The organism is Pseudomonas sp. NIBRBAC000502773 (assembly GCF_006517195.1).
Classification (GTDB): Bacteria; Pseudomonadota; Gammaproteobacteria; order Pseudomonadales; family Pseudomonadaceae; genus Aquipseudomonas; species Aquipseudomonas marginalis.
Genome location: NZ_CP041189.1, coordinates 3,919,904 through 4,033,436, shown reverse-complemented (window position 1 = coordinate 4,033,436; position 113,533 = coordinate 3,919,904). Strand labels below are relative to the sequence as shown.

General features: G+C 61.9%; 99 protein-coding genes, 2 tRNA genes and 1 pseudogene (2 of these 102 cut by a window edge). 48 read left to right on the top strand and 54 right to left on the bottom strand.

The features are described from left to right. The 5 genes from NIBR502773_RS18495 to cobG all read right to left on the bottom strand — a co-directional run. On the bottom strand, nt 1-423 hold the 5' portion of the coding sequence (locus tag NIBR502773_RS18495) for a hypothetical protein (RefSeq protein WP_141156638.1). The gene continues 360 nt to the left of window position 1, outside the view; 423 of the gene's 783 nt are visible here — the first part of the coding sequence; it begins with the start codon at nt 421-423; its stop codon lies off the left edge, out of view. A 238-nt stretch (nt 424-661) separates the two neighbouring features. Then, nucleotides 662-2,299 (bottom strand): precorrin-3B C(17)-methyltransferase, encoded by a 1,638-nt coding sequence (gene cobJ / locus NIBR502773_RS18490; protein WP_141156637.1) that lies wholly within the window; start codon nt 2,297-2,299, stop codon nt 662-664. Further along, nucleotides 2,299-3,033, bottom strand: a complete 735-nt coding sequence (locus NIBR502773_RS18485) for a precorrin-2 C(20)-methyltransferase (RefSeq protein WP_371856064.1) — start codon at nt 3,031-3,033, stop codon at nt 2,299-2,301. Before NIBR502773_RS18485 ends, cobJ begins: the two co-directional genes overlap by 1 nt. Continuing rightward, a complete protein-coding gene (locus NIBR502773_RS18480; RefSeq protein WP_065925569.1) occupies nt 3,030-3,656 on the bottom strand; it encodes a precorrin-8X methylmutase in 627 nt (208 codons plus the stop codon). Before NIBR502773_RS18480 ends, NIBR502773_RS18485 begins: the two co-directional genes overlap by 4 nt. After that, entirely contained in the window at nt 3,649-4,995 is a 1,347-nt protein-coding gene (gene cobG / locus NIBR502773_RS18475; RefSeq protein WP_141156636.1) for a precorrin-3B synthase, read from the bottom strand. The genes NIBR502773_RS18480 and cobG overlap by 8 nt, the downstream gene beginning before the upstream one ends. Before the next feature lie 38 nt (nt 4,996-5,033). Between cobG and cbiE the strand changes: the two genes are divergently transcribed. From cbiE to NIBR502773_RS18455, 4 genes are all read left to right on the top strand, one after another. Further along, a complete protein-coding gene (gene cbiE, locus NIBR502773_RS18470; protein WP_141156635.1) occupies nt 5,034-6,239 on the top strand; it encodes a precorrin-6y C5,15-methyltransferase (decarboxylating) subunit CbiE in 1,206 nt (401 codons plus the stop codon). After that, nucleotides 6,236-6,961 carry a cobalt-precorrin-6A reductase gene (locus NIBR502773_RS18465; RefSeq protein ID WP_141156634.1) on the top strand — a complete coding sequence of 242 codons (726 nt, stop codon included), beginning with the start codon at nt 6,236-6,238 and terminating at the stop codon, nt 6,959-6,961. Before cbiE ends, NIBR502773_RS18465 begins: the two co-directional genes overlap by 4 nt. A gap of 127 nt (nt 6,962-7,088) precedes the next feature. Beyond that, a complete protein-coding gene (locus tag NIBR502773_RS18460) occupies nt 7,089-7,367 on the top strand; it encodes a hypothetical protein (RefSeq protein ID WP_065925573.1) in 279 nt (92 codons plus the stop codon). Then, on the top strand, nt 7,364-7,852 hold the full coding sequence (locus NIBR502773_RS18455) for a PIN domain-containing protein (RefSeq protein ID WP_027607744.1): 489 nt from the start codon (nt 7,364-7,366) through the stop codon (nt 7,850-7,852). Before NIBR502773_RS18460 ends, NIBR502773_RS18455 begins: the two co-directional genes overlap by 4 nt. 58 nt (nt 7,853-7,910) lie before the next feature. Here NIBR502773_RS18455 and NIBR502773_RS18450 read toward each other — a convergent pair. After that, a pseudogene (locus tag NIBR502773_RS18450) lies at nt 7,911-8,161 on the bottom strand (DUF6124 family protein). A gap of 433 nt (nt 8,162-8,594) precedes the next feature. Between NIBR502773_RS18450 and NIBR502773_RS18445 the strand changes: the two are divergent. From NIBR502773_RS18445 to NIBR502773_RS18400, 10 genes are all read left to right on the top strand, one after another. After that, nucleotides 8,595-8,951, top strand: coding sequence for a DNA-binding protein (locus NIBR502773_RS18445; RefSeq protein ID WP_043293782.1), 357 nt, complete (start codon nt 8,595-8,597; stop codon nt 8,949-8,951). A gap of 174 nt (nt 8,952-9,125) precedes the next feature. Next, the gene (locus NIBR502773_RS18440; protein WP_141156633.1) at nt 9,126-9,521 is read left to right on the top strand and encodes a DUF2946 domain-containing protein; all 396 of its coding nucleotides are present in this window, start codon (nt 9,126-9,128) and stop codon (nt 9,519-9,521) included. Between the two features lie 47 nt (nt 9,522-9,568). Next, nucleotides 9,569-10,051, top strand: a complete 483-nt coding sequence (locus NIBR502773_RS18435; protein WP_141156632.1) for a copper chaperone PCu(A)C — start codon at nt 9,569-9,571, stop codon at nt 10,049-10,051. An 11-nt stretch (nt 10,052-10,062) separates the two neighbouring features. Further along, nucleotides 10,063-10,464 carry a DUF2946 domain-containing protein gene (locus NIBR502773_RS18430; protein ID WP_108573609.1) on the top strand — a complete coding sequence of 134 codons (402 nt, stop codon included), beginning with the start codon at nt 10,063-10,065 and terminating at the stop codon, nt 10,462-10,464. A 93-nt stretch (nt 10,465-10,557) separates the two neighbouring features. Further along, nucleotides 10,558-12,627 (top strand): TonB-dependent copper receptor, encoded by a 2,070-nt coding sequence (locus NIBR502773_RS18425; protein ID WP_141156631.1) that lies wholly within the window; start codon nt 10,558-10,560, stop codon nt 12,625-12,627. A 118-nt stretch (nt 12,628-12,745) separates the two neighbouring features. Further along, nucleotides 12,746-14,128 (top strand): PepSY domain-containing protein, encoded by a 1,383-nt coding sequence (locus NIBR502773_RS18420; protein ID WP_141156630.1) that lies wholly within the window; start codon nt 12,746-12,748, stop codon nt 14,126-14,128. Nucleotides 14,129-14,280: 152 nt separating this feature from the next. Next, nucleotides 14,281-16,389 (top strand): TonB-dependent siderophore receptor, encoded by a 2,109-nt coding sequence (locus tag NIBR502773_RS18415; protein ID WP_141156629.1) that lies wholly within the window; start codon nt 14,281-14,283, stop codon nt 16,387-16,389. Between the two features lie 44 nt (nt 16,390-16,433). Continuing rightward, entirely contained in the window at nt 16,434-17,216 is a 783-nt protein-coding gene (locus NIBR502773_RS18410) for an ABC transporter ATP-binding protein (protein ID WP_141156628.1), read from the top strand. Then, a complete protein-coding gene (locus NIBR502773_RS18405) occupies nt 17,213-18,160 on the top strand; it encodes an ABC transporter substrate-binding protein (protein ID WP_141156627.1) in 948 nt (315 codons plus the stop codon). The genes NIBR502773_RS18410 and NIBR502773_RS18405 overlap by 4 nt, the downstream gene beginning before the upstream one ends. Beyond that, complete coding sequence (locus NIBR502773_RS18400) at nt 18,157-19,167, top strand: iron ABC transporter permease (protein ID WP_141156626.1); 1,011 nt, start codon at nt 18,157-18,159, stop codon at nt 19,165-19,167. Before NIBR502773_RS18405 ends, NIBR502773_RS18400 begins: the two co-directional genes overlap by 4 nt. A 3-nt stretch (nt 19,168-19,170) precedes the next feature. On the opposite strand, the gene NIBR502773_RS18395 is transcribed toward NIBR502773_RS18400, so the two are convergent. Further along, complete coding sequence (locus tag NIBR502773_RS18395; protein WP_168209006.1) at nt 19,171-25,731, bottom strand: DUF4329 domain-containing protein; 6,561 nt, start codon at nt 25,729-25,731, stop codon at nt 19,171-19,173. Between the two features lie 312 nt (nt 25,732-26,043). On the opposite strand from NIBR502773_RS18395, the gene urtA reads away from it, so the two are divergent. The 11 genes from urtA (at nt 26,044) to ureC (ending at nt 35,993) form a co-directional block, all read left to right on the top strand. After that, the gene (gene urtA, locus NIBR502773_RS18390; protein WP_027607732.1) at nt 26,044-27,309 is read left to right on the top strand and encodes an urea ABC transporter substrate-binding protein; all 1,266 of its coding nucleotides are present in this window, start codon (nt 26,044-26,046) and stop codon (nt 27,307-27,309) included. Nucleotides 27,310-27,386: 77 nt separating this feature from the next. Then, the gene (gene urtB, locus NIBR502773_RS18385; protein WP_141156624.1) at nt 27,387-28,889 is read left to right on the top strand and encodes an urea ABC transporter permease subunit UrtB; all 1,503 of its coding nucleotides are present in this window, start codon (nt 27,387-27,389) and stop codon (nt 28,887-28,889) included. Then, on the top strand, nt 28,889-29,956 hold the full coding sequence (gene urtC / locus NIBR502773_RS18380; RefSeq protein ID WP_065940909.1) for an urea ABC transporter permease subunit UrtC: 1,068 nt from the start codon (nt 28,889-28,891) through the stop codon (nt 29,954-29,956). The genes urtB and urtC overlap by 1 nt, the downstream gene beginning before the upstream one ends. Further along, nucleotides 29,953-30,786: an urea ABC transporter ATP-binding protein UrtD gene (gene urtD / locus NIBR502773_RS18375; protein ID WP_043293781.1), complete on the top strand. Its 834-nt coding sequence runs from the start codon at nt 29,953-29,955 to the stop codon at nt 30,784-30,786. The genes urtC and urtD overlap by 4 nt, the downstream gene beginning before the upstream one ends. A 12-nt stretch (nt 30,787-30,798) precedes the next feature. Beyond that, nucleotides 30,799-31,497 carry an urea ABC transporter ATP-binding subunit UrtE gene (gene urtE, locus NIBR502773_RS18370; RefSeq protein ID WP_141156623.1) on the top strand — a complete coding sequence of 233 codons (699 nt, stop codon included), beginning with the start codon at nt 30,799-30,801 and terminating at the stop codon, nt 31,495-31,497. A gap of 33 nt (nt 31,498-31,530) precedes the next feature. After that, the gene (locus tag NIBR502773_RS18365; RefSeq protein WP_115486375.1) at nt 31,531-32,370 is read left to right on the top strand and encodes an urease accessory protein UreD; all 840 of its coding nucleotides are present in this window, start codon (nt 31,531-31,533) and stop codon (nt 32,368-32,370) included. Between the two features lie 146 nt (nt 32,371-32,516). Next, nucleotides 32,517-32,819, top strand: a complete 303-nt coding sequence (ureA, locus tag NIBR502773_RS18360; protein WP_003171437.1) for an urease subunit gamma — start codon at nt 32,517-32,519, stop codon at nt 32,817-32,819. 9 nt (nt 32,820-32,828) lie between these two features. Further along, a complete protein-coding gene (locus tag NIBR502773_RS18355; protein WP_115486376.1) occupies nt 32,829-33,341 on the top strand; it encodes a GNAT family N-acetyltransferase in 513 nt (170 codons plus the stop codon). 5 nt (nt 33,342-33,346) lie between these two features. Then, a complete protein-coding gene (locus tag NIBR502773_RS18350) occupies nt 33,347-33,880 on the top strand; it encodes a GNAT family N-acetyltransferase (RefSeq protein WP_027607725.1) in 534 nt (177 codons plus the stop codon). Next, the gene (locus tag NIBR502773_RS18345) at nt 33,877-34,182 is read left to right on the top strand and encodes an urease subunit beta (protein ID WP_141156622.1); all 306 of its coding nucleotides are present in this window, start codon (nt 33,877-33,879) and stop codon (nt 34,180-34,182) included. The genes NIBR502773_RS18350 and NIBR502773_RS18345 overlap by 4 nt, the downstream gene beginning before the upstream one ends. 110 nt (nt 34,183-34,292) lie before the next feature. Continuing rightward, complete coding sequence (gene ureC, locus NIBR502773_RS18340) at nt 34,293-35,993, top strand: urease subunit alpha (RefSeq protein ID WP_065925590.1); 1,701 nt, start codon at nt 34,293-34,295, stop codon at nt 35,991-35,993. Between the two features lie 46 nt (nt 35,994-36,039). Here ureC and NIBR502773_RS18335 read toward each other — a convergent pair whose 3' ends face one another. Continuing rightward, nucleotides 36,040-36,978, bottom strand: coding sequence for a DnaJ C-terminal domain-containing protein (locus NIBR502773_RS18335; protein ID WP_115486377.1), 939 nt, complete (start codon nt 36,976-36,978; stop codon nt 36,040-36,042). A gap of 238 nt (nt 36,979-37,216) precedes the next feature. On the opposite strand from NIBR502773_RS18335, the gene NIBR502773_RS18330 reads away from it, so the two are divergent. Next, complete coding sequence (locus tag NIBR502773_RS18330) at nt 37,217-38,485, top strand: Hsp70 family protein (protein WP_065940904.1); 1,269 nt, start codon at nt 37,217-37,219, stop codon at nt 38,483-38,485. A gap of 73 nt (nt 38,486-38,558) precedes the next feature. Here NIBR502773_RS18330 and NIBR502773_RS18325 read toward each other — a convergent pair whose 3' ends face one another. The 3 genes from NIBR502773_RS18325 to NIBR502773_RS18315 form a co-directional block, all read right to left on the bottom strand. Next, nucleotides 38,559-39,572 (bottom strand): AI-2E family transporter, encoded by a 1,014-nt coding sequence (locus NIBR502773_RS18325; RefSeq protein WP_012721958.1) that lies wholly within the window; start codon nt 39,570-39,572, stop codon nt 38,559-38,561. Nucleotides 39,573-39,715: 143 nt separating this feature from the next. Then, nucleotides 39,716-40,018, bottom strand: a complete 303-nt coding sequence (locus NIBR502773_RS18320) for a PsiF family protein (RefSeq protein WP_010213547.1) — start codon at nt 40,016-40,018, stop codon at nt 39,716-39,718. Between the two features lie 71 nt (nt 40,019-40,089). Then, nucleotides 40,090-40,878, bottom strand: coding sequence for a helix-turn-helix transcriptional regulator (locus tag NIBR502773_RS18315; RefSeq protein ID WP_141156621.1), 789 nt, complete (start codon nt 40,876-40,878; stop codon nt 40,090-40,092). 97 nt (nt 40,879-40,975) lie between these two features. Here NIBR502773_RS18315 and NIBR502773_RS18310 point away from each other — a divergent pair, with 97 nt between their 5' ends. Then, a complete protein-coding gene (locus NIBR502773_RS18310; RefSeq protein WP_115486380.1) occupies nt 40,976-41,854 on the top strand; it encodes a DMT family transporter in 879 nt (292 codons plus the stop codon). Here the strand turns inward: NIBR502773_RS18310 and NIBR502773_RS18305 are convergent. Further along, the gene (locus NIBR502773_RS18305) at nt 41,851-42,741 is read right to left on the bottom strand and encodes a triacylglycerol lipase (protein WP_141156620.1); all 891 of its coding nucleotides are present in this window, start codon (nt 42,739-42,741) and stop codon (nt 41,851-41,853) included. The genes NIBR502773_RS18310 and NIBR502773_RS18305 overlap by 4 nt on opposite strands. 176 nt (nt 42,742-42,917) lie before the next feature. Between NIBR502773_RS18305 and NIBR502773_RS18300 the strand changes: the two genes are divergently transcribed. Beyond that, the gene (locus NIBR502773_RS18300) at nt 42,918-43,448 is read left to right on the top strand and encodes a bacterioferritin (RefSeq protein ID WP_027607715.1); all 531 of its coding nucleotides are present in this window, start codon (nt 42,918-42,920) and stop codon (nt 43,446-43,448) included. A 418-nt stretch (nt 43,449-43,866) separates the two neighbouring features. Here NIBR502773_RS18300 and NIBR502773_RS18295 read toward each other — a convergent pair whose 3' ends face one another. Together NIBR502773_RS18295 and NIBR502773_RS18290 are read right to left on the bottom strand one after the other, a co-directional pair. Next, on the bottom strand, nt 43,867-44,844 hold the full coding sequence (locus NIBR502773_RS18295; RefSeq protein ID WP_141156619.1) for a hypothetical protein: 978 nt from the start codon (nt 44,842-44,844) through the stop codon (nt 43,867-43,869). Nucleotides 44,845-45,022: 178 nt separating this feature from the next. Beyond that, a complete protein-coding gene (locus NIBR502773_RS18290) occupies nt 45,023-47,092 on the bottom strand; it encodes an AsmA family protein (protein WP_141156618.1) in 2,070 nt (689 codons plus the stop codon). A gap of 358 nt (nt 47,093-47,450) precedes the next feature. On the opposite strand from NIBR502773_RS18290, the gene NIBR502773_RS18285 reads away from it, so the two are divergent. Both NIBR502773_RS18285 and NIBR502773_RS18280 read left to right on the top strand, forming a co-directional pair. Next, on the top strand, nt 47,451-47,822 hold the full coding sequence (locus NIBR502773_RS18285) for a hypothetical protein (RefSeq protein WP_065940898.1): 372 nt from the start codon (nt 47,451-47,453) through the stop codon (nt 47,820-47,822). A 162-nt stretch (nt 47,823-47,984) separates the two neighbouring features. Further along, nucleotides 47,985-48,617 carry a TetR family transcriptional regulator gene (locus NIBR502773_RS18280; RefSeq protein WP_065900186.1) on the top strand — a complete coding sequence of 211 codons (633 nt, stop codon included), beginning with the start codon at nt 47,985-47,987 and terminating at the stop codon, nt 48,615-48,617. A 4-nt stretch (nt 48,618-48,621) separates the two neighbouring features. On the opposite strand, the gene NIBR502773_RS18275 is transcribed toward NIBR502773_RS18280, so the two are convergent. Next, nucleotides 48,622-49,119: a C40 family peptidase gene (locus tag NIBR502773_RS18275; RefSeq protein WP_065940897.1), complete on the bottom strand. Its 498-nt coding sequence runs from the start codon at nt 49,117-49,119 to the stop codon at nt 48,622-48,624. A gap of 276 nt (nt 49,120-49,395) precedes the next feature. Here NIBR502773_RS18275 and ureE point away from each other — a divergent pair, with 276 nt between their 5' ends. The 6 genes from ureE to NIBR502773_RS18245 all read left to right on the top strand — a co-directional run bounded on the left by ureE (nt 49,396) and on the right by NIBR502773_RS18245 (nt 54,380). Then, nucleotides 49,396-49,896 (top strand): urease accessory protein UreE, encoded by a 501-nt coding sequence (gene ureE / locus NIBR502773_RS18270; RefSeq protein WP_065947138.1) that lies wholly within the window; start codon nt 49,396-49,398, stop codon nt 49,894-49,896. Further along, complete coding sequence (locus NIBR502773_RS18265; protein ID WP_141156617.1) at nt 49,893-50,567, top strand: urease accessory protein UreF; 675 nt, start codon at nt 49,893-49,895, stop codon at nt 50,565-50,567. The genes ureE and NIBR502773_RS18265 overlap by 4 nt, the downstream gene beginning before the upstream one ends. Before the next feature lie 21 nt (nt 50,568-50,588). Beyond that, on the top strand, nt 50,589-51,203 hold the full coding sequence (ureG, locus tag NIBR502773_RS18260; protein ID WP_017849719.1) for an urease accessory protein UreG: 615 nt from the start codon (nt 50,589-50,591) through the stop codon (nt 51,201-51,203). 22 nt (nt 51,204-51,225) lie between these two features. Beyond that, complete coding sequence (locus NIBR502773_RS18255) at nt 51,226-51,798, top strand: HupE/UreJ family protein (RefSeq protein ID WP_141156616.1); 573 nt, start codon at nt 51,226-51,228, stop codon at nt 51,796-51,798. 183 nt (nt 51,799-51,981) lie between these two features. Beyond that, on the top strand, nt 51,982-53,130 hold the full coding sequence (locus NIBR502773_RS18250) for an integrase core domain-containing protein (RefSeq protein WP_141156615.1): 1,149 nt from the start codon (nt 51,982-51,984) through the stop codon (nt 53,128-53,130). Between the two features lie 128 nt (nt 53,131-53,258). After that, complete coding sequence (locus NIBR502773_RS18245; RefSeq protein WP_141156614.1) at nt 53,259-54,380, top strand: AGE family epimerase/isomerase; 1,122 nt, start codon at nt 53,259-53,261, stop codon at nt 54,378-54,380. Between the two features lie 27 nt (nt 54,381-54,407). On the opposite strand, the gene NIBR502773_RS18240 is transcribed toward NIBR502773_RS18245, so the two are convergent. The 9 genes from NIBR502773_RS18240 to NIBR502773_RS18195 all read right to left on the bottom strand — a co-directional run bounded on the left by NIBR502773_RS18240 (nt 54,408) and on the right by NIBR502773_RS18195 (nt 65,433). After that, a complete protein-coding gene (locus NIBR502773_RS18240; RefSeq protein WP_092358954.1) occupies nt 54,408-55,313 on the bottom strand; it encodes a cation diffusion facilitator family transporter in 906 nt (301 codons plus the stop codon). A 149-nt stretch (nt 55,314-55,462) separates the two neighbouring features. Further along, a complete protein-coding gene (locus NIBR502773_RS18235) occupies nt 55,463-56,227 on the bottom strand; it encodes an SDR family oxidoreductase (RefSeq protein WP_141156613.1) in 765 nt (254 codons plus the stop codon). A 786-nt stretch (nt 56,228-57,013) separates the two neighbouring features. Continuing rightward, nucleotides 57,014-57,730 (bottom strand): ABC transporter ATP-binding protein, encoded by a 717-nt coding sequence (locus NIBR502773_RS18225; RefSeq protein ID WP_027607704.1) that lies wholly within the window; start codon nt 57,728-57,730, stop codon nt 57,014-57,016. Next, on the bottom strand, nt 57,727-58,602 hold the full coding sequence (locus NIBR502773_RS18220) for an ABC transporter ATP-binding protein (RefSeq protein WP_115486386.1): 876 nt from the start codon (nt 58,600-58,602) through the stop codon (nt 57,727-57,729). Before NIBR502773_RS18220 ends, NIBR502773_RS18225 begins: the two co-directional genes overlap by 4 nt. After that, the gene (gene livM, locus NIBR502773_RS18215) at nt 58,599-59,876 is read right to left on the bottom strand and encodes a high-affinity branched-chain amino acid ABC transporter permease LivM (RefSeq protein ID WP_027607702.1); all 1,278 of its coding nucleotides are present in this window, start codon (nt 59,874-59,876) and stop codon (nt 58,599-58,601) included. The genes NIBR502773_RS18220 and livM overlap by 4 nt, the downstream gene beginning before the upstream one ends. A 2-nt stretch (nt 59,877-59,878) precedes the next feature. Further along, nucleotides 59,879-60,793 (bottom strand): branched-chain amino acid ABC transporter permease, encoded by a 915-nt coding sequence (locus tag NIBR502773_RS18210; protein ID WP_003236186.1) that lies wholly within the window; start codon nt 60,791-60,793, stop codon nt 59,879-59,881. Between the two features lie 183 nt (nt 60,794-60,976). Beyond that, nucleotides 60,977-62,113, bottom strand: coding sequence for a branched-chain amino acid ABC transporter substrate-binding protein (locus NIBR502773_RS18205; protein ID WP_141156611.1), 1,137 nt, complete (start codon nt 62,111-62,113; stop codon nt 60,977-60,979). A 374-nt stretch (nt 62,114-62,487) separates the two neighbouring features. After that, complete coding sequence (locus NIBR502773_RS18200; RefSeq protein WP_141156610.1) at nt 62,488-63,771, bottom strand: FAD-binding oxidoreductase; 1,284 nt, start codon at nt 63,769-63,771, stop codon at nt 62,488-62,490. A 171-nt stretch (nt 63,772-63,942) separates the two neighbouring features. Continuing rightward, the gene (locus NIBR502773_RS18195) at nt 63,943-65,433 is read right to left on the bottom strand and encodes an aldehyde dehydrogenase family protein (RefSeq protein WP_141156609.1); all 1,491 of its coding nucleotides are present in this window, start codon (nt 65,431-65,433) and stop codon (nt 63,943-63,945) included. Between the two features lie 153 nt (nt 65,434-65,586). On the opposite strand from NIBR502773_RS18195, the gene NIBR502773_RS18190 reads away from it, so the two are divergent. The 3 genes from NIBR502773_RS18190 to nadE all read left to right on the top strand — a co-directional run bounded on the left by NIBR502773_RS18190 (nt 65,587) and on the right by nadE (nt 68,668). After that, entirely contained in the window at nt 65,587-66,477 is an 891-nt protein-coding gene (locus NIBR502773_RS18190) for a LysR family transcriptional regulator (protein WP_092358962.1), read from the top strand. Between the two features lie 145 nt (nt 66,478-66,622). Beyond that, on the top strand, nt 66,623-67,837 hold the full coding sequence (gene pncB, locus NIBR502773_RS18185) for a nicotinate phosphoribosyltransferase (RefSeq protein WP_065947132.1): 1,215 nt from the start codon (nt 66,623-66,625) through the stop codon (nt 67,835-67,837). A gap of 3 nt (nt 67,838-67,840) precedes the next feature. After that, entirely contained in the window at nt 67,841-68,668 is an 828-nt protein-coding gene (gene nadE, locus NIBR502773_RS18180; RefSeq protein WP_027607697.1) for an ammonia-dependent NAD(+) synthetase, read from the top strand. Nucleotides 68,669-68,742: 74 nt separating this feature from the next. On the opposite strand, the gene azu is transcribed toward nadE, so the two are convergent. Continuing rightward, nucleotides 68,743-69,189: an azurin gene (gene azu, locus NIBR502773_RS18175; RefSeq protein ID WP_027607696.1), complete on the bottom strand. Its 447-nt coding sequence runs from the start codon at nt 69,187-69,189 to the stop codon at nt 68,743-68,745. 332 nt (nt 69,190-69,521) lie between these two features. Here azu and NIBR502773_RS18170 point away from each other — a divergent pair, with 332 nt between their 5' ends. Next, nucleotides 69,522-69,704: a hypothetical protein gene (locus tag NIBR502773_RS18170; protein ID WP_027607695.1), complete on the top strand. Its 183-nt coding sequence runs from the start codon at nt 69,522-69,524 to the stop codon at nt 69,702-69,704. A 46-nt stretch (nt 69,705-69,750) separates the two neighbouring features. Here NIBR502773_RS18170 and NIBR502773_RS18165 read toward each other — a convergent pair whose 3' ends face one another. From NIBR502773_RS18165 to rnr, 13 genes are all read right to left on the bottom strand, one after another. Continuing rightward, nucleotides 69,751-70,641 (bottom strand): transglutaminase family protein, encoded by an 891-nt coding sequence (locus NIBR502773_RS18165; RefSeq protein ID WP_141156608.1) that lies wholly within the window; start codon nt 70,639-70,641, stop codon nt 69,751-69,753. Beyond that, nucleotides 70,641-73,127 (bottom strand): circularly permuted type 2 ATP-grasp protein, encoded by a 2,487-nt coding sequence (locus tag NIBR502773_RS18160; protein WP_141156607.1) that lies wholly within the window; start codon nt 73,125-73,127, stop codon nt 70,641-70,643. Before NIBR502773_RS18160 ends, NIBR502773_RS18165 begins: the two co-directional genes overlap by 1 nt. A 96-nt stretch (nt 73,128-73,223) precedes the next feature. Beyond that, entirely contained in the window at nt 73,224-76,514 is a 3,291-nt protein-coding gene (locus NIBR502773_RS18155; protein ID WP_074848597.1) for a DUF2126 domain-containing protein, read from the bottom strand. A gap of 187 nt (nt 76,515-76,701) precedes the next feature. After that, nucleotides 76,702-77,163: a hypothetical protein gene (locus NIBR502773_RS18150; RefSeq protein ID WP_098480476.1), complete on the bottom strand. Its 462-nt coding sequence runs from the start codon at nt 77,161-77,163 to the stop codon at nt 76,702-76,704. After that, nucleotides 77,160-78,080: an NAD synthetase gene (locus NIBR502773_RS18145; protein ID WP_141156606.1), complete on the bottom strand. Its 921-nt coding sequence runs from the start codon at nt 78,078-78,080 to the stop codon at nt 77,160-77,162. The genes NIBR502773_RS18150 and NIBR502773_RS18145 overlap by 4 nt, the downstream gene beginning before the upstream one ends. 208 nt (nt 78,081-78,288) lie before the next feature. Further along, entirely contained in the window at nt 78,289-80,592 is a 2,304-nt protein-coding gene (locus NIBR502773_RS18140; protein ID WP_141156605.1) for a YgiQ family radical SAM protein, read from the bottom strand. A gap of 96 nt (nt 80,593-80,688) precedes the next feature. Then, entirely contained in the window at nt 80,689-82,086 is a 1,398-nt protein-coding gene (dnaB, locus tag NIBR502773_RS18135) for a replicative DNA helicase (RefSeq protein WP_065940881.1), read from the bottom strand. A gap of 110 nt (nt 82,087-82,196) precedes the next feature. Next, entirely contained in the window at nt 82,197-82,643 is a 447-nt protein-coding gene (gene rplI, locus NIBR502773_RS18130) for a 50S ribosomal protein L9 (protein ID WP_003171376.1), read from the bottom strand. Nucleotides 82,644-82,661: 18 nt separating this feature from the next. Further along, the gene (locus NIBR502773_RS18125) at nt 82,662-83,552 is read right to left on the bottom strand and encodes a hypothetical protein (protein ID WP_141156604.1); all 891 of its coding nucleotides are present in this window, start codon (nt 83,550-83,552) and stop codon (nt 82,662-82,664) included. Between the two features lie 36 nt (nt 83,553-83,588). Then, nucleotides 83,589-83,819: a 30S ribosomal protein S18 gene (rpsR, locus tag NIBR502773_RS18120; protein ID WP_003171373.1), complete on the bottom strand. Its 231-nt coding sequence runs from the start codon at nt 83,817-83,819 to the stop codon at nt 83,589-83,591. 29 nt (nt 83,820-83,848) lie between these two features. Beyond that, nucleotides 83,849-84,271 carry a 30S ribosomal protein S6 gene (rpsF, locus tag NIBR502773_RS18115; protein ID WP_003171371.1) on the bottom strand — a complete coding sequence of 141 codons (423 nt, stop codon included), beginning with the start codon at nt 84,269-84,271 and terminating at the stop codon, nt 83,849-83,851. 248 nt (nt 84,272-84,519) lie between these two features. Continuing rightward, nucleotides 84,520-85,275 (bottom strand): 23S rRNA (guanosine(2251)-2'-O)-methyltransferase RlmB, encoded by a 756-nt coding sequence (gene rlmB / locus NIBR502773_RS18110; protein ID WP_003217493.1) that lies wholly within the window; start codon nt 85,273-85,275, stop codon nt 84,520-84,522. Beyond that, the gene (gene rnr / locus NIBR502773_RS18105) at nt 85,272-87,905 is read right to left on the bottom strand and encodes a ribonuclease R (RefSeq protein WP_065947127.1); all 2,634 of its coding nucleotides are present in this window, start codon (nt 87,903-87,905) and stop codon (nt 85,272-85,274) included. Before rnr ends, rlmB begins: the two co-directional genes overlap by 4 nt. A gap of 224 nt (nt 87,906-88,129) precedes the next feature. On the opposite strand from rnr, the gene NIBR502773_RS18100 reads away from it, so the two are divergent. From NIBR502773_RS18100 to NIBR502773_RS18085, 4 genes are all read left to right on the top strand, one after another. Next, a tRNA-Leu gene (locus NIBR502773_RS18100) sits at nt 88,130-88,216 on the top strand. Nucleotides 88,217-88,370: 154 nt separating this feature from the next. After that, nucleotides 88,371-88,457 (top strand) — tRNA-Leu (locus NIBR502773_RS18095). 145 nt (nt 88,458-88,602) lie between these two features. Beyond that, nucleotides 88,603-89,628: an iron ABC transporter substrate-binding protein gene (locus NIBR502773_RS18090; RefSeq protein WP_065925621.1), complete on the top strand. Its 1,026-nt coding sequence runs from the start codon at nt 88,603-88,605 to the stop codon at nt 89,626-89,628. Then, nucleotides 89,628-91,193, top strand: a complete 1,566-nt coding sequence (locus NIBR502773_RS18085) for an iron ABC transporter permease (RefSeq protein WP_141156603.1) — start codon at nt 89,628-89,630, stop codon at nt 91,191-91,193. Before NIBR502773_RS18090 ends, NIBR502773_RS18085 begins: the two co-directional genes overlap by 1 nt. A 46-nt stretch (nt 91,194-91,239) precedes the next feature. On the opposite strand, the gene NIBR502773_RS18080 is transcribed toward NIBR502773_RS18085, so the two are convergent. The 12 genes from NIBR502773_RS18080 to NIBR502773_RS18025 all read right to left on the bottom strand — a co-directional run bounded on the left by NIBR502773_RS18080 (nt 91,240) and on the right by NIBR502773_RS18025 (nt 105,584). Further along, nucleotides 91,240-93,174: a methyl-accepting chemotaxis protein gene (locus NIBR502773_RS18080; protein WP_141156602.1), complete on the bottom strand. Its 1,935-nt coding sequence runs from the start codon at nt 93,172-93,174 to the stop codon at nt 91,240-91,242. A 139-nt stretch (nt 93,175-93,313) separates the two neighbouring features. Beyond that, nucleotides 93,314-94,603: an adenylosuccinate synthase gene (locus NIBR502773_RS18075; RefSeq protein ID WP_027604896.1), complete on the bottom strand. Its 1,290-nt coding sequence runs from the start codon at nt 94,601-94,603 to the stop codon at nt 93,314-93,316. 54 nt (nt 94,604-94,657) lie between these two features. Beyond that, on the bottom strand, nt 94,658-95,845 hold the full coding sequence (locus NIBR502773_RS18070) for an ATP phosphoribosyltransferase regulatory subunit (protein ID WP_141156601.1): 1,188 nt from the start codon (nt 95,843-95,845) through the stop codon (nt 94,658-94,660). Nucleotides 95,846-96,137: 292 nt separating this feature from the next. Next, nucleotides 96,138-97,004 carry a protease modulator HflC gene (hflC, locus tag NIBR502773_RS18065; protein WP_010213607.1) on the bottom strand — a complete coding sequence of 289 codons (867 nt, stop codon included), beginning with the start codon at nt 97,002-97,004 and terminating at the stop codon, nt 96,138-96,140. After that, nucleotides 97,004-98,179 (bottom strand): FtsH protease activity modulator HflK, encoded by a 1,176-nt coding sequence (gene hflK, locus NIBR502773_RS18060; RefSeq protein WP_065925625.1) that lies wholly within the window; start codon nt 98,177-98,179, stop codon nt 97,004-97,006. Before hflK ends, hflC begins: the two co-directional genes overlap by 1 nt. Before the next feature lie 96 nt (nt 98,180-98,275). Further along, a complete protein-coding gene (gene hflX, locus NIBR502773_RS18055) occupies nt 98,276-99,577 on the bottom strand; it encodes a ribosome rescue GTPase HflX (RefSeq protein WP_027604899.1) in 1,302 nt (433 codons plus the stop codon). 12 nt (nt 99,578-99,589) lie between these two features. After that, nucleotides 99,590-99,850 (bottom strand): RNA chaperone Hfq, encoded by a 261-nt coding sequence (hfq, locus tag NIBR502773_RS18050; RefSeq protein WP_003171355.1) that lies wholly within the window; start codon nt 99,848-99,850, stop codon nt 99,590-99,592. Between the two features lie 94 nt (nt 99,851-99,944). Beyond that, nucleotides 99,945-100,916: a tRNA (adenosine(37)-N6)-dimethylallyltransferase MiaA gene (miaA, locus tag NIBR502773_RS18045; RefSeq protein ID WP_108573628.1), complete on the bottom strand. Its 972-nt coding sequence runs from the start codon at nt 100,914-100,916 to the stop codon at nt 99,945-99,947. After that, nucleotides 100,916-102,829 carry a DNA mismatch repair endonuclease MutL gene (mutL, locus tag NIBR502773_RS18040; RefSeq protein ID WP_141156600.1) on the bottom strand — a complete coding sequence of 638 codons (1,914 nt, stop codon included), beginning with the start codon at nt 102,827-102,829 and terminating at the stop codon, nt 100,916-100,918. The genes miaA and mutL overlap by 1 nt, the downstream gene beginning before the upstream one ends. Continuing rightward, on the bottom strand, nt 102,829-104,250 hold the full coding sequence (locus tag NIBR502773_RS18035; RefSeq protein WP_092489328.1) for an N-acetylmuramoyl-L-alanine amidase: 1,422 nt from the start codon (nt 104,248-104,250) through the stop codon (nt 102,829-102,831). Before NIBR502773_RS18035 ends, mutL begins: the two co-directional genes overlap by 1 nt. A 15-nt stretch (nt 104,251-104,265) precedes the next feature. Then, nucleotides 104,266-104,736 carry a tRNA (adenosine(37)-N6)-threonylcarbamoyltransferase complex ATPase subunit type 1 TsaE gene (gene tsaE, locus NIBR502773_RS18030; RefSeq protein ID WP_141156599.1) on the bottom strand — a complete coding sequence of 157 codons (471 nt, stop codon included), beginning with the start codon at nt 104,734-104,736 and terminating at the stop codon, nt 104,266-104,268. Next, nucleotides 104,724-105,584 carry an NAD(P)H-hydrate dehydratase gene (locus NIBR502773_RS18025; RefSeq protein WP_115486402.1) on the bottom strand — a complete coding sequence of 287 codons (861 nt, stop codon included), beginning with the start codon at nt 105,582-105,584 and terminating at the stop codon, nt 104,724-104,726. Before NIBR502773_RS18025 ends, tsaE begins: the two co-directional genes overlap by 13 nt. A 63-nt stretch (nt 105,585-105,647) precedes the next feature. Between NIBR502773_RS18025 and queG the strand changes: the two genes are divergently transcribed. Beyond that, nucleotides 105,648-106,712: a tRNA epoxyqueuosine(34) reductase QueG gene (queG, locus tag NIBR502773_RS18020; RefSeq protein WP_065940871.1), complete on the top strand. Its 1,065-nt coding sequence runs from the start codon at nt 105,648-105,650 to the stop codon at nt 106,710-106,712. Here the strand turns inward: queG and NIBR502773_RS18015 are convergent. Next, nucleotides 106,709-107,323: a trimeric intracellular cation channel family protein gene (locus NIBR502773_RS18015; RefSeq protein ID WP_065940870.1), complete on the bottom strand. Its 615-nt coding sequence runs from the start codon at nt 107,321-107,323 to the stop codon at nt 106,709-106,711. The genes queG and NIBR502773_RS18015 overlap by 4 nt on opposite strands. Before the next feature lie 175 nt (nt 107,324-107,498). Beyond that, entirely contained in the window at nt 107,499-108,041 is a 543-nt protein-coding gene (gene orn / locus NIBR502773_RS18010) for an oligoribonuclease (protein ID WP_010213620.1), read from the bottom strand. Nucleotides 108,042-108,149: 108 nt separating this feature from the next. Between orn and rsgA the strand changes: the two genes are divergently transcribed. Next, a complete protein-coding gene (rsgA, locus tag NIBR502773_RS18005) occupies nt 108,150-109,181 on the top strand; it encodes a small ribosomal subunit biogenesis GTPase RsgA (protein ID WP_141156598.1) in 1,032 nt (343 codons plus the stop codon). A 49-nt stretch (nt 109,182-109,230) separates the two neighbouring features. Here the strand turns inward: rsgA and motB are convergent, their stop codons facing one another. Then, on the bottom strand, nt 109,231-110,253 hold the full coding sequence (gene motB, locus NIBR502773_RS18000) for a flagellar motor protein MotB (protein ID WP_115486403.1): 1,023 nt from the start codon (nt 110,251-110,253) through the stop codon (nt 109,231-109,233). Between the two features lie 3 nt (nt 110,254-110,256). Next, nucleotides 110,257-111,108: a flagellar motor stator protein MotA gene (gene motA, locus NIBR502773_RS17995; RefSeq protein WP_003171338.1), complete on the bottom strand. Its 852-nt coding sequence runs from the start codon at nt 111,106-111,108 to the stop codon at nt 110,257-110,259. Between the two features lie 167 nt (nt 111,109-111,275). Between motA and NIBR502773_RS17990 the strand changes: the two genes are divergently transcribed. Both NIBR502773_RS17990 and NIBR502773_RS17985 read left to right on the top strand, forming a co-directional pair. Continuing rightward, nucleotides 111,276-112,811: an HDOD domain-containing protein gene (locus NIBR502773_RS17990; protein WP_141156597.1), complete on the top strand. Its 1,536-nt coding sequence runs from the start codon at nt 111,276-111,278 to the stop codon at nt 112,809-112,811. 58 nt (nt 112,812-112,869) lie between these two features. Then, nucleotides 112,870-113,533, top strand: partial view of a rhodanese-like domain-containing protein gene (locus NIBR502773_RS17985; protein ID WP_027604911.1) — the 5' portion only. It continues 152 nt past the right edge of the window; 664 of the gene's 816 nt are visible here — the first part of the coding sequence; the start codon lies at nt 112,870-112,872; its stop codon lies off the right edge, out of view.

The window sequence follows — 113,533 nt, the reverse complement described above, 5'->3', positions numbered from 1 at the left end:
CGGCCCGGTCAGTGACGTCGACGCCAACAGGCTGGCGATGATATTCAGCGCCGCAAGTTGCACCGTCAGGCCCTTGCCGGAGCTTGAAACCCGCTCGAATCGACTGCGCACCGGCAGCCAGCCCAAACCGACCATCACCTTGATGAATTCGTCGTACCAGGCCTCGGTACCTCGATGGATATTCAATACATCGCTGACGTAGCTGCTGGCCAGCAGATAGCTTTTACGGATGTATTCCCGGTTCAGCCCGGACAGCCCCTCGGCAAACGAAATCACACTGTTGTTGACCACCGCCGCGTTGCTGTCGTCCTCCATGTCGAGCGGCGGCAATGAGGGCTGCGCGCCTGGCGCCCTCGGCAATGTATAGGCAGCAATCAACTTGCGCCGTTTTGTGTTGTTGATCCTTCTGTGATGTCGCTCCATTTTCAGTTCTCCACAAACACCCCGACTCGGGGCTTGTGTCCACACTAGTCCAGCCACCGGCGGCTCTTCCATGCCACAAACATCGCTTGCCGGCACACGGCAAAAACCCCTGCCCAGCAATGACGGGGCACTCCTCGAGCCCTTCCGGTTTTCGCGGTAAAAAAAAGAAAAAGCCCCGAGCGACAATAGGCAATCACCCATTGTCATTCGGAGCTTTCGTGCAGCCACCCAGGCGTTTTCAGGAGGCGGGTTTTGCACCGTACCAGCGCGGCGTGTACACCCATTCACCGCCACCAGCGCGAGGGAATGTGCAGGTAGTGGACGAGCCGACCAGCACCATGGTGCGCATGTCCACCTGGTCTGGCGTGAGTTGCCCGAGGGTGGTGACGCGCAGGGTCTGGCCGGGGCGACCGATATCGCGGCCCAGCACCACCGGGGTTTCAGGCGTGCGGTGTTGCGCGACGATTTCCAGGGCGCGCCCCAGCTGCCAAGGCCGCGAACGCGAGATCGGGTTGTAGAACGCCAGGGCCAGGTCGGCCTGGGACGCGAGGTCCAGGCGCTTTTCGATGATCGACCAGGGCTTGAGGTTGTCCGACAGCGACATCACGCAAAAGTCGTGGCCCAACGGCGCGCCGGCCTGGGCCGCGGTGGCCAGGGAGGCCGAAACCCCCGGCAGGATTTCCAGGTCGACCTGATGCCACGCCGGATCGCCGGACTCGTGCAACGCCTCGATCACCGCCGCCGCCATGGCGAAGACGCCCGGGTCGCCGGACGACACCACCACCACCGAACGCCCCTGGGCGGCCAGCTCGAAGGCGTGGCGGGCGCGCTGCATCTCTTCGCGGTTATCGGTGCAATGCTGTACCTGATCGTCACGGAACGGCCCGGCCATGCGCACGTAGGTTTCATAGCCCAGCACATCGGTGCAGCGTGCCAGCTCGGCCTTGACCGCCGGCACCATCAGCTCGGCGGCGCCAGGGCCCAGGCCGATCACGGCAAGGCGGCCACGGCGGCGGCCGACCTGGGCCAGGTCCAGCGGTTGGTCAGCCACCTCGATGACAATATCGGCAGCCTGGGTAACACCCCCAAAGCGCAGCGGCACACCCAACGCCGACGCGGCTTCGTGCAACGACGGGTCAGCCATCTGCGTATCGCTGGCCAACAGGCACGCCAGGGATTGCACGGCAATGCCCGCCTCGTGCAAGGCCGTGCGCACACGCTCGGCCAACTGCGCACCCGGCTTGCAGGTCACGCACACCGTCTTCGGATAGATCAGCAACTCGTTGGCGGCGGGCACACGCTCGGCACTGCCCACGTGAATGGCTAGATGCGCCTGCTGGTCCTGGGACAAATTCGCCTGGTCCAACCACGGTGCCGCACCTTCGATGCGCACGCTTTCGCCGGCCAGCAGATCGGACACGAAGCGCTTGCCCAGTTCCAGGTCCGCCAGCTCATAACCCGCCGGCGGGTTGAGCAGGCAGGTGCCGAAACGCAACTCGCCACTGGTGGTGATCGCCGCAGCGACACCCAGCGCCGCCGCGATGTCCCGTGCCATGACGTTCACCCCGCCAAGGCCACCGAGCAACGGCACCACGGCGCTGCCGTCTTCCGCCACGGCCAGCACGGCGGGTTCTTCGCCTTTCTCCAGCAGCAGCGGCGCCAGGGTGCGGATCACGATGCCGGCCGCACACAGGGCGATCAGCGGCGTGCCCTGCTGGTAGAGCTGACGCAGGGTCGCGCCGAATTCGCCGTAAGGCTGGTCCGCCCCCTCAATCCGCCCGGCCAGGCCGTGGATCAGTGCCCCAGGGTAAACCTGCTGGATCCTGCGCGCGGTGGCCAGGCTGCCCTGGCCCAGAATGACAATCGCCGGGTTCATCAACCTTGCCACCGTTCACCCGGCACGATGATCAGCGAGAAGTACGGCGAAGACATCGGCTCCACCTGGTCCAGCGCCACGATTTTCTGGTTGGCCATGGTCGCGCGTTCCACATACAGCGCGCGCTCGGCCAGGCCGAGTTCTTCGAGTACCTGGCGCACCTTGGGGAAGTTGCGCCCCAGCTTCATGATCACCGCCGCGTCGGCATCCGCCAGGCGGCGCTTGAGGTCTTCGTGGGGCAATACGCCCGACAGCACCGACAGGCTCTGATTGCGATACACCAACGGTGCACCCAGCACCGAGGCGCCGCCAAGCATCGAGCACACACCGGGGATAACCTGGGCTTCGTAGCGCTCGGCCAAGCGGTCATGCAAATACATATAGGAGCCGTAGAAGAACGGGTCGCCTTCACAGATCACCGCCACGTCGCGACCGGCGTCCAGGTGCACGGCCACCTCGACACTGGCGGTGTCGTAGAAGTCGCTGATCACTTGTTCATAGGACAATGGCGCCGGCAGCGCTTCGGTGGTCACCGGGTACACCAGCGGCATCAGGGTTTGCTGTGGCACCAGGTGGTCTTCGATGATGCCGAAGGCGTTACCCTTCTTGCCCTTGGCCACGAAATAGGCCACCACCGGCGATTCGCGCAGCAGGCGCAGGGCCTTGAGGGTGATCAGTTCCGGGTCGCCGGGGCCGACGCCCAGGCCGATCAAGCGTCCGCGTGCCGGCATCATTCGACCTCCGTGGCGAGCGCATTCACCGCTGCGGCGGCCATGGCACTGCCGCCCAGGCGGCCCTGCATGATCACGAACGGTACACCGCGGCTGTCCGCTGCCAACATCGCCTTGGATTCGGCCGCGCCGACAAAGCCGACCGGAAAGCCGAGGATCAACGCCGGTTTCGGTGCCCCCGCGTCGAGCATTTCCAGCAGGTAGAACAACGCGGTCGGCGCGTTGCCGATCACCACCACGCTGCCTTCCAGGTGCGGACGCCAGAGTTCCAGGGCCGCAGCGGAACGGGTATTGCCCAGCTCCCGCGCCAATTCCGGCACGCTGTCGTCGCGCAGGGTGCAGATCACCGGGTTGTTGGCCGGCAGGCGCGCACGGGTCACGCCTTCGGAGACCATCCGCGCATCACACAGAATCGGCGCGCCAGCGGCCAGCGCATCGCGCCCGGCCTTACCCGCACCTTCGGAGAACTGCAGGCCGTCGATGGCCTCGACCATGCCGCAGGCATGGATCACCCGCACCGCGAGTTTCTCCAGGTCGGCCGGGATACGCTCCAACTTGGCTTCCGCGCGAATAATGGCGAAGGAGTTGCGATAGATCTCCTGACCGTCGCGGATGTAATCAATCATCGGTGTTGCTCCGTGGGTGAGCGCGCAGCAAGGCGCCCGCCGCTTCAATGGAAAGGGTGCGTGCGTGCAGCCGGCCGAAACCGGGATGGGCTGCATCGCGGAAATACAGGTCGTAGTGGCCGGGGCTCACCGCCAGCAAGGTGACCGGCGCGATATGTGCGGCGGCGCAGGAGCGCGAGCAGCCGGACAGGTGCACGTCATGGCCGGGATGCAGCGCGGCCAAGTGCACGGCGTCGGCCTTGGTGTCGGCGAGGGCCTTGCCGCAACCGCTGGAACCGGTGCAGGCGATCACGCGGGCCAAGGGTTGATCGACGGTGCAGAGGAAGCCCAGTTGCGCCAGGCGTTGGGTCACGGCGTGAGGTTTTTCGACATTGGGCAGTAACACACCTTGCCAGGGGGTGAAGCGCAAGGTGCCGTCGCCATATTCGCTGGCGAGCTGCGCCACGCCTGTGAGCATCGTCGAATCCAGGCGCCCCAAGGGTGCGATGGCCGCGACGTAGAATTGATTGTTTTGAGCCTGTGGGTAACTACCGAGGTGCAGCAAAGCGCCGCTGGGCGGGCGTTTGAAACCGTCGACCGGCAGCAGCGGCAGGCTGAGGCGGCTCAACAACTTATCCACAGCCAGATGGCGCATGCGGGTTTGTTCCGGGGTGGCGAGATCAAGAAACGCCTCCAGCACCGCCACCACCAACCCATGACCCTGTGCCAACGGCACGGCGGCCAACGGTGCATCCCGCCCTGGACAACCCGCCAGGCCGAACGCAAGGAGCGTCTCGCCATTGCGTACGAACGCCGACAGCCACAGATCATGATGATGCTCGAGCATCGCCAGGGCCTCGCCGCCGTCCAGTTGCACGGCGAACTTGGCCGACAGCTCATGCAAACGCGGACGGTTTTGCAGGGTAGCGAGGATCTGCTCGGCCAGCGGCCGGGTGTCGAACAGCATCTGCGGGTCGATACCGGCGCTGGGGCTGAGCATCAGGTTGCGCACGTCATCGCCGGCAGCGGTACTCGGGCCCAGATCGGCGGCCAGCAGCATGGCGATCAAGGCGTCTTGCTCGGCACCGATCCCACGTATCTGCAGGTTGGCGCGGTTGGTCGCCTCGATCACCCCGCCCGCATAGGCCTGGGCCGCGTCCGCCACGGCACGGGCCTGGGCGGCGCTGATCGAACCACCAGCCAGTTTGATCCGGCAGATGCCGCCATCCAGCGCCTGGACGATACGCAGCAACCCCGGACAAGCCGAGGGGCGCAAGGTATTCACAGCGGGCGTTGGGTTCACGGGGCTACCGGTTGACGGGTAAAGGCGCGGTATTATGCCTGCTTTGTCCGGCGGCATGAAAAGCCTGCCCGTCGGATGTCGCTCAAGGAATTGATATGTCGCCCTGGCTGACGGTTGTAGGCATCGGTGAAGACGGCTTCAAGGGGCTGGGCAGGAATGCCCGGCATGCCCTGTTGCGCGCTTCGCGGATTATAGGTGGTCAGCGCCAGTTGGACCTGTTGCCGGTGTGTATTCGCGGTGAGCGCCAGGTGTGGCCGAGCCCGTTCTCCCTGGAACCGGTACTGGCGCGGCGTGGCGAGCCTGTGTGCGTGCTGGCCAGTGGCGATCCGATGTTTTATGGGGTGGGGGCCAGCCTGGCACGACAGGTGGCGGCTGAGGAACTGCTGATTTTGCCGGCGCCGTCGTCGGTGTCGTTGGCGGCGGCGCGGCTGGGCTGGCCGTTGCAGGAGGTGGTGACGCTGTCCGTAGTGGCACGGCCAGTGGCGGCGATCAATGCGCATCTGGCCACAGGTGTGCGTTTATTGGTACTGAGTAATGACGGCGGCAGTCCCGCGTTGATTGCTTCGTTGTTGGCTGAATCCGGGTTTGGGCCCAGCCGATTGACAGTATTTGAACACCTGGGCAGCGCAAATGAGCGGCGCATCGACGGTTTGGCTGAGGATTGGCAGCACGCCTGTGTCGCCGATTTGAACCTGGTCGCCATCGACTGCGTGGCCTCCAGCGACACACCACGTCTGTCGCGCCTCGCTGGCTTGCCCGATTCCGCCTTCCAGCACGACGGCCAACTGACCAAACGCGATGTGCGCGCCATGACCCTCGCCCGCCTCGCCCCGATGCCCGGCCAACTGCTGTGGGACGTGGGTGCGGGCAGCGGCTCCATCGGTATCGAATGGATGCGCGCCCATCCGAGCTGCCGAGCATTGGCAATTGAAGCAGACGAAGGCCGACAGGGCCTTATTGAACACAATCGCGACGCTCTCGGCGTGCCCGGTTTGCAGTTGATTCGTGGCAAAGCCCCGGAAGCGTTGCACGGCCTTACAGCTCCCGACGCCATCTTCATCGGCGGCGGCGTCACCCGCGACGGTGTGCTCGACACCTGTTGGCAACACCTGCGCCCCGGCGGTCGGTTGGTGGCCAATGCCGTCACCCTGCAAAGTGAAATGACCTTGATGCACTGGCGCGCGGAGCATGGCGGCGAACTGACGCGCATCCACGTCGCTCAGGCGCAGCCACTGGGTGAGTTCGATACGTGGCGCCAGGCGCTTCCAATCACCCTGCTGGAAGTGGTCAAGCCGCGATGAAACGCATCCTGCTGCTGGGCGGTGTGACCGAAGCACTGGCTATCGCGCGCACCTTGGGGCCTGCGCATATCTACAGCCTGGCGGGTGTGGGGCGTGTGCCGACCGATCTCACCTGCCAGGTCCGTGTCGGCGGGTATGGCGGCGCCGAAGGGTTGGCGCAGTTTGTTCGCGATGAACAGATCAGCCTGATCCTCGACGCGACCCATCCGTATGCGGCGCAGATCAGCCAGAACGCCGCGCTGGCGGCGCAGTTGTGCGGTGTCCCCTGCTGGGCGTTGCGCCGACCGGCGTGGCAGCCGCAGGCCGGTGACGATTGGCGTGAGGTCAGTGATTGGGCCGAGTTAGTTGCGGCGTTGAAACCCTTCAAGCGCCCATTGTTCACCTTGGGTCGCGAGCCGTTGCAGCACCTTGATGAAATCCCGCCCGAGCAGTTCTGGACGTTGCGCGCGCTGGACGTGTATCCCGGCAATGATCGCTGTGAAGTGATTGGCGCACGCGGTCCGTTTCTGCTTGAAGATGAACGCGCGTTGTTTGAACGGCGCGGGATCGATGTGCTGATCAGCAAGAACAGCGGCAGCACCGCCACCGAGCCGAAGCTGGAAGTGGCGCGGGAACGGGGGGTGCCGGTGTTGGTGTTGAAGCGGCCGGTGTTGGCGGCGGTGGATCGGGAGCTTTGGTCGCCCGCAGAAACAATCGATTCGTTGGCAGATTTCATTCGATAGATCAGGATCATCCGCCACCCTCTATCCAATCCATTTGTTACCTCAAGGGACGGCGATGAACCCACAACACGAAGTGCTAAACTCCAGGAACAGTTCAAGCCAGGCCCAACGGCATTCAGGAGCTGACATGATAGAAGTTAAAGAAGCCGTACAAGTTGCCAAGGCGGTCGCAAACGACTTTCTCGGGCAAGAAACAGCACTACAAGACCTGATGCTTGAGGAAGTAGAGTTAGACCCAGACAATAAAACCTGGGCAATAACACTGGGCTTCAATGTCCCCAACCCTAATAACTATGAAAGGCTAGGCGCATCTTTAGCCGGACAAATGCATGCAAGAAAATACAAAACATTCATCATCGACTCGGAGACTGGCGAGTTCCGCTCCATGAAGATTCGCGAAGTATGATCGAAGCCTACATCAAGCAATACCGAAGAAAAGGAATCATCGTTGATACTAACTTGCTGCTCCTGGCACTGATAGGAGGAACGTCCAGCATCGTGGAGTTCAAGAGAACACGCGGCTACAGCGATGCAGACTATCAACTTTTGCTCAAAGTGATTGACCAGTTCGAAAAACTTGTTTCAACCCCTCACATTCTCGCTGAAGTCAGCAACCTGACAAATGGACTTCATGGGAACAAGCTGCGCGATTTTTATGCAACGTTAAAAAACTCACTATCAACAATAATCGAGGTCCATCATCCAGCCTTGGATATAAGTCGCGATTATGAGCTTTCACCCTACGGCCTTACCGACGTTGGCATTGTTGCCGCAGCAAAAGATAACTATCTGGTTTTGACTGACGATCTCAGAGTCGCTGGGTTTGCTCATCAGCACTGCGTAGATGTCGTCAACTTCAATCATATACGGGAAGCCAGCTGGGAGGTCTAAGACCTGCCACACGATCATTCCCACACATATGCGCAGGAACGATCGCTCATCGAACTTGTTAACTACTCGCGGCGGTTGCCTGCCCTGCTCCTTCGTGCACCCTGTCAGCGAGCAATTGTGCCAGCTCGATCAACTGCGCAACGCCCAGTAATTCCTCGCGTGGTGCGCCTTCCAGGTTAAAGGCAAGGTCGCAACTCAGCGCGTTGGCCGAGGCAAGTGTTTCGCTGAGGTTGACCAACAGGTCTTCGGTGCTGATGCCATCGGCCACGGTGAACAGCCGGACGGGGGATTGAGGGTGGGTTTGATCATTGTGAAGCTCCTTAATCTAAGTGGAGCTGCCGCTGATCGCCGCGATGCGATGGGGGTGGCAGCTGTGCGCAGGTTCGCGGACCGGAGATCAAGGAAGCCGGCATACCCGAAGGTATCCCGCGCACAGCCACCATAGCGCCACACAGTAGACGATAAAAAAGCGTCGACTGAAAGGAGGCATGCTTAATCAATCCGGGCCGCGACGCCCGTCCGCTGCGTTTACAGCGGTGTACGGAGACTAGAGATTGAGTTTCCTACCGACAACCTCAAAGAGTTGTCGGAAGTTTCTGTGGAACGACCTCATATTCGGGCTGCGCGGCGGATCAAGGAGAATTTACCTACATGCGTAACGGAACCCGCTGACTACCTAGAACCGCATACCCTTGGCGATGATCCTCGACGCTTTGTCCTACGGCGTAAACATGAGGTTCACATGACTAACAAACCCCGTACGCAGCACCTGACTCGACCTGCTGAAAGCACAATTATCGAGCACATAATCGCGAACCCAGAGTTCGCGCACGCGCTAAGCCTTGAGGCCGACGAACTAAAATTGGATGAACCCGAAGTCGCAGCTCGATTAAACCAATGGCTGGAAAAAGCCCAATACCTATCTGACAGAAAGACAACGTTCACAGTTTTCGACGCTGCTGACCATCTCCACACACAAGAAGAGATGGATGCTTTCCTTGAAGCCTGTATCGAAGAAGACCCAGGCGATGGCTCATTGATCAAGGTGGCGCGAGCCGACATTGCCCGCGCGACTCGCAGGCTCAACGCCAAGCAATAGCCAAACACAATCCAAAATGTGGGAGGGCCGTTGACTTGAAGATCGGCATCCCCTCGATTCCCCGTCTATCCTCAAACCCAGCACTGCGACACCAAACCACACCACCACTTTTTACTTATCCCCCCGATCAGGCTAAATACCCGCCTGATCGTTTAACCCTACGGATTGTCCGCCATGGCCCGTCAACGCTTTGCAATTGCCTGGATCGCCTGCCTTGCAGTGCTGTTCAACGCCTTTGCCATGCCAATGGCCAGCGCGATGCAGCAGTCCAAGGACCCCGTGCAGCAATTGCTGTGGGGCAGTTTCTGTTCGTCCAATGGCGCCAGCCTGAAGACCATTGCCCTGGGCAAGCTGGAGATTCCGGCGCCGCAGCAGGACGATCATTCCACCATGCAGCATTGCTGGTGTTGCTCGGGCTCGGCGCCGTTGGTGGCGTTGCCGGGGCATGTGCCGCAGTTGTATCTCACGCAATTCGAGACGGTACAGCGTCAACTACACACCCCATTGCAAACCCCCACCCCGCGCCAGCAATGGCCGAGCCTTAACCCCCGCGCCTCTCCGACGGCCTGATCTTCTTCGCAAGTGAACTGCGTTTAGAACCGTTCTGGAGAACTGCCATGCTTAAATCTTCCCTGCTTCTGGCTGCGTTGCTGCTGCCGGTGTTCAGTGCTGCCAATGCCGAAGACTACAAGGCCGGCGACCTGCTGGTCAGCGATCCCTGGTCCCAGGAATTGCCGCCCAACGCGCCCACCGTCGCCGCGTATTTCGTGATTCATAACACCGGCGCTACCCCGGACCGCCTGCTCAGTGTCGACACACCAGTGGCCGATAAGGCCGAACTGCATGAGCATGTGATGCAGGGCGACTTGATGAAGATGCAGCAAGTCCCCAGCGTTGCCGTACCGGCCAAGGGTGACTTGACCTTCGCGCCCATGGCGTATCACGTCATGTTGCTGGGCCTCAAGGACCGCAGCCTGCTGGCCGATGGCAAGCAATTCCCGCTGACCCTGACCTTTGAAAAAGCCGGCAAGCTCGAGGTGGAAGTGTCGGTACAGAAAGTACCGCCGATGGCCGGCCACGCGCACAAGCACCCTCAATAGACTGACTCCAGATGGGCGCCCCTCGCGCCAGGCTATCCCCACACCGCCGCGTGAAGCGCGGCAGTTGGATCAGCCTGTTCGCCATGCTGATGATCTTTATCGGTCCGCTGATTTCCCAAGCGATGCCGATGGATCATCACGCCGGTATGTCGATGAACATGTCCATGGACATGCCCGGCGACCACGGCGACGCCCATCACAAGAAAGCCCCTGACGAACACCACGCGCTCTGGTCCAAGTGCGGCTATTGCGACTTGCTCTACAGTTGCCCGGCCCTGCCCGGCAGCGTGTCATTCACGGCCATCGGTACCCCGCCGCCGGCCAATGCCCTTACCCCCGCACCGCGCCTGGGCCATGCCCGGCAGAGCATTTTCCCCGGCGCGCGCAGCCGCGCCCCGCCCATCGCCTCGTAAGCACCTGACACCGTTACTTCACCCCGGCCGACTTTAGACAGACAGCCGCAGGCTGCTGGCCGTGTTGTTTACGATTGATTGATGGAATTTGTCATGTCCAGGTTTACTGCTGACTCCCGTTTGGGAAGCACCTCTGTGCTCGCTGCCCTATGCGGCGCCCTGCTCGTTCCCCACGCCCAGGCCGATGAACACGCCGAGCATGAGCTGACGCCCACCGTGATCACCGCCATTGCGCCCAGATCGCCGCTGACCGTGATTACCAACCCCAAAGACCCGCGCCAACCGGTGCCCGCCAGCGACGGCGGCGACTACCTCAAGACCATCCCCGGCTTCGCCCTGGTACGCAACGGCGGCACCAATGGCGACCCGGTACTGCGCGGCATGTTCGGCTCGCGCCTGAACATCCTCACCAACGGCAGCATGATGCTCGGCGCCTGCCCCGGCAGGATGGATGCGCCGACCTCGTACATTTCGCCGGAAACCTACGACAAGCTCACCGTGATCAAAGGCCCGCAGACCGTACTCTGGGGCCCGGGCGCGTCGGCCGGCACCATCCTGTTCGAGCGCGAACCGGAGCAGTTCGGCGAGTTGGGCACGCGGCTCAACGCGAGTGTGCTGGCCGGCTCCAACGGGCGCTTCGACAAGGTCATCGATGCCGCCGCCGGTGGGCCGCTGGGCTATGTGCGGGTGATCGGCAACCAGGCCCATGCCGATGACTACAAGGACGGCAACAACGACACCGTCGCCTCGCGCTACGACAAATGGAATGGCGACGTCGCCGTCGGCTTCACCCCGGATGCCGACACCCTGCTGGAGCTCACCGCCGGCCGTGGCGACGGCGAAGCGCGTTACGCCGGGCGCGGCATGGACGGTTCGCAGTTCCTGCGCGAAAGCCTGGGCCTGCGCTTCGAGAAATCGAATATCGGCGAAGTGCTGGATAAGGTCGAAGCCCAGGTCTACTACAACTACGCCGACCACGTGATGGACAACTACAGCCTGCGCACACCCTCGGGCACCGGGATGATGGCCGGCCCCATGGCCTCCAACGTCGACCGCCGCACCCTCGGCGCGCGCATCAAGGCCACCTGGCGCTGGGCCGATGTGCAACTGATCAGCGGCCTGGATGCGCAGACCAACGAACACCGCCAACGCAGCAGCATGGGCATCGACACCTACAAGGATTTGCCCAAGGTCAAGGACGCCAACTTCCACAACTACGGCGTGTTCGGCGAACTGACCTGGTACGCCGCCGACCGTGACCGCCTGATCAGCGGCGCGCGCCTGGACCGCGCCTCGGCCAAGGACTTCCGGCAAACCACCGGCTCCGGGATGAGTGCACGCGCCAACCCGACCGCCGACGACACCCGCGCCGATACGTTGCCCTCGGGTTTTATGCGTTATGAGCACGACCTGGCCGACAGCCCGACCACCCTCTATGCCGGCCTGGGCCACTCGGAGCGCTTCCCGGATTACTGGGAGCTGTTCTCGCCCAACACTGGCGCAGTCGGTTCGGTCAACGCCTTCGACGGCGTGAAGCCGGAGAAAACCACCCAGCTCGACGTCGGCGCGCAGTACAAAGCCGACAACCTCGAAGCCTGGGCTTCGGGCTACGTCGGCCAGGTGCGTGACTTCATCCTGTTCGACTACCGGGCGGGGATGATGGGCACCACCTCCCAGGCGCGCAATGTGGACGCGCGCATCATGGGCGGTGAACTCGGCGCGGCCTACAAACTGACGCAGAACTGGAAAGCCGATGCCACCCTCGCCTACGCCTGGGGCAAGAACAGCAGCGACGGTAAGGCCCTGCCGCAAATGCCACCGTTGGATGCACGCTTCGGCCTGACCTACAGCGAAGACGACTGGAGTGCCGGCGCGTTGTGGCGGGTAGTGGCGGCGCAGAACCGCATCGACCAGAACAAGGGCAATGTGGTCGGCAAGGACTACGACAAGAGCGGCGGTTTTGGCGTGTTCTCGGTCAATGGCGCCTATCGCATCAACAAGAATTTCAAGGTCAGCACCGGCGTCGACAACCTGTTCGGCAAGGCCTACGCCGAGCACCTGAACCTGGCCGGCAACGCCGGGTTCGGCTACCCGGCCAACGACCCGCAGGCCATCAAGGAGCCAGGGCGCACCCTTTGGACCAAGGTGGATATGAGCTTCTAAAAGCATCAGGGGCAAGCCCCCTCCCACAGTTGGAATGCATTCCACATGTGGGAGGGGGCTTGCCCCCGATAGCGGCCTGACCAACGACAAAAAATTCAAGCTTTGCGGAGCATCCCCAATGACCACTCAAAAAGTTTCCTTCTACAACCTGGCCTGGCGCTGGCACTTCTACGCCGGACTCTTCGTCGCCCCTTTCATGGTGCTGCTGGCCCTGACCGGCATCATCTACCTGTTCAAACCCCAGCTCGATCCGCTGATGTACGGCGACCTGCTCAAGGTGCAAAGCGCCGAGCACGCCTTGAGCGCCGACGAGCAGTTGCAACGCGCCCAGGCGGCCTTTCCCCAGGGCAAGATCAGCAAATACCTGCCACCCGTCGACGCCACCAGCAGCGCGCAGTTCGTGATGCACGACGGCGGGCGCGAAGTGACAGTGTTCGTCGACCCCTATCGCGGCACCGTACTCGGTGAGCAGGATGCGAAAAACAACCTGCAAGCCATCGCCCGCGCCCTGCATGGCGAGCTGATGATCGGCACTGTTGGCGATCGACTGGTGGAGCTCGCCGCCGGTTGGGGCGTGATGCTGGTGGTGTCCGGCCTGTACCTGTGGTGGCCGCGCGGCAAAACGTCGGCCGGGGTGTTATGGCCGCGTTTCACGAGCCGTGGCCGCGTGTTCTGGCGTGACCTGCATGCCGTCGCCGGCTTCTGGGGCGCGGCGTTTCTGCTGGTAATGCTGCTCAGCGGCATGACCTGGACCGGCTTCTGGGGCAAGCAATACGCCGACCTCTGGAACACCTTCCCGGCGGCGATGTGGAACAACGTGCCGCAGTCCGATCAGCAGGCGCGAGTGCTCAATACCGCAACGCAACAGACCGTGCCCTGGGCCATGGAAAACACGCCGATGCCGATGTCCGGCGACCATGCCGAACACATGAACCACGGCGCCATGCACGCTGCTCCCGCCGCGCCCACGGTGCGCCTGCAACAGGTGGTGGACCTGGCCACGGCACGCAAGGTCGAGCCCGGCTACAGCATCACTTTCCCCACCACCGCCGAAGGCGTGTTCACCGTCGCGGTGTTCGCCGACGACCCGCGCAACGACGCCACCCTGCACGTGGACCAGTACACCGGCAAGGTCCTCGCCGATGTGCGCTGGGCGCACTACAACACCGTGGCGCGGGCCACCGAGACCGGCGTGATGCTGCACGAGGGCAAGATGTTCGGCTGGGTGAACCAGCTGATCGTGCTGCTGATCTGCCTGATGATCCTGCTCAGCGCGGTGAGTGGCGTGGTGATCTGGTGGAAGCGTCGGCCCCAGGGCGGCCTGGGAGTTCCGCCGTTGCGTCATGACCTGCCGAAGTGGAAAACCGCGATGGTGATCATGCTCGGGCTGGCGCTCCTGTTCCCGCTGGTGGGCGCCTCGTTGATCGCGGTCTGGGCGCTGGATCGCCTGGTGTTGTCGCGGTTGTTCAGCCAACGTGAATCCACCTCAGGTTCGCTATGAAGTAGGCGAGATGCCCTACATAGAGGCGTTAGGTAGTCTTACGCGGGCTTTCGCCAAAGACGCAGTAAGTGTTAACTTATAACACTTACTGCATACCTCAGCTCGCCGCGCCCAGCGGCGAGCACCGCCTCGAAGAAGCGATTTTCCGCCCAATGAACAAGTACCTAGTGTCCGGCCTGTGCCTGCTCGCCCTGCATGACAGCGCCCAGGCCCTGACCCTGCCCGCCAGCCCGGTGACCGCTGCGGCCGTGGATGACCAACACGTCGACCTGAACACACCCACCACCGCAGGCTCGCGCCTGAATCTCAGCGCGCTGCAAACCCCGGGCAGTGTCGAAAGCCAGACCGGCACGCAGATCCGCGCACGTGGCGACGCCAGCGTGCAGGACGCCATTTCCCGTGCCACCGGCATCAGCCGCACCGGCACCCCGGGCGATGGCGGCACCTCGCTGTCGGCCCGTGGCTTTACCGGCCAGGGCTCGGTGATGCAACTGTACGACGGCACCCGCATGTACATGGGCATGGGCACCTCGACCTTCCCGGTGGACACCTGGGCGGTGGAACGCGTAGACGTTTTGCGCGGCCCGGCCTCGGTGCTGTACGGCGAAGGCGCCACCGGTGCGGTGATCAATACCGTGCCGAAAAAACCCTTCGAAGGCGAGATCGAAAACCACCTCCGCCTCGGCTACGGCGCCTACGATCGCCAGCAACAGGCCCTGGACAGCGGCGGCTCGCTGACCGACACCCTGAGCTATCGCCTGAACCTCAACCGTCTGCGCAGCCACGGCTTTATCGACCGTGGCGACTCCAGCAGCGACTTCGTCAGCGGCGCCCTGCGCTGGCAGGCGGCGGACAACCTGAGCTTCACCCTGGCCAGCGACTATGGCGACCAGCGCCCGCAGAACTACTTCGGCACGCCGCTGATCAATGGCCAGTTGCACAAAGGCCTGCGCGACAAGAACTACAACGTCAGCAACGACACCCAGCACTACAACGACCAGTGGACGCGCCTGACCAGCGAGTGGCAGATCAATGACAACATCAGCGCCACCAATGAACTGTTCTACCTGAAGAACCAGCGTCGCTGGCAGAACGCCGAGAACTACAACGTCACCAACGGGCAACTGACCCGCAGCGGCAACTTCGGCATCAAGCACAACCAGGAACAGGTCGGCGATCGCCAGACCTTCACCTTCAAGCACAGCCTGTTCGGCCTCGACAGCCAGACCGTGACGGGCGTGGAATACAACCGCATCCGTTTCCGCCTGGCCAGCAACTCACCGTTCAACGACGTGCTGCCCGGCGGCCAGCCGGTGGATATCAACGATCCGGCGCCCGCTCGGTTCGACAGCCAGAACCCGTTCAAACCGCTGTTCGCCACCACCACCAAAACCGTTGCCGGTTTCGCCGAAAACCGCCTGCAACTCACCGACCAACTGGCGCTGGTCACCGGCATCCGCCGCGACTATGCCCACGTCGAGCGCGATGATTTGCGTGACGCCAGCCAAAGCGACAAGACCCTCACCGGCAATAACTGGAAGGCCGGCCTGGTCTACGCAATCACCCCGGACACCTCGGTCTACGGCCAGTACGCCACCAGCACCGACGGGGTCGGCGGCCTGATTTCCCTGAGCCCTGGCCAGCAGCAGTTCGACCTCTCCACCGCCAGGCAAACCGAGATCGGCCTCAAGCAGGCCTTCTGGGATCAACGCGGCGAATGGACAGTGGCGGCCTACCATATCGTCAAGAAGAAACTGCTCACCGACGTCCCCGGCAACCCGGACCTCAAGCAGCAAGTCGGCCAGCAATCCTCCAGCGGCCTGGAAGCCAGCCTCGACCTGCAACTGCCGCACGCCTGGGCGCTGCAAGCCAACGCAGCCATCGTGCGGGCGCAGTACGACGACTTCAAACAGGATGTCGACGGTGTACAAGTGTCCCGCGACGGCAACCGCCCGGTGGACGTGCCACGCCGCACCGCCAACCTGTGGCTGAGCAAGGCCCTGAGCGACGACATCCGCGCCGGTGCCGGGGTGCGCTATGTCGATGCACGGTATGCCGACATGGCCAACCAGAACGAGCTGCCGAGCTACACCGTGGTCGATGCCACGCTGTCGTGGAAGGCGATGCGCAACACCACCCTGGGCCTGCAACTGAACAATCTGTTCGACCGCACCTACGCGGTCAGCCAGTACAACGACGGCCAGCAATGGATCCTCGGTGAACCGCGCTCGTTCTTCGTCACGGCGGACTACACCTTCTAACTGACCCAAACACCGTTGGATCCCTGCAGGCCTTGAGAGACTTGATGACTTCACTCACCCTCACCCGCATCAACTGGGCCCCGGCGAACCACAGCCAACACCCGTTCCAACTGCGTGACGCTGGCCTTCACGTCGCTGCGGGGGAGTTCGTCGGGCTGATCGGCCCCAACGGCAGCGGCAAGACCAGCCTGTTGCGCTGCGCCTATCGGTTCACCCAGCCGCAACGCGGCGACGTATTGCTCGCCCACCGGAACCTGTGGAAGCAAGGCGCCAAGTGGTGTGCGCAACGTATCGCCGTGGTGTTGCAGGAGTTCCCGGATGCCTTTGGCCTGCGAGTCGATGAAGTGGTCGCCATGGGCCGCACGCCCCACAAGGGCCTGTTCGACAGCGACACCCTGGAGGATCGGCAGTTGGTGCAACAGGCGCTGGTATCGGTGGGCATGCAGGGCTTTGAAGCGCATGCCTTCGCCACCCTCTCGGGCGGTGAAAAACAGCGCGTCATCCTCGCCCGCGCCCTGGCCCAGCAACCGCAATTACTGATCCTCGACGAGCCGACCAACCACCTCGATCCACGCTACCAGCTTGAGCTGTTGAGGCTGGTCAAGCGCCTGGGTATCGGCACCCTGGCCAGCATCCACGACCTCAACCTGGCCGCCGCTTTTTGTGATCGGCTCTACGTGATCGACCACGGGCGCATCGTCGCCAACGGCACGCCTCACCAGGTGCTGACCACTGAACTGCTGCGCGATGTGTTCGGCGTCGAGGCGCTGATCGACACTCATCCCCTGGCCGACCATCCCCGCATCACCTGGATAACCCAACCATGATCCTGCGCGCCTTCGCCCTTGTGGCCCTGCTGTTCGGTGCTTCACCAGCCTTCGCCGAAGCCACCCATTACCCGGTCACCGTCAAAAGCTGCAACCGCGACGTGACCTTCCAGGAGGCGCCGAAGCATGCGGTGAGCCATGACATCAACATGACCCAGATGATGCTCGCCCTGGGCCTCAAACCGCGGATGGCCGGCTATAGCGGCATCACCGGCTGGAAGTCGGTCACCCCGGACATGGCCCGGACCCTCGACGGCCTGCCGGAGCTGGCGAGCAAGTACCCGTCGGTGGAAACCCTGCTCAATGCCAATGTGGATTTCTTCTTTGCCGGCTGGGACTACGGCATGCGCGTGGGCGGCGACCTGACGCCGAACACCCTGCAGCCGCTGGGGATCAACGTGTACGAGTTGACCGAGTCGTGCGCCTTCGTGATGAAGCGCCCGGCCGCTACCCTGGACGACACCTATAACGACCTGCGCAACCTGGGCAGGATCTTCGACGTGCAGGACCGCGCCAATGCCTTGATCGCGCAGATGCAGGCACAGGTCGCCGAGGTGCAGACAGACCTGCCCGCCGACAAGCCGCGCGTGTTCCTCTACGACAGCGGTGAAGACCGCGCCATGACCTCCGGCCGCCTCGGCATGCCCCAGGCGCTGATCGACGCGGCCGGCGGGCGCAACATCCTCGATGACGTCGACGCCAGCTGGACCCGCGTCAACTGGGAGATGGTGGTGGAGCGCAATCCACAGGTGATCGTGATCGTCGACTACAGCGAAGTCACCGCCGATCAAAAACAGCAGTTCCTGCTCAACAACCCGGCGCTGCAAGGGGTGGACGCGATCAGGAACCAGCGCTTTATCGTGATCCCGTATGTACAAGCCACGCCGGGCATCGATAACGTGCTGGCGGTGGAAACCCTGGCCAAGGGGTTCCACGGCGAATGATCACCCGTCGTTACGCCCTGCTGCTTACCGCCCTGGGCGCATTGCTGCTGGTGTCCTGCGTGATATCCCTGGGCTTTGGCCCGGCGCGGGTACCGGCGGACGTGGTGTGGCGCATCCTGCTGTACAAGGTCTTCGGCATCGGCGAAGTGAGTTGGGCGGCCGGGCAGGTACCTATCGTCTGGCTGATCCGCGTGCCGCGCATGCTGCTGGGGGCATTGGTGGGGGCCGGGCTGGCGTTGATCGGTGCGGTGTTGCAGGCGGTCACGCGTAATCCGCTGGCCGATCCGCACCTGCTGGGTGTCACTTCCGGCGCGACCCTGGGCGCGGTGATCGTGGTGCTGCATGTGGGCGAAATCATCGGTCTGCTGACCTTGCCCATCGCCGCCTTTATCGGCGCACTGTCGAGCATGATCGTGGTGCTCGCGGTAGCCAGTCGCAATGGCCGGCTGGAGAGTGATCGCCTGTTGCTGTGCGGCGTGGCCGTGTCGTTCGTGATGATGGCGGCGGCCAATCTGCTGCTGTTCATGGGCGACCATCGCGCCGCCTCGGCGGTGATGTTCTGGATGCTCGGCGGCCTCGGCCTGGCACGCTGGGAACTGCTGGCGATTCCGGGCGCCAGTGTAGTGCTCGGTCTGCTGGTGTTGGTGGGCATGGCCCGCCCGTTGAACGCGCTGATGGCCGGCGAACAGACCGCCGTGACCCTTGGCCTGAACGCCCGCAATGTACGGCTGAAGGTGTTCCTGGTCGCCTCGTTGATGACCGGCGTACTGGTGTCCATCAGCGGCTCCATCGGCTTTGTCGGGCTGATGGTGCCGCACATCGCCCGGCGCCTGGTGGGCGCCGAGCATCGTCGGTTGCTGCCGGTATGCGCATTGCTGGGCAGCCTGTTCCTGGTCTGGGTCGATGTGGCGGCGCGCACCTTGATCGCCCCCGAAGACCTGCCGATCGGCGTGGCCACGGCGGCGATCGGCGGCCTGTTCTTCATCGGCCTGATGCGCAAGCGCTGACGTTTACAGCTCGTCGCGGTCGCGCAGGCTCAGCGGTTCGTCGACCTCGGGCACGGCGACTTCCAGACCATTGGAGCGCTCCACTTGCTGCTCGGACAGTAGCCCCTCGTTCATCCAGAAGCCGTCCTTGTCCAGCACAAACAGCTTGCCAGTCCTGGCCACGCCCTTCAGGAACACGGTGGGATACACGTCGGGGCCGTCCACCAGGACCAGGCTTTCCTGCGCCGAATAACTGGGCAGGTACTTCAACAACGCACCGGCCTGGCTCGACAGATAAAGACCCGGCGACGGCCGCGACAGCCCGCGCAACACCCTGATGAAATAGCTCAGGAAGGTCGGCGCCACGAAATGACGCGTCAGGGCGATATCCTTCGGCGCCCGGCTGTCGGTGGCCGGCATGCTGCTGTAGAGCAGATGGACACCCGCAACCGCATAGTGCTGCGGAAAGTCCGGCAGGGGCGCTGGCGGCACCGCCGGTTGTACAGGGCCCAGCGGCCCGCTGTAGAACAGGCGCAGAATCAGCGACTGGTCGGCCCCGGCCGCTACCGGCAAGGTGGCCAGGAACGACGTGCCCGCCGCGTTGGCGAGTATCGCCGAGAGGTACTGTTTGCCCTGATACGGCGAAAGCTGGCGCCGGAGATAGCGCGCGGCATCATCCCCATCGGAAAAAACCGGACCGCAGGCCGCACGCCAAGGCGGCACAAACACCTCATCGACACCGGGCTGCCAGAACTTGTCGACACGATTGCGCGTGGTCCAGACCTCACCTCGGATCAACGTATCCAGAACGCCTTTATCGAGCAGGTGATGGACGTAACTGAGCATCGTCATCCGACCTGCGTGTAACTGCTGCCTGATTTCAAGCAGCGCGCCCCACGAATCCAGCTGCGCATCCGTGCCCAGGTATTGATACCGGAGCAGGGCACCGTCCGCGCATGACAGGTAAAACGTGAGTTGCTTGCCCCTGATGCCATGAATCGAGAAGCGGATGCCGATGTCCATGTCCGTGGGCGAAAAAAATGCCTGGTGCAGCGGGTCCGTGGCCGGCGTGACGCTGTCGCTGCTGGCACATAGGTAGAAGCCTTCCAGCCCATAGCCCTGGGGGAAAAGACCGTCGGGAAAGACTTGAGTAAAGTCACGATAGCTCTGGCGCACCAGCGGCATGCTGACCATGTAGTGCCCGTTTTTCTGCGATTTGAACACGTAGCCGAACTGCAGGTGTTCGCCATGCCGACGATGCTGATGGGCATACCGCACCGCGTCCTGCTCCTGGGTGAACAGCGGGCTGAACGCCGGGTCTGCCAGTGCGTTCCGGATCGCCAATGGCGTGGGGCGGTCGCTATTGACGATGAAGGCGCCAAGGATCCGGCGTGGCGTGCCCCACGTCGGGCTGCCCTCTACCACCCGCAAGACACCCGCATTGGCCAGGCGCGTGACAAATTCGCCAGGCGCCAGCGCGGCGTTGCGAATCTGACGTTCGAGCAGGTTTTCCAGGCGATCGAGTCGTGTCTCGTCGAGGGGCAAAAGCTGTTTTCTCAGCGCTTCCTCCAGCGCGGAGTGGCTGCGTGTGTAGCTCACCACACAGCCATCGGAACCCAGCAGGTACTCGCGGTTCAGGCGGGCGTCCTGGCCTGCGAGGGTCGATGAAATCACGCGGGTGGACAGCATGTTGCGATAGAGGCCGGCCTGCGCCAGTTCGAGTACGAAGGGCAACTCCCGGGCCGGGCTGGAGCGGTAACGTGCAACCACCGTATGGGCCGCCGGGAAGCCACCGGTACTGACCACCTCATCCGGGAAAATCCACTTGGGGTCGAAGTCTTCCTGGGGCACCTTGAGCGGTTCGGTGGCGACAAACAGGCCATCGGGACGCTGCAGAATCAACCCGCCCAGCAGACCATTGCCCTGCAGCAGCGAACGGGCGTGCCGGGCCGCATCGTCCTGGGAATGAAAGGCCGGGCCCAGGCGACGGCGGATGAAGTTGGCGTAGGGGCGCCAGGCCACGCCCCCCTGGCCCACCGCTCCCCGGCGGTCCCAGCACTGGCTGGTGTAGAGCACCCGCAGGTCCGCAGGCCGGGCGACCTGTGACACATAGCGCTGGACGTCCAGCGTCCCGTTGTGCAGGTTCATCCCGGCGATGATCACGCCCGTGCCGTCGGTGGTTTCCTTGAGCAGGGAGGTTGCCGGAGGTTGGTAGCGCAACAAGGCGCCATCGTGTGTCGACACATACACCGGCAGTATCGCAGTGGCTGCCGGGCGCGGCAGATGCCGGGCATCCTGTTCGGCGCGCAGCAGCACCTCGGGGGTGATGAAGAACCGCGCAAGCCAAGCCTCGGTGGTGGGCAATCCCGCCGGCACCCATTGCTGCGAAAACAGCAGGCCGGCCAGCTCGAACCCCTTGGCGAATTCGCCACCGGCCAGATAACCGACGCCCCTGGAGGAGTCACTCAACCAACGCCCGCCGGAGGTGATCGCCAGCAGTTCACTGACCACAAACTCATCGCGCTGCGGATGCTTGAGGATGTACGCCGTGCAGCGTTGCGCATCCAGGTTCCTGCCGTACCAGCGCACATGGGCATTGAGTGCCGCGGCATCGAGACTGCCGAAGATCGCGCCGAACGCCGGTGCCTGCAGATCGACTTCGGCGTAGTCGAAGTTGGGCGTCCAGTCGTTGTAGACCCGGCCGCGCGGCCCCCACAGCGCGCTGCGCACCAGCACGCTCAAGGTGCCGGCATCGGCCAGCCGGGCGACGATGTCCACCGGTTTGAGCTGGCCGCTCTCCAACCGTTCGAAATAGCCATGCTGGCCGGGCTCGCGCTGTGTATTGCTCAGTACCAGCAGCTCATTGGCAGAACCACTGGGGCGATAGCTGATCAGGTTATTCGGCGAACCGCTCAGATAGGCCGGCAGCCGCGATTCGATCACCGAACGGATCTCCACATCGGAGAACAGCGTGGCGTTGACTTCCAGATCGGCCAGCGTCCAGCCAAGACGCCGTTGACGCTCCAGGTCAGCCACGGATAACGCGGTATGCGAACTGTAGCGCGCATAGAGCTGATGGTCCGCAGGCGGCACCAGATAAGCGCTGCCGTTGGCAGGGCGCAGCAGGTCGGAGGCGAAGCCGTCGCCGGAAATGGCCACCGGTTCGGTGAACACGAATCGCCCATCGTCCCGCTTGAGGACATACCCGGCATAGGCATTGCTGCGGCGAACGCCGATGCGTTCATGGGCATGCCGCGCGGCGTCGTCCGCGGTCAGGAACATCCCGCTCAAGGGCAGCGCGCCTGAGCCGAGCGGCAAGTGCTCGCTGTCATACAACGGCCCGAGGGTGTTCCACAGGCCGCCTTGCTGGACCACCGACAACTCCCCCGCGCGCATCACGCGGCGCACGAAATCCCGCGGCGACAACGTGCCGTCGAGCAGGGCCGCCTCATTACCATTGTCCGCTACGGTTTGACCATCGACGACAAACAGCTCGTTAACGGACCCGGCGCTCGGTACCTGCCAGTGCAGCAAAGCGTTATCGGCGGTGCGCAGATACAGCTTGAGACCGAGCGCGGCGATCTGCATACCGGCGCTGGCGATCGACTGCCTCATGGCATCCACCAGCACCGCCGGCGTAGCGAAACGCTTATAGAGCCATGCGTCCCTGGGTGGCAGCCTCTGCGGCGCCTGTGCTGATTGGGCGTGATAGAGGCCCACCAGGCGATAGTTCGGCACCAGCCTTGGCTCGTCCCGGTCGCCCACGGGAAACAGGCTGGCCAGGGTCGTCCCCAAGGGCGCCGGCAGCGTGGCGATGTAATTCGACGTGGTGCGGTGTTTCAGCACAACGCCCACCGCCCCCTGCCCCAGCAAGTCGACGCTGCTCAGGGCGACCAGCACTGCACTGTGCCCCATCGACAGCAGCGGGGTAAAAAACGGCATGTCCTGCACCGAGGTGACAGGGCTGCCCAGGGTCCAGCCGTGCAGCACACGCCCCCGCCCCCCACCCCAGACCTTGCTGGCCACCACGACCCGCAAGTCCCCGGCCTGCGCCAGGTTCCACACCGCCCCCTCGAACGCGGTGAGAGGCTGCGCTGGCTCGACCCCCGTCAACTGCCGCAACAGGGACTGTTCCTGCTGGGAACCGCTGCTCGTGTACTTGAGCAATGCGCCGTCAGGACCGGACAGATAATGCACCGGGGTGAAATCACGGTGGGACAGGGCAAACACCTGATCGGCATTCGAGAAGAAGCTGCCGGTCAGCGCCACCTGGTCCGGGTTGAAGCCCGGGTTGTAGCGCTCCACCTCGCCAGGCTCGGCCGGATAGGAACGGTAGAAGCCCTGGCATTCATAAGAGGGCGGAGCAATGAACTGGGCGCGATCATCCGTGGCCAGGAGGGTGAGGAAGTCGAACCGCGCGCCGGTGCTGACTTGCGGCTCGGTGGCAAAGAAATGCCCGCCAGGCTTTTTCAGGATGACCCCACCGAATTCACGCTCGCGTCGCGCCCCGATACGCCGGTGAGCCCACAGTGCCGCATCATCCGCAGACACAAACGCCGGGCTCAAGGCCGGCAGAGTGGCCGCGGCGGTCGCGCCGCTCGGCAGGGACGGCGCGGCGGCAAACGCTCGCCAGTGCCGGTCAATCACGCCAGGCGGCCCCCATAGCGCATTGCCCAGGACCACCCGCAGGCGACTGACCCCAGCCAATTTGCGCACGCCTTCGGCAGGCGTATAGGTACCGTCCGCCAGGTCTCTGGTAATCAGGCTGCCGCCCGGCGCCGGCGCGAACAATCGCGTGAATGCGGCCTGGTCCGCCCCTTCCGGCTCCAGCACAAGCAGGCTGTCTGCAGCGCCGGAGAGGTAGCCCGGCACACGCAGTTGATGAATCCTGTGGGCCTCGACGTCAGTAAAGCCCTGGAAGTAGACGCTGGCATCGTCGCGGGTCCACTTCGTCTTGAAACCGGCATCGAGGTTCTCCCATGACAACGCCATGTGCGAGCCGAACCAGGCGTGCAGTTGATAACCACCGGGCAACGCCAACTGTTTGCTGTAAGCGTCCCACGGGTAGAACCCCTGGAACCCATAGGGGTTGATGCCCGCCTGCAGCAATTGCGTCAGTACAAAGTGCTGGTCGGGGTGCTTCAGAATCAGCGCCACATAGGCGCGGTCACGGCGCTCGCCCACCTGCGCATGGGCAAACTGTGCGGCCTTGTCGGCCGACGAAAATGCCTGGCCGAGGCTGGCCTGCTTGAACGGGAAGCGTGCATAGGGCGTCCAGTTGTTCTCGACCACGCCTTCCACGTCCCACAGCGGGCTGGTCTGTTCGACGCTCAACTCACCGGCTTCGGCCACCTGTTTCACAAACTGGCGCGGGGTCAGGGTTCCCGCCGCGAGGGCCAGGTCAAGGCTGGGCTCATCGGTGGTGAACAATCGCGTTTCCGCCGGTGAGCCGCTGAACCGGTAGCGCAGCAAGGCATTGTCCTTGGTGCGCAGGTACAGCGAGATGCCCAGCACGGAGGGCGCCGTATGCATGTAGCGGCGGGCCTTGGCGATGTAGGCCGCCAGCTCTCGCGGGCTGAAGAACTGCTGGTACAGCCACGGTTCCACCGTCGGAAACTGCGCCGGCACCGGCCGCGACAGATAGAAGAAACCCTGCAGGTGAAAGCCCTCCGGCAAGGGTGGCCCGCCCGCCAGCAAAGGCAGGTGGTTGTCGGTGGGCAACTGCTCGGCACTGCTGAGTACGAAGGGATGGGTGGCGGCGAACTCATCGCGCAGCTCATGCTTGAGCAGCAGGGCCATCTGGCTGACATTGGGCATGCGCCGCATGCGCGCCTGCACGGCGTTGAGCGCCTGGGTGACCTCGGGATACACCGCCCCGCAGGCGATGGTGGGCTGGCCGCTGTTCAATGGCAGATAGGGCCGCCAGCGCTGATCGATGACACCGGGCACCCCGCCCCAGTCATCGCTGGCGACCAGCAACGACAAGCGGCCTACCGACGCCACTTTCCTGATAAAGCCTTCGAGCGTGCCATCGTAACCATCGGCGGGCACGGCCGTGCTGACGTCGTCGATCCAGTCGACAAACTTGCGCTCGGCCTCGGAAAAACCCGGCTGGTACTTGAGCAATACGCCCTGGGGGCCCGACAAGTAGGCGGTGCCGAACGCACGCCCTTCGTAGTGGTTGAAGACCACATCGCGGGTGGAAAAAAAGCTGTTGAAGATACGCACCTGGCGATCCCGATAACCGGGATTGAGGGCCTTGAGCTGGGCAAACTGGTCAGGGTGAGAATGCACCCCGCCCACCAGTTTGTAGCCCGCAGGATCGAGGAACTCGTTCTGCGCCCCGCGCTCCAGCAACAGCGAAAAGTCGAACGTCGCCGCCTTGCCGGGAATCGGCTCGGTGGCAAACACTTTGCTATCGGCCAGGCGCTGGAGAATGACACTGCCGTACTCGCGGTCGCGCTTGTCGCCAATGCGCTCGTGCACATAGCGTGCAGCATCGTCGGCACTGATAAACCCAGGGCTGAGGGTGTATCGAAGGCCCCTCGCTGCCGCGCGCTCCTCTCTGGATAAATGCTCTTGCATGACACTCCCTTGATCATGTTCGTCGTCGGTGCCCATGGGCACCGGGCTCGCACAATGCTTGCCATGCAGAAGCGTCCTCGCTTGAACCGCCAGCAGGGCGCTGCATAGTTATCGAGGCCCCCAGGCACTCTTTGGGCGCATCCCCTGCACCGCTAACGCCTGCACGCTCCGCATTGGTGCGTCAACGCCAGGCACCGGGCTCCACCCCCCGCAAAACCGGGCGTTTGGCCATCGGGCACAGCCCTTGCTAGTACCCCTTCAGCGTTCACATCGGCCTATCAAAAAAAACTAAACGTTTACGGAGACCGCACCATGAAGCGTCGCAGCTTGATCAAGGCTTTCACCCTGTCCGCCTCCATTGTCGCCATGGGCCTGACCTGGACCGTGCAGGCCGCCGAGACCATCAAGGTCGGTATCCTGCACTCGCTGTCCGGGACCATGGCCATCTCCGAAACGTCCCTCAAAGACATGGCGCTGATGACCATCGACGAGATCAACGCCAAGGGCGGGGTGAACGGCAAGATGCTTGAGCCGGTGGTGGTGGACCCGGCGTCGAACTGGCCGTTGTTCGCGGAAAAGGGCCGGCAGCTGCTGACCCAGGACAAGGTCGCCGTGGTGTTCGGCTGCTGGACCTCGGTGTCGCGCAAATCGGTATTGCCGGTGTTCGAAGAACTCAACGGCCTGCTGTTCTACCCGGTGCAATACGAGGGTGAAGAGATGTCGCCGAACGTGTTCTACACCGGTGCGGCGCCGAACCAGCAGGCGATCCCGGCGGTGGAATACCTGATGAGCGAAGAAGGCGGCAGCGCCAAGCGTTTCTTCCTGCTCGGCACCGACTACGTGTACCCGCGCACCACCAACAAGATCCTGCGCTCGTTCCTGCATTCCAAAGGCGTGGCGGACAAGGACATCGAAGAGGTCTACACCCCGTTCGGCCATGCCGATTACCAGACCATCGTTGCCAACATCAAGAAGTTCTCCGCCGGTGGCAAGACAGCGGTGATTTCCACCGTGAACGGCGACTCCAACGTGCCGTTCTACAAGGAGCTGGCCAACCAGGGTTTGAAAGCGACCGACGTACCGGTGGTGGCCTTCTCCGTGGGTGAAGAAGAACTGCGCGGCATCGACACCAAGCCGCTGGTGGGCAACCTCGCGGCCTGGAACTACTTCCAGTCAGTGGAGAACCCGGTGAACAAGAAGTTTGTCGCCGACTGGAAAGCCTACGCGAAGAAACACAACCTGCCAGGCGCGGACAAAGCGGTGACCAACGACCCGATGGAAGCCACCTACGTGGGCATCCACATGTGGGCGCAGGCAGCCGAGAAAGCCAAGTCCACCGACGTCGACAAAGTGCGCGAAGCCCTGGCCGGCCAGACCTTCGCCGCGCCATCGGGCTTTACCCTGACCATGGACAAGACCAACCACCACCTGCACAAGCCGGTGATGATCGGCGAGATCCAGTCCGACGGGCAGTTCTCGGTGGTGTGGCAGACCCAGGAGCCGATCCGGGCACAGCCGTGGAGCCCGTACATTCCTGGCAATGACAAGAAGCCGGACTATGCGGTGAAGAGCAACTAAGTCTCACGACAGATCAAAAATGTGGGAGGGGGCTTGCCCCCTCCCACAATTGACCGCGTACGATCAGGACAATTTGTATGCCCACTGCCCTGCACCGTTTCATCCTCACGGCCCTGCTATTGCTGCCTTTGGCGGTACATGCCGGCGACGCCGAAGACTTCCTGGCCGCCAACCCGACGCAACAAGCCAAGCTCCTCCAGGACTGGGCCGCCCAGCCCGATCCGGCGCGCATCGAGTTGGTGGACGCCCTGCAACAAGGCCAGCTCACGCTCAACGGCGAGACCAAGACCGTGCGCCTGAACAACCGCCTGCGCGGCTTGATCGACAACGTGCAGGCCAGCCAGCAACTGCTCGCCGCCGACCCCAAGGTGCGCCTGGCCGCGGCACGCACCCTGCAAAAAAGCGCGCAACCGGCGCAACTCAAATTCCTCGACCAACAGGTCGCCGCCGAGACCAATGAGGACGTGCACTCCGCCCTCAGCCTGGCCCTGGCCAACCTGCAACTGGTCGACACCGACCCGGCCGTGCGCCTCGCCGCCGTGCGTCTGCTCGGCAGTACCGGCGACCCGCTGGCCCGCACACGCCTCGAAGCGCTGCTGGCGCCCGGGGTGGAAACCGACGCCGCCGTGCACACCGCCGCCGAGACCAGCCTGGCCCAGGTCAAACGCAAACTGATGCTGGGCGAGATCCTCGGCCAGGCCTTCAGCGGCATGTCCCTGGGCTCGATCCTGCTGCTGGCGGCCCTGGGCCTGGCGATCACCTTCGGCCTGCTCGGTGTGATCAACATGGCCCACGGCGAGATGCTGATGCTCGGCGCCTACTCCACCTATGTGGTGCAGTTGCTGATGCAGCGCTATGTGCCCCAGGCCATCGAGTTCTACCCGTTGATCGCACTGCCGGTGGCGTTCTTCGTCACCGCCGCCATCGGTATGGCCCTGGAGCGTACGGTGATTCGTCACCTGTACGGGCGCCCGCTGGAAACCCTGCTCGCCACCTGGGGCATCAGCCTGATGCTGATCCAACTGGTGCGCCTGGTGTTCGGTGCGCAGAACGTCGAGGTCTCCAACCCTGCGTGGCTGTCCGGCGGGATCCAGGTGCTGCCCAACCTGGTGCTGCCCTACAACCGCATCGTGATCATCGCCTTCGCGCTGTTTGTGGTCGTACTCACCTGGCTGCTGCTGAACAAGACCCGCCTGGGCCTGAACGTGCGCGCCGTCACCCAGAACCGCAACATGGCCGCCTGCTGCGGCGTACCCACCGGGCGGGTGGACATGCTCGCATTTGGCCTGGGCTCCGGTATCGCGGGCTTGGGCGGCGTGGCCCTGAGCCAGATCGGCAACGTCGGCCCTGACCTGGGCCAGAGCTACATCATCGACTCGTTCCTGGTAGTGGTGCTCGGCGGTGTCGGACAGTTGGCCGGCAGCGTGATGGCAGGGTTCGGCCTGGGTATCGCCAACAAGATCCTGGAACCGCAGATCGGTGCCGTGCTCGGCAAGATCCTGATCCTCGCGCTGATCATTCTGTTTATCCAGAAGCGCCCGCAGGGACTCTTCGCACTGAAAGGACGGGTGATCGACTGATGAACCAGCCATTGATGCTTACGGCCACGCAAAAGGCCGGCCCCCAGGTGACGATTGCAGTCGGCGCGGTGGTGCTGTTGCTGTTGCTGGCCCTGCCGTTGTGCTCGCTGCTGTCGCCGGAAAACCCGCTGCATGTATCGGCCTACACCCTGACCTTGGTGGGCAAGATCCTCTGCTACGCCATTGTCGCCCTGGCCCTGGACCTGGTGTGGGGCTACGCGGGGATGTTGTCCCTGGGCCACGGCCTGTTCTTTGCCCTCGGCGGTTATGCCATGGGCATGTACCTGATGCGCCAGGCCGCAGGCAGTGAGCTGCCGGCGTTCATGACGTTTTTGTCGTGGACCGAATTGCCCTGGTATTGGGTCGGCACCGAGCACTTCCTCTGGGCCCTGTGCCTGGTGGTATTGGCACCGGGCGTGCTGGCGCTGGTGTTCGGTTTTTTCGCCTTCCGCTCGCGGATCAAGGGCGTGTATTTCTCGATCATGACCCAGGCGCTGACCTTTGCCGGGATGCTGTTGTTCTTTCGCAACGAGACCGGGTTCGGCGGCAATAACGGCTTCACCAACTTCCGCAGCATCCTCGGTTTCGGCATCACCGAACCAGGCACGCGGGCCGTGCTGTTCGTGGCCACGGTGGTGCTGCTGGTGGCGAGCCTGTACATCGGCTGGCGCCTGGCCCGGAGCAAGTTCGGCCGGGTGCTGACCGCCCTGCGCGATGCCGAGAACCGCCTGATGTTCTGCGGCTACGACCCGCGCGGCTTCAAGCTGTTCGTGTGGGTGCTGAGCGCGGTGCTGTGCGGCCTGGCAGGCGCGTTGTACGTGCCGCAGGTGGGCATCATCAACCCGAGTGAAATGTCGCCGACCAACTCCATCGAGGCCGCCGTGTGGGTGGCCCTGGGCGGGCGTGGCACGCTGATCGGGCCGTTGCTCGGCGCCGGCGTGGTCAACGGCATGAAGAGCTGGTTCACCGTGGCCTTCCCGGAGTACTGGCTGTTCTTCCTCGGGGCGCTGTTCATCATCGTCACCCTGTACCTGCCCAAGGGCGTTATCGGGCTGTTGAAGAAATGAGGAACGTCATGCTCGAACCTATTTTCGATGCGGGCAGCGGCCGCGATGCCATCGGCATCGGCCAGGCCGCAGGCACCGGCCTGAACACCCGCCACGGCACCATCCTGACCCTGGAAGATATCAGCGTCAGCTTCGATGGATTCAAGGCGCTCAACGACTTGAACCTGTACATCGGCGTCGGTGAATTGCGCTGCATCATCGGCCCCAACGGCGCGGGCAAGACCACCCTGATGGACGTGATCACCGGCAAGACCCGGCCCAGCCACGGCAAGGCCTGGTTTGGCGAAACCCTCGACTTGACCAGCATGAGCGAAGTGCAGATCGCCCAGGCCGGCATCGGCCGCAAGTTCCAGAAGCCCACGGTGTTCGAAGCCCTGAGCGTGTTCGAAAACCTGGAGCTGGCGCAGAAGACCGACAAGTCGGTGTGGGCCAGCCTGCGTGCGCGCCTGAGCGGCGAGCAAAAGGATGGAATCGATGAAGTGCTCGACACCATCCGCCTCACCGCCTCAATGCATCGGCCCGCCGGCTTGCTCTCCCACGGCCAGAAGCAGTTCCTGGAAATCGGCATGCTGCTGATGCAAGACCCGCAACTGTTGCTGCTGGACGAACCGGTGGCGGGCATGACCGACGCCGAGACCGAATTCACCGCCGAACTGTTCAAGCGTCTGGCGGGCAAGCATTCGTTGATGGTGGTGGAACACGACATGGGCTTTGTCGGCTCGATTGCCGATCACGTCACCGTGTTGCACCAGGGCAGCGTGCTGGCCGAAGGGTCGCTGGAACAGGTGCAGGAAAATGAGCGGGTGATCGAGGTGTACCTCGGTCGCTAAGGAGAACTGAACATGCTGCAAGTCGACAAGCTGCACCAGTACTACGGCGGTAGCCACATCCTGCGCGGGCTGTCCTTTGACGTGAAGATCGGCGAAGTCACCTGCCTGCTCGGCCGTAACGGCGTGGGCAAGACCACCCTGCTCAAATGCCTGATGGGGTTGCTGCCGGCCAAGGAAGGCGTGGTGAACTGGGAGGGCAAGGCCATCACCGGCTTCAAGCCGCACCAGCGGGTGCACGCCGGCATCGCCTACGTGCCCCAGGGCCGGGAGATTTTCGGGCGGCTGACGGTGGAGGAAAACCTGCTGATGGGGCTGTCGCGTTTTCCCGGTTCCGAAGCCAAGGAAGTGCCGGCGTTTATCTATGAACTGTTCCCGGTTTTGCTGCAAATGAAGCACCGGCGCGGCGGCGATTTGTCCGGCGGCCAGCAGCAACAGTTGGCCATCGGCCGCGCCCTGGCCAGCCGCCCGCGCCTGTTGATCCTCGATGAGCCCACCGAAGGCATCCAGCCCTCGGTGATCAAGGAGATCGGCGCCGTGATCAAGAAGCTCGCGGCGCGCGGCGATATGGCAATCCTGCTGGTGGAGCAGTTCTACGACTTTGCCGCCGAACTGGCCGACCAGTACCTGGTGATGTCACGCGGTGAAATCGTGCAGCAGGGCCGTGGTGAAAATATGGAGAGTGAGGGTGTGCGCGGTTTGGTTACCATCTAACCTGTAGCGTCCTGACGATAAGCACAAGAAACCATGAACCTGCCCGTTTCCCCTGCCCTGTTCACCCCCAGCTGGCACGCCGAGCTGGACCTCGGCTACGCGCGTTTCGGCGACACCACGCGCCCGGTGATGCGCCGTCACCTTGGCCCGCTGCGGGTGCAAAAGCACCTGTACGCCGAAGGCCCCGAGGTGTGCCAGCACATCATCGTGCACCCGCCTGGCGGGATTGCCGGCGGCGACCGCCTGGACATCCGCGCCCATGTCGCCGAGGGTGCCTGGGCGCAATTGACCAGCCCCGGCGCGGCGAAGTGGTATCGCGCCAGCGGTCCGGCGTATCAGCAACTTGATCTCACGGTGGAGGCCGGCGCGACCCTGGAATGGCTGCCCCAGGAAACCATCGTGTTCAGCGCCGCCCAGGCCGAACTCAGCACCCGCATCGACCTGCACGGCGATGCCCGGCTGTTCTACTGGGACGTGATCGCCCTGGGGCGCCCGGCCAGTGGCGAGCGCTTCGACCTGGGCCACTTTCAATCGCACCTGGATATCCGCCGCGACGGCCAGTTGCTCTGGCACGAGCGCCAGCGCATTGTGGGCGCCGACGGCCTGCTCGACTCGCCCATCGGCCTGGATGGCCAACCGGTGTTCGCCACCCTGCTGGTGACCGGCGACATCGAGCCCGAATTACTCGAACGCTGCCGCGCCCTGCCCCACGCCGTGCGCGGCGACCTGACCCAACTGCCCGGTTTGCTGGTCGCCCGCTGCCTGGCCAGTGAAGCGCTGCTGGCGCGGGGGTGGTTGATTGATTTATGGAAACTGTTACGCCCGGCGGTGCTAGGACGGGAAGCAGTCTCACCACGAATATGGAGCACATGAAGATCAAAATGTGGGAGGGGGCTTGCTCCCGATGGCGGTGGGTCAGTGAAAGATGTATTGCCTGACACCCCCCATCGGGGGCAAGCCCCCTCCCACACTTGATCTCTGTTGTATTTAAGAATGCATTCTTTGAAGGACCTTGAACCATGGACCTGACCCCACGGGAAAAAGACAAACTGCTGATCTTCACCGCCGGCTTAGTCGCCGAACGGCGCCTGGCGCGCGGTGTGAAGCTCAACTACCCGGAAACCATCGCCTATATCTCCGCCGCCTTGATGGAAGGCGCCCGCGATGGCCGCACCGTGGCCGACCTGATGCACTACGGCACCACCCTGCTCAGCCGTGAACAGGTGATGGAAGGCATCCCGGAAATGATCCCGGATATCCAGGTGGAAGCCACCTTCCCCGACGGCACCAAGCTGGTGACCGTCCACCAGCCGATTGCGTGAGGGCCGGCCATGATTCGTGATGCAACCGAGCAAGACCTGCCGGCGATCCGCGACATCTACAACGACGCGGTACTCAACACCACGGCAATCTGGAACGAACAACCGGTGGACCTGGCTAACCGCCAGGCCTGGTTCAATGCGCGCCAGGTCCAGGGCTATCCGATCCTGGTCGCGGTGGAGAACGATGAAGTCACCGGCTACGCCTCATTCGGCGATTGGCGCCCGTTCGAGGGCTTTCGCTACAGCGTCGAACACTCGGTGTACGTACGCAACGACCAGCGCGGCAAGGGCCTCGGCCCACGGCTGATGCAAACCCTGATCGAGCGCGCCCGCAGTGGCGGCAAACACGTAATGGTGGCGGCCATCGAAAGCGGCAACCTGGCCTCGATCCGCCTGCACGAGCGCCTGGGTTTCGTCACCACCGGGCAAATGCCTCAGGTGGGCATCAAGTTCGGCCGCTGGCTGGACCTGACCTTTATGCAACTGACATTGAATCCGGGCGCGCAACCGCCCAAGGAGTGAGTTCGATGAACGCCGCGCAACTGCGTCGAGTCAATGCTGAAAGTTTTGCCCACTACCGTCGGGGCCTGATCGAGCTGTTGCTGGATGCGGTCAAGCACGGTGCGTCGGTGGGTTTCATGGCCGACTTCGATGAAGCCCAGGCCCGTGCCTATCTGGACGGGGTACAGGCGAGCATTGAAGACGCCAGCCTGTTGCTGTGGGTGGTGGTGCGCGATGAGCAGGTGATCGCCAGTGTGCAGTTGGCGCTGTGCCAGAAAGCCAACGGCCTGAACCGCGCAGAAGTGCAAAAGCTGCTGGTGCACAGCAACGCGCGGCGCCACGGCCTGGGCCAACAATTGATGAACACCCTGGAACTCGCCGCGCGTCAGCACAAGCGCGGCCTGCTGTACCTGGACACCGAAGCCGGTTCGCCTGCCGAAGCCTTCTACCAGTCGCTGCGCTACACCAAGATCGGTGAACTGCCCGACTACTGCCAAAGCCCGGACGGGCGCTACAGCCCGACCGCCATCTACTTCAAGACCCTGGGGCAACCTGCATGATTCCTGGCGAATATCAGATCCAGCCTGGCGAGATCGCACTCAACGTCGGCCGCCGCACCGTCACCCTCAGCGTGGCCAACAGCGGCGACCGGCCGATCCAGGTGGGTTCGCACTACCATTTTTTCGAGACCAATGACGCGCTGACATTTGACCGCCCATTGAGCCGCGGCATGCGCCTGAATATTCCGGCGGGCACGGCGGTGCGGTTCGAGCCGGGGCAGAGCCGTGAGGTCGAGCTGGTGGATTTGAGCGGCGGTCGGCGGGTGTTCGGGTTTGCCGGGCGGATCATGGGTGACCTTTAGGGCCTCATCGGGGCAAGCCCCCTCCCACAGGGGAACGCATTCCAAAGGTGGGAGGGGGCTTGCCCCCGATAGCGATTTCACATTCAACACAAATATTTCAGGGCACACACATGAAAATCAGCCGCCAAGCCTACGCCGACATGTACGGCCCCACCGTCGGTGACAAGGTCCGCCTGGCCGACACCGAGCTGTTCGTCGAAGTCGAGCAGGACTTCACCGTCTACGGCGAAGAAGTGAAATTCGGCGGCGGCAAAGTGATCCGCGACGGCCAGGGCCAGAGCCAATTGCTCGCCCATGAAGTCGTCGACACCCTGATCACCAACGCGCTGATCATCGACCACTGGGGCATCGTCAAGGCCGACGTCGGCTTGAAGAACGGCCGCATCCACGCGATCGGCAAGGCCGGTAACCCGGATATCCAGCCCGGCGTGACCATGGCCATCGGCGCCAGCACCGAAGTGATCGCCGGCGAAGGCATGATCCTCACCGCCGGCGGCATCGACTCCCACGTGCATTTCATCTGCCCGCAGCAGATCGAAGAGGCGCTGACCAGCGGCGTCACCACCATGATCGGCGGCGGCACCGGGCCGGCCACCGGCACCAACGCCACCACCTGCACCTCCGGGCCCTGGCACCTGGCGCGCATGCTGCAGGCCAGCGACTCGTTCCCGATGAACATCGGGTTTACCGGCAAGGGCAACGCCAGCTTGCCCGAGCCGTTGATCGAACAGGTCAAGGCCGGCGCCATCGGCTTGAAGCTGCACGAAGACTGGGGCACCACGCCCGCCAGCATCGACAACTGCCTGAGCGTCGCCGACCAGTACGACGTACAGGTGGCGATCCACAGCGACACCCTCAACGAATCCGGCTTTGTCGAAACCACCCTGGCCGCGCTCAAGGGCCGCACCATCCACACCTACCACACCGAAGGTGCCGGTGGCGGCCACGCGCCGGACATCATCAAGGCCTGCGGCTTTCCCAATGTGCTGCCCAGCTCCACCAACCCGACGCGGCCGTTCACGCGCAACACCATCGACGAGCACCTGGACATGTTGATGGTCTGCCATCATCTGGACCCGAGCATTGCCGAAGACGTGGCCTTCGCCGAAAGCCGCATCCGCCGCGAGACCATCGCCGCCGAAGACATCCTGCACGACCTCGGCGCGTTCTCGATGATCAGCTCCGACAGCCAGGCCATGGGCCGCGTCGGTGAAGTGATCACCCGCACCTGGCAGACCGCCGACAAGATGAAAAAACAGCGCGGCGCCCTGCCCGGTGACGGCCCGGGCAACGATAACTTCCGCGCCAAGCGCTACATCGCCAAGTACACCATCAACCCGGCGATCACCCACGGCATCAGCCATATCGTCGGTTCCATCGAAGTAGGCAAGTGGGCTGACCTGGTGCTGTGGCGTCCGGCGTTTTTCGGCATCAAGCCGACCCTGATCCTCAAGGGCGGCGCGATTGCGTCCAGCCTGATGGGCGATGCCAATGCATCGATCCCCACCCCGCAGCCGGTGCACTATCGCCCGATGTTCGCCAGTTTCGGCAGCTCATTGCATGCCACCAGCCTGACCTTTATCAGCCAGGCAGCCCTGGACGCAGGCTTGCCGCAAGCCCTGGGACTGAAGAAACAGATTGGGGTGGTGAAAGGGTGTCGCGATGTGCAGAAAACCGACCTGATCCACAACGATTACCTGCCGGACATCGAGGTGGACCCACAGACCTATCAGGTCAAGGCCGACGGGGTGCTGCTGTGGTGTGAGCCGGCGGATGTGTTGCCGATGGCGCAGCGGTATTTCCTGTTCTGACTTGAAACCTGTGGTGAGGGAGCTTGTGCCCTCACCACAAATCCCCTTAGAACTGCTCGCGCGGATTGAACGCGGCTTTTTTTGCCAGCTCCTGCCACAACGCTTTCACGTCTTCATCGCCTGCCGGCGGCATCACCGCCTTGAGCTGCACGTACAGGAAGCCGCGCTGCCCGGCCTTGTTCAGCAAGCCGTGGCCCTTGGCGCGCATGCGCTGGCCGTTCTGGCTGCCGGCCGGCACCTTGAGGTTGATCTTGCCGGTCAGGGTCGGCACGGCCACTTCCGCGCCCAGAGCCAATTCCCATGGTGCCAGCGGCAGGTTGATGATCAGGTTTTCGCCGTCCACTTCGAACTTGGGGTGCGGCGCAAACTTGACGATCAGGTACAGGTCACCGTTGGCCCCGCCGCCAACACCCGGTGCGCCCTGGCCTTTGAGGCGAATACGCTCACCGTCGGCGACACCGGCGGGGATCTTCACGTTCAGGCTCTTGGTGGTGTTGCTGACATGCCGGCCCGAGGCGTCGTATTGCGGCACCTGGAAGCTGATCTGCTTGGACTCGGTGGACAGTGTCTCTTCGAGGAACACCGACAGCTGCATCTCCACGTCCTGGCCCTTGCGCCCGGTTGGACGGCGCTGGCCGCCACCGAAGGCATCGCCACGCCCGCCAAAGATCGAGCTGAAGAAGTCGGAAAAGTCCTCGGTGCCCTGGCCACCGCCAAACCCGCCACGGCTCTGCCAGCCTGGCGGGCCCTGGAACGGTTGGCCATGTTGGCCGTATTTGCGCAGTTCGTCGTATTCGGCGCGCTTGTCGGCGCTTTTAAGCGCTTCATAGGCTTCGGACGCGTCCTTGAACTTGGCTTCGGCGTCTTTTTCCTTGCTCACGTCCGGGTGATATTTGCGTGCGAGCTTGCGATAGGCAGCCTTGATTTCCTTGTCATCGGCGCTCGGCTCGACACCCAGAATCTTGTAGTAGTCTTTGAAATCCATCGGCGGTTCACCATCCTTAATCGAGATCGCACAGCCCGGGGCACAACGTGCGCTGGTTTGCACCTGTTGAGTCTTGTGGCCTGGGGGTGCGTCAAAGTGTTATCGGCGCTTGCCGTATGCACCAGATGTGGGGGCGAATGCCGAACTTTCAAGCACGATTTAACGGATGGTCGGCCTACGCATCCGCCCTCGACTGGCATACACTGCGCGGCCGTTTTTCAACCGGAACCCGATAGACATGAAAAACCCATCCCCAGCCCGTGCCTGCGGTATCGACTTCGGCACGTCCAACTCCACCGTCGGCTGGATCCGCCCCGGCATGGAAACGCTTATCGCGCTGGAGGACGACAAGATCACCCTGCCGTCGGTGGTGTTCTTCAACTTCGAGGAGCGCCGCCCGGTCTACGGTCGCCTGGCCCTGCACGAATACCTGGAGAACTACGAAGGCCGGCTGATGCGCTCGCTCAAGAGCCTGCTGGGTTCCAAGTTGATCAAGCACGACACCAGCGTATTGGGCACGGCGATGCCGTTCACCGATCTGCTGGCGCTGTTTATCGGCCAGCTCAAGAGCCGCGCCGAAACCACCGCCGGCCGCGAGTTCGAAGAAGTGGTGCTGGGCCGCCCGGTGTTTTTCGTCGATGACGACCCGATGGCCGACCAGGAAGCCGAAAACACCCTGGTCGACGTAGCGCGCAAGATCGGTTTCAAGGACATTTCGTTCCAGTACGAACCGATTGCCGCCGCGTTCGACTACGAGTCCACCATCGAGAAGGAAGAACTGGTACTGATCGTCGACATCGGCGGGGGTACGTCAGACTTTTCGCTGGTGCGCCTGTCCCCGGACCGCCGCCACAACGACAACCGCCAGGACGACATCCTCGCCACCGGCGGCGTGCACATCGGCGGGACCGACTTCGACAAGCAACTGTCCCTGGCCGGCATAATGCCGCTGTTCGGCTATGGCAGCCGCATGAAAAGCGGCGCCTACATGCCCACCAGCCACCACATGAACCTGGCGACCTGGCACACCATCAACTCGGTGTACTCGCAGAAATCCCAGCTGGCCCTGGGCAGCATGCGCTATGACATCGAAGACACCGGCGGCATCGATCGCCTGTTCAAGCTGATCGAACAGCGCGCCGGGCACTGGCTGGCCATGGAAGTGGAAGAGACCAAAATCCAGCTCACCCACGAAGACAACCGCCACGTGCTGCTGGACCGGGTTGAGCCGGGGTTGAGCGTGGACCTGAGCCGCGCACTGTTCGAGTCGGCCATCGATGGCTTGCTGGAGCGCGTGCGCAACAGCGTAACGCAGTTGCTCACCGATGCTTCGGTGGCAGTGGCCCAGGTGGACACGGTGTTCTTTACCGGCGGTTCCAGCGGCATCCCGGCGCTGCGCCACAGCATCTCGGCCATGCTGCCGAATGCGCGGCATGTGGAAGGCAATATCTTCGGCAGTATCGGCAGCGGCTTGGCGATTGAGGCGAGCAAGCGCTACGGCTGCTGAGTTTCACCTGAAATACCGTGGCGACTTCATCGGGGGCAAGCCCCCGATGGGGCCCGCCCAGGCAACACACGCCTTAAACCATCCCGCCGAGCTTCAGCTCACTCTTCAGATACGCATAGTAAATCGGGCCTGCCACCACCCCCGGCAAACCAAACGCCGCTTCAAACACCAGCATCGCCAGGAGCAACTCCCAGGATTTGGCACTGATCTGCCCGCCGACGATGCGCGCGTTGAGGAAGTACTCGACCTTGTGGATCACGATCAGATACCCCAGCGCCGCCACCGCCACCCAGATCGACAACGACAGCGCGACGATGGTGATCAGGGTGTTGGACATCAGGTTGCCGATCACCGGTAGCAGGCCGAGCAGGAAGGTCAACACGATCAGGGTCTTGGTCAGCGGCAGGTGAATACCGCACAACGGCAGCACCACGGCCAGGAAGATCGCGGTGAAGGCCGTATTGAGCGCGGCGATCTTGATCTGCGCGAAGACGATATTGCGAAAGGCCTGGACCAGCAGGTGCAGGCGGTCGAACAGCGCGGCTGCCAGGGGTTTGCGCTTGGTCAGGTCGGGCACCCGCTGCAGGGCGATGATCGCGCCGAGCACCATGCCGATCAGCAGGGTAACGAACATGTGGGCGGCGTCTTTGCCGACCAGTTGCAGTTCGCTCAGGTGCTTGCTCAGCCAGTCGCCGATGGCCACGCGGAACTCGGCCGCGCTGGCGGGCAGGTAGGCATCGAGGAATGGCGGCAGTTGGCCGCGCGCGCGGTCGACTACGCCCATGAATTTATCCAGGGAAGCCCCGGGGTTTTCCGCCTCATGAAGCAAGAAGCTGATGGCGCCGGCGAAGATCAGGGCCAGCACGCTGACGATCAGGGTGCCGAGCAAGGCCACCGCCAACCAGCGCGCGCGGCGCCCTTCGATCAACCGTTGCAGTTGGGGGGTGAGCATGTTGACCAGTTCATAGACCAACAGGCCGGCCAGCAGGCTGGGCAGCAATTTCAGCGGCAATACCAGCAGCAACCCGCCGAAAATGATGATGTAGCTGGCCAGCAATAACACGTGACGCTGAGAAAACGTTGGCATACAGCCTCAAAACGAACGGCGTTAAAGGATGGGCAGTCTGCCAGCCTTGAGAGAATCAAGCGAGTGGATAGGTTGCGAATACGATCAAGTGTGGGAGGGGGCAAGTCGAATAGTCGCCCCCTCCCACAAGGGGATTCGCGTACTCAACTGCCCTTGAGGCAGGTGCTCATGAACGTCTTGCGCGCATCGCCGGTCAGCGCCTTGGTTTTCGCCGACGCATTGCAATCCTTCATCTTCTGCTGTTGCGGGGTGAGCGTCTTCGCATCATTGGCCGCCGGCGCCGACAGGCAGGTTTTCATGAAAGCCTTGCGCTCGTCGCCCTTGAGCGTCTTGGTGGTGGCTTCGGCATTGCAGGTGGTCATCTTGTTTTGCTGGGCGGTAGCGGCGAAGCCCTGGGAACACAGCAGCAGGCCCATCATCAACAGCGGAATACGCAGCATCTTCATGGAGTTTTCTCCCTGTTACCGTGCCGGGAGGCACGGCCTACCCAGCAGTGTAGCCAAACCTTGTTACATCTTCATCGGCTGCGAATATTCGTCCGCCGGTACTGCTCCGGGGTGCAGCCGGCCTGGCGCTGGAACATCGCGATAAACGCCGAGGCGCTGCTGTAGCCGAGGTCAAACGCCACATTTTGCACACTGCGCCCGCTGTCGAGGGCTTCGATGGCGGCGAGGTAGCGCAGGCGCTGGCGCCATTCGCCAAAGCTCATGCCCAGCTCACGCACAAATTGCCGCGCCAGGGTGCGCTCGCTGACATGCACTTGTTCGGCCCAGTGCGCCAGGGGACGGTTGTCAGCGGGGTCGGCCTGCATGCCTTCCAACACGCCGAGCAGCCCGGGGTGGCGGGCGTAGGGCAAAAAACCCTCGTGGATCGGCGCCTGCCTGAGCTGATCGACCAGCACCTGGGCCAGGCGGATGTCGGCCTCGGTGTGCGGGATGTTGACGTCACGCTGGGCGAAGTCGCTGAGGATGGCCTTGAGGATGTCGCTGATGGCCAGGGTGCAAGGCTGCTTGGGCAAGTGCTCGCAGAGCGGCGGCGAAAGGCCCACCGAACGGTAGACAATCGCCTCGGCGTTGTAGGAGCTGTGTTCGGTACTGGGTGGGACCCACACCGCGTACTGCGGCGGCGATATAAAGCGTTTGCCGGCCACTTCCATGCGCATCACGCCGCTGGCGGAGTAGTCCAGTGAGCCCCAGACATGCTGGTGCGGGGTGCACTCCGTGTCGGGGGCAAAGTCGGAGTAGCGGAAGTACACGGGGCTTGGCAGGCGGGCAAAATCCGCGAGGCGTACGGTGTGTCTGGCCATATTGTCTGGATATAGAGGTCGTTTGTCTGGATCGCAGTATAGGCTTCGATCCAGACAAGGGATAATCCGGCCTTATCAACACACTTGGTTTCTTTCGATGCAATACGCGTATCCCCTGCTGGCCATCTTTATCTGGGCCGGCAATACCGTGGTCAACAAATTGGCCGTGGGTTCGATCTTCCCGGCTGAAATCGGCTTTTATCGCTGGTTGCTGGCGGCCCTGCTATTTACACCCTTCATGCTCAAGCCGGTCATCGCCCACTGGCCGCTGATCCGCCCGAACCTGGGCAAGATCGGCATCCTTGGCGTGCTGGGCATGGCGGTGTACCAGAGCCTGGCGTACTACGCTGCCTCGCTGACCAGCGCCACCAACATGGGCATCATCCTGTCGTTGATGCCGTTGATGGCCCTGACGGCGGCCATCATCAGCCTGGGTCAGCGCCTGACCTTTGGCGCGCTGACGGGTGCGGTGCTGTCATTCGCAGGGGTGGTGGTGGTGGTGTCGGCCGGCAGCCTCGGCGCGTTGCTGCAGCACGGCGTGAACCTGGGCGATGCGATGATGCTGGTCGCGACCCTGGCGTACGCGGTCTACAGCACCCTGTTGAAAAAATGGCAGCTGCGCCTGCCGCCGCTGGTGCTCCTGTATTTGCAGGTGCTGGTGGCGGTGGTGGTGCTGTTTCCGCTGTTTTTGTTCTCGGCAAAAGCCGGCCTGGGCTGGACGAATATTCCGCTGGTGCTCTATGCATGCTTGCTGGCTTCGATGCTGGCGCCACTGGCGTGGATGCACTCGGTGAAGACCCTGGGCCCCAGCCGCACCACCTTGTTTTTCAACCTGCTGCCGTTGATTACCGCATTGATTGCGGCCGTGGTGCTCAGGGAGGAATTGGCGTTGTATCACCTGGTGGGCGGTTTGCTGACCTTGGGCGGGGTGATTTTGTCGGAGCGTTGGACCACGCCAGTGCGCCGCCAGGCTTAAACCCCGGCCGCCTTCAGGCGCTGGGCATGCTCGACGAACAACCGAATCGGCTCGGCGCCCTTGCCGACCAGGCCCATGGATTGGTTGACGATGTCGAAGTGGTCCAGGGCGTAGTCATCGCCGATCACCCGCCCCAGGTGCGAGCTGCAGCGCCCGACCATGCCGTCGCACTGGCCCTTCTCGCGCACGAAGCTGCGGGCGAACAATCGGCAACTTCGATTCGTCCCGTCCAGCAGGTTGCGTCCGCGATCGGTCTTGCCCGGTTGCAAGATGCCAGACCATGAGTAGTAGCGCACGCCATTGTCCACCTCCGCCCCGTGCCCGCCCCAGGTATGCGGCAACCCTTGGGGATACTTGCGGTTGAACAGCGCCACGCCTGCGCTGGTCAGGGAATGGTGGGACGCCTGCAAGTCCGCCTTGAAACGCGGGCCGCGATAGCCGGTTTCCAGCAGGCTCATCACCGTTGCAACCAGATGAAACAGCGCGCTCATCAGCCGGCCCTTCACGCTGTCGGCCGGATAATGGGCGTGGATATGGTCCGCCAGTTCCGAACCGTGGTTGGGCCCGGCCACCGACGTCACCGACGCCACCCACTCCGGGCGCTTGGCCGCCGCATAACGGGCGGTCAGCGCGCCCTGGCTATGGCCGATCAGGTTGACCTTGTCGGCGCCGGTCTCAAGGCGAATGCGCTCGATCTGCGCCAGCAACTGCTCGCCACGCACCTCGCTGGAGTCCAGCGGCGCCACCTGGATGGGAAACACCTGCGCCCCACCCGCCCGCAGTGCCGGGACAATGCCATACCAGTAGGGGAAGAACCCCAGGCGCACGAACCCCAGCATGCCGGGCACCAGCACCAAGGGATAACGCGTGGCTAACGACTGCGACATGAAGCGAACGTCCTTGATCAAGAGAGGATGATGGCAGGCTAGCCCAATTCCGGCGACGCGCTGATGACACGCCTGGCAAATCCAATAAAACTTTTTGCTGCGCCCGTGACTCACAACTGGGAGCGATCACGCCGACAGAGCGTGGCGTAAAACCGGATTAGCCCCAGGAGATTGAGATGACTGAAGCAAACTTGACTGACGTTGCGACCCTGCGCAGCCGCGCCCGCCAGAACGTCGAAAACGGTGCCGTGACCGAGGGCTATGACGCCGACCGCGAAGAGATCATCCGCCTGCTCAACGGCTCCCTGGCCACTGAACTGGTGTGTGTGCTGCGCTACAAGCGTCACTACTTCATGGCCAGCGGCGTTAAAGCGGCCGTCGCCGCGCAGGAATTCCTCGAACACGCCACCCAGGAAGCCGAGCACGCCGACAAACTTGCCGAGCGTATCGTGCAATTGGGCGGCGAGCCGGAATTCAACCCTGACCTGCTGTCGAAGAACTCCCACGCCCAATACGTGGCCGGTAACAGCTTGAAGGAAATGGTCTACGAAGACCTGGTGGCCGAGCGGATCGCGGTGGACAGCTACCGCGAAATCATCCAGTACATCGGTGATAAGGATCCGACCACGCGCCGTCTGTTTGAAGAGATCCTGGCTCAGGAAGAAGAGCATGCGGACGATATGGCCGACATCCTAGAAAGCCTGTAAATAGCGGCGCAAAAAGGTGGGGGAGTTGGTTAACCGGCTCTCCCCACTTTTTTCTGCCATGACCGTTATCCAGTCAGAAACCAAGACAGGGCCATTCCAGCGAAGGAAGACATAGTGAGCAGGTAGGGAACTACAATCCAAAGTTTGAGACTTCTTGGCATACGTTTCACATCCTCAACGAGTGCGAGGTATCTCCATTGAAAAAGCCTCGGCATAAGGATGACAGGTGCAATAGCGAAGAGACGTTTCAACTTCCCACTAAACGGTCCGAATCCAAACCTGTATTTGAACGTCACTATGAATGAGCTGAACTTGAGATAGTCTTCAGCCTCTTCCAGCCTTGTATAGATGACATATAAATTTAAGGGAACGCTCAGCAACATCAACACACCCGACCACATACCGATGGACTCTGGCATCATTCCCCCCCTGAAACTTCATAAAGGCGGGTTCCTATTTGCTCACCCGTGTGGCTTCCTAAAGCACCCACGGCGAGGCCACCAATGGCCCCACCCACTATGGCGCAGCCTAGCGCACTCGCTCCGGCGGTAGGTATGGCAAAAACTGCTGCACATACGGCAACCCCAAGTCCCACTCCTGCGTATCCCCCGTAAGCGGCGCCACCAACTCCTAACACCAACTTCCCTCCCTCCACAAACTTCGCCCGAGTACATTCCTGCTCGCGTCCGGTGGAACATGCCTCCGTTATTTCCAACGCCGTCGCCCCAACATCCAGTGCGATACCGATATAAGTACCCTTTTTCAACATCTGTGATGCCTTGGCGATGCGCTTGACTGTCTCTTCGTACTTACGAATCTCACCGTGATGCCAATAGCTTTTAGTAGAAATGCCCAACATCTTTTTGATCGACCCTTCATTTTTCAAGCCCGTACCCAAACGAGCCATACCCGAGAGCTGCCCCTCCAGCTTTGCAAACAACACCCTGCGTTTTGCCAGAAACCCATCCCTCGCGGCCGTTGTACCCTTGCTCAAGTACTGCTTATGCAAAGCCTCGATGTCGTGGAGTGTCCTCTCGACTGCCGCAAGATGTTTACTCCAGGCACTGCTGGCACTCCCGACACCGATCGAAGCGTTGGTCATGATGATCTGTAGTAGATCGTAGTTTTTGATCAAAAACTGATCGGTTGCGGAATGCGCCAGCAACGCCTGTTTTATGTTCTGCGCTGAGCGCATCAGTTGCGCTTCTTCAGCGGTGCAAGACGCCGTGCGCGCATCAGGAATGATCACCAACTGCCCTGGCAGTACCACGACATTGCGGATGTGCTGGTTGACGATGTCGAACTTTGTTTGTGTATGGGGGGTAAGAGAAAGGCTGAGCTTGAGCAGTGGATAAGGCTGCGGTCGCTCATTGATAAATGCGTAGGCTCCCTGCATGGATTAAGCCTCCAAGTGACTGTGGCGGCCGACTATAGGAAGGCAACCCAGGAGGCGTAAGGGGAATCAGGGGCGGTTTTAGCGCTTCAGAAATGAGCTACACAAGACTAGGATCATACTTACGGCGCCGTGATAAAAAAGGCGACCCGAGGGTCGCTCTTTCTGACAATTTCGACGATCAGCCTTTAACCGTCTTCGGCGCCTTGCCTTCCTTCATCTGCTGCAACAACGGTGCGCACTGGTTCGGCGCATCGGCGCTCGGTGCCACCAGCGCCAACAGGCCCGCTGCCGGGCCGGCGATCACGCCCAGTGCCACCATGCCCGCGCCACGCAGGGCCAGGGGAATGGCTTTTACACCCGCGTTGGGCTTGATGAACGGGCCGTTGACGTACAACGGCGAACGCAGGGAAAACAGGCGGAAACCCTTGGATTCTGGGGTGATGGTCAGGTCGAGCTGTTCGGTGGCCATGTTGGCGGTGCCATCGATATAGATGATCGCGTTCTCGGTATCGAACACAAACAAGCGCGTGGTTGCCAGGCCGGTCTTGATCCCGAAGTCCGCCGCCGCGCAGTTGATCTTCACTTCCTTGTCGCCGAACAGGCGCCCCACCACGTAGTTGCCAACGTTGAGCCCGGCAATTTCCATCAGGCCACGGCTGATGGCGCCGTCGTTGATCAGCATCTTCAGGTCACCGTTGGAGGTGCCCAGCAGCGCCGCGACAGAGTTGCCACGCCCGGAAAGATCGGCATCGCCGTTGAGTTCACCAAAGCTGGTTTTCATCGGTTCGAAGGTCGGGAACAACTGCTTGAGCTTGAAGTTGCGCGCAGTCAGTTTGGCGCGGCCTTCCATCGGCGTGGTGCGGCCGTTCAAGCGAATCTGCGCATCCAGCTTGCCGCCAGCGACGCCGAATCGCAGCGGTTCCAGGCTCAGTTCGCCGTCGTTGAGCACCAGGTGGGTGTACAGGTCGGTGAAGGGCAACTCGGCACTGTGCATGATGCGTTTGCCGGTGAATTCCACATCGGCATCCATGTCGCGCCAGCGCTCGGTGCGGAACTCTTCCACCGGCAGCACTTTGGTCGCCGGCTGTTTGCTCTCACCGCCACGCGCTTTTTGCTTGGCGTTGGAGTCGGCACCGATCAGGGGGGCGAGGTCGCTCATCAGCAATTGGTTGGACACCAACGCACCGCTGAGCTTGGGACGTGGCTGGCTGGCGACATAGGCGAGGTTGCCGTGGATATCGCTGTTGCCGATCTTGCCGTTGAAGTTTTCGTAACTGAATGACGCGCCGCTGGCCTCGTGCAACTTGGCGATCAAGTGGCCGTCAGTGGAGTAGGCCGGCGAATCCGGCAAGGTGACGCCGGTCAGCGGGTAGAGGTTACCCAGGCTGCTGCCGGACAGTTTCAGGCGCAGGTCCAGGGCGCCGAGGTTCAACGGGTCGATCAAGGTGCCTGCCAATGCGATGCTGGTATCGGCAATCCTGACCTGGGCTTGCAGCGGAAACGGCTTGGCCGCGTCCTGCAAGGCCAGCAGGCCGCCGATCTTGCCGCTGCCGTCGAGCTTCTGGCCGTGGTACTGGCCCTTGACCTTGAGGGCGAACGCATAGTCCTGGGGCGCGGAGCCTTTTTCCAAGGCCTTCCTGGCATCGGCGTCACCGACGATTTCACCGAACGGGATCGGCTTGCCCAGGGGGTCGATGATCACGTCCAGCTGAGTCTTGAGGGTCTGGTCGTCGAGGGTCACGTGGCCCTTGTCGAACCCGATGGCGCCGATGTCCACCACCCAGTTGGAAGGTTCGGCGTCGGGGTCCTTGGGGTCGAACGTGAACGTCCAGTTGGCGCGGCCATCGGCCAGGCGCTGCAACTCGGCACTCGGCTCGGTGAGGTCGATACGCGGGATCACCACGCGCTGCACCAGCAACGCCAGCGGCGAAATGCGCAGCTCGACCTTTTTCAGCGTGACCATCTGCGGTTTTTTCGACCAGTCGGGGTTGCCCAGGGTCAGGTCCTCGGCAATCACATGGGGCCACGGCACCCAGGCGCGCCAGCCGCCTTCATCGGGCTCACGCGCCCACACCACCGCCAGGTTGCCGTTGATGGCAAACGGGCGATGCAGTTCTTCAGAAACTTTGGCATTGAGCGGGGGCTTGATGCGGTTCCAGTCGAAGAACACCAGGACCAGTACCACCACAGCGATTAACACAACGAAGCTGGCGCAGCTCCACATGACGATTTTACGAGTGCGCGTCATTGCACAGGACTCCTGAATACGACCGGCTGAACCAACACCTGTAGGACAGCTTATAAAACTACGACTGGCAAACCGCTCGTGGGTTTAACCCAATCTCCGATTTACCCTTGAAAACCTGCTTTCCTGACCGTTTCGACAGATTCGATCATCCACGGCGCACCATTGTTACCCATGTTCGTGTCGAAAATACCCACCTCGGTGCAAAACCGCGTGCTTGAGAGGCCCGATCTAGAGCCTCCCTGACGAACAATCAATTCTGTTGATTATTACCATTGTGTTTATGAACTTTTATATCGACTTATCGAGAGTAGCATTAGCCCTGTACCCACTTTATCGCCCTCCCAAGGAGCAACCCATCATGAAACGCCAAGTACTCGCTACAGTCCTGTTATCCATCCTGGCTTCCAGCGCCTTTGCCCTGCCAGCCGCCGAACAGGTTACCCCACAAGCCAAGGCCGACGCCGTTCACTTCAACCAGACCCTGGCCCGCAGCGGTTCGCAAGAAGACGAGAACCGTGACTACGCCAAAGGTGCTGTCGCTGAAAACGGTTCGGAACACGCCAACAAGCGCGCCTACGCTGAAGGTGTTGCCGAAGGTGGCCGTGATCGCCTGGAACAGAAAGGTCTGGTTGAAGGTGGTGCGGAACAAGCCAACGAGCGTGCCTACGCCGAAGGTGTTGCCGAAGGTGGTGCTGATCGCCTGCAAGAACTGCATCAAGCTCAGAGCTGACCCCGTGGTGGCCCAGAAAAAAGCCCGATCTGCCGACCGGGCTTTTGACTTTTTGTAGAGCCTGTCACGCAACATCCTCACCTATCCCCCGCCAAGTTCGACGTCAATGAAGCTGTTTTGCTAGAGTGCGTCGCTGTACTTGCCGACAAAGCCCGCCCGCCCATGCTGCCCCGTGCCGAACAGAAGCAACAAACCCGCCTCGCCCTGATGGACGCTGCCCGCCATCTGATGGAGTGTGGCCGTGGGTTTGGCAGCCTGAGCCTGCGTGAAGTGGCCAAGACCGCAGGCATTGTCCCCACCGGGTTCTATCGCCACTTTGCCGATATGGACCAGCTTGGACTTGTATTGGTGAGTGAGGTGGGCCAGACCTTTCGCGCCACCATTCGCCTGGTGCGTCACAACGAATTCGTGATGGGCGGCATTATCGATGCCTCAGTGCGGATTTTTCTCGATGTGGTCTCGGCCAACCGCTCGCAATTCCTGTTCCTGGCCCGCGAGCAATACGGCGGTTGCCTGGCGGTGCGCCAAGCCATCGGTGCCCTGCGTGAAGACATCACCCGCGACCTGGCGGCCGATCTGACGCTTATGCCCAAACTGCAGCACCTGGACGCCGAAGGGTTGCACGTGATGGCCGACCTGATCGTCAAAAGCGTGTTTGCCACCCTCCCCGACATCATCGACCCGCCCGCCCAGGCCTTGCCTGCCCACCTCACGCCCCAGGCGAAAATCACCCAGCAACTGCGCTTTATTTTTATCGGCCTCAAGCACTGGCAAGGCCTGGGCAGCACCGAATAGGCCGTCAACCCGCGGTGTGAAAACGCTTGGCGGTGGTGTAGTGCTTGTTCCAGTAGCTGTTGCTCAGTGAATCGATGCGGATGCTTTTGCCGGTGCGCGGTGAATGAATGAATTTACCCCCGCCGATATACAGGCCGACATGGCTGACCTGGCCGCGCCCATTGCCTTTGAAAAACACCGCATCCCCTGGCTTTAAAGCCGTGCGCTGGATCGTCGGGGCCGTTGAGCGGTGCATCGCCACCGTGGTGCGCGGTATCTGGATATTGGCTTGGGTCTTGAACAGGTAAACCAGGAAGCTGCTGCAATCGAACCCCTGCTCTGCTGAAGAACCACCCCATTTATAGGGGGTGCCCAGCAGCTCGTGAGCGCGGTCGATCACATCATTGATAGAGGCCTCCTTAACCGAAACTGTAAAGGTCGAACGCGGCTGCAGATTGGCCGAGGCCGATGAAATGGCCAAAGACAGACTGACAATAGCCAAGCAAAAAAATGACTTGAACATGATAAACGTCGCAGTGGATTAAACACGGCGCATAGCCTAAAGACACGGCACGTAACGTTTTGAACGCCAATTCCTGATCGAGCGTAGGACAAATCCGAAAACGCTCGAGAGCAGTGCACGCATAAGTTAATCGCACCATTTTCGACCACTCATAAACCCTTCCCACGCCCCGTTCAGTAGCACAGCCCTGTCTGCCGACAGGTAATTCCTACGCCTGACCGGATTGGCAAGCCCCTTGCTCTAGCACTTCCATCGCTCATAGCTGGAAGCTTCCTGATGCTGGTGATCCACCGCCGAATCGCCCCCCAAGCCCTCTGGGCCGCTGAGCTGCTGCTAAATTTCGAAGCACGCAGCAAGAGCCGCCTGCGCTGTTTCAGTGCCGACGGCGAAGACGTCGGCCTGTTTCTGGAGCGCGGCCAGCCGCCGTTGCACGATGGCGAATTCCTACAAGCCGAAGACGGACGTGTCGTACGCGTGTGCGCCCGCCCTGAACACCTGTTGCACGTCACCTGCAGCAACGCCTTTGAACTGACCCGCGCCGCCTACCACCTCGGCAACCGCCATGTGGCCTTGCAAGTGGGGGATGGCTGGTTGCGCCTGCTCGACGACTACGTGCTCAAGGCCATGCTTGAGCAACTGGGCGCCCACACCGAAACCATCGAGGCGCCGTTCCAACCGGAACACGGCGCCTATGGCGGCGGCCACCACCACTCCCGGCATGGCGATGAAGATTTCAACTACCCGCCCAAGCTGCATCAGTTCGGCGTACGTCTATGAGCCCAGCCTGGGCGCTGTTGCGTCTGGCCAGTCCGCAGTTGCCGATTGGCGGCTACAGCTATTCCCAAGGTTTGGAAATGGCCGTGGAGAACGGCCACGTCAACGATGCCGCCAGCGCTCGCCGCTGGATCAGCGACCAATTGCTGCTCAACCTCGCGCGCTTCGAAGCCCCGCTGTTGCTCGCCCATTGCCGCGCCGCCGCAGAGCAGGACTGGCCGGTGTTGGCGCAGCTGTGCGAAGCGCATCAAGCCAGCCGCGAAACCCGGGAGCTGTATCAGGAAAGTCGGCAGATGGGTTACTCCCTGCAGCAGTTGCTCAATGGCCTGCCGGAACTGGACAGCGACGCCCGCAGCTTCCTGGAGCAACGCCGCGAACCGCACTTGGCCCTCGGCTGGGCACTGGCCGCGCGCGCCTGGGCGATCAGCGCCGACGACGCCCTCGCCGCCTGGCTCTGGAGCTGGCTGGAAAACCAATTGGCCGTGCTGATGAAAACCCTGCCCCTGGGCCAGCAAGCCGCGCAACGCCTGACCAGCGAGCTGCTGCCCCTGCTGCAACAGGCCCAGCACGACGCCGCCCGCATCGACCCCCAGCATTTCGGCAGCGCCGCCTTCGGCCTGTCCCTGGCGAGCATGGCCCACGAGCGCCAGTACAGCCGCCTGTTCCGTTCCTAAGGCTTTTTTGGAGATTCAGACATGAATACACAACCCCTGCGTGTCGGTATCGGCGGCCCGGTCGGCTCCGGCAAGACCGCCCTGACCCTGGCCCTGTGCCTCGCGCTGCGCGATCGCTACAACCTGGCGGTGGTCACCAACGACATCTACACCCGCGAAGACGCCGACTTCCTGGTGCGCAACCAGGCCCTGGCGCCGGAGCGCATCATCGGCGTGGAAACCGGCGGCTGCCCGCACACGGCGATTCGCGAGGACGCCTCGATCAATCTGGAAGCGGTGGACCAACTCAACCGCCGCTTTCCCGGCCTGGACCTGATCCTGGTGGAGTCCGGCGGCGACAACCTCTCGGCCACCTTCAGCCCGGAGCTGTCGGACCTGACCATCTACGTGATCGATGTGTCCGCCGGCGACAAGCTGCCGCGCAAGGGCGGGCCGGGTATCTGCAAATCCGACCTGCTGGTGATCAACAAGATCGACCTGGCGCCGCTGGTGGGCGCCTCGCTGGAGCTGATGAACAGCGACACCCAGCGCATGCGCAACGGCAAGCCCTTTGTGTTCAGCAACCAGAAAACCGGAGTCGGCCTGGATGAAATCGTCGCCTTTATCGAACGCCAAGGCCTGCTGACCGCCGCCTGATCAACCCATAAGGAACCTGCTCATGAGCCTCAATAAACTTCTCGCCGCAGCGGCCCTGCTGCTCACACCCGCCCTGGCTTTCGCTCACCCTGGCCACGGCGACAACGGCCTGGTGGCCGGTATCAGCCACCCGTTGGGCGGCCTCGACCACTTGCTGGCCATGGTTGCGGTCGGTCTGTGGGCCGCACAACAAAAAGGCGCCGCGCGCTGGGCCCTGCCGTGCACCTTTGTCGGCACCATGCTGATCGGCGGGATGCTGGGTTTTGAAGGACTGCAATTGCCCGCGCTGGAAAGCGGGATTGCCGCCTCGGTCCTGGCCCTGGGCCTGGCCGTGGCACTGGCGGTGCGTCCGCCGTTGTTCATGGCCATGGGTGCAACGGCGTTGTTTGCGTTGTTCCATGGTGTGGCCCATGGCTTGGAGTTGCCGGAGATGTCGAGCCCTTGGGCGTATGCCGCCGGTTTTGTCGGCGCGACCGCTGCACTGCACGCAGCCGGGTATGCGCTGGTGCGCTGGTTGCCGGCCGCAGCGGCGCCGCTGGTGCGGATTGCCGGAGCGGCTTCGGCGGCGACTGGGGTGTGGTTGCTGGCAGGCTAAGATTTGCAGCGCTTATAAGGCCCTTATCGGGGCAAGTTCCCTCACATTCGACCGAGTTCCACCTGTGGAACGCAGTCAAAAGTGGGAGGGGGCTTGCCCCGGTACAAACCGGGGACATCGTTTACATTTCTAACCGGGGACATGGTTTACAGGTTAATACGCATGATCAGGAGGTAACTGATCATGCCCTGGAACCAAGAGTCCCCCATGAATCAAAGAATCAAGCTGGTAGCTGATTGGCTTTCTGGCAACTTCACTAAAAGCCAGTTGGCACGCCGCTTTGACGTTAGCCGACCTACCGTCGATAAGTGGATTGCCCGGCACGACGGCGATTTGAGGTCTTTATCCGAACTGTCCCGGCGACCTCACAACAGCCCAAATAAAACCGACGACGAGATTTTGGCCCGTGTAGTAGCGATGAAGGAGGCTCACGATAAATGGGGGCCGAAAAAGCTTCTCGAGCTATTACGGCTGGAAGATCCCTCCGTCATCTGGCCCTCTCCAAGTACGGCCGGTCAATGGCTTGACCGACTTGGGCTCGTCAAAAAGCGGCGCTTCAAACGCCGACACAGCATTTCCCACGCACAAATGCGAAAGGCCGACGAACCTAACAAGACGTGGTGTGCTGACTACAAAGGGCAGTTCAAGATGCTTAATGCTCAGATGTGCTTCCCTTTGACCGTCACAGACCATGCGTCGCGGCTGATTTTAGCGTGTAGGGCCCATCCCAAGATCATGACCCAGCCTGTAAAACAGGCCTTTGAGAGGCTTTTTCAGGAGTACGGCATGCCGGAAGTTATCCGTTCAGACAACGGGGTACCGTTCGCCTCTCCTGGCCTGGCAAGAATATCCACACTGGCAGTTTGGTGGATTCGGCTGGGTATTTATCCCGAGCGAACCATGCCGGGAAGACCCGCCCAGAATGGTCGCCATGAACGAATGCACCGTAGCTTGAAACTTGAATTGCCCTTAGGGAAAAACTTAGTCGAGCAGCAGCTTTTGCTGGAGCATTTCAGGCATGAGTTTAATTACGTACGCCCTCACGAAGCGCTCGGCATGAAAAGTCCGGGAGACTTGTATGTGCCGTCCACCCGAATTTATCCAGGGTGCTTGCCCGATGTGGAATATCCGGCAGAAATGAAAGTTCGAAGCGTCAGGCAGGACGGATCGATCAAGTGGAACGGCAAGTTGGTATTTATCAGCGAGGCGCTGTCCGGGGAAAGGATAGGGCTCAAAGAAGCTGAAGATGATGCTTGGGATTTGTACCTGTGTGATTATCCCTTGGGGAGGCTTGGACGAGGTATGACCCGCGTCCAGGCCTCAAATGTGTAAACGATGTCCCCGGTTTCAGATGTAAACGATGTCTACGGTTCTACACCCCGATAGCGGTGGCGCAGACACCACAGTTCCCAAGCCTGCTACCATGCGCGCCTACACCCCTGCCGTGACGACGCCAGCCGATGCCCATCGCTCCAAGCTCCGCCCCCCAGCCTTCGTTGAATGCCGTGCTCACGCACTTCCACACCCTGATCGTGCCGCTCTGGCAGGGCCCGGGCTGGAATGCCGAATTGGCGTTGCCCTATGAGGCGCTGGACGCCGATCACCACCCACTGCCGCCGCAACGCTACCGCGCCATGGCCTGCGCGCGACAGTTGTACCTGTTCGCCAGCCTGATCGGCGCGCCAGGGGCGGCCTTCGCTGAAGAGCGCGCGGCGGTGCTGTTCCGCTCCCTGCAACGGCACTTCCACGATGGGGAACACGGCGGCTGGTTCTACAGCATCGACCCCGCCGGCCAGCCGCTGGACAAGCGCAAAGACCTCTACACCCACGCCTTCATCATCTTTGCCTGCGCCCATTATTGGGCCAAGGTGCGTGAACCGCTGGTGGAATCGGTGCTTAACGCTGCCCTCGAAGTCGTCGCCCAGCGCTTCGCCACCGAGGACGGCCTGTACGAGGCGGTGCTGGAACGCAACTGGTCGTCCCTCCAGTCCGGCCCGCTGCAAAACCCGTTGATGCACCTGGCCGAAGGTTTCCTCGCCACCCTCGCGGTGCGCGAGGATGCCCCTGTGCAAGCGGCCCTGCTGGCCTTGGCGACGGCCATGCAGCAGCGTTTCATCGACCGCCGGCACGGCGTGATGATGGAAAAACCGCTGGGCGCTGTGGATAACTGGTTTGAGCCGGGGCACCAGTTCGAGTGGTTCTTTTTGCTCGAATCGTCGCCCGTGCTGCGCGGCACGCCGCTGCATGCGTCACTGACGCGGGCGTTTGCCTACGCAGAGCACAAGGGTGTGGACAGCGCGACCGGAGCGGTCAGCGGCATGTTGGCACTTGATGGCAGCGTACGCGACGGCACCCAGCGTATCTGGGCCCAGGCCGAGTACCTGCGGGCGCTGACCTTGCGCCCTGGCAGTGAGGCGGTGCTGCAGCGCCAACTGCTGGCGCTGCAACAGCATTTCCTGCATGAGAAAGGCTGGCATGAATGCCTGGATGCCAACGGCGCGGTGAGCCGACGGGATATGCCATCGACCACACCGTATCATTTGGCAACCTGCTACCAGGGGCTGATCCAGCATCTTGGATGACCTGCAGGGCCTCGGTCTAACGACCCATCACGCAATCCACTTGCGATCCCCGGTAAAGCTGATCGTCAGCCAGCGCGCCGCATCCGGTGCGCCCAGCCCTGTGGATATCTCTTCACGCAGCCCATCCAGGGTCGCGACGTTATCCACCGGGTAATCCGCCGGCAGCACCACATGGATTTCGATAAACCGCGCCCGACCGTGCTTTTGCACGTAGGACACGTAGTCATCGAACCCATGCCTGGCCTGCGCCGCGTCCATCACCTCGCGCACTTTGTCATCCAGGTGATCCGGCGCGATCCCCAGCACCTCGCGCAACGCCGGGCGCAGGATCTTGAACGCCGGTGCCAGCATGCTCAGGGCCAACAGGATCAGGATCAATGGATCGACATACACCGCCCACTCGCCATAGCCCTGGGACTTGAGCAACAGCGCGGCGAGAAAGCTCACCAGCAGGCCCACCGAGAGCATCGCGTCCACCAGCCAACTGATGTTGTCGAACTGGATCAGCGAGGATTTCAGCCTGCGGTTGCGATAGCGCACATAGAAGAAGTAGGCGAACTCGACCACGGTAAACACCGCCGCGTAGATGATCACCAGGCCCAACTCGATCTCGCGCCCGCCATTGATAATGCCGAACACACCGTTCAGGAACGCATAGATGGCGATCAGCAGCAGGAAGCTGCCTTCGATCAGCAGCACCATGGGCTCCAGGTGCCAATAGCCGAACTGGAAACGCTCGTTGCTTTTCTTGGCGATCAGCTTGGCCGTGATCAGCATCAACACCTTGATGGCGGTGGCGATCAGCGAGAAAAAGCCGTCGAACAGAATGGATTGGGCGCCAGATATCACACCCGTGACAATCCCGGCGATCGCTACCGCGAACATCAGGATCGTCGATTGTTTGAGCAGTGACTGCTCACCTCGGTTACTCACATTTCCTCCCGTCAAAACCTTTAAACCGCAGGGTGCGGTGGGGTTTCAGGGGTGGAGTGTACCTTATGGCCTGTTTTGGCCGATTTGACGCCATCGGGGCGGTGCGACGATTCGCCAAGCCCCCGATGGCAGCAACGCGGTCTAGAGCCTTACTTGGCCCCCCGCTCAATCGCAAACCCAGCCCAGGTCTGGCTCACCGGCATCAGTTCCAGGCGGTTGATGTTGATGTGCGCCGGCGTGTTCAGCACCCAGAAGATGGTGTCGGCAATGTCCTGCGGCTGGATCGGCTCGGCACCGGCGTAGGTGGCGTCGTAGCGCGCCTGGTCACCGCCGAAGCGCACCAGGGAGAACTCGCTTTCGCACAGGCCCGGCTCGATGTTGGTCACACGCACGCCGGTGCCCTGCAGGTCACAGCGCAGGTTCAGGGAGAACTGCTTCACGAACGCCTTGGAACCGCCATACACATGGCTGCCCGGGTACGGGTAGCTGCCGGCGATGGAGCCCAGGTTGATGATCCCGGCGCCACGGCCGTGGGCGATCAAACGCGGCAACAGCAGGCTGGTGGTGGTCAACAGGCCTTTGATGTTGGTGTCGACCATGGTTTCCCAATCGTCGAGGTTGCACTTGGGCGCCGGGTCGGTGCCCACGGCCAGGCCGGCGTTGTTGATCAGCCCGCGCAGGGTGGCGAACGATGGCGGCAGGTTGGCGATCGCCTCTTCCATGCCTGTGCGATCCCGTACGTCCACCACCAGGCCGTGCACTTCGGTCTGCTTGGAAAGCTCCTCGACCAGCGCATTCAAACGCTCGGCACGACGACCGGTAAGCACCAGTTTCCAGCCGGCCTCGGCAAACCGACGGGCGCAGGCTTCGCCGAAACCTGAGGTGGCGCCAGTAATAAACAGCGTGTTGGACATGGTGTTCTCCTTGCGGGCATCGGGAAAAAAATCAGCCAGCAGAATGCCCTTACGCCGCGGTTGCGGCAACCGCCATGCACAGAACTTCATGCACGGCTGGTCATTTTTTAATCATTCAGAGCAAAGCCTTATGAGCCGTGGCTTGCAGCCATATGCGCGCAGGTTATCCACAGCTGCGCCCACAGTCTCTGGGGGCAAGTGCAAAACGCTTCAGGCCGCTGTGTACAAGGCTTCCAGGCGATTTTAGAAAGTTTTTTGCTTGACCTGGGCGAAAGCGTATGTAGACCCATGGGCATCGGTGGAAAACGAACGATGGCTCGAGGCCAGTCATTCCGGCCTCTGCGGCCGTCTTTCCAGAGTTTAGTCACAGACTTATCCACAGGCCGGCGGGACATATTTCAGTCATATACCTGTGTCTTTAAACAGGTTGACAAACCCCTCGATCGGCCGCGAAAAAGCCGCTGATCAAAAAACAACCACGTCGCTGAAGGCCACGGTTTTAAAGGGGTTCAGCCAGCTACTCCCACGTTACCCACAGCCGGTTCCACAGTGGATGGGGACAAGTCAAAAGTGTGACAAAACAGGGATTTGCGGCGGCTATATGTCGCGCTTTGGAGGGGGGCTGGATTTGTTTTCCACAATTTGGGATCGGTCTTGCGGGCGACACAAAACAAATGTGAGAGGGGGCTTGCCCCCGATGGCGGTGTGTCAGTTTCAGGTGTGCTGACTGATACAACGCCATCGGGGCAAGCCCCCTCCCACAGGGGTACTGCGTCGTTATTTAGATCAGTGGCCACCGAGATAAGCGTTGCGCACTTCCTCGTTCACCAGCAATTCCTTGCCGGTGCCGGTAAGGCGAATCTCACCGTTGACCATCACATATGCCCGGTCCGACAAACGCAGTGCATGGTTGGCGTTCTGCTCCACCAGGAAGATGGTCATCCCGGTGGAGGCCAGCTCGCGCAGGGTGGAAAAGATCTGCTTCACCACAATCGGCGCCAGGCCCAGGCTCGGTTCGTCCAGCAGCAACAGCTTGGGTCGGCTCATCAGCGCGCGGGCGATGGCGAGCATTTGCTGCTCACCACCGGACATGGTCATGGCGCGCTGGTTACGTCGTTCCTTGAGCCGTGGGAACAGCTCGAACATGCGTTGCATATCGTCCTGGGCGAACTTGTCGCCAATGGGGATGGTGCCCATCAGCAGGTTTTCCTCGACGGTCATGTCGGGGAACACCCGCCGCCCTTCCGGCGACTGCGCAATGCCGTTGGAGGCGATGTAGTGGGACGACTTGTGGGTAATGTCGACGCCGTTGTAGAGGATCTGCCCCGACTCGGCCCGTGGCTGGCCGAAGATCGACATCAGCAGCGTGGATTTACCCGCGCCGTTGGAGCCGATCAGGCTCACGGTTTCGCCTTCGTTGATGTGCAGCGAGACTTTTTTCAGGGCCTGGATCGGGCCGTAGAACACGTCCAGGTCCTTCATTTCGAGGATAGGTGCACTCATACCAGCTCCTCTTCGTCAGCGCCCAGGTAGGCGGCAATCACTTTCGGGTCGTTGCGGATCGCTTCCGGCCCGCCTTCGGCAATCACGTTGCCGTGGTCCAGCACCACAATGTGGTCGGAAATACTCATCACCATGCCCATGTCGTGTTCGATCAGCACCACCGTCAGGTCGTGTTCGTCGCGCAACAGGCGAATCATCGCGCTGAGGGCTTCGGTTTCCTGGGGGTTGAGGCCCGCTGCCGGTTCGTCCAGGCAGATGATCTGCGGCCGGGTGCACATGGCGCGGGCGATTTCCAGGCGGCGCTGCTGGCCGTAGGAAAGCTCACCGGCCAGGCGGTTGGCGCAGTCCACCAGGTCCACGACTTCGAGCCAGTAGAACGCGTGGTCGAGGGCATCGCTTTCGGCCTTGCGGTAGCCCTTGGTGTTGAGGATGCCCGCCAGCATGTTGCGGTTGACCCACATGTGCTGGGCCACCAGCAGGTTTTCCAGCACCGACATTTCCTTGAACAGGCGAATGTTCTGGAAGGTCCGCGCCAGGCCGGCGCGGTTAACCAGGTGGGTGCCGCCGAACATCTTGTAGTACACCCGGCTCAAGAAGCTTTTCGGCGATACGAAGTCGACGGCCTTGAAGCGCTCGCCGAGCAGCTGGATCACATTGGTCTGCTTGCCACGGATGTTCAGTTCGATCTTGCCGCCGCTGGCTTTGTAGAAGCCGGTGAGGCAGTTGAACACGGTGGTCTTGCCGGCACCGTTGGGGCCGATCAGGGCGAAGATCGAGTTGCGTTCGACCTTGAGGCTCACATCGCTCAAGGCCTTGATGCCACCGAAGTGCATCATCAGGTGTTCCACGGAGAGGACGATTTCCTTGCTCATGGCGCTACCCCCTTGCGTGGTGTCACACCGGTGCGGCTGATCCGGATCAGGCCGCGCGGTCGCCAGATCATCATCACCACCATCAGCACGCCAAACAGCAGCACGCGGTATTCGCTGAAGCTGCGCAGCAGTTCAGGCGCAACGGTCAACACGAACGCCGCGATCACCACGCCGACCGTCGAGCCCATACCGCCCAGTACCACGATGGCCAGGATCAGCGCCGACTCGAAGAAGGTGAACGACGACGGGTTGACGAAGCCCTGGTAACTGGCAAAGAACACCCCGGCCAAACCGGCCGTGGACGCGCCGATGGTGAAGGCCGAGAGCTTGACCAGCACGTGGTTCAGGCCCATGGAGCGGCAGGCGATCTCATCTTCGCGCAAGGCTTCCCAGGCGCGGCCGACCGGCATGCGGGTCAGGCGGTGCTTGATGTACAGCACGGCCAGCACCACCAGGAACAGCACGATGTAGATGAACATGAACTTGATGTTGGGGTTGTAATCGATGCCGAAGAACTCGTGGAACGGAACCCCGCCCTCCTTGGCCTTGCGCCCGAACTCCAGGCCCAGGAAGGTCGGCGAAGGCACCGGCATACCGTTGGGGCCGCCGGTGAACGACAGCCAGTTGTTGAGCACCAGGCGAATGATTTCACCGAAACCCAGGGTCACGATGGCCAGGTAGTCACCGTGCATTCGCAGCACCGGGAAGCCGAGTATGCACCCCGCTAAAGCCGCTGCGATGGCTGCCAGCGGCAACACGCTCCAGAAGCCCAGGCCGAGGTATTGATAACCCAGCGCCAGGCCGTAGGCGCCGATGGCGTAGAACGCCACGTAACCCAGGTCGAGCAGCCCGGCCAGGCCGACCACGATGTTCAGGCCCAGGCCCAGCAACACGTAGATCAGCCCGAGGATCACCACGGTCAGCAGGTACTTGTTGGCGAAGATCGGGAACACGATGGCGATCACGATCAGCGCCGGGATGATCCAGCGCAGCCGCGACTTGTAGTCCGGTGGCAGTACATGCACGCCGGAGCCGCTGCTCTCGAAGCCCTGCAGAATCTTCAGGCCCTTGGGGGTTTGCAGGAACAGGCTGAGGGCAAAGCGCCCGGCCATCACGATGGCGACCAGGGTAGCCACACGGGCCGGTTCCAGGTTGAAGCTGTAGCCGTCGAGGACCACGCCGACGATCGGACCGAACACGATCAACGAAATCAGCCCGGCAAGGACCGTATCGACCACACTTTTCTTGATATCGATGGGTTTGGCAGCAGACATGTTTACACCTTAGCCACGAGTGGGCGACCAAGCAGGCCCTGGGGACGGAAAATCAGAATCACCACCAGCAGGGAGAAACTGAACACGTCTTTGTAGTCGGAGTTGATCAACCCCGAGAACAACGACTCGGAAATACCCAGGATGATCCCGCCCAGCATCGCCCCAGGCAGGGAACCGATGCCGCCGAGTACCGCTGCGGTAAACGCCTTGATGCCGATGATGAAGCCGGCGTAGAAGTCGAACGTGCCGTAGTTGAGGGTGATGAGCACGCCGGCCAGGGCCGCCATGGCGGCACCGATGACAAACACGTAGGAGATCACGCGGTCGGTGTTGATCCCCAGGATCGAGGCCATCTTGCGGTCTTGCTGGGTGGCGCGGCACATGCGGCCGAGCTTGGTGTACTTGATGATGTAGGTGAGCAACGCCATGCCGGCAAACGCCGCCACGAGGATGAAGACCTTGGTGTACGTGAGTTGGACGAACCCACTGCCGATATCGACGCGCCAGGCGCCGGCCAGCAGGGTTGGAATGCCTTGTTGTTTCGCGCCCTGGGCGATCTGCGCGTAGTTCTGCAGGATCAGGGAGATGCCGATGGCGCTGATCAGCGGAGCCAGGCGGGTGGAGTTGCGCAACGGTTTGTAGGCGACCCGTTCGATGACCCAACCGTACACGCCGGTGACGACCACGGTGAAGATCAGGGTGCCGAGAATGAGCAGCGGGAAGGATTCGATGCCGAAGTAAGCCAGCAGTGCCAGACTGATCGCCGCGAGGTAAGCGGAAATCATATAAACCTCGCCGTGGGCGAAGTTGATCATGCCAATGATGCCATAGACCATTGTGTAGCCGATGGCGATCAGGCCATAGACCGACCCGAGGGTCAGGCCGTTGACCAGTTGCTGCAGGAAAATACCATCCATAACGCAATCTCACGCGGTGAGCACCTGCACACCAGTCGGTGTGCGGCGCTTCTGGAGGAAAAGACAGATCTCAATAACAACGCTGCCCCAATGTGGGAGGGGGCTTGCTCCCGATGCGGTGGGTCAGCTGAACAACTGTTGACTGACCCACCGCTATCGGGGGCAAGCCCCCTCCCACATGGATTACTTCTGCTTTTCCAACTGGTGGTATTTGCCGTCTTTATCCCACTGGTAAACCACGTAGTCGGAGACTTTCAGGTCGCCCTTCGCGTCCCAGGCTTTTTCACCCATCACGGTTTTCACCGGGTGCGCCTTGAGCCACTTGGCGGCGTCTTCGCCCTTGTTGGACTTGGCGCCATTGAAGCCAGCGGCCAGGGCCTGGATCGAGGCGTAGGCGTACAGGGTGTAGCCTTCTGGCTCTGTGCCGTTTTTGCGGAACTCTTCCACCACGGTCTTGCTGTCTGGCAGCAGGCGCGGATCAGCGCCGAAGGTCATGTACACGCCATCGACGTACTGCGCACCACCCGCGGTGGTCACCAGTTCGTCGGTCACCACGCCGTCATCGGACATGAACTTGACGTCTTTCAGCCCGGCTTCACGAATCTGGCGAACCAGTGGACCGGCTTCCGGGTGCAGGCCGCCGAAGTACACGACGTCAGCCCCGGTGGAGCGGATCTTGGTGACCAAGGCGCTGAAATCTTTCTCGCCACGGGTCAGGCCTTCTTCCAGCACCGGCTTGACGCCGCGCTTGGTCAGCTGCGCCGCGGTGGCGTCTGCCAACCCTTTGCCGTAGGTGTCCTTGTCGTTGATAACCGCGACTTTCTTGCCCTTGAGCACGTCGACGATGTAGTCGCCGGCGACGATGCCTTGCTGGTCGTCACGCCCGCACATACGGAACATGGCGCTCAGGCCGCGTTCGGTCACTTGTGGGTTGGTGGAGCCTGGGGTGATCGCGATGATGCCCGCCTCGTCATACACCTCGGACGCCGGGATGGTGTTGGACGAGCAGAAGTGCCCGACCACGCCGATGACTTTGTCCTGGTCTGCCAGGCGGTTGGCCACGGCTACGGCTTGCTTGGGTTCGCAGGCGTCGTCGCCGGCGACCAGCACGATTTTCTCGCCGTTGATGCCACCGGCCTTGTTGATCACCTCGGCTGCCGCCTGGGCACCCTTCATGTACTGCTCACCGAAAGCGGCATTGGCGCCAGTCATCGGCCCCGCTACGCCAATCTTCACATCAGCTTGAACAAACGTAGAAACACCCAGCGCCGCTGCAACGGCGAGGGCCAGAAAACCTTTCTTGTAAAACGTCTGGGACATGAGTGGTGCTCCGATATTTTTGATTTTTGGCACGACAACTTGCGTTCAAACTTTTCACTGAAAGCCCAGAGCAAGCCTCGTGCCATTACGTTTTTATTCTTCAAAAAGACACGGTGTCATTGTTATTGCAGGCGTTTCGGCTCCGCTCGCCAGGACGTGCAACCCTCTAGCATCAATAGGTGCAACCCGCAGGCCGAAAAAGTACAACCCTGACGGGTCGCACCTGCAACCAAAGCAATAAACGACAGTTCCTACAGCTGTAACAGCCTGCGTAACGGAACTGCACATTTACAGTGCGCAACTGCTACGACCTGCACCAATACAGATTAGTAGCCGGCTAAGAAAATGCAGGCTTCTGAGCGGTATTTCGCTGATCAGATCACGATCCTCAGGCATTGCCCGGCGTGATACAGCGAAAATCCGGCTTCATACAGGCAACTGCGCAGCCCAACCCCGGCCAGCGGTTGCATGGGTGCAAACGGAATCGGCAAGGCTTGGGGATTCTGGTGACATAGATAGTCGGCGAACGCCTTGCCGACCACGCTGCCGGTGGTCACGCCACGCCCGTTATAGCCGGTTACCGCCACCAGGCCGGGGGCGGGCTCGAACAGGCGCATCAGGTGATCGGGGGTGAACGCGATGCAGCCGGTCCAGGTGAACTCCCATTGCACCGATTTGAGGTACGGGAAGTAATGTTGCTGCACCCGATCAGCCCACGCCTTGAGGAACCACGCCGGTTTCTGGTTACCGTTGCCCAGGCTGCCAAGCAACAGGCGGCCATCGGCATCGCGGCGGATGCTGCTCAGTACCTGGCGCGTGTCCCATGAGCCTTGGCCGCCGGGCAGAATCTGCTCGGCGGCGGCGTCGGTCAGCGGCGCGGAGGCGACCTGGTAGTAATAGCCGGGGAAAAAATTGCGCCGCAGCTCGGTCCACTCACCTTCGGTGTAGGCGTTGGAAGCGATGACCACTTGTGCAGCCTGCACCGAACCGCTGGCGGTCTGAACGGACCAGCTCGTACCTTGGCGCTCTAACCGGGTGACCGGCGAATGGTCGAACAACTGCCCGCCAAGTCCCACGGCGGCATTCGCCAAACCGCTGGTGTAGGCCATCGGGTTCAAGGTACCGGCACGCCGATCCAGCAAGGCGGCGGCGATTTTCTTGGTGCCGGTGGCATGTTCACAGGCCTGTCCGGTGAGCAATTCCACCGGCGCGCCACGACGCTTCCATTGTTCTTCACGACTGCGCAAATCCGCCTCGCCACGGGCGTTATGTGCCATGTGCAAAGTGCCCTTGCGGCGCAATTGGCAATCGATGTTGTATTTGTCGATCAGGCTGAACACCAGCGACGGTGCCGCGCCGAGCATGCGGTTGAGCTGGCTGCCCACCGTTTCGCCGAACCCGGCTTCGATTTCGTCCGGAGGGATCCACAGGCCGGCATTCACCAGCCCGACGTTACGCCCCGAACCGCCGTGGCCGGTGCGATGAGCCTCCAGCACGGCGACGCTTTTACCCTGTTCCAGCAAATGAATGGCGGCGGACAAACCAGTGATCCCGGCGCCGATCACGCACACATCGACCTTGACCTCGCCCGCCAGCGCCGCACGCTCCGGTCGGCCGGGGGTTAGGTGTTCCCACAAACATGTTTCGCGTAGTGCCATTGCCAGACTCCGGTGAGACCTAACAAACAACAATCTTGATGTGCAATGCGGTCACATGTGGGAGGGGGCTTGCCCCCGATCGCAGTGTGTCAATCAACAGATGTGCAGCTGACCCACCGCTTTCGGGGGCAAGCCCCCTCCCACATGTGACCGCATTCCGTCTTGAGGAGGTCAGTCGAAGGTGATGCCTTGGGCCAGCGGCAACTCCAGCGAGTAGTTCACCGTGTTGGTCTGGCGGCGCATGTACCCGCGCCATGCATCCGAACCCGACTCACGCCCGCCGCCGGTCTCTTTCTCACCGCCAAACGCGCCGCCGATTTCCGCACCACTCGGGCCGATGTTGACGTTGGCGATCCCGCAGTCGCTGCCCACTGCCGACATGAATTGCTCAGCCTCGCGCACGTCAGTGGTGAAGATGCACGACGACAGGCCTTGGGGCACGGCGTTGTTGAGGCGCAGGGCTTCGGCGAAGTCCTTGTAGCCGACGACATACAGAATCGGCGCAAAGGTTTCGGTGCACACCACATCGCTCTGCTCAGGCATTTCAACAATGGCCGGCGACACGTAGTAGGCGTTGGGGAACTTGTCTTCCAGCTGGCGCTTGCCGCCGAACACCTTGCCGCCTTCACTCAAGGCCTGCTCCAGGGCGTCCTGCATAGCCTCGAAGCCATGCTTGTCGATCAGCGGGCCAATCAGGTTGCCCTCCAGCGGGTGGCCGATGCGCACTTTGGAATAGGCGGCCTTGAGGCGGGTGACGATTTCTTCCTTGACCGACTCGTGGGCGATCAGGCGGCGCAGGGTGGTGCAGCGCTGGCCGGCGGTGCCGACGGCGCTGAACAGGATGGCGCGCACGGCCATGTCCAGGTCGGCGCTCGGGCCGAGGATCATGGCGTTGTTGCCGCCCAGTTCGAGGATGCTGCGGGCAAACCGCGCGGCGACTTTCGGCGCCACTTCGCGGCCCATGCGGGTGCTGCCGGTGGCGCTGATCAGGGCCACGCGCGGGTCATCCACCAGCGCAGCGCCGGCATCGCGGCCGCCGATGATGACCTGGCTCAGGTACTGCGGCGCGTCCTTGAAATTCTTCAGCACACGCTCGAACAGCGCCTGGCACGCCAGGGCGGTGAGCGGGGTCTTTTCCGACGGTTTCCAGATCACTGCGTTACCGCACACCAGCGCCAGTGTGGTGTTCCACGCCCACACGGCCACCGGGAAGTTGAAAGCGCTGATCACCCCGACCACGCCCAGCGGGTGCCAGGTTTCACGCATATGGTGGCCTGGGCGCTCGGAGGCGATGGTCAAGCCGTACAACTGGCGCGACAGGCCCACGGCGAAGTCGCAGATGTCGATCATTTCCTGCACTTCACCCAGACCTTCCTGGGTGATCTTGCCGGCTTCCCAGGACACCAGCTCGCCCAGATCGGCCTTGTATTGGCGCAGTACATCGCCGAACTGGCGCACCAACTCGCCGCGACGGGGTGCCGGCACGTTGCGCCAGGCCTCGAATGCATGCTCGGCGCGACTGACCTGTTGCTCCACCTCGGCGGCACCTTCCCAGTGCACACTGCCGATACGGCTGCCATCAATGGGCGAATGCACGGGTTGTTTACCCGCCTGGTACAGCGCCGGGTTTACCCCGAGACGATCAAGCAATGCGGCAACCATGGGTCACTCCTTTAATCTTCGAACAAAAAATCGCACCGCGGCACGCACGGCGATCCAAGCCTTATTTGTAGCTGGCCCAAGACTTGCCAACAAACGACGATTAGGCGAGATATCATTCCGTTTATTCATGCAAAGAATAAAAAGAGGCATGCCGTGCTGAACAAAAGACATTTGCCCTCGATCACCGCCCTGCAGTGTTTCGAGGCCGCCACCCGCCACCTGAGCTTCACCCGCGCCGCCGAGGAGCTGAACCTCACGCAAAGCGCAGTGAGCAAACAGGTCGCGCAGTTGGAGGAATTACTCCAGCACCTGCTGTTCCGCCGCGTACGCCGCCGCTTGCAGATGACTCCGGCAGGTGACCTGTACCTGGTGGAAGTACGCAAGATCCTCACGCAGGTGGAGATGTCCACCCACTACCTGCGCTCCTATGGCGGCGAGACCGAAGTGTTGCGCGTATCCACCCCCTACACCTTTGGCGCGCGCTGGCTGGTGCCGCGCCTCAAGGGCTGGCGCCTGCGCCACCCGCAGATCCACCTGGACCTGTGCAACGAACAGGAGCCGGACGAACTGCTGCAAGGCAAGGCCGACATGGCCTTCTACTTCGGCCAGGGCTCGCGCCCCGGCACCGAGAGCCTGAAACTGTTCAGCGAAGAGCTGGTGCCGGTGTGCGCCCCGGAAAGCCTGCCGGCGCAGCCGTTCACCGATCCCACGCAACTGAGCGACCTGGTGCTGCTGCAAAACGCCTCGCGCCCCCAGGGCTGGCACGACTGGTTTGCCGACCAGGGTTATCACACCGAACACAGCTACCACGGGCCGCGTTTCGACACCTTTTATATGTGCATTCGTGCGGCGCAGGTCGGTTGCGGCGTGGCGTTGTTGCCGCGCTTTCTGGTGGAGGAAGAACTGGCCGACGGCAAGCTGGTGATCCCCTGGCAGCATGCAATGCCCAGCCACGACGCTTATTACCTGGCCTTCCCGGAACACGCGGCGGAGGTGCCCAAGGTGCGGGAGTTCGTGAAGTGGATGATGGAGCAGGTTATTTAGCGCCTGGAATACCGCTATCGGGGGCAAGTGGCCTAACCGAAAAAAACACTGGCAAAACCCCACAGGTCTATGCGCCACTAGCCCCCTTCCTTAATTGTGCGTAAAGGTCGGCGCCCATCGCCCGACCTGTCTGGAGATTCCCGTTATGAGCGAGAGTGTGTTTGCCGATCGCATCGTGCAGAACTTGCTCGACACCGACTTCTACAAGCTGACCATGATGCAGGCGGTGCTGCACAACTACCCCAACGTGGAAGTTGAATGGGAGTTTCGTTGCCGCAACAGCGAAGACCTGCGCCCGTACCTGGCGGAGATCCGCTACCAGATCGAGCGCCTCGCCGAGCTGAGCCTGAGCCCCGACCAACTGGGGTTCCTGGAACGCATCAGCTTTATGAAGCCGGATTTTTTGCGCTTTCTCGGGCTGTTTCGCTTCAACCTGCGCTATGTGCAGACCGGCATCGAGAACGGTGAGTTGTTTATCCGCCTGCGCGGGCCGTGGCTGCATGTGATTCTGTTTGAAGTGCCGATGCTGGCGATCGTCAGCGAAGTGCGCAACCGCTACCGTTACCAGACGGTGATCCTCGAACAGGCCCGCGAGCAGCTGTACCGCAAGTTCGACTGGCTGACGGCCAACGCCAGCAGCGACGAGCTGGCCGAGCTGCAAGTGGCCGACTTCGGCACGCGCCGACGCTTCTCGTACCGCGTGCAGGAAGAGGTGGTCAGCGTGCTCAAACATGACTTCCCCGGGCGTTTTGTCGGCACCAGCAACGTGCACCTGGCCCGCGAGTTCGATATGAAGCCACTGGGCACCATGGCCCATGAATGGATCATGGCCCACCAGCAACTCGGCCCGCGCCTGATCGACAGCCAGATCGCCGCCCTCGACTGTTGGGTCCGCGAATACCGTGGCCTGCTGGGTATCGCCCTGACCGATTGCATCACCACCGATGCCTTCCTCGGCGACTTCGACTTGTACTTCGCCAAGCTGTTCGACGGCCTGCGCCACGACTCCGGCGACCCGGTGCAGTGGGCCGAAAAAGCCATAGCCCACTACCACAAGCTGGGCATCGAGCCGATGAGCAAGACCCTGGTGTTCTCCGACAGCCTGTCGTTGCCCAAGGCCTTGGAAATATTCCGCGCGCTGCGTGGTCGCATTAATGTGAGCTTCGGCATCGGCACCAACCTGACCTGCGATATTCCAGGGGTGGAACCGATGAGCATCGTGCTTAAAATGACCGCCTGCAATGGCCAGCCCGTCGCGAAGATCTCCGATGAAGCGGGCAAGACCCACTGCACCGACCCGAATTTTGTCGCCTATTTGCGTCATGTTTTCAAAGTACCTGCCATCTCTAGCAAGGAGTGAATCATGCAAGCCGTACAGCGTGAGATTGCTGAACAGCTCAAGGTCCAAGCACCGTTCAAGGACCAGGCCGCCCTCGAGGCCGAGGTTGCCCGGCGCGTGGCGTTTATCCAGGACTGCCTGCGCAATTCCGGGCTCAAGACGTTGGTGCTGGGCATCAGCGGCGGCGTCGACTCCCTGACTGCCGGCCTCTTGGCCCAACGCGCGATGCAGGAATTGCGCTCCCGCACCGGTGACGAGGCCTACCGCTTTATCGCCGTGCGCCTGCCCTACGAAACCCAGTTCGATGAAATCGATGCCCAGGCCTCGGTGGACTTTATCGACCCGGACGAGCGCCACACCGTGAACATCGGCCCGGCGGTGAAAGCCCTGGCCAATGAAGTGGCGGCGTTTGAAGGCAAGGCGGCGGTGTCCCGCGACTTCGTGCTCGGCAACACCAAGGCGCGCATGCGCATGGTGGCGCAGTACACCATCGCCGGCGCGGCCAGCGGCCTGGTGATCGGTACCGACCATGCGGCGGAAGCGGTGATGGGTTTTTTCACCAAGTTCGGTGATGGCGCCTGCGACCTGGCGCCGTTGAGCGGCCTGGTGAAAAACCAGGTGCGCGCGATTGCACGGTTCTTTGGTGCGCCGGAGTCGTTGGTGGAGAAGGTGCCGACGGCCGATCTGGAAGACCTGTCGCCAGGCAAACCGGATGAAGCGTCACATGGCGTGACCTATGCCGAGATCGATGCGTTCCTGCACGGTGAGCCGGTGCGGGAGGAAGCGTTCCGGATCATCTGCGAGACGTACCGCAAGACCGAGCACAAGCGGGTGATGCCGTTTGCGCCTTGAGGTGAGCCAGATAGTGGTGTGTTGATTGGCAGGCAGTCATCGGGGGCAAGCCCCCGATGAACGATAACGCGGTCTTACTTCAGGACCACAGTGCCCTTCATCATCGAGATGTGGCCTGGGAACGAGCAGAAGAACGCGTAATCCGTACCGGCCGCCAGTTTCGAGACATCGAAGGTCACCGAATCCTTCTCGCCGGCACCAATGATCTTGGTGTGGGCGATGATGCGATCGTCACCCTCTTTCAGGTAGTTCTTGTCGATGCCAGCAGCCATGCCATCAGTGGCAACCGGCTGCATGTTGGCGGCGCTGGTCAGCACCCAGTTATGACCCATGACGTTTTTCGGCAGGCTGCCGGAGTGAGTCAGCTCGACAGTGAACGTCTTGCAGCTCTTGTCGATCGTGATTTCCTTGGTGTTGAAGGACATCTGGTCAGTGGAGTCGACGGTGACCTTGCACTCTGCAGCAAGCAACTGGCCGCTGGCCAGAGTCAGCAGGGAAACAGCAACGAGTTTGGCAAACATGTGAATCTCCAAGGCAGGGTTTAAACAACGCGTAATGCGACAAGGGTGCCTGAGGCAGGCAGAAATGCTTATGACCTGAATCAACAGATTGTATACAACTTTAGGCTATCAGACTTATCGACACAATCAACCAGCCAAAGTGCCGCAGGCTGTCTATGATCGGCCCATCACCCACTGGAGCCCGAGCCATGCACCTCAACCAACTGTTCAATGGCCTCCTGGCCGCGTACGCCTGCGGTAAGTGAAGGCCAAGCGCCCCTTGAAGCTGCTACCATGTCGTCCCAAGGCAGCTGCGCGCCGCCACCCTCACCTTCGACCCTAGAGGATCGCCCATGGCCAAACCTAATTACTCCTTCGCCAAACGTCAGAGAGACTTGGCCAAGGAACAGAAGAAAGAGGAAAAGCTGCAACGCAAGAAAGCCGCGGTAGATGAAGAAGCCGGCGCACTCAACCCGGATGCTGATGGTGAAGTAACGAACGACGAGACTGAAACACCAAAAGATCCAGCTGAATAATTTTCGTTGTGGTGAGCAGGCCACCCCGGCTCACCACGCTCCCCTGTTATTCCAGCGGCATCACCGTCACCCGCACCTCCGGGTCATGGCTCCCTCCCCCCAGAATCACCCCCCGCAACGGCGACACATCGGAGAAATCCCGGCCCCAGGCCAGGGTGATGTGCTCCAGTGCCGGCTGCACATTGTTCGTCGGATCGAAATCCACCCAGCCCGATACCGGGCAATACACCGAGACCCACGCGTGGGAGGCATCGGCGCCGATCAGCCGTGGCTGGCCGGGCGGTGGCTGGGTGAGCAGGTAGCCGCTGATGTAACGCGCCGCCAGGCCGCGCGAGCGCAAGCAGGCGAGCATCAGGTGGGCGAAGTCCTGGCACACGCCGCGGCGGCGCTCCAGCACTTCCACCAGTGGCGTGGCGACCTGGGTGGCTTCGGCATCGAAGGTGAATTCACTGAAGATCTTTTCCATCAGCGCCTGCACACCCAGCAGCAACGGTTTGCCAGGAGGAAAACAGCTTTTGGAAAATTCGACGAAGGTTTTCTTCAAGTGCACGTAGGGCGATTCGAAGCGATAGCGACAGGCTTCGATCAACTCGAGCGAAAGCGGCTGGCTGCTGTAGGTCAGGCTGTCGCGGGTCTGGTCCCAGGCGGGCGACTGCTGGAAATCCAGCACCGGCCGCGCCAGCACTTCCACGGTCAGCCCGGCGTTCACCAGTAATTCATCATGGGGCCGCTCGAACGCCAGGCGGGTGATCGGGTTGCCGAACACGTCCAGCTCATCCCGGCGTGCGGACGGCGGCGGGCTGATATCCAGTTGCTGGTCGCTGCAACGCTGCCAGGCGCACGGCCTCGGCCATAAATGCGCGAGCTGCTGGGCCAGGGACACCGGGCTGTCGTAGTGGTAATGGGTATCGTGGAAAATCTGGTAGCGCGCACTCATCACACCGACACCGTTTGCTGACTGACATCATCCACATGGGCAAAGTGGCGCAAAGCCAGACGATCCGACACTTGCCCACTCTCATCGGCGACCGCCTGCAGCAGGTCGGCCAAGCCTTCCAGTGCGGCACGCACGCTGGATTCGCCAAACAACGGGTTCTCCAGGCAAGCCAGGTCGAAACGCGCCAGGCGCTCCACCAACGGCGCCAGCCCGGTCTCCCGTGGCACACCGAAATCATCGTTGAGGCGGCGCAGGGTACGGCTCACCAGTTTCAGCTGGAACAGCACCGCGTGGGGGTTCTGCTCGTCCAGCAGCAGCAGGTCGAGTACCGGGATCAACTGCGGCACCGCCAGGTAGCGCGAGCGGTAGGTGATGCTGCTGTTGCCGAGCTCCAGCAACCACTCCAGGCCCGCTTGATCGAACACCGCCACGCCGCGCAGGAATGCCGCCAGGCTGCTGCTGAGAAATTGCAGACGCTCGATGCGCCGGCCCATCATCAGGAAGCGCCAGCCCTCGTCGCGGGTCATGTCGTCGAGGGCAAACCCGGACAGCGCCGCCAGAGACATCACCAGGCGGTTGAGAAAGTCCAGCAACTCACCAAAATCCGGGCTTTCGCTCTCCAGCTCCAGGGCTTCGCGCTGCAACTCCACCAGGGCCTGCCAGTTCTCACGGGACAGCTTGCCGCGCACCTGGGACGCCGCCCACTGCAAGCGTTGCAGGTTGGCGCGCAGGCTCGACGGCCAGTCATCGCCGAGCAAGGCCGCCTGCAAACGCTCGGGCAATTCGCCCTCCTCCGGCAGCAGGCGCAGGTTTTCACCCAACTCGACCGCCGCCTGCAAGGCCAGGGGGTCGTCGCCGTCGACATAGCGCGCCAGCACGATGCGCAGCCAGCGTGCGCTGTCGTCGCAGCGTTCGCAGTAGCGGCCGAACCAGAACAGGTTTTCCACCACGCGGGACGGCAGATAAGGGTCGCGGCGCACCAGGTCGTGTGCACCAATCGCACGCTGGGCACGCCAATGCTCGCCACTGCTGGCACGTTCGCCCAGCACCCAGGTGTCCTTGCTGGCGCCGCCGCGCTGCATCGATACCACTTCGGCATCGGCGTCGGCCGCCACGCGGGTCAGGCCGCCGGGCAGTACGCGGTAGCCCTCCGCGCTGGCCACGGCATACACGCGCATGCCGATGGCGCGGTGTTGCAGGTGATCCTCCACGGTGTGCCACACCGGTGCCTGGGACAGTTGCGCCAGCTCCTGGGCGACGTAGGCGTAAGGCCGCGCGCGCATGCGTTCGGCCAGGGCCTGGCGTTGCTCGTCGTTCAAGTCGCGACCGAATACCGGGGCAAAACTTTGCGACGGAAACGCCGGTTTGATCAGCAGTTCCGGCAGTTTCTCCAAGGCCTCGGCGAGCACCGGCGCCTCACCGCACCACCAGGTGGCGATGGACGGCAGGATCAACTCTTCGCCAAACAGGAACTGGTTGATCCTGGGCAGAAAGCCGAGCAAACCGGGGGATTCCAGCACGCCGCTGCCCAGGGCATTGGCCACCAGTACATTGCCCTGGCGCGCGGCGTCGAGCAGGCCGGGTACGCCGAGGGCGGAGTCGGTGCGCAGCTCCAGCGGGTCGCAGAAGTCGTCGTCGAGGCGACGCATGATCGCGTGCACCCGGCGCAGGCCACTGAGGGTTTTCAGGAACACCGTGCTGTCGCGCACCGTGAGGTCGCCGCCTTCCACCAGCGGGTAGCCGAGCTGGCGCGCGAGGTACAGGTGTTCGAAATAGCTCTCGTTGAAACGCCCAGGGGTGAGCAGCACGATCAGCGGTGGCTGGTCGTCGCTCGGCGCCTGGCGGGCCAGGGTTTCCTGGAGCGTGCGGAAGAAACCGGTGAGGTGCTGCACCTGCAGATCACGGTACAGGTCCGGGAAGGCGCGGGACACGATGGTGCGGTTTTCCAACGCATAACCGGCGCCCGAAGGCGCCTGGGTACGGTCGGCAGTGACCCACCAGCGACCATCCGGGGTACGCGCCAGGTCCACGGCATACAGGTGCAGAAACGCACCATCAGGCGGTTGGATGCCCTGGCACGGCCAGAGGAAATTGTTATGCCCAAACACCAGTTCGGCCGGTAGCAGGCCTTCCTTGATCAAGCGTTGCGGCCCGTAGAGGTCCGCCAGCACCGCGTTGAGCAGGCGCCCACGCTGGGCGATACCGGCTGACAGCTGCTGCCATTCATCGGCCGCCAGCACATGGGGCAGCAGGTCCAGTTCCCACGGGCGATCGGCGCCCTTGGGGTCGGCGTAGACGTTATAGGTGACGCCGTTTTCCTGGATCTGCCTTGTCAGCAGCGCCTGGCGCTGGGCCAGTTGCGCGGGTGTGCTGCGTTGCAGGTGATCGAGCAAGCGCTGCCAATGGGCGCGTACTGCGCCACTGTCGTCCAGCAGTTCGTGATAAGTACCCGCGGTCAGCGGGTATTGGTCGAGCAAGTCGGGCATGGAACGCTCGGCAGAGGCAAAGGGGCTCAGTTTAATTCAAATTCACTGCAATCTAATGTGGGAGGGAGCAAGCTCCCTCACACATCTGGATCGCTTTTAGTCATTCTTATTGGGGTGACGCCGCAGATCCAGGGTCATCGGCAATTCGTCATTGATCACAACACTCGGCACAGTGAGCTTGCCAGGCGTGTGGCCGAGACGGAAAAACCGCGCCATGCGCCGGCTCTCCGCCTCATTGGCGTTTACCGGCAAGCTGTCGTAGTTACGCCCGCCCGGATGCGCAACATGGTACTGGCAGCCGCCCAGGGAGCGTTGCATCCAGGTGTCCAGCAGGTCAAACACCAGCGGCGCATGCACCGGGATGGTCGGTTGCAGGCAGTTGGCCGGTTGCCAGGCGCGGTAACGCACGCCGGCGACGAACTCACCGATGCGCCCGGTCGGTTGCAGCGGCACCGGGATGCCATTGCAGGTCAGCAGGTAGCGTTGCGGCGGCAGCCCGCTCACCTTCACCTGCAAGCGCTCCAGGGACGAATCCACATAGCGCACCGTGCCGCCCACCGCGCCCTCTTCGCCCAGTACATGCCAAGGCTCCAGGGCCTGGCGCAGTTCCAGCTCGATCCCGCTGACGGCGTAATCGCCCACCTTGGGGAAGCGGAACTCCAGGTGCGCGGCGAACCATTCGGCCCGCAATGGGTAACCGGCGGCGTTCAACTCGACGATCACATCGGCAAAGTCCTGCTCGATAAAGTGCGGCAACAGGAAGCGGTCATGCAGTTCGGTGCCCCAGCGCGCCAGTTTCGGCGGCGCATAGGGTTCACGCCAGAAGCGCGCGACCAAGGCCCGCAGCAGCAATTGCTGGGTCAGGCTCATGCGTGCGTGGGGCGGCATTTCAAAGGCCCGCAACTCGAGAAGGCCCAGGCGGCCCGTGGCACCGTCGGGCGAGTAGAGTTTGTCGATACAGAATTCGGCGCGGTGGGTATTGCCCGTCACGTCGATCAACAGGTTGCGCAGGAGGCGATCCACCAACCACGGCGGGCATTCTTCACCCGGCTGCGGCATTTGCGCAAAGGCGATTTCCAGCTCATACAGCGCGTCGTTGCGAGCTTCGTCCACCCGCGGTGCCTGGGAGGTCGGGCCGATAAACAGGCCGGAAAACAGGTAAGACAGCGAGGGGTGGTTATGCCAATAGCTGATCAGGCTGCGCAGCAGGTCGGGCCGGCGCAGGAACGGCGAGTCCTTGGGCGTCGCGCCCCCCAGCACAAAGTGGTTGCCGCCGCCGGTGCCGGTGTGGCGGCCGTCGATCATGAACTTCTCGGTGGTCAGCCGGGTTTGCCGCGCCTCCTCGTAGAGGAATTCGGTGCGTTCCACCAACTCGTCCCAGGTCGCGGACGGCTGTACGTTGACCTCGATCACCCCCGGATCCGGCGTGACGCGGAAGTTGCTCAGGCGCATATCGAACGGTGGTTCGTAGCCTTCCAGCAGCACCGGGCAGTGCAGTTCCTCGGCGGTGGCTTCGATGGCGGCCACCAGTTCCAGGTAATCCTCGACGCGTTCCAGGGGCGGCATAAACAGGTACAGGCGCCCTTCCCGCGCTTCGGCACACAGGGCGGTGCGGGTCAGCCAGTCGGCGGACTCGTCGACCTCGGGCACTCGCTCGTCGCTCGGCGCGGGTTCGCCATGGCTTTGCAGTTGCGCACTGGTCGGCAGTTCCGGCTGATCCTGGTTAGGGTCGGTGGGGTGCACGAACGGATACTCCGCCGCCGTCACCCACGGCTGCGAGGCCAACGGCAGGCGATAGCCCAGCGGCGAATCCCCCGGCACCAGGCGGCAATGGTTATCGCGCAGGTACCAGCGCCCGCTCTGCCAGCGGTCATTGGCCGCCGTACGCGCCAGCGGCAGTACCTGCCCGATGACTTTATCCAGGCCCTGGCTGAACACCTTGCGCAAGCGTTCGCGCTCCAGCTCGTCACTCAAACGCGGGTCCTGGGCAGTGACGTTTTGCGGCAACGCACCTTCGCGCCACAGGTAGTAGAAGTTGTCTTCGAAGGCCGGGAATACAAAGCGCGCCGGCAACTTCAGGCGCTCGGCGACGCTGGCCAGGAAGCGCCCGGCCATTACGCCATCGGCGCCGTAGTCCTGTTGTTCATCGGCGATCAGCGCGCTGTTGTGCCAGATGGGCACGCCGTCACGGCGCCAGTAGCAGTTAAGCGACCAGCGCGGCAATTGCTCGCCGGGGTACCACTTGCCCTGGCCGAAGTGCACCAGGCCCTTGGGTGCGTAGTGCTTGCGCATGCGCTGGAACAGCTCGGCGGACAAGCGCCGCTTGTCCGGCCCGAGGGCTGCGGTGTTCCACTCGGCGCCGTCAGGGTCGTCGATGGAGACGAAGGTCGGCTCGCCGCCCATGGTCAGGCGTACATCATCCTTGAGCAGGTCGCCATCGATCTGCCGGCCCAGGGCCTGGATCGCCAGCCATTGCTCTTCGGTGTAGGGCTTGGTCACCCGTGGCGCTTCCCAGATGCGCTCCACCGACATCTCGTGGGTAAATTCGCACTCGCAGGGTTCCACCAGCCCACTGATCGGCGCGGCGGACGATGGATCAGGACTACAGGCCAACGGTATATGCCCTTCACCGGCGAACAGCCCGGAGGTGGCATCCAAGCCGATCCAGCCGGCACCGGGCAAATACACTTCGCACCAGGCGTGCAGGTCGGTGAAGTCGACTTCGGTGCCGGAGGGGCCGTCGAGGGCTTTGACGTCGGCGGTCAGTTGGATCAGATAACCGGACACAAACCGCGCCGCCAACCCGAGGTTACGCAGCAATTGCACCAGCAGCCAGGCCGAATCACGGCAGGAGCCGGAAGCGTTTTCCAGGGTGAATTCCGGGGTTTGCACCCCCGGTTCCATGCGGATCAGGTAGCCGATGTCGGCGGCCAGGCGCTGGTTGAGACCTACCAGGAAGTCCACGGCTGGCAGCGGCGTGCGGTCGATACCCGCCAGGTAGGCGGCAAACCTCGGCGTCAGCGGCAGGGTTTCCAGGTACGGCGCCAGCTCGCGCTGTTCATCGGCGGCGTAGCTGAAGGGGATTTTTTCGGCGTAGGGCTCAAGGAAAAAGTCGAACGGGTTGAACACCGCCATCTCGGCGACCAGGTCAACCTCGATGCGCAGTTCATCGGTCTTTTCCGGGAACACCAGACGCGCCAGGTAATTGCCCTGGGGGTCCTGCTGCCAATTGATGAAGTGCTGCTCGGGCAGCACTTTGAGTGCGTAGGACAAAATCCGCGTGCGGCTATGGGCCGCCGGGCGCAGACGCACAATCTGTGGGCCGAGTTCGACCGCGCGGTCGTAGCGGTAATGCGTAACGTGGTGCAACGCGACATGAATCGACACGGCGGCCTCCTGCGAGCCAGGGCATGGACACAAAGCGCGCAAGACTTATGCCAGAGCGGCGGTCATTGCGCTTTATCGTAAGACCCGGTGCAGTACAGCACCAAAACGGCGCCGACGGTGGTGTCGTGGTGCAGGCGCCGCACATATTTGTGGCGTTAATGTGAGGATGGGTGGCGAATCTACCCAATCAACGGGTTTTGCGCTTTGCGATTACGGCTGGTTTAACCGCCTGCCGAATGCGACGGATTCCCACGAGTTTCATGCGCATCTCTCGTTGAACCTTGCTGTTAAGTGTCAATAATCCGAGCAATGGGAATAACAGCGCCAACCCATAAAGGACTTTGTGAGGCTGGAATTGAACCATCGGAACTACAAACAGTAGACAGGCGACATAGATACCGACCATTACCCACACCCAGGAGGGTCGGCCCCGCAAAATCATAAAGTTGCTATGGACCGTCAACAGAATGAGCAGCGCCCCGGCAGACATGATCTTGAGCCCCACTTGAGCCATCGGCGCATCACGAAAATAGGTGATGAACGCCAGCGCCACAGCCAACGCTAAAGAAAAACACGCAGCAAATACGCCGCCCATAAACGTCAGAAAGTATTGTCTGAAAAAGTCGCGTAGCGTCATCAATTCGCTCATTCGCTTACCTCCTCGTACAGTCCAATCGCGATGGTGTTGACGTTTCCGGAGTAGGCACTCCCGCCAAACCCAACGCTTGCGCCCAGGACGTCTTTGATCTGGGTAGTGGTGCTGTGCTTGAGCTGCGTAGGGGTGAAACGCTTGGTGAGTTCGCCCGACGCCTGCCTCAATTTGATCATCTTCGCGGTCAAGCTGGGATGGTTGATGCTCAGCAGCTCTTTCGTCAGCTTGGCTCTTTCCTGGCGATTCAAACCGCGAAGCACATCACGCAGGCTCTTGCCCGTCGATGCTTTGGCGGCCCTGACCAGCTTGACCGTCGTCAGGGCCGAAGCGCCCACGCCTGCCAGTGATACGGCGTCCAGCACGATGGACGCATTCTGGTACCAGCCTTCACTGTCGAGCGAATCCTTGACCTCAGGTTTGGCGACTTCCAGCGCTGTTCGGGCAATGCCGTTGAAACACTGAAGCGTACTTGCGCCGGCAGCCGCATACCCCACTACAACGATGACGGAACTGGCGCCAGCGCTGAAAGGCACCAGAATTGTTCCACTGGCGATCGCAGCCCAACTGATGACCGCCCCCAAGCAGGAGACTCCGGTATTCACGGCTTCGCCAATCAGTCGCGATTCTCGAGGATTGCTCACGACATGTTGAGCAAACTGTGTTGGCGCAATGTACTTCTGCGCTTCACGCAAAATGATGCGTTTGGGCTTGATGCTGCAGATGGGCTTGAATTCGCGCAGGGTAATGACATTGAAGTCAGCATCGATATACACCACCCCCGCGCCGACGATGCTGGGGTCGGCGTCGATGGCCGCGAACAGCCGTGGCAGGTTGATCTGGCTTTCGATGCGCTGGCGCGCCATGAACTGGGAGCGGTTGGAGTCCATGCCGATGTTGAGCAGGGGGTTGCTCATGGGGTGATCTTCCTTGAAGGGGTGGAAACTGGACTGACGCTATCGGGGGCAAGCCCCCTCCCACATTGGATTGCGAATACGGTCAAGTGTGGGAGGGGGCTTGCTCCCGATAGCGATTTAATGGGCGCCACCTTACCAAACAGCCTCACCCGCGACCAGAAAGCAAAACGCCAGCACGAGGCTGGCGTTTTGCATATTCAGGCTACGATCAACGTGGCACGACCGGCTTGCGGGCCGGCTTGCCGCCCTTGCCCTTGGCCGCATCGCTGCGTTCCTTGGCCGCCTGCTTGTTACGCGCCTGGGCCGCCGCCTTGGCTTGTTCGCGTTTGTCCCACGGGTTGCTGCCGTCGCTGCCACGGGGCGGCAGGCCGGTGTGCTGGGTGAGGATCCTGGTGGTGGTTTCCTTGGCGACCTTGTGGCTGCCAGCCGGCGTCGAGTTCTTGCGACGGGCGCTCTGGTAGCTGTCGGTGCTCGGCTGGTGCAGCGGGATCAGTTGGTCCTTGCCCGACCCGATCAGGTCGGCACGGCCCATGCGGGTCAGCGCTTCACGCAGCATCGGCCAGCCCTTCGGGTCGTGATAGCGCAGGAACGCCTTGTGCAGGCGGCGCTGCTCTTCGCTCTTGACGATGGTCACCGCGTCGCTCTTGTAGGTGACCTTGCGCAGCGGGTTCTTGCCCGAGTGATACATCGCGGTGGCAGTGGCCATCGGCGACGGGTAGAACGCCTGCACCTGGTCGGCGCGGAAGCCGTTGCCCTTGAGCCACAGGGCCAGGTTCATCATGTCTTCATCGGTGGTGCCCGGGTGAGCGGCGATGAAGTACGGGATCAGGTACTGCTCCTTGCCCGCTTCCTTGGTGTACTTCTCAAACATGCGCTTGAACTTGTCATAGCTGCCGATGCCCGGCTTCATCATCTGGTTGAGCGGACCTTCCTCGGTGTGTTCCGGGGCGATCTTGAGGTAGCCACCGACGTGGTGGGTGACCAGCTCCTTGACGTATTCCGGCGACTCGACCGCGAGGTCGTAGCGCAGGCCGGAAGCGATCAGGATCTTCTTCACCCCCGGCAATGCACGGGCGCTGCGGTACAGCTGGATCAACGACGAGTGGTCGGTGTTCAGGTTCGGGCAGATGCCGGGGAACACGCACGACGGCTTGCGGCACGCGGATTCGATTTCCGGGCTCTTGCAGGCAATGCGGTACATGTTCGCGGTCGGGCCGCCGAGGTCGGAGATCACACCGGTGAAGCCTGGAACCTTGTCGCGGATCTCTTCGATTTCGCGAATGATCGACTCTTCGGAACGGTTCTGGATGATCCGCCCTTCGTGCTCGGTGATCGAGCAGAAGGTGCAGCCGCCGAAGCAGCCACGCATGATGTTCACCGAGAAGCGGATCATGTCGTAGGCCGGGATTTTCTCCTTGCCGTACGCCGGGTGCGGGACACGGGCGTACGGCATGCCGAACACGTAGTCCATTTCTTCGGTGGTCATCGGAATGGGTGGCGGGTTGAACCACACGTCCACTTCGCCGTGCTTCTGCACCAGCGCGCGGGCGTTGCCTGGGTTGGTTTCCAGGTGCAACACGCGGTTGGCGTGGGCATAGAGCACGGCGTCGCCACGGACTTTTTCCACCGAGGGCAGGCGGATCACGGTCTTGTCGCGGGTCATGCGCGGGCTGGCCAGGATCTGCACGACCTTGGCTTCTTCCGGATCATCGACCGGCCCCTTTTCCTGCTCGATGGCGCAGGCCTGGGTGTCCTGGGTGTTGACGTACGGGTTGATGATCTTGTCGACCTTGCCCGGGCGGTCGATACGTGTGGAATCCACTTCGTACCAGCCGGCTGGGGTATCGCGACGGATGAACGCGGTGCCGCGCACATCGGTAATGTCTTCGATCTTGTGGCCCCACGACAGGCGCTGGGCGACTTCGACGATGGCCCGCTCGGCGTTGCCGTACAGCAGGATATCGGCGGTGGCGTCGATCAGGATCGAGTTGCGCACGCGGTCCTGCCAGTAGTCGTAGTGGGCGATGCGGCGCAGGGATGCTTCGATGCCGCCGAGTACGATCGGCACGTTCTTGTAGGCTTCCTTGCAACGCTGGCTGTACACCAGGCTGGCGCGGTCCGGACGTTTGCCGGCCATGCCGCCAGGGGTGTAGGCGTCGTCGGAACGGATTTTCTTGTCGGCGGTGTAGCGGTTGATCATCGAGTCCATGTTGCCGGCCGCGACGCCGAAGAACAGGTTCGGCTCGCCCAGTTTCATGAAGTCGTCTTTGGACTGCCAGTTCGGCTGCGCAATGATCCCGACGCGGAAGCCCTGGGACTCCAGCAGCCGGCCGATGATGGCCATGCCGAACGACGGGTGGTCCACGTAGGCATCACCGGTGACGATGATGATGTCGCACGAATCCCAGCCAAGCTGATCCATCTCCTCCCTGCTCATCGGCAGGAATGGCGCAGGGCCGAAACATTCGGCCCAGTACTTGGGATAGTCAAATAACGGCTTGGCTGTTTGCATGACGGTGACCGGTGTTGAGATGAAAAATCGCGGGCGCGGAATATAGCACAAATTTTGACCAATTCCGACGGTAATGGTCGGAATTGAGCAGACGGGTTATTCGTCGTCGTCGAAGTTGTAACTGCCCGGCGCCAGGTTCTCGAAGCGCGTGTATTTGCCGATGAATGCCAGGCGAACAAAGCCGATCGGGCCGTTACGCTGCTTGCCGATAATGATCTCGGCAATGCCTTTGTGCTCGGTCTCGGGGTGATACACCTCGTCGCGGTACACGAACATGATCACGTCGGCATCCTGCTCGATCGCTCCGGATTCCCGCAGGTCGGAGTTCACCGGGCGCTTGTTGGGACGTTGTTCCAGGGAGCGGTTGAGCTGGGACAGGGCGACTACCGGGCAGTTGAATTCCTTGGCCAGGGCCTTGAGGGACCGGGAGATTTCGGAAATTTCGTTGGTGCGGTTATCGCCACTGGAGCCCGGGATCTGCATCAGTTGCAGGTAGTCGATCATGATCAGGGCGATGTCGCCGTGCTCACGTACCAGGCGGCGGGTACGTGCCCGCATCTCGGACGGGCTGATACCGGCGGTGTCATCGATAAACAGCTTGCGGTCGTTGAGCAGGTTGACCGCCGAGGTCAGGCGCGGCCAGTCGTCGTCTTCCAGGCGACCGGCACGCACCTTGGTCTGGTCGATACGGCCGAGGGACGACAGCATACGCATGATCAGCGATTCGCCTGGCATCTCGAGGGAGTACACCAGGACGGTCTTGTCGCTGCGCAACACGGCGTTTTCCACCAGGTTCATCGCAAAGGTGGTCTTACCCATGGATGGACGGCCGGCGACGATGATCAGGTCGGACGGCTGCAGGCCGCTGGTCTTCTCGTCGAGGTCGGTGTAGCCGGTGGAAATACCGGTGATGGCGTTGTCGGTGTTGAACAAGGTGTCGATGCGGTCGATGGCCTTGGTCAACAGGTCGTTGACGCTGACCGGGCCGCCGGTTTTCGGGCGCGCCTCGGCGATCTGGAAGATCTGGCGCTCGGCTTCGTCAAGGATTTCGGCGGCGGTGCGGCCTTCGGGGTTGAAGGCGCTGTCGGCGATTTCGGTGCTGATGCCGATCAACTGGCGCAGGGTGGCGCGCTCGCGAACGATCTGGGCATAGGCCTTGATGTTGGCGACGGACGGTGTGTTTTTTGCCAGTTCACCCAGGTAGCCCAGGCCACCGACCTGGGAGGTCTGGCCTTCCTTGTCCAGCTGTTCAGCCAGGGTCACCACGTCGATTGGGGAGTTCTGGTCGGCCAGCTTGGCGATGGCACGGAAGATCAGGCGGTGGTCATGACGATAGAAATCACCGTCCGAGACTTGATCCAGCACGCGTTCCCAGGCGTTGTTGTCCAGCATCAGGCCACCGAGCACGGCCTGTTCGGCCTCGATGGAATGCGGCGGCACCTTCAGGGCAGCGGTTTGCAGATCGTATTGCTCAGGAGCTGAAATATCGTTCATGGCCACTTGGAATTAGGGGATTGTAGAAAAACAAAAGGCACGACCTGTAAACAGGATCGTGCCCGATGTTAACTGCCCGGCACACGAGGTGCCAGTCAGTTAGGTGCGACTTAAGCTGCTACCACGACAACGCGTACGGTGGCTTCAACTTCGGCGTGCAGGTGCACGGCTACGTCGAATTCGCCTACGTTGCGGATGGTGCCGTTCGGCAGACGAACTTCGCTCTTCTGCACTTCAACGCCGGAGGCGGTCAGTGCATCAGCGATGTCGTGGGTGCCGATCGAACCGAACAGCTTGCCTTCGTCACCGGCGGTGGCAGTGATAGTCACTTCCAGCTCAGCCAGTTGGGCAGCGCGAGTTTCGGCCGAAGCTTTCTTGTCTGCTGCTGCTTTTTCCAGCTCAGCGCGACGCTCTTCAAACGCAGCCAGGTTGGCAGCGGTTGCAGCGGTGGCTTTGCCGTATGGCAGCAGGTAGTTACGACCGTAGCCGGCCTTAACGTTCACTTTGTCGCCCAGGTTGCCCAGGTTGGCGACTTTTTCCAGAAGGATCAGTTGCATGTGAAAATCCTCTAACTTTTAACCTTCACCGTTCGCGTTATCGGCGTCTTTCGGCGCAGAACGTCCGCGAAAATCAATCAGGCTGTCGACAATGGCCAAGACCACGAGTAACGGACCGATCAAGTGCATGAGCGGCAGGACGGTGACGTAGATCCCCACCAGCCAGAAACTGGCCAGTCTTTTCTGCGCGACCAGCCCGTGAATCAGGGACAAGCCAGCGAAGAACAGCGGTACACCGCACAACGGCAACAGGATCAAGGTGTGCCACCCGATAAACGGGGCAACGCACATGACGGCCAGCAGTGACAGCGCAACGCGCTTGGGGATCCGGATTGCGCGAAACTCGCTTCCGAAACCACCGGGGTTATACAACAACGCCTGCCAATAGCGCCCAAGAATCAGGCACAACACACTAAAGACCTGCACCGAAACCGCTGTCGAAATGATCAACATCGGAACTGCCAGTGAAGCGAGTGCTGCTTTCTGGTCTGCCGAGAACTTCTCGTAAGACTCACCCATCACCAGCGGCAAGACGTGTTGAAACGTCTGCGCCAACGACTCGATGAAGGAACCGAAGACGGTCCCCAGGCTCACCGCACACAACAACCCCACGGCCGCGCTGACCAGCAGCACGCGATTCCAGGAATGCCCGGCGCGCAAAACCAACGCCAGGCTGCAACTCCCCAACAGCACCAGAAGCGCTGTCGGGTCTTGCAGGAAATGCCAGCTCACCAACACTGACAACAACCCCAGACCCAGGACGCTCAAGGCGTCCGAACCGCGCCGCAGGAGCACAAGGCAACCCGCGGCAGCACCCAACCAGAACAACAACGGCAACACTGCACATCCAGCCACTACCAGAGTGGCCTGCACACGACCGCGCATGATGAACTCAGCTAAGGCGCGCATGCATTCAATCCCTTACTACTTGTCGACTGCCCGGTCTCAGCGGCCGTGGCTGTCGGTGTAGGCCAGCAGGGCCAGGAAGCGGGCGCGCTTGATAGCGGTAGCCAGCTGACGCTGATAACGTGCTTTGGTACCGGTGATACGGCTTGGAACGATTTTGCCGGTCTCGGATACGTAGGCTTTCAGAGTGTTGAGATCTTTGTAGTCGATCTCCTTCACTTCTTCAGCGGTGAAGCGGCAAAACTTACGACGACGGAAGAAACGTGCCATTTGATAGGCTCCTTAATAAGGTCCGTGGATTACTCGTCAGCGTTATCGCTGCTGTCGCTGTCATCACTATCAGCGCTATCAGCGCCTTCGTGCTCAGGACGGTCGCGACGCTCACGGCGCTCACTGCGGTTTTCTTCAGCCTTGAGCATCTCGGATTGGCCGGTAACGGCTTCTTCGCGACGGATGACCAGGTTACGGATCACTGCATCGTTGTAGCGGAAGTTGTCTTCCAGCTCGGCCAAGGCCTTGCCAGTGCACTCAACGTTCAGCATCACGTAGTGAGCCTTGTGAACATTGTTGATTGCGTAGGCCAGTTGACGACGACCCCAATCTTCCAGACGGTGGATTTTGCCGCCGTCTTCTTCGATCAGCTTGGTGTAACGCTCAACCATGCCGCCGACTTGCTCGCTTTGATCCGGGTGGACCAAAAAGATGATTTCGTAATGACGCATGAATGCTCCTTACGGGTTGTAGCCTGCCGCTCAAAAACGGTCAGACAAGGAGTGAATGACACTTATGGATCTTGCCGCAGGGAGGCACATCGGTGCCTGCCAGGAAGGCAAGGGGCGCAATTGTAGAGAAGGGGAAGAACGGGCGCAAGGTGATTGGTGATTATTTGAACAATCGCCCAGGCACCAAAAAAGCAAATGTGGGAGGGGACAGCCCCCTCCCACATGTTGGTTCTACGCCAGGCTTGGAGTTACTTCTTCGCCTTGGCCTTGGCACCACGCTGACGCTGGGCCTCAAACAGGCAAACGCCGGTCGCAACCGACACGTTCAGGCTGCTGACGCTACCGGCCATCGGCAGGTGCACCAGATAATCGCAATGTTCACGGGTCAGGCGACGCATGCCCTTGCCTTCGGCCCCCATGATGAGGATGGTCGGACCGGTGAGGTCCTGGTCATAAATGCTGACCTCGGCCTCTCCCGCCGTGCCCACGACCCACAGGCCGCGCTGCTGGAGTTTCTCCAGGGTGCGCGCCAGGTTGGTCACGGCCACCAGCGGAATCACTTCCGCCGCGCCACAGGCGACTTTACGCACCACCGGCGTCAAGGTAGCCGACTTGTCCTTCGGCACAATCACCGCCAGCGCACCCGCAGCATCGGCCGAACGCAGGCACGCGCCGAGGTTGTGCGGATCGGTCACGCCGTCCAGCACCAGCAGCAGCGGTGCACCTTCGGTACGGTCGAGCAGCTCATCGAGCATCGCTTCGCCCCAGACCTGGCTCGGACTCACGTCCGCCACCACACCTTGGTGAACGCCTTCGACCCACACGTCCATTTCACGCCGTTCGGCCTGGCCGATGGCGACTTTGTTTTGGTTGGCCAGCTCGACCAACGCCTGTACGCGCGGCTCGCTACGGCCTTCGGCCAGCCACACTTGCTTGACGCGCTTAGGGTGGTGACGCAGCAGTGCTTCTACGGCGTGGACGCCGTAGATTTTTTCCAGACTCATGACTTGGCCTTAGGTTTGCGCGACCCGCCGCTTTTCGCGGGGGCCGAACCCGCTTTTGGCGGGCCTTTACGGTGTTTACTGGGCTTGCTCGACGGCTTTTCCGCCCCTTGGGACTTTCCCCCAGACGCCGCTTTACCACCGCTTTTGGCTTCGTTGAGCAACTGCTGCTTCAACTCACGGCTCTTGCGCAGTTCGGCGTTTTTCGCCGCCGCGTCGCTTGGGCGGTAGGCCTCGGGCGCTTTGTCCTTGGCTGCAGGACGGCGCCCGGCCTTGGCTGGAGCGGGCTCTGCCACTGCCGCTTTGGCGGGAGCGCCTTTGCCTTTGCTTGCAGGCGCGGTCGTTTCGCTGCCACGCTTTTTACGGCCCGGCGCTTCGGCGGGCTTGTCAGGCATGCCAAAGTCGATCTTGCGCTCGTCGAGATCGACGCGCATGACCTGCACTTCCACGGTATCGCCCAAACGGAAGCTGCGACCGGTACGCTCGCCCGCCAGGCGGTGGTGCACAGGGTCGAAGTGGTAGTAGTCACCCGGCAAGGCGGTGACGTGCACCAGGCCTTCGACGTAGATGTCGGTCAGCTCGACGAACAGGCCAAAGCCGGTCACGGCGGTGATCACGCCTGGGAACGACTCGCCCACGCGGTCCTTCATGAACTCGCACTTGAGCCAGTTCACCACGTCGCGGGTGGCTTCGTCGGCGCGGCGCTCGCTCATGGAGCACTGCTCGCCCAACTGTTCCAGGGCCGCTTCGTCGTACGGGTAGATCCGCGCCTTCGGAATGGTCATGGCACCCGCGCGCTTGACGTGCGGGGTGTTCTGCTTGGAATGGATCACGCTGCGGATTGCGCGGTGCGTGAGCAAGTCCGGATAACGGCGAATCGGCGAGGTGAAGTGGGTATACGCCTCGTAATTCAGGCCGAAGTGGCCCTGGTTATCGGCGCTGTACACCGCCTGGCTCAGGGAGCGCAGCATCACGGTCTGGATCACGTGGTAATCCGGACGGTCCTTGATGCTGGCCAGCAGTGCCTGGTAGTCCTTCGGCGTCGGGCCGTCCTTGCCTTTGTGCAGGGACAGGCCCAGCTCGCCGAGGAACGCGCGCAGTTTTTCCAGGCGCTCCGGTGGCGGACCATCGTGCACACGGTAGAGCGCAGGGATTTCGTGCTTTTTCAGGAATTCAGCGGTGGCCACGTTGGCCGCCAGCATGCATTCCTCGATCAGCTTGTGCGCATCGTTACGGGTGGTCGGGGTGATCGCGGCGATCTTGCGCTCGGAACCGAAGACAATCCGGGTTTCCTGGGTTTCAAAATCGATCGCGCCACGCACATGACGGGCACCCAGCAACACTTTGTACAACGCGTACAGCTGCTTGAGGTGCGGCACCACATGCCCGTACTCACCACGCAAAGCCTTGGCTTCGCTGGTTTTCGGCTGTTCCAGGATGGTGCTGACCTTGTTGTAGGTCAGGCGCGCCTGGGAGTGGATCACCGCTTCATAGAACTGGTAATCGGTCATTTCGCCGGTTTTCGAGATAGTCATCTCGCAAACCATGGCCAAACGGTCGACTTTCGGGTTCAGGGAGCAAAGGCCATTGGACAGCTGCTCAGGCAGCATCGGGATCACGCGCTCAGGGAAATACACGGAGTTGCCGCGTACCTGGGCCTCGTTATCCAGGGCCGAGCCGATCTTCACATAGCTGGAAACGTCGGCAATCGCGACGAACAACTTCCAGCCGCCGGAGAACAGGCGCAGCTTGCCGGGCTTGGCTTCGCAGTAGACCGCATCGTCGAAGTCGCGGGCATCTTCACCGTCAATGGTGACGAACGGCAGATGGCGCAGGTCGATGCGTTTTTCCTTGTCCTTCTCTTCGACTTCCGGCTTGAGCTTGGCGGCTTCCTTGAGCACAGCCTCAGGCCAGACGTGAGGAATATCGTAGGTGCGCAGCGCGACGTCGATTTCCATGCCCGGCGCCATGTAGTTGCCGACCACTTCAACAATATCGCCCTGGGGCTGGAAGCGCGCAGTGGGCCAGTGGGTGATTTTCACCTCGACGAACTGACCGACCTTGGCAGCGCCATTGCGGCCCGGGGTGATCAGCACTTCCTGCTGGACCTTCGGGTTATCCGGCACAACAAAGCCGATACCGCCTTCTTCGAAGTAGCGGCCGACGATGGACTCGTGGGCACGGGACACCACTTCGACGATCACGCCTTCACGGCGACCGCGACGGTCCAGGCCGGAAACCCGCGCCAGGGCACGGTCGCCATCGAACACCAGGCGCATTTGCGCCGGGCTCATGAACAGGTCATCACTGCCATCATCCGGGATCAGGAAGCCGAAGCCGTCACGGTGGCCTGCAATGCGGCCGAGGATCAGGTCGAGCTTATCCACAGGTGCATAGGTGCCACGGCGGGTGTAGATCAGTTGAGCATCGCGCTCCATGGCACGCAGGCGGCGGCGCAGGGCTTCGAGCTGGTCTTCGGTGGTCAGACCGAACTCTTCGACCAGCTGCTCACGGCTAGCAGGCGAACCCCGATCGGCGAGGTGCGCCAGGATCAGTTCGCGGCTAGGAATAGGGTTTTCATATTTTTCCGCTTCACGAGCGGCCTCGGGATCGAGGGACTGCCAATCGGCCATTAGAGATTTTTCACCTTGTCTATATGCGGGTTAGTTTGGCATACGCGTATTGAAACGGGAAATTTCAGACATCAACAAGCGTTTAAAAGCCTTTTACAGCCCTCGCCGCGCACCTTGCACGACCATTGGCGAAATTTTCCAGGTTTTTTTCATAGCGGGGGTTTACAGCTAAAAAACTGCTCCGTATAGTGCGCGCCATCGACGACGGCAACGTTGTTGATGTTGCCCAGGTGGTGAAATTGGTAGACACGCCAGCTTCAGGTGCTGGTGATCGCAAGGTCGTGGAAGTTCGAGTCTTCTCCTGGGCACCAAATTCAGATCAAACCCGCGAAAGCGGGTTTTTTCGTTTCAGGCTTCTGATTTTTAACGAGAAAATCGATTTATATTTTTCGAATCAGGGGTTTACAGATTAAAAAGCCCGCCGTATAGTTCGCCCCATCAACAGCGGCAACGTTGCTTGATAATGCCCAGGTGGTGAAATTGGTAGACACGCCAGCTTCAGGTGCTGGTGATCGCAAGGTCGTGGAAGTTCGAGTCTTCTCCTGGGCACCAAATTCAGATCAAACCCGCGAAAGCGGGTTTTTTCGTTTCCGGGGTTTGAAAACTCCACCAGCAATTTCCCCTCTTCGGCGCACTTGAGAAGTTTTATCGTTTATCCTTGCAATGATTTGTTGCACTCAAGTGAGGAAAACCCCGGATGATGATCCGCGATACCCGTCTCAAGACATCCCTTCTGCGTGGCCTGACCATCACTCTGCTCGGCCTGACCCTACTCTCCCCCGCCGCCTACTCCGCCGACAAAGTCTCCCTGACCCTGTACAACGGCCAACACAAAGAAGTCGGCGATGAACTCGCCAAGGCCTTCGAAGCCAGGACCGGCATTCACGTCAACGTACGCAAGGGCAGCAGTAACCAACTGGCCAGCCAAGTCGTGGAGGAAGGCGACCGCTCCCCTGCCGACGTGATCTACACCGAAGAATCGCCGCCATTGAACAAACTTGGCGAGCAAGGCCTGCTGGCCAAGATCGATGCAGGCACGCTCGACGTGCTGCCCAAGGATTACGTGGGCCGTAACGGCGACTGGATGGGCGTGACCGCACGCACCCGCGTCGTAGCCTTCAACCCCAAACTGATTGCCGAGAAAGACCTGCCCAAGTCGGTATTGGATTTCGCCGGCCCCGAGTGGCAAGGCAAGGTCGGCTTTGTACCTACCAGCGGCGCCTTCCAGGAACAGGCCGTGGCGATCATCAAGCTGCACGGCCGTGAAGCCGCCGAAGAATGGCTGACCGGCCTGCGTGCCTTCGGCAAGGTGTACAGCAACAACATGGTCGCCCTGAAGGCCGTGGAAAACGGCGAAGTAGCCACCGTTCTGGTGAACAACTACTACTGGTTTGCCCTGAAGAAAGAAAAAACCAACCTCGATTCCCAACTGCACTACTTCACCGATGGCGATGCCGGCGGCCTGATCACCGTGTCTTCGGCGGCCGCGCTGAAATCCAGCAAGCATCCCAAAGAAGCCCAGCAACTGCTGGCGTTCATGGCCAGCGAAGAAGGCCAGCGCGTGATTACCACTACCTCGGCCGAGTACCCGCTGCGCAAAGGCATGGAATCCAACCGCGGCCTTAAGCCCTTCAGCGAACTGCAGCCGCCGAAAGTCACGCCTGCCGACCTGGGCAACGCAGAAGAAGCCCTGGACCTGGAACGTGAGGTTGGCTTGAACTGATGAACCCATCGCTACCCACACCCGCCCTGCGCGGGGGGTTCAGCCCGCGCCGCAAGCGCCCTTCGATCTGGCTGCTGCTCCCCGTCCTGCTACTGGTTGGCCTGAGCCTATTGCCACTGGTGTATGTCGGGCTGAAGGCCTGGCAGGCGGGCTGGGAGCAGGCGGTGCATCTGCTCTGGCGCCCCTATGTGTTCGGGCTGCTGCGCAATACCTTGGCGCTGATGGTCGGCGTGACGGTGGCGTGCGGCGTGATCGGCCTGTCCCTGGCCTGGCTGCTGGAACGCAGCAATCTGCCAGGGCGCCGCCTCTGGGGCGTGGTCCTGTGCCTGCCGTTCGCGGTGCCGGCGTTTGTCAGCAGCTTCACCTGGGTATCCCTGAGCGCCAACTTCGAAGGGCTCGGCGGCGCGATCCTGGTGATGACCCTGTCCAAATACCCGCTGGTGTTTTTGCCAGTGGCCGCAACCTTGCGCAACCTGGACCCTTCCCTTGAAGAATCGGCCCGCACCCTGGGGCTGAATCGCTGGGGCATATTCCTGCGGATCACCCTGCCCTTGCTGTGGCCGTCGCTGCTGGCCGGGGCACTGCTGATTGCCCTGCATATGCTGGTGGAGTTCGGCGCGCTGTCGATCATCGGCCTGCAAACCTTCACCACCGCGATCTACCAGCAATTCGAACTGGAGTTCAGCAATGCCAATGCCGCGATGCTTTCGGCGGTATTGCTGGTGATGTGCCTGACCCTGCTGTGGCTGGAACTGCGCGTGCGCGGCAAGGGCCGGCACGTGCGCATCGGCCAGGGCGCGGCGCGGCATGCGGCGCAGGTTCGCTTGGGCAAGTGGGCGCCACTGGGCCAGCTGTATTGCCTGGCGCTGGCGATCATCGGCAGCGGCATCCCCTTGGGCATGCTCGGCTATTGGCTGGCGGTGGGTTCATCGGCGGCATTTCCAGTGGCCGAGATTGGCGAGGCATTGCTGTCCTCCCTGGCGCTGTCGCTGGGGGGCGCGGCGCTGTGCCTGGCGCTGGCGGTACCGGTGGGGCTGCTGGTGGTGCGCTACAAGGGCCGACTGGCAATCTGGGCCGAGCGCCTGCCGTACCTGCTGCACGCCCTGCCCGGCCTGGTGATTGCGTTGACACTGGTGTATTTCGCCCTGCATTACGTGCCGGCGCTGTACCAGACCTCGGCGTTGCTGCTGATCGCCTATGGGTTGTTGTTTCTTCCATTGGCCCAGGCGCCGATCCGCACGGCCTTGAACAAAGCCGCACCGCAGCTGGAAGAGGCTGCGCGCACGCTGGGGGCATCGTCGTTCAGTGCGTTTTGCCGAGTGACGCTGCCGATTATTTTTCCGGCATTGGGTGCGGCATTTGCGCTGGTGTTCCTGGACGCCATGAAGGAATTGACGGCGACGTTGCTGCTCAGCCCCACCGGGCTGAATACCTTGGCGACTGCCGTGTGGGCGCACACCTCGAATGTGGAGTTTGCGGCGGCGGCGCCTTATGCGGCGTTGTTGATAGTGGTGTCGGGGTTGCCGGTCTATCTGCTGACAACTCGGATGTACTTGAGCCGCTGAGATCGCTATCGGGGGCATGCCCCCGATGAGACCAGAACAGACGACGCTAAGCCCGGAACTGCCCCAAGCTCGCCTTCAACTGCGCCGCCAACCCATCCAGCACCTTGCCACTGGCGGTAGTCTCCACCACCGCCTGCGCCGCACGCTCGGCCTGGGCATGGATCACCTCGACCCGGCCTCGTACCGCATGGGCGCCCTGGGCCTGATGCTCGGCGGCGCGGGTCGCCAGACCAATCGCTGCATGCACCTGCTCCACCGAGGCCTGCACCGTCTGCTGCAAGCGCACGCTGTCGCGCAGCACCAGCAAACCTTCGCTGGCCTGGCGCCCGGCCTTGCCGATGGTTTCCACTGCCTCCCGCGCGCCCTGCTGCAACGCGACGATATGCGCCTGGATATCGCCGGTAGAACTTTGGGTCTTACTGGCCAACGCGCGTACTTCGTCCGCCACCACCGCAAAGCCCCGCCCGGTCTCGCCCGCACGCGCGGCTTCAATGGCCGCGTTGAGCGCCAGCAGGTTGGTCTGCTCGGCGATACCATGGATGACCGTCAGCACCACTTCGATCTGCTCGCTTTGCTGGGCCAGGCGCTCGATAACCTGGGACCCGGCCTGGACCTGCCCCGCCAACGCCTCGATCAAACTGCCAACTTCGGCCGACGTGCGCGAGTTCTCGTCCGTCGCCTGACGAATATCCACCACCTGCTGCAACGCCGCCTGCATGGCGTGGCTTTCGGCCTGGGCCTCGTCGGCCATTTGCGACAGCGCGCGCAAACTCTCCGCCACCTCATCACGCTGCAAGCCAGCGGCCGCATCGGCGCCGGCATTGCGCAAGGTCATGGCGCCGATTTCCACGCCGGTACGCTGGGCCACATCGCCCGCCTCGCGCACGATGGGTTGCAACTTATCCACAAAGCGATTGACCGCCGAGGCCATGTCGCCGATTTCGTCCTTGCTGTTGATCTGCACGCGCTTGGTGAGGTCGCCCTCGCCTGCTGCCAGGTCATCCATGGCCGCGATAAGCAGTTTCAGGCGATTGACCACACGACGACCGAGAACCACGGCGATCAGCAGCAATACGCCGAAACCGACCAGCGCCAGCCCCATACCGATGCGCCAACGCAAGGTGCCGGCAGCCTCCTGCACGGCGCCGGTGGTGTTGACGGTCATCTGGGTCGCAGTGGCTTGCGCCGACTGCAGGCGAGCGCCCATGGCCGCCGCGCTATCCGCCGCGGCACCTTTGAGGCTGTCGCCGACCAACTGATCACCGCTGGCTATCAGTGCGGCAAAACGCTTGTCCAGCGCTTGCAGATCGGCCTCGACCGACGCGGTCGACACCCCCATGAGCACCTTGCCAATCTCCACGCCGTTAGGGCTGATGGACGCCTCGACGTAGAACACCGAAGGATCGTTCTTCGCGGCATTCAGGACCTTGTCCAGGGCGCGATCGCCTTGGCCTTTTTCCAGCAACGCCTTGTTGATCGGATTTTCGCGATTCAGATAACGAGTCAGGTGCTCACCCGCCGCGTCGTCATAGACCACGAACAGCACGTTGGGATTGCGCTGGGCGCGCCGGGCAAACTCGGACAGCGTTGGCACATCGCTGTCCCACATGGCGCGGGGCGCCACCGAGGCCAGCAGTTGCGCCATATCGTTGGCGGAGTCTTGCAGGTCTTTTTCCAGAGTCGCACGCAACTGTTTCTGCTCTGCCTGCAGGCGCTCGGAAAGCCCGGCGGTCAGACGCTGACGGGTACTGGTGGACAAGCTGTCCAGGCTCGACGTGACTTCCTTGCCGGCCTGGGCCAGTTCACCGGACAGCTTCTGGCTGTCGATGCCCAGGCGATTGCCTAAATCGGCCTCCAGCGCCGTGACTGTGCTCCGGGTGAGAGCGACCGCCACCAGCACTTGCACCAAAAGAGCGATACCTAGGGTAACGAACACCGGCCGCAACAGACGGCTTTGTAACAATGAGAGAACGGCAGACATCGGGAATCCCTCCATCACGGGTGCCATTAATTTGATAGCACCGCGAAAGAAAGAAACATAGCAAGGGTCGTGCCGCTTGGCATGCAGATACGACAAAGGGCTCCCGAAGGAGCCCTTTGCTTTTTACATCAATAGCTTATTAAGCGAACGGGTGACGCAGAACGATGGTCTCGTTGCGATCCGGGCCCGTCGAAATAATGTCAATCGGCGCACCGATCAGCTCTTCAACGCGCTTGATGTAGGCACGGGCATTGGCTGGCAACTCTTCCAGGGTCTTGGCACCCACGGTCGACTCGCTCCAGCCCGGCACTTCTTCGTACACAGGCTGCAGGCCCACGTAGCTGTCGGCGTCAACCGGGGCAACGTCCTTGCCTTCGGCATCTTTGTAGCCGACGCAGATGTTGATGGTTTCCAGGCCGTCGAGTACATCCAGCTTGGTGAAGCAGATGCCCGAGATGCTGTTCACATCGATCGCGCGACGCAGGATAACGGCGTCGAACCAGCCACAGCGACGAGCACGGCCGGTAGTCGCGCCGAATTCGTGACCTTGCTTGGCCAGGTGAGCACCGACTTCGTCGAACAGTTCGGTCGGGAACGGGCCCGAACCTACACGGGTGGTGTAGGCCTTGGTGATGCCGAGGATGTAGTCCAGGAACATAGGACCAACGCCCGAACCGGTAGCAACGCCGCCAGCAGTGGTGTTGGAGCTGGTCACGTACGGGTAGGTACCGTGGTCGATGTCCAGCAACGAACCCTGGGCGCCTTCGAACATGATGTCCTTGCCGGCGCGACGCAGGTCGTGCAGCTCGGCGGTCACATCCAGCATCAGCGGCTTGAGCAGCTCAGCGTATTCCTTGCACTCGGCCAGGGTCTTGTCGAATTCGATGGCTGGCTCTTTGTAGTAACCCACCAGCATGAAGTTGTGGTAATCCACCAGTTCACGCAGCTTGTCTTCAAAGCGCGGCATGTTGAGCAGGTCGCCCACACGCAGGCCACGACGTGCGACCTTGTCTTCGTAGGCCGGGCCGATGCCGCGACCGGTGGTACCGATCTTCAGCTCGCCACGGGCCTTTTCACGGGCCTGGTCCAGCGCGACGTGGAAGGACAGGATCAGCGGGCAGGACGGGCTGATACGCAGGCGCTCGCGCACCGGTACGCCTTTCTCTTCCAGCTTGGTGATCTCACGCAGCAGGGCATCCGGCGCAACCACGACGCCGTTGCCGATCAGGCACTGCACGCCTTCGCGCAGGACGCCCGATGGGATCAGGTGCAAGACGGTTTTTTCGCCATCGATGACCAGGGTGTGGCCAGCGTTGTGACCGCCTTGGTAGCGCACTACGGCGGCAGCATGTTCGGTCAGCAGATCAACGATCTTGCCTTTGCCCTCATCACCCCATTGGGTGCCCAGGACTACGACATTCTTACCCATAACACTTGTCCTCATTCGCGCAAACTTGGTGCCGGCGATGGCCGGCAGGAAAACTCAAGAAGCCAGTGGCGATACTTGCCAAAGCCCGTTCTGCAGAATCAATTGCCGGTCGCAGTCCGCTTCACGGGCGGCGGCCAATGGCTGCCCAGGCAATGCCTGGACAACACGCTGACCCTCACTGCGCAACTGGCAAACCTGCTGCCAGAGTGCTGCGTCCGTACTGTCGGGCATCCAGATGCCACCAGACGGCAGCTCGACCTCAGCACGCCCCAGGGTCACCAGGGTTTTCAAATCGGTGGAAAATCCGGTGGCCGGACGCGCACGACCGAAGTCGGCGCCGATGTCGTCGTAGCGACCACCTTGGGCGATGGCCTGGCCAACACCCGGCACAAACACCGCGAACACCACACCGGTGTGGTAGTGGTAACCGCGCAGCTCGCCCAAATCAAAATACAGCGGCAACTGCGGGAACCGCGCCGACAACCGCTCAGCAATCGCCAGCAGGTCATCCAGTGCAGCCAATACCGGCGCCGGCGCCTTGGCCAGGCGTTCACGTGCAGCCACCAGCACTTCACGGCCGCCACACAGGTTGACCAGTGCACGCAGCATCTCGGCCAGATCCGCAGGCACCCCAGCGGTCAAGGCGATGATTTCATCGATCGCCTTGCGCTGCAGGGCATCGAACAGCTGTTGCTCGGCTTCACCGGACAAACCGGCCGCACGGGCCAGGCCACGGTAGATACCCACGTGACCGAGGTCCATGTGGACATCTGGCACATCAGCCAGTTGCAGCATGGCCAGCATCAGGCTGATCACTTCAACGTCGCTGCTCGGGCTGGCATCACCGTACAACTCCGCGCCCAATTGGATCGGGCTGCGGGAGGACGACAAGGCACGCGGTTGAGCATGCAGCACGCTGCCGGCGTAGCACAGGCGGCTCGGGCCTTCGCGGCGCAGGGTGTGCGCATCGATGCGCGCCACTTGCGGCGTGATGTCGGCACGGAACCCCATTTGCCGGCCCGATTGCGGGTCGATGACCTTGAAGGTGCGCAGATCCAGGTCCTGGCCCGCGCCGGTCAGCAGGGATTCCAGGTACTCGATATGGGGGGTCACGACAAACTCGTAACCCCAGCTCTGGAACAGATCCAACACCTGGCGACGCGCTACTTCAATGCGCGCAGCTTCTGGTGGCAGTACTTCTTCGATGCCATCTGGCAGCAGCCAGCGGTCTACCGTTGCCATTACGCCATTCCCCTATGATCCGGGCGGCCAGCCCTCGGCCGAGCCTTGAGTGAAGCAGAAAATACCCGCCCCCTGCATAAACCACGCGCAAGAGCGACGTGACGAACGACCTGTTAACGGCCTCGTCGGGCACTTTCCTCGAAAAACCTGTCACGCCTGCCGAATCAAACATGCAGACGCAAAAAAGCCGGGAATTTCCCGGCTGCCGCATCATACACCCGTTTTCTGAAAGGATCACCCCGCCAGGCGTTTTAGCCGCCCGACGGAGCTCGTCCTACAAAATCACGGCTGGTTACTTGGACTTTTCCAGGTAGCGGAAGAAGTCGCTGCTTGGGTCCAGCACCATGACGTCGGTTTTGTTCGCGAAGCTTTCACGGTAGGCACGCAGGCTACGGTAGAACGCGTAGAACTCCTGGTCCTGGCCATAAGCCTTGGCGTAGATCGCCGCAGCTTGAGCATCACCGTCACCACGGGCCTCTTCAGACTCGCGATAGGCTTCTGCCAGCAGTACACGACGCTGACGGTCGGCATCCGCACGGATACCTTCAGCCAGCTCGTTACCCTTGGCACGGTGCTCACGGGCCTCACGCTCACGCTCGGTGCTCATGCGCTCGAACACGCTGCGGTTCACTTCCTTCGGCAAATCGATGGCCTTGACCCGAACATCGACAACTTCGATGCCCAGCTCTTTTTCCGCCATCGTGTTCAACGAACGGGTGATATCCGCCATCAGCGCATCACGTTCACCAGACACCACCTCGTGCAGGGTGCGCTTACCAAACTGGTCACGCAGGCCCGATTCCAGACGACGCGACAAACGCTCGTCGGCAATCTGCTTGAGGCCGGAGGTCGCAGTGTAGAAGCGCTCGGCGTCCTTGACGCGCCACTTGGCGTAGGCGTCAACCATCACGGCTTTCTTTTCTAGGGTCAGGAAGCGCTGTGTCGGTGCATCCAGGGTCATCAGGCGGGCGTCGAACTTGCGCACCTGGTTGACGTAGGGGACTTTCACATGCAGGCCCGGCTGGACATCCGCCTGGACCACGCGACCGAATTGCAGCAGCACCGCACGCTCGGTCTGAGCCACGATGTAGAAGCAGTTCCAGGCAGCGATGACCACGACGACGCCCACAATCAGGGCGGTCAGCGATTTATTGCTCATCAACGACTCTCCCTGGTACGTGTTTGCTGTTGCAGCAAGTCAGCGGCCGCACGGGCGCTCGCTTCATTGGCAGCGGCATTGGAACCGGTGGACGGTGCACTGGAGCTGCTGCGACCACCTTCGATCATCTTGTCCAGCGGCAGGTACAGCAGGTTGTTCTGCCCACCCTTGCTGCCGGTCACGAGGACCTTGCTGGTATTGCTGAAGACTTCCTGCATGGTGTCCAGGTACAGACGCTCACGCGTCACTTCAGGCGCCTTCCGGTACTCGGCGACCAGCTTGGTAAAGCGATCCGCTTCACCCTTGGCACGGGAGACCACTTCGTCACGGTAACCGTTGGCATCCTCAAGGATACGCTGGGCCTGGCCACGGGCTTCCGGCACGACGCCGTTGGCGTAGGTTTCAGCCTGGTTGCGCGAACGCTGTTCGTCTTCACGGGCGCGGATCACGTCGTCGAACGCTTCCTGCACTTCACGCGGTGCCGCTGCGCTCTGTACGTTCACCTGGGTGACGGTGATACCGGTGCGATAGGTATCGAGGAAGCGTTGCAGGCGCTCCTTGATTTCGCTGGCCATCAGTTCACGGCCTTCGGTCAGCACCTGGTCCATGGCGGTGGAACCCACCACGTGGCGCAGGGCGCTTTCGGTTGCGTGTTGCAGGCTGATTTCCGGCTGATCAACGTTCAGCACGAAGTCCTGCAGGTTGCTGATCTTGTACTGCACGGTCAGCGGCACTTCGACGATGTTCTCGTCTTCGGTCAGCATCTGGCCCTGCTTGGTGTAGGCACGCTCACGCGTGACGTTCTCCATGTACTTCTTGTCGATCGGCGGGAAATAGATATTCAGGCCAGGACCGACAGTCTCGTAGTACTTGCCGAAGCGCAGCACCACGGCTTGCTCCTGCTCGTCCACGACGTATACGGCGCTGTACAGCCATACGGCCGCCAACACGACAAGACCCAGGCCCAGCAGGCCGTAGCCGCCGCCCTTGCTGGTGCGACCACCTTCATCACCACCACGTTTTTTTCCACCACCGAACAACCCATTCAGGCTTTCCTGCAGCTTTCGGAAGGCCTCGTCGAGATCTGGTGGCCCCTTGCGGTCGCCATTATTGCGGCGCTTACCACCCCAAGGATCCTGATTATTCGAGTTGCCACCCGGCTCATTCCAAGCCATAGCGCTCTCCATCTGATAAAGCAAAGACGCACCCACGGCGCGCCGACCAATGCTACAGAATGCCTGCTACTGCGGCACAACCGCTTTCGGAGGCTTTTATTGCAAAGTGTGTTGTTCGATGAACTCTGTCGGTACTACGCCTTCACGGCTGACCAGCCGATTGAGCTCCGAGCGCGGCAATCGAACGGCCAGCAAGCTGACACCTTCTTCGTCGTGTTCTTCTTTCTGTACCGCGCCCAGCTCGAAAAACTGTGCACGCAGTCGAGCAAAACGCTGAGGCAAGCGCAAGGTGCCGACGAACAAATCGCTGCCGAGCAATTCGGCAATGGCTTGTTCAAGCAGCTCCAAACCACTGCCATCGCGCGCCGACAGCCAGACCCGCTGGGGCTTGCCGTTCTCGTCGCGCTGGATTTGTGGCTCAACGCCTTCAAGCAAATCGAGTTTGTTATAGACCTCGAGGATCGGCAAGTCCTGGGCACCAATCTCACCCAGCACGACCATCACCTGTTCAATCTGCAACATGCGATCCGGTTCGGCCGCATCGATCACGTGCAACAACAGGTCGGAATTGCTCGACTCTTCGAGCGTAGACCGAAATGCCTCGACCAGCTTGTGGGGCAGGTGCCGAATGAAACCCACGGTATCGGCCAGGACAATCGGCCCCAGGTCGTCAATATCCAGACGGCGCAAGGTCGGGTCGAGGGTAGCGAACAGTTGGTCAGCCGCGTACACGTCCGATTTGGTCACGTTGTTGAACAGCGTGGACTTGCCGGCGTTGGTATAGCCCACCAGCGATACGGTAGGGATATCGGCACGCGAACGGCCACGTCGCGATTGCTCGCGCTGGCTGCGCACCTTCTCCAGTCGGCCCTTGATCTGACGCAGGCGAACCCGCAGCAGGCGCCGGTCGGTTTCCAACTGGGTTTCACCCGGCCCCCGCATGCCGATACCGCCACCCTGACGCTCAAGGTGAGTCCAACCGCGAACCAGCCGGGTGCTCATATGGTCAAGCTGGGCCAGTTCTACCTGGAGCTTGCCCTCATGGGTACGGGCGCGTTGGGCGAAAATATCGAGAATCAGACCGGTGCGGTCGATCACGCGACACTCGAATACACGTTCGAGGTTACGTTCCTGACTGGGCGTGAGGGTGTGATTGAAGATTACCAGATCGGCTTCTTCGGCATGGACCAGGTCGCGCAGTTCCTCGACCTTGCCGCTGCCAATCAGGAATTTGGCGGTTGGCCGATGACGCGGCACGTTAAAAAACGCAACGGTCTCGGCGCCGGCCGAATTTGCCAACTCCTGAAACTCCTGCGGATCTTCGCGCGCCTCAGGGTCCTGTCCATCCAAATGAACGAGGATGACTCGCTCACCACCACCGTGGCGCTCAAAGAACAAAGGAGACTCCTATCAGGCGTTACCTGGCTCAGCGTCAGCTGCATCATCACCGGCGGCGCTAGGCAGACGGATTGGACGAACTGGAACCACTGTCGAGATAGCGTGCTTGTAGACCATCTGGCTGACGGTGTTTTTCAGCAGGATCACGAACTGGTCGAACGACTCGATCGTGCCTTGCAGCTTGATACCGTTGACCAGGTAGATGGAAACCCCCACTTTCTCTTTACGTAAAGTATTCAAGTAAGGGTCTTGTAGCGAATGCCCTTTTGACATGTGCCGCACTCCTTTAAGGATCAATAATAAAAAATCGGAAAATAGATAGCTTATGGCCGTCACACCCCCAAGGATAGACGGCAATTGCAAGGACTCAGCTCAATATGGAGACCGTTCCCAAGTATTTCAAGGCGCGTGACAGATTGTCGCTGTCCAGGCTGTCCAACCAGTGCAAATCGCTCCAGCTGCGCAGCCAGGTGAACTGGCGCTTCGCTAATTGGCGCGTGGCAATGATGCCGCGCTCCTGCATTTCGGCTGACGTCAGCTTGCCATCCAGATGATCCCAGACTTGGCGGTAGCCTACAGCACGGATCGAAGGTAACCCTGGATGCAGGTCACCTCTTGACCGCAGTGCTACGACCTCGTCCACAAACCCCTGTTCCAACATAATTGTGAATCTTTGTGCAATTCGTTCATGCAGCACCTGGCGATTTGCCGGAGCGATGGCCAGATTCGCCACAGTATAGGGCAATTGTGACTGTCCAGATGCGCCTGCATCAGCACTTTGCGCAGTTTGTTTCAGCCGCAGTTCAGTCATGGTCTGCCCGCTGACCCGCCAGACTTCCAGGGCGCGGCTGAGGCGCTGGGGATCATTGGGGTGAATGCGCGCGGCGGATACCGGGTCAACCGCTGCCAACTGGTCGTGCAGGGCTTGCCAGCCAAGGCGTGCAGCCTCTTCTTCGAGTTCGGCGCGCACCTGGGCATCGGCGGGTGGCATGTCGGCCAGCCCTTCCTGCAAAGCCTTGTAGTAGAGCATCGTGCCGCCCACCAGCAAGGGGATGTTGCCCCGCGCGGTGATTTGCGCCATGGCGGCCAGGGCGTCGGTGCGGAAATCCGCTGCGGAATAGCTCTCGGCCGGGTCGATGATGTCGATCAACCGATGCGGATACTGCGCCAGCAGCGCTTTGGAAGGCTTGGCGGTGCCGATGTCCATGTCCCGGTAAACCAGGGCAGAGTCGACACTGATCAGCTCGCACGGCAGCACTTTGGTGAGCTCGATGGCCAGGTCGGTCTTGCCGGCGGCCGTGGGGCCCATCAGGAAGATCGCGGGGGGCAAGGCACTCATCAACGGCCGCGCAAGAACAGTTTGTCCAGATCATCCAGGCCCATCTGGGTCCAGGTCGGACGGCCATGGTTGCACTGGCCACTGCGTTCGGTGTTTTCCATGTCGCGCAGCAGGCCGTTCATTTCCGGCAAGGCCAGGCGGCGATTGGCGCGGATAGCGCCGTGGCAGGCCATGGTGCCGAGCAGTTCGTTGATGTGTGCCTGGATACGGTCACTGGTGCCGTACTCCATCAGGTCAGCCAATACATCGGCCACCAGCCGGTTGGCCTCGGCCTGCTTGAGCAGCGCGGGAATCTGGCGAATCGCCAGGGTCTCCGGGCCCAGGCGCTGCAACTCGAATCCCAGTTTCTGGAACACACTGTGATGCTCTTCGGCGCAATCGGCCTCACGCTGGCTGACGGCCAGGGATTCCGGCACCAGCAACGGCTGGCCACTCAGGCCTTCGCTGGCCATGGCGATCTTCAGGCGCTCGTACATGATCCGCTCGTGGGCGGCGTGCATGTCCACCAGCACCAGGCCATGGGCATTTTCCGCGAGGATGTAGATGCCCTTGAGCTGCGCCAACGCGTAGCCCAGGGGTGGGATATCACCGCCACCTTCCGGCAAGGCCGCTGCGCCCGGCTCGGCACCCGGCAACGGCGCAAAGAACTCACGATAGGCAGCCTGCGCTTCGGCGACCGGCACGGCCGATTGCGGACGCGGTGTGTATTGGTACTGATAACCCGCTCCCGAGCCAGAGCCCGGCGCCGTATAGCTCGGCTGGGGTTGCGGCGATTGCAGCAGGTTTGCCGCCAGGCTCATTTCGCCCTGAGGGCCAAACTCGCCCGCTTCGGGGCCGCTCGGCCGCACCACCGCCGTCACGATGGGCGCAGACAACTGGTCATCCGGGCGCACATCGCCCAGGGCACGGTGCAAGGTGCCATAGAGGAAGTCATGCACCATGCGCCCGTCACGGAAGCGTACTTCGTGCTTGGTCGGGTGCACGTTGACGTCCACTACCGAAGGGTCGACCTCGAAAAACAGCACAAAGGTCGGATGCCGGCCGTTGAACAGCACATCGCGATAAGCCTGGCGCACCGCGTGGGCCACCAGTTTGTCGCGTACCGCGCGGCCATTCACAAAGAAATACTGCAAGTCCGCCTGGCTGCGGGAGAAGGTCGGCAAGCCCACCCAACCCCACAGGCGCAGGCCATTGCGTTCGATCTCAATCGGCAGCGCCTGCTCCAGGAACCCCGCACCGCACACTGCCGCGACACGGCGAGCACGCGCGGCGTCGTCGTTGGCTTCGTGCAGGCTAAGGATGGTCTTGCCGTTGTGGCGCAGGTGAAACGCCACATCGAAACGCGCCAGGGCCAGGCGCTTGATGACTTCTTGCAGGTGATCGAATTCGGTTTTTTCGGCCTTGAGGAATTTGCGCCGCGCCGGGGTGTTGAAGAACAGGTCGCGCACTTCCACCGAGGTGCCCACCGGGTGGGCAGCGGGCTGGACCCGAGGCGCCATGTCGCGGCCTTCGGTTTCCACCTGCCAGGCCTGCTCGGCATCACGGGTGCGCGACGTCAGGGTCAGGCGCGCCACGGAGCTGATGGAAGCCAATGCCTCACCGCGAAAGCCCAGGCTCATCACCCGCTCCAGGTCTTCCAGGTCGCGGATCTTGCTGGTGGCGTGACGGGCCAGGGCCAGCGGCAGGTCATCGGAGGAGATCCCACTGCCATCGTCGCGGACGCGCAGCAGCTTGACGCCGCCCTGCTCCACATCGACATCGATACGCCTGGCGCCGGAGTCGATGCTGTTCTCCAGCAACTCCTTGATCACCGAGGCCGGCCGTTCAACGACCTCGCCCGCCGCAATCTGGTTGGCGAGGCGCGGGCTGAGCAATTCAATGCGCGACCCGCTGTTCAAGACTGATTCGCTCATTACTGTGCCGCCAATTCAGTGCCGGGGATGGTCAATACCTGGCCGATTTTCAACTCATCGCTCTTCAGGTTGTTGGCGCTGCGCAGGGACGCGGCCGAGACCTGGAAACGCACGGCCAGCATGGCCACGGTGTCGCCGGGCTGCACGCGATGGTCGCGCGGGCCCTGGGCGATTTTGCCGGAGTCACGCAGCCAGGCAATGTAGGTGCCCGGCGGCGGGTTCTGCTGGAAGAACTGGCGCACGCCAGCACTGATGGAGCGCGCCAAGGCCTGCTGGTGGCTGGCACTGGCCAGCTTCGAGGCTTCGTTGGCGTTGGAGATAAACCCGGTTTCCACCAGGATCGATGGGATGTCCGGCGATTTCAACACCATGAACCCGGCCTGCTCCACGCGCTGCTTATGCAACGAGGTCACCCGGCCGATGTTGCTCAACACCTTCTGGCCGACGTTCAAGCTGGAGGTCAGCGAGGCCGTCATCGACAGGTCAAGCAGTACACCGGCGAGCATCTTGTCCTTGTCATCGAGGGACACGTTGCCGGCCCCGCCGATCAAGTCGGAACGGTTTTCGCTGTCGGCCAGCCAGCGGGCGGTCTCGGACGTGGCGCCGCGATCCGACAGAGCAAACACCGAGGCACCGAAGGCGGCAGCCGAAGGTGCGGCGTCGGCATGGATCGAGACGAACAGATCGGCGCCCTTCTTACGGGCGATTTCGGTACGGCCGCGCAACGGAATGAAGTAGTCGCCGGTACGGGTCAGTTCGGCGCGGTAGCCTTTCATGCCGTTGACCTGGCGCTGCAGCTCACGGGCGATGGCCAGCACCACGTCTTTCTCATGCTGGCCGCGCGAACCGGAGGCGCCCGGGTCTTCACCGCCGTGGCCGGCATCGATCACCACGATAATGTCGCGCTTGCCGGCCGGTGCTGGCGGCGGCGGTGGCAGCTTGACCTGGGGTTGGGACGGGTTGACCGGTACGGCCGGCACTGTCGCCACGGCCGGGGTTGGCGCCGGCGGCGGCGCGGCATCGGCGGCGTTGTCGAACAGATCGACCACCAGCCGGTTGCCGTATTGGGCGTTTGGCGCCAGGGAGAAACTTTTCGGGGTCACGACCTTTTTCAGGTCGATCACCACCCGCAGGTCGGTCGGCGTGCGCTGCGCCGAGCGCATGGCGGTAATCGGCGTGTTGGCGGTGGACACGTTCAACGGCGCGGCCAAGGTCGCACCATTGATATCGATCACCAAGCGATCGGGCGCCGTGAGGGTAAAGACACTGTGCTGGACCGGGCCAGACAGGTCGAACACCAGTCGCGTGTTATCCGGCGCCCGCCACAGGCGAACACTCTTCACCTGTGAAGCAGCCAGAGCATTGACAGTCATTGCCGCAAGCAACACCCCTACGACAGCAACCAACGCGCGAAAGCGCATACCTAACCCCACCAATTATTTGAATTCCAAAGCCAGAGCGACGCACCACGACTCACCGCGCGCACCCTGGGGCAACAACTTCAGCTGACGTCCGTGACCATGCGGCGTAATGGTAATGGTCAGGTCCGGCTTTGGCAAAAAGCCTGTGCCTTTATCTGGCCACTCGATCAGGCACAGCGCGTCTTCATCGAAGTAATCACGGATGCCCATGAACTCGAGTTCTTCGGGATCCACCAGGCGGTAGAGGTCGAAGTGGAAAGCCCGCACTGCGCCGATCTCGTAGGGTTCAACCAGAGTGAACGTGGGACTCTTGACCGCCCCCGTGTGGCCCAGACCGCGAATGATCCCCCGGGACAGCGTGGTCTTGCCCGCCCCCAGGTCGCCTTCAAGAAAGATCAGGCCTGACCCGGCCGTAACCTGGGCAATACGCTGACCTAACGCCACCATGGCGTCTTCATCGGCCAAGAAAAGAATTACTTCAGACACGGCGACTGTTCCTCCAGCAATTGACGAATGGCGGGTATCAGGTCGCTGGCGGCCAGCCCGCGACCAAAGCTGCCCTGACGATCCCCCGCCGTGGCGTGCAACCAGACAGCCAGGCAGCTGGCTTCATAGGCCGGCATGCCCTGGGCCAGCAGCGCACCTACCAGGCCGGCCAAAACGTCACCGAGGCCCGCCGTCGCCATCGCCGGATGGCCTTGGTCACAGCGTGAAACGCGCCCGTCCGGGCTGGCGATCAAACTGCCGGCACCCTTGAGGATAGCAACTGCCTTGAATTTCTGACTCAACGCGCGCGCCACCTTAAGACGGTCGGCCTGAACCTCGGCTGTCGAAATTCCCAACAAGCGCGCCGCCTCCCCCGGATGCGGAGTGATCACGCAATGGGCCGGCAGGCTCACGCTGCCAGTCGCCAGTTGATTGAGCGCATCGGCATCCCAGACCTGCGGCAGTCGAGCATTGGCTGCGACTGACAACAGGCTTTTGCCCCAGGCGGCTTCGCCCAGGCCGGGGCCAATGACGATTACCGAGATTTTTTCCAGCAAGCCCATCAACTGGTTGGCCGAACTCACGCCGACGCTCATGACTTCCGGCAAACGGGCCAGCGCGGCCGGCACGTGCTCAAGGCGAGTGGCCAGGGACACCATGCCCGCGCCACTGCGCAGGGCGCTTTCGGCACTCAACAGCGCGGCACCGCCAAAGCCACGGTCGCCGCCAATCATCAGCAGGTGGCCGAACTGGCCTTTATGGGCGTCCGGGGAACGCGCAGCCAGTTGCGGCAAATGGCCGTGCAACAAAGGCTGAACGTCGGTTATTTCGTGTTTTGTCTGCGGCATGCGTCTTCAAGCTCCGATGTCTGGCAGAATTATACGCATCTAACCTGTGGTTTCCCGTGTCTCATGCCCGCTATTACCTCCGATCTGCCCGCCCTCGCCCAATCGATCAAAGACTGGGGCCGCGAGCTGGGCTTTCAACAAGTCGGCATCAGCGGCCTGGACCTGGCCGAGCATGAACAACATCTGCAACGCTGGCTCGACGCGGGCTACCACGGCGAGATGGACTACATGGGCGCCCATGGCAGCAAACGCTCGCACCCGGACGAACTGGTGCCGGGTACCCTGCGCGTGGTGTCGCTGCGCATGGATTACCTGCCCGGCGACACGCAGATGGCGCAACTGCTGGCAAAACCGGAAAAAGCCTACATCTCCCGTTATGCCCTGGGCCGCGACTACCACAAGCTGATCCGCAAGCGCGTGCAGCAGTTGGCCGACCGCATCCAGGCGCAGATCGGCCCTTTCGGCTTTCGCGCCTTTGTCGACAGCGCGCCCGTGCTGGAAAAGGCCATTGCCGAACAAGCCGGCCTTGGCTGGATCGGTAAAAACACCCTGGTGCTCAATCGCAAGGCCGGCAGTTATTTCTTCCTCAGCGAACTGTTTGTCGACTTGCCGCTGCCCGTGGATCCCCCCCACGCCACCGAGCACTGCGGCCGCTGCACCGCTTGCCTGGACATCTGCCCGACCAATGCGTTCGTCGGTCCCTATGTACTGGACGCACGACGCTGTATTTCCTACCTGACCATCGAACTCAAGAGCGCAATCCCGGAAGACCTGCGCCCGCTGATCGGCAATCGGGTATTCGGCTGCGATGACTGTCAGATCGTTTGTCCGTGGAATCGTTTCGCACGCCCCACTGCCGAAAGCGATTTCAAGCCACGGCACAACCTGGATAACGCGGAACTGGCGGAGCTGTTCATGTGGGATGAGGATAAATTCCTCAGCAGTACCGAAGGCTCACCGTTGCGCCGTGCCGGTTACGAGCGCTGGCTGCGCAACCTGGCGGTGGGCCTGGGCAATGCGCCGTCTAGCATTCCGGTGCTGGAAGCCTTGAAGGCACGTCGGGATTACCCGTCGGAGCTGGTGCGTGAACATGTGGAATGGGCGCTGAACCAGCACGCATCGCGCTAGTGCACGTCGTCGTTGTAGATGAACTTGGGCATTTCCCAGTGAAAACGGATCGCCAGCAGGCGCAATAGAAAGCCGCTGAACAGGGTCAGTAGAATCGCCTGCTCGCTGGGCAGTTCCAGGTAGAGGCACAGCAGGTAGAACCAGGCGGCGAGGAATGACACGCTGGCATACAGTTCACGGCGGAAGATCAGCGGAATGTCGTTGCAGAAGATATCCCGCAGAATGCCGCCGAAGACGCCGGTGATCACCCCGCTGACCGAGGCCACCAGCATGCCGTGGCCCATTTCCAGGGCGGTCATGCAGCCGATCAAGGTGAACGCGACCAGGCCCACGGCATCCAGCGCGAGGAACAGCGAGCGCAGGCGACGCATCAAGGGTGCGATAAAGATCGTCACCAGCGCCGCGATGGAGGTCAGCACCAGGTATTCCGGATGCTTGACCCACGTCAGCGGGTAGTGGCCGAGCAATACGTCGCGTACCGAGCCGCCGCCCAATGCCGTCACGCAGGCGATCAGCACCACACCAAACCAGTCCATGCCGCGCCGGCCGGCGGACAACGCGCCGGTCATGGCTTCGGCGGTGATGGCGATGAGGTAGAGCATCAGCAGCATGAAGGCGATCCTTGTAGTGAGCGGGCTTGCCCCGCGCTGGGCTGCGCAGCAGCCCCAAATACTTGGCGATGATATCTATAGGGAAAAATGCGGCAACAGCAGTGGGGCCGCTACGCAGCCCAACGCGGGGCAAGCCCGCTCACCACAGAAAGCCCGGACACAGCAAGAAACCGTTTCAAGCCTTGATGAAATGCTTGCGGTAATGCTGCAGCTCGGCGATCGACTCGCGAATATCATCCAGCGCCAGGTGGGTGCTGCCTTTATGGAAGCTGTCCTTGACCTCCGGCGCCCAGCGCGCAGCCAGTTCCTTGAGCGTGGACACATCCAGGTTGCGGTAGTGGAAGTAGCTTTCCAGCGCTTTCATATGGGTATAAAGGAAGCGACGATCCTGGCAGATGCTATTGCCGCAGATCGGCGATTTGCCCTTGGGCACCCACTTCTCCAGGAAGGCAATGGTTTCGGCTTCGGCTTCGGCCATGCTGATGCGGCTGTCACGCACACGCTGGGTCAGGCCGGAGTTGCCGTGGGTGCGGGTGTTCCACTCGTCCATGGTGGCGAGCACGGCGTCGCTGTGGTGGATGGCGATCACCGGACCTTCGGCCAAGGTGTTGAGGTTGCTGTCGGTGACAATGGTCGCCATCTCGATGATGACGTCGGTGTCAGGGTTCAGACCGGTCATTTCCAGATCGATCCAAATCAGGTTCTGTGGGTTTTGCATGGCTTGATTCTCTTGGCACCTTGGCGTAGCTGCGCAGTTTAGCAGGCGGGGCCGTGCTAGACTCGCGACCGTTTTACCCAACCTTTGCATTATCGACACGGAACACCAATGGCCAAACGCCAGCTCAATCGTCGCCAAAACTGGCGCATCGAAAAGATTCAAGGTGAACGCGCCGCCCGCGCCGCCAAACGTGAATCCTCCGCCGTGGAAGCGCTCGAGGGCGGCGACCTGGGCCCCGAACAGACGGGCCTGGTAATCGCGCACTTCGGTGTGCAGGTCGAAGTCGAGGCGCTGGAAGGCGAACTCGCGGGCCAGGTGTTCCGCTGCCACTTGCGTGCCAACCTGCCTGCGCTGGTCACCGGCGACAAGGTGGTCTGGCGCGCAGGCAACCAGGGCATCGGCGTGATCGTCGCCCAACTGCCGCGCAACACCGAACTGCGCCGCCCCGACAGCCGTGGCCAGCTCAAGCCGGTAGCGGCCAACGTCGACATGATCGTGATCGTGTTTGCACCGCTGCCCGAGCCCCATGCCAACCTGATCGACCGCTACCTGGTGGCAGCCGAGCATGCCGGCATTCGCCCGTTGTTGCTGCTGAACAAATTCGACCTGATCGACGAGCAGAATGCCCCCGCGCTCAACGCGCTGCTGGCGGTCTACCGCACCCTGGGCTACCCGGTGCTGGAAGTCTCGGCCCATCACGGCAATGGCATGGAACAGCTGCAACAGCAGTTGGACGGACGTATCAGCGTCTTTGTCGGCCAGTCGGGCGTGGGTAAATCCTCGCTGGTCAATAGCCTGCTGCCGGAAGTCGATACCCGCGTGGGCCCGCTGTCGGAGCTGTCCGGCCAGGGCACCCACACCACCACCACGGCGCGGCTGTTCCACTTCCCGGGCGGCGGTGAGTTGATCGACTCCCCGGGCATCCGTGAATTCGGCCTCGGCCACGTCAGCCGCAGCGATGTGGAAGCGGGCTTTATCGAATTCAACGACCTGATCGGCACCTGCCGCTTCCGCGATTGCAAACACGATCGCGAGCCGGGCTGCGCCCTGCTCAAGGCCCTGGAAGACGGCCGCGTGCAGCAGCAGCGAATGAACAGCTACCGGTCGATTATTGCGAGCTTGCCGGAAAGCAGTTACTAAACTGGCGAAACAACAAGGCCGCGATCATCGCGGCCTTGTTGTATATGGCTTAGGAACCCGTCCCCGGCACCGTAGGATCTTTCACCCCACCATCATCAAACAGGTTCAGCTTCTGCCGCAGTTCATGGGCCGGCAATGGCTCCTGCCCTGGCGGGATGGCGTTAGGGTCGGCCGGCACTTCACCTGGCCCGCCCGCTCCCTGGGTTGGCACCGGCGGCGCGACATGTTGGTCACCTTCAATCGCACGCTGGGCCTTTTTGGTCAGCACGACGATATCGATGCGGCGGTTGATCGGGTTGAACGGATCCTTGGGATCAAACAGCTGCGAAGACGCAAAACCCACCACCCGTGCCACTTGCGGGTCCGGATAGCTGCCGGCCACCAGTGCTCGACGCGCCGCGTTGGCACGGTTGGCGGAAAGCTCCCAGTTGCCGAAGTCACCCTGGCCCGCGTAAGGCTTGGCATCGGTGTGGCCGCTGATGCTGATCTTGTTCGGCACCGCCTTGATGGTGTCGGCCATGGCCAGCAGGATGTCTTCAAAGTACGGTTTCAAGCGTGCGCTGCCAGAGTCAAACATCGGCCGGTTGGCGGCGTCGGTGATCTGGATACGCAAGCCATCCGGGGTGATCTCGAACGAAATCTGGTCCTTGAACTTCAGCAGTTGCGGGTTTTCCTCGACCTTGGTCTGCAACTCTTGCAGCAACAGTTCAAGACGCTCCTGCTCGACCTGCTCGGCCATGGCTTCGACGGTATCGCGCTCGATCGGGATTTTTTCCTGCGGTGCTTCGGTCTTGACTTCCGGGTTGATGGTGCGCTCAGGCGCCAGCTGCGGCGAACCGCCCAGGTCGATCACAAAGGGCGTGCCGCTTTCCGAGAAGCCAATCGGGTCTTTGAAGTAGCCGGCAATGGCAATCTTCTGTTCGGGCGTGGCGGTGGACATCAGCCACAGCACCAGGAAGAACGCCATCATCGCCGTGGCAAAGTCGGCGAAGGCGATTTTCCAGGCGCCGCCGTGGTGCCCCGCAGCGAAGCGCTTGACGCGCTTGATGATTATCGGCTGGTTGTTTTCCATGGCTTAGCGACCGCGAACCGCTTGTTCCAGCTCGGCGAAACTTGGGCGATGCTTCGGGTACAACACCTTGCGACCGAACTCCACCGCCAACGAAGGCGGCATGCCGGAAGCGGACGCCACCAGACTGGCCTTGATCGATTCGTACAGGTTGATTTCTTCCTTGGCGTCGTGGGCCAGGGAGGTCGCCAGCGGGCCGAAGAAGCCGTAGGCCGCGAGAATACCGAAGAAGGTACCCACCAGCGCCGCACCTACGTGCATGCCGATAGCCGCCTGGTCACCTTCGCCCAGGGAGGCCATGGTTACCACGATACCCAGTACCGCCGCGACGATACCGAAGCCGGGCATGCCGTCGGCTACACCGGTCACGGCATGGGAAGGATGCTCCAATTCTTCCTTGAGGCTGAACAATTCCATGTCGAACAGGCCTTCAAGCTCATGGGGAGCCATGTTGCCGGAGGACATGATGCGCAGGTAGTCGCAGATGTAGGCGGTCATGCGCTCATCTTTGAGCACGGCCGGGTACTTGGCGAAAATCGGGCTGGCCGCGGCGTCTTCGATGTCGGCCTCGATGGCCATCATGCCTTCGCGGCGGCTCTTGTTGAGGATCTCGTAAACCAGGCCCAGCACTTCCAGGTAGAACGTGTGGGTGAAGCGCGAACCGAACATGCTCAGCGACTTCTTGATCACGTGCATGGTCATGTAGCCGGGGTTCGCCTGCAGGAAGGCACCCAATGCCGCACCACCGATAATCATCACCTCGAAAGGCTGGATCAGTGCCGCAATTTTACCGTGGGACAGGACGTAGCCGCCGAGCACGCTCGCGAAGACGACGATAATGCCGATAATTTTAGCCATAGGAGATGAGTACTTGCGCCGTCGGGTTCATGGACATATTTGGGGGAACTGGAAAACTCTTGTTCTACTTATCGGCAAAACTGCGCCAGACTATAGCCCGTTAAGGCGAAAAGCCAGTTCGGCCCGCTCCGGGTGTGTTGACCGCAAGTGATGATCGCGCCCCAATCATGGCTAATGAAACGACAGTCCCAACTGCAAAACCTGCTTCTCTAGCCGCTTGGATCAAGCGCCTGGACGAAGTGCTGCTGCCTGTTCCACAGGCCAGCCATGACCGCGTGTGCAAAGCCATCCGCGATAGCCGCAGTTCGTTGCGAGATATTGCCGAGCTGATGCAAAACAGCCCGGCCCTCGTACTCAGCGTCATGCGCGAGGCCAACAGCCACACCCATGGCAGCCTGACGGCGCCGGCGGAAAACCTCGAAGTGGCGCTTAACCGCCTGGGCCTCAAACGCGCCGAGGAACTGCTGGCACGCCTGCCGTCGGTGCCGGCCCATGAAATTCCCGTAGCGCTGCGCCAGCTGTTGCTGGTCAGCCAGCACGCCTCGCAACAAGCCAATGGATTGTTCGGCAGTCGCCTGGCGCGGCTGTGGCAGGACATTCACTGGGGCAGCCTGCTGTTTCTTTCACCGCTGTGGCCGATGGCCGTTGCCTACCCCAAGCTCCTGGAAGAATGGGAACTGCGGGTCATCCACAAGGGCGAGTCGGCACGCAAGGTCGAACAGGCATTGTTCGGCGTGCGCCTGCTGGACCTGTGCCTCGGCCTGACCGAGACCTGGCACCTGCCGATCTGGGTATCCCAGGGGTATACCTTGCTGCGGACCGAGCAGCGCTTGCTGGTCAAGGCCCTGCACATCGCCCGCGAAGACGACCCTCTTCGTCACCAGCAATTGCTCGACGCCGATCCCAACCTGCGCCGCTGGTTGAATCAGCCAGCCAATACGGTGCTGCTGGCCAACGGCCTGGCGATGTCGGCCCAGGAGTCCTGGACCTGCCCGCACACCCAGCGCTGGCAGTACCTCACCGCGTTGTACCTGCAACAGCCCCTGGGCGAGGTGCAGCAACAGGTGCACCAGCAAGCCGTCACCAGCGCTCGCAGCACCTTGATGCCCGACCTCTGGCACCCGGCGCTGTCGCTGATCTGGCCGTGGCATGTGCACAAGATTCATCGCGGCCTGCTGCCTGCACCACCGCCCACCGCCGAAGCCCTGGCTGTCTGGCGCAAGCGTTGTACCGAACTGCTGGTAGAGCCGAGCCGCTTTGCCAACGCCATGCATTTGACCACGTGCGCCAAGGAGGCCCTGGTGGCCAGCGGCATGCAGCGCGTCATGCTGTTCATGGCCGATCGTGCCCTGAGCACCTTGCGCGTACATCAGGCCGACGGCCTGCCGAAGGACGCCGCCAACCTGAGCCTGGATGTGGTCAACAGCACGCTGCTGCAGCGCCTGCTGGAAAAGTCCGCCCAGGTGCGCCTCACACCGGAAAACCACGCCCAGTTCTCGGCACTGCTGCCGCCGATCCTGCGCCGCCTGTTCACCGGCGAGCACCTGTTGTTGCGGTCCATGAGCTGCAACGGTCGCGTGGTGATGGTGATGGTCGCCGACCAGGGCGGCGGGCCGTTCTCGGAAACCACCGTGCAGGCCTTCGGTAAAACCGCCCAATGCATCGAGAAAGCCCTGCACAGCTTTACCAACCGCAGCGCTTGATGCTTGCGCTACAATCGCCGTCCTTTAATCGCCAACATTTGTGCCCAGGAGACCTCACATGCCTGACTTCTCTGGCTTGCCGCTGGTGATCGAGTCCAGTGACCTGCTCGCTCAACTGGATGCCGAACACCTGATTCTGGTGGACCTCACCAGTGCCGCCCGCTACGCCGAAGGGCACATCCCCGGCGCGCACTTCGTTGACCCCAAGCGCACCCAGCTGGGCCAGGCGCCGGCACCCGGCCTGCTGCCCGGCAAGGCCGAGCTTGAGAAACTGTTCGGCGAACTGGGCCACACGCCCGACGCTACCTACGTGGTCTATGACGACGAAGGCGGGGGCTGGGCCGGGCGTTTCATCTGGATGCTCGACGTGATCGGCCACCAGAAATACCACTACCTGGATGGCGGCCTGCTGGCGTGGCTGGAGGGCAAGCACCCGCTCTCCACCGACGTGCCCGCCCCGGCCGGCGGCCCGGTCAGCCTTACGCTGCACGATGGCCCCACCGCCACCCGCGAATACCTGCAAAGCCGTCTTGGGGCTGCCGACCTGGGCATCTGGGATGCCCGTGGCCCGCTGGAATACTCCGGCGAGAAAGTCCTCGCGGCCAAAGGCGGCCACATCCCCGGCGCGGTGAATTTCGAGTGGACTGCCGGCATGGACAAGGCGCGCAACCTGCGCATTCGCCGCGACATGCCGCAGATCCTCGAAGACCTCGGGCTGACCA

What these genes read in the sequence shown, in the direction of transcription:
- cobJ (WP_141156637.1), bottom strand. Translation starts at nt 2,299, where the DNA reads ATGAACCCGGCGATTGTCATTCTGGGCCAGGGCAGCCTGGCCACCGCG.
- NIBR502773_RS18485 (WP_371856064.1), bottom strand. Translation starts at nt 3,033, where the DNA reads ATGATGCCGGCACGCGGACGCTTGATCGGCCTGGGCGTCGGCCCCGGC.
- NIBR502773_RS18480 (WP_065925569.1), bottom strand. Translation starts at nt 3,656, where the DNA reads ATGATTGATTACATCCGCGACGGTCAGGAGATCTATCGCAACTCCTTC.
- cobG (WP_141156636.1), bottom strand. Translation starts at nt 4,995, where the DNA reads ATGCCGCCGGACAAAGCAGGCATAATACCGCGCCTTTACCCGTCAACC.
- cbiE (WP_141156635.1), top strand. Translation starts at nt 5,034, where the DNA reads ATGTCGCCCTGGCTGACGGTTGTAGGCATCGGTGAAGACGGCTTCAAG.
- NIBR502773_RS18465 (WP_141156634.1), top strand. Translation starts at nt 6,236, where the DNA reads ATGAAACGCATCCTGCTGCTGGGCGGTGTGACCGAAGCACTGGCTATC.
- NIBR502773_RS18460 (WP_065925573.1), top strand. Translation starts at nt 7,089, where the DNA reads ATGATAGAAGTTAAAGAAGCCGTACAAGTTGCCAAGGCGGTCGCAAAC.
- NIBR502773_RS18455 (WP_027607744.1), top strand. Translation starts at nt 7,364, where the DNA reads ATGATCGAAGCCTACATCAAGCAATACCGAAGAAAAGGAATCATCGTT.
- NIBR502773_RS18445 (WP_043293782.1), top strand. Translation starts at nt 8,595, where the DNA reads ATGACTAACAAACCCCGTACGCAGCACCTGACTCGACCTGCTGAAAGC.
- NIBR502773_RS18440 (WP_141156633.1), top strand. Translation starts at nt 9,126, where the DNA reads ATGGCCCGTCAACGCTTTGCAATTGCCTGGATCGCCTGCCTTGCAGTG.
- NIBR502773_RS18435 (WP_141156632.1), top strand. Translation starts at nt 9,569, where the DNA reads ATGCTTAAATCTTCCCTGCTTCTGGCTGCGTTGCTGCTGCCGGTGTTC.
- NIBR502773_RS18430 (WP_108573609.1), top strand. Translation starts at nt 10,063, where the DNA reads ATGGGCGCCCCTCGCGCCAGGCTATCCCCACACCGCCGCGTGAAGCGC.
- NIBR502773_RS18425 (WP_141156631.1), top strand. Translation starts at nt 10,558, where the DNA reads ATGTCCAGGTTTACTGCTGACTCCCGTTTGGGAAGCACCTCTGTGCTC.
- NIBR502773_RS18420 (WP_141156630.1), top strand. Translation starts at nt 12,746, where the DNA reads ATGACCACTCAAAAAGTTTCCTTCTACAACCTGGCCTGGCGCTGGCAC.
- NIBR502773_RS18415 (WP_141156629.1), top strand. Translation starts at nt 14,281, where the DNA reads ATGAACAAGTACCTAGTGTCCGGCCTGTGCCTGCTCGCCCTGCATGAC.
- NIBR502773_RS18410 (WP_141156628.1), top strand. Translation starts at nt 16,434, where the DNA reads ATGACTTCACTCACCCTCACCCGCATCAACTGGGCCCCGGCGAACCAC.
- NIBR502773_RS18405 (WP_141156627.1), top strand. Translation starts at nt 17,213, where the DNA reads ATGATCCTGCGCGCCTTCGCCCTTGTGGCCCTGCTGTTCGGTGCTTCA.
- NIBR502773_RS18400 (WP_141156626.1), top strand. Translation starts at nt 18,157, where the DNA reads ATGATCACCCGTCGTTACGCCCTGCTGCTTACCGCCCTGGGCGCATTG.
- NIBR502773_RS18395 (WP_168209006.1), bottom strand. Translation starts at nt 25,731, where the DNA reads ATGCAAGAGCATTTATCCAGAGAGGAGCGCGCGGCAGCGAGGGGCCTT.
- urtA (WP_027607732.1), top strand. Translation starts at nt 26,044, where the DNA reads ATGAAGCGTCGCAGCTTGATCAAGGCTTTCACCCTGTCCGCCTCCATT.
- urtB (WP_141156624.1), top strand. Translation starts at nt 27,387, where the DNA reads ATGCCCACTGCCCTGCACCGTTTCATCCTCACGGCCCTGCTATTGCTG.
- urtC (WP_065940909.1), top strand. Translation starts at nt 28,889, where the DNA reads ATGAACCAGCCATTGATGCTTACGGCCACGCAAAAGGCCGGCCCCCAG.
- urtD (WP_043293781.1), top strand. Translation starts at nt 29,953, where the DNA reads ATGAGGAACGTCATGCTCGAACCTATTTTCGATGCGGGCAGCGGCCGC.
- urtE (WP_141156623.1), top strand. Translation starts at nt 30,799, where the DNA reads ATGCTGCAAGTCGACAAGCTGCACCAGTACTACGGCGGTAGCCACATC.
- NIBR502773_RS18365 (WP_115486375.1), top strand. Translation starts at nt 31,531, where the DNA reads ATGAACCTGCCCGTTTCCCCTGCCCTGTTCACCCCCAGCTGGCACGCC.
- ureA (WP_003171437.1), top strand. Translation starts at nt 32,517, where the DNA reads ATGGACCTGACCCCACGGGAAAAAGACAAACTGCTGATCTTCACCGCC.
- NIBR502773_RS18355 (WP_115486376.1), top strand. Translation starts at nt 32,829, where the DNA reads ATGATTCGTGATGCAACCGAGCAAGACCTGCCGGCGATCCGCGACATC.
- NIBR502773_RS18350 (WP_027607725.1), top strand. Translation starts at nt 33,347, where the DNA reads ATGAACGCCGCGCAACTGCGTCGAGTCAATGCTGAAAGTTTTGCCCAC.
- NIBR502773_RS18345 (WP_141156622.1), top strand. Translation starts at nt 33,877, where the DNA reads ATGATTCCTGGCGAATATCAGATCCAGCCTGGCGAGATCGCACTCAAC.
- ureC (WP_065925590.1), top strand. Translation starts at nt 34,293, where the DNA reads ATGAAAATCAGCCGCCAAGCCTACGCCGACATGTACGGCCCCACCGTC.
- NIBR502773_RS18335 (WP_115486377.1), bottom strand. Translation starts at nt 36,978, where the DNA reads ATGGATTTCAAAGACTACTACAAGATTCTGGGTGTCGAGCCGAGCGCC.
- NIBR502773_RS18330 (WP_065940904.1), top strand. Translation starts at nt 37,217, where the DNA reads ATGAAAAACCCATCCCCAGCCCGTGCCTGCGGTATCGACTTCGGCACG.
- NIBR502773_RS18325 (WP_012721958.1), bottom strand. Translation starts at nt 39,572, where the DNA reads ATGCCAACGTTTTCTCAGCGTCACGTGTTATTGCTGGCCAGCTACATC.
- NIBR502773_RS18320 (WP_010213547.1), bottom strand. Translation starts at nt 40,018, where the DNA reads ATGAAGATGCTGCGTATTCCGCTGTTGATGATGGGCCTGCTGCTGTGT.
- NIBR502773_RS18315 (WP_141156621.1), bottom strand. Translation starts at nt 40,878, where the DNA reads ATGGCCAGACACACCGTACGCCTCGCGGATTTTGCCCGCCTGCCAAGC.
- NIBR502773_RS18310 (WP_115486380.1), top strand. Translation starts at nt 40,976, where the DNA reads ATGCAATACGCGTATCCCCTGCTGGCCATCTTTATCTGGGCCGGCAAT.
- NIBR502773_RS18305 (WP_141156620.1), bottom strand. Translation starts at nt 42,741, where the DNA reads ATGTCGCAGTCGTTAGCCACGCGTTATCCCTTGGTGCTGGTGCCCGGC.
- NIBR502773_RS18300 (WP_027607715.1), top strand. Translation starts at nt 42,918, where the DNA reads ATGACTGAAGCAAACTTGACTGACGTTGCGACCCTGCGCAGCCGCGCC.
- NIBR502773_RS18295 (WP_141156619.1), bottom strand. Translation starts at nt 44,844, where the DNA reads ATGCAGGGAGCCTACGCATTTATCAATGAGCGACCGCAGCCTTATCCA.
- NIBR502773_RS18290 (WP_141156618.1), bottom strand. Translation starts at nt 47,092, where the DNA reads ATGACGCGCACTCGTAAAATCGTCATGTGGAGCTGCGCCAGCTTCGTT.
- NIBR502773_RS18285 (WP_065940898.1), top strand. Translation starts at nt 47,451, where the DNA reads ATGAAACGCCAAGTACTCGCTACAGTCCTGTTATCCATCCTGGCTTCC.
- NIBR502773_RS18280 (WP_065900186.1), top strand. Translation starts at nt 47,985, where the DNA reads ATGCTGCCCCGTGCCGAACAGAAGCAACAAACCCGCCTCGCCCTGATG.
- NIBR502773_RS18275 (WP_065940897.1), bottom strand. Translation starts at nt 49,119, where the DNA reads ATGTTCAAGTCATTTTTTTGCTTGGCTATTGTCAGTCTGTCTTTGGCC.
- ureE (WP_065947138.1), top strand. Translation starts at nt 49,396, where the DNA reads ATGCTGGTGATCCACCGCCGAATCGCCCCCCAAGCCCTCTGGGCCGCT.
- NIBR502773_RS18265 (WP_141156617.1), top strand. Translation starts at nt 49,893, where the DNA reads ATGAGCCCAGCCTGGGCGCTGTTGCGTCTGGCCAGTCCGCAGTTGCCG.
- ureG (WP_017849719.1), top strand. Translation starts at nt 50,589, where the DNA reads ATGAATACACAACCCCTGCGTGTCGGTATCGGCGGCCCGGTCGGCTCC.
- NIBR502773_RS18255 (WP_141156616.1), top strand. Translation starts at nt 51,226, where the DNA reads ATGAGCCTCAATAAACTTCTCGCCGCAGCGGCCCTGCTGCTCACACCC.
- NIBR502773_RS18250 (WP_141156615.1), top strand. Translation starts at nt 51,982, where the DNA reads ATGCCCTGGAACCAAGAGTCCCCCATGAATCAAAGAATCAAGCTGGTA.
- NIBR502773_RS18245 (WP_141156614.1), top strand. Translation starts at nt 53,259, where the DNA reads ATGCCCATCGCTCCAAGCTCCGCCCCCCAGCCTTCGTTGAATGCCGTG.
- NIBR502773_RS18235 (WP_141156613.1), bottom strand. Translation starts at nt 56,227, where the DNA reads ATGTCCAACACGCTGTTTATTACTGGCGCCACCTCAGGTTTCGGCGAA.
- NIBR502773_RS18225 (WP_027607704.1), bottom strand. Translation starts at nt 57,730, where the DNA reads ATGAGTGCACCTATCCTCGAAATGAAGGACCTGGACGTGTTCTACGGC.
- NIBR502773_RS18220 (WP_115486386.1), bottom strand. Translation starts at nt 58,602, where the DNA reads ATGAGCAAGGAAATCGTCCTCTCCGTGGAACACCTGATGATGCACTTC.
- livM (WP_027607702.1), bottom strand. Translation starts at nt 59,876, where the DNA reads ATGTCTGCTGCCAAACCCATCGATATCAAGAAAAGTGTGGTCGATACG.
- NIBR502773_RS18210 (WP_003236186.1), bottom strand. Translation starts at nt 60,793, where the DNA reads ATGGATGGTATTTTCCTGCAGCAACTGGTCAACGGCCTGACCCTCGGG.
- NIBR502773_RS18205 (WP_141156611.1), bottom strand. Translation starts at nt 62,113, where the DNA reads ATGTCCCAGACGTTTTACAAGAAAGGTTTTCTGGCCCTCGCCGTTGCA.
- NIBR502773_RS18200 (WP_141156610.1), bottom strand. Translation starts at nt 63,771, where the DNA reads ATGGCACTACGCGAAACATGTTTGTGGGAACACCTAACCCCCGGCCGA.
- NIBR502773_RS18195 (WP_141156609.1), bottom strand. Translation starts at nt 65,433, where the DNA reads ATGGTTGCCGCATTGCTTGATCGTCTCGGGGTAAACCCGGCGCTGTAC.
- pncB (WP_065947132.1), top strand. Translation starts at nt 66,623, where the DNA reads ATGAGCGAGAGTGTGTTTGCCGATCGCATCGTGCAGAACTTGCTCGAC.
- nadE (WP_027607697.1), top strand. Translation starts at nt 67,841, where the DNA reads ATGCAAGCCGTACAGCGTGAGATTGCTGAACAGCTCAAGGTCCAAGCA.
- azu (WP_027607696.1), bottom strand. Translation starts at nt 69,189, where the DNA reads ATGTTTGCCAAACTCGTTGCTGTTTCCCTGCTGACTCTGGCCAGCGGC.
- NIBR502773_RS18170 (WP_027607695.1), top strand. Translation starts at nt 69,522, where the DNA reads ATGGCCAAACCTAATTACTCCTTCGCCAAACGTCAGAGAGACTTGGCC.
- NIBR502773_RS18165 (WP_141156608.1), bottom strand. Translation starts at nt 70,641, where the DNA reads ATGAGTGCGCGCTACCAGATTTTCCACGATACCCATTACCACTACGAC.
- NIBR502773_RS18160 (WP_141156607.1), bottom strand. Translation starts at nt 73,127, where the DNA reads ATGCCCGACTTGCTCGACCAATACCCGCTGACCGCGGGTACTTATCAC.
- NIBR502773_RS18150 (WP_098480476.1), bottom strand. Translation starts at nt 77,163, where the DNA reads ATGAGCGAATTGATGACGCTACGCGACTTTTTCAGACAATACTTTCTG.
- NIBR502773_RS18145 (WP_141156606.1), bottom strand. Translation starts at nt 78,080, where the DNA reads ATGAGCAACCCCCTGCTCAACATCGGCATGGACTCCAACCGCTCCCAG.
- NIBR502773_RS18140 (WP_141156605.1), bottom strand. Translation starts at nt 80,592, where the DNA reads ATGCAAACAGCCAAGCCGTTATTTGACTATCCCAAGTACTGGGCCGAA.
- dnaB (WP_065940881.1), bottom strand. Translation starts at nt 82,086, where the DNA reads ATGAACGATATTTCAGCTCCTGAGCAATACGATCTGCAAACCGCTGCC.
- rplI (WP_003171376.1), bottom strand. Translation starts at nt 82,643, where the DNA reads ATGCAACTGATCCTTCTGGAAAAAGTCGCCAACCTGGGCAACCTGGGC.
- NIBR502773_RS18125 (WP_141156604.1), bottom strand. Translation starts at nt 83,552, where the DNA reads ATGCGCGCCTTAGCTGAGTTCATCATGCGCGGTCGTGTGCAGGCCACT.
- rpsR (WP_003171373.1), bottom strand. Translation starts at nt 83,819, where the DNA reads ATGGCACGTTTCTTCCGTCGTCGTAAGTTTTGCCGCTTCACCGCTGAA.
- rpsF (WP_003171371.1), bottom strand. Translation starts at nt 84,271, where the DNA reads ATGCGTCATTACGAAATCATCTTTTTGGTCCACCCGGATCAAAGCGAG.
- rlmB (WP_003217493.1), bottom strand. Translation starts at nt 85,275, where the DNA reads ATGAGTCTGGAAAAAATCTACGGCGTCCACGCCGTAGAAGCACTGCTG.
- rnr (WP_065947127.1), bottom strand. Translation starts at nt 87,905, where the DNA reads ATGGCCGATTGGCAGTCCCTCGATCCCGAGGCCGCTCGTGAAGCGGAA.
- NIBR502773_RS18090 (WP_065925621.1), top strand. Translation starts at nt 88,603, where the DNA reads ATGATGATCCGCGATACCCGTCTCAAGACATCCCTTCTGCGTGGCCTG.
- NIBR502773_RS18085 (WP_141156603.1), top strand. Translation starts at nt 89,628, where the DNA reads ATGAACCCATCGCTACCCACACCCGCCCTGCGCGGGGGGTTCAGCCCG.
- NIBR502773_RS18080 (WP_141156602.1), bottom strand. Translation starts at nt 93,174, where the DNA reads ATGTCTGCCGTTCTCTCATTGTTACAAAGCCGTCTGTTGCGGCCGGTG.
- NIBR502773_RS18075 (WP_027604896.1), bottom strand. Translation starts at nt 94,603, where the DNA reads ATGGGTAAGAATGTCGTAGTCCTGGGCACCCAATGGGGTGATGAGGGC.
- NIBR502773_RS18070 (WP_141156601.1), bottom strand. Translation starts at nt 95,845, where the DNA reads ATGGCAACGGTAGACCGCTGGCTGCTGCCAGATGGCATCGAAGAAGTA.
- hflC (WP_010213607.1), bottom strand. Translation starts at nt 97,004, where the DNA reads ATGAGCAATAAATCGCTGACCGCCCTGATTGTGGGCGTCGTCGTGGTC.
- hflK (WP_065925625.1), bottom strand. Translation starts at nt 98,179, where the DNA reads ATGGCTTGGAATGAGCCGGGTGGCAACTCGAATAATCAGGATCCTTGG.
- hfq (WP_003171355.1), bottom strand. Translation starts at nt 99,850, where the DNA reads ATGTCAAAAGGGCATTCGCTACAAGACCCTTACTTGAATACTTTACGT.
- miaA (WP_108573628.1), bottom strand. Translation starts at nt 100,916, where the DNA reads ATGAGTGCCTTGCCCCCCGCGATCTTCCTGATGGGCCCCACGGCCGCC.
- mutL (WP_141156600.1), bottom strand. Translation starts at nt 102,829, where the DNA reads ATGAGCGAATCAGTCTTGAACAGCGGGTCGCGCATTGAATTGCTCAGC.
- NIBR502773_RS18035 (WP_092489328.1), bottom strand. Translation starts at nt 104,250, where the DNA reads ATGCGCTTTCGCGCGTTGGTTGCTGTCGTAGGGGTGTTGCTTGCGGCA.
- NIBR502773_RS18025 (WP_115486402.1), bottom strand. Translation starts at nt 105,584, where the DNA reads ATGCCGCAGACAAAACACGAAATAACCGACGTTCAGCCTTTGTTGCAC.
- queG (WP_065940871.1), top strand. Translation starts at nt 105,648, where the DNA reads ATGCCCGCTATTACCTCCGATCTGCCCGCCCTCGCCCAATCGATCAAA.
- NIBR502773_RS18015 (WP_065940870.1), bottom strand. Translation starts at nt 107,323, where the DNA reads ATGCTGCTGATGCTCTACCTCATCGCCATCACCGCCGAAGCCATGACC.
- orn (WP_010213620.1), bottom strand. Translation starts at nt 108,041, where the DNA reads ATGCAAAACCCACAGAACCTGATTTGGATCGATCTGGAAATGACCGGT.
- rsgA (WP_141156598.1), top strand. Translation starts at nt 108,150, where the DNA reads ATGGCCAAACGCCAGCTCAATCGTCGCCAAAACTGGCGCATCGAAAAG.
- motB (WP_115486403.1), bottom strand. Translation starts at nt 110,253, where the DNA reads ATGGAAAACAACCAGCCGATAATCATCAAGCGCGTCAAGCGCTTCGCT.
- motA (WP_003171338.1), bottom strand. Translation starts at nt 111,108, where the DNA reads ATGGCTAAAATTATCGGCATTATCGTCGTCTTCGCGAGCGTGCTCGGC.
- NIBR502773_RS17990 (WP_141156597.1), top strand. Translation starts at nt 111,276, where the DNA reads ATGGCTAATGAAACGACAGTCCCAACTGCAAAACCTGCTTCTCTAGCC.